The following is a 114,166-nucleotide window of genomic DNA, read 5'->3' as shown; positions in this document are numbered from 1 at the left end:
CGGCGGCGAGGTCCGGTCTCCGGCTGTCGTGGTCGTCGAGGGAAACCGCATCACCGCGGTGAATCCCGAAGGGCCATTACCGAATTCCGCGACCGTTATCGACCTCGGCGACGCCACCCTGCTGCCCGGGCTGATGGACATGGAGCTCAACCTGCTGATCGGCGGTCCGGGCAACCCCGGCGGCCTGCCGACCCCTATGCACGGCGTGCAGGACGACCCGGCGTACCGGACGCTGCGCGGCGCGGTCAACGCCCGCACCACGCTGGACGCCGGGTTCACCACTGTCCGCAACCTGGGCCTGATGGTCAAGACCGGTGGCTACCTGCTCGACGTCGCACTGCAGCGGGCCATCGACCAGGGCTGGCATCAAGGGCCGCGCATCTATCCGGCCGGCCACGCCGTCACCCCGTATGGCGGGCACCTCGATCCCACGGTGTTCCAGCGGCTCGCACCTGGCATCATGCCGCTGTCGGTGGCCGAGGGCATCGCCAATGGGGTGCCCGACGTCATCGCCTGCGTGCGCTACCAGATTCGCCACGGCGCCAAGCTGATCAAGGTGTCCGCGTCGGGCGGCGTGATGTCGCACAGCACCGCGCCAGGTGCCCAGCAGTACTCCGACGCCGAGTTCGCCGCCATCGCCGACGAGGCGCACCGCGCCGGGGTCAAGGTCGCCGCCCACGCCGTCGGGGACACCGCCATCCAGGCCTGCATCCGGGCCGGCATCGACTGCATCGAACACGGATTCCTGGCCAGCGACGAGACGATCCAGATGATGGTCGACCACGGCACGTTCCTGGTGTCCACCACCTACCTGACGGATGCGATGGCCGTCGACCGGATCGCACCGGAGCTGCGCAAGAAGGCGCTTGACGTGTTCCCACGAGCAAAATCGATGCTGCCCAAGGCGATTGCCGCCGGGGTCCGCATCGCGTGCGGCACCGACGCCCCGGCGATCCCGCACGGCGAGAACGCCAAGGAACTGTGCGCACTGGTCGAGCGCGGCATGACCCCGATGCAGGCGTTGCAGGCCGCGACCGTGGTGGCCGCGGAACTGGTCGATGCCGCCGACGAACTGGGGCAACTGACGCCGGGGTATCTGGCCGACGTCATCGCCGTCGCGGGAGACCCCAGCGTGGACGTCGCGGCGACGCTCGATGTGCGGTTCGTGATGAAAGATGGCGTGATCTACAAACACGAGGTGCGCTAGCGTCGAGGTGGTGGGCACGGCAGGAGACGAGAGCATGGACCTCACCGAGAACACCTTGTGGTGGCTCAAGCAGGCGTTCTACTTCTCGCTGACCGAGGTGAACGAGTCCGTCAAGGAGCACGGCGTCACCACCGCCCAGATCGGCGTCCTGCGCCAGCTGACCAATCAACCGGGCCTATCCGGGGCTGAGCTGGCCCGACGCCTGCTGATCACCCCTCAGGGTGTCCAACTCGCGCTGACCGCGCTGGAGAAGCGCGGCCTGGTCGAGCGCAAACAGGACCCGCAGCACGGGCGCATCCTGCAGGTTTTCCTGACCGATGAGGGCCGCGCCGTGGCCTCTGCGGTGGTGGCCGACGCGGTCGCGGCCCACGAGCGGGTGTTCGGCGTGCTCAGCGATGACGAGCAGGAGCAGCTGAAAGCGCTCCTGCGCCGGGTGATCGAGCAGGGAACGGGCCACACCCCGCACTCCGATCACATCGACCCGTGACGTCTCCCGATGGAGCGCTCTCCTATGTGCGGCGTCGCCGGCCGATGCTCAGCATCCAGTCGGGAAACGCCAATCCATGGATGATCCGTTGCGTCCGGAAGTACTGGCGCGGAAGCGATGCCGTGTTGTAGGGCAGGTCGTACTTCTCGCACAGTTCCCGTACGCGAACGCTGATCTCTGGCAGACGGTTGCTCGGCAGGTCGGGGAACAGGTGATGCTCGATCTGGTAGCACAGGTGACCGCCGGAGATCGCCAGCAGGGGGCTCGCGTTGAAGTTCGCAGTCCCGACCATTTGCCGGAGGTACCACTCGCCGTTGGTCTCGTCCTTGACCACCGCCGGGTCGAACGTCTCGGCGCCGTCGGGGATGTGCCCGCAGATGATGTTGACGTACACCCACAGGTTCCGCAGCACATTCGCGGTGATGTTGGCTGCCAGAGTCCGACGCCACCGGCGCAGGCTCAGTGCGGGTAGGAACACATAATCCTTGGCGAGCTGCCGAACGATCTTGTCGCGAAAGTTCCGCTTCTCCACGGCGAGGCCGTCTGGTGTCTCGTGCCGAAGGCGCTCGGAGTGCAGGCCATGCAGGGCGATCCCCCACTCGAACATCGCGGCGAGCACCAGGTTTCGGACCGGAGTCGCGAGGTGGACCCAGCGCCACGGCTGGTCGGTGGTGACCCGATGCAGGCGATAACCGATGTCCTCGTCCATGCCGAGCACATTGCTGTACACGTGGTGCCGGTAATTGTGCGAGTACCGCCACTGCGCAGAATGCCCGACCATGTCCCACTCCCAGGTGTTGGAGTGGATTTCGGGATCATTCATCCAATCCCACTGGCCATGGGAGATGTTGTGGCCGAGTTCCATGTTCTCGATGGACTTCGCATATGCCAGCGCGCACGTTCCCACGAGCCACCCGGTCTTCGACCGGCTCCCGGCGATCGTCAGTCGTGCCACGACCTCGAGCGCCCGCTGGAAATGGATCACCCGCCGGATGTAGGCCGCGTCCTTCGCTCCGAGCGAGTCCTCGATGTCTCGGCGGATCACGTCGAGTTCATAGGCGATCTTTTCGACATCCTCACTGCTGAGATGCAGGTAGGCGGGAACATCGGCGATCGCCATCAAAGGTGTCCTCGGGGTGTGTGCGGCAGGTAGAGCGGCACAATCACCGCGAGCGTCAGACCGCAGCGTAGAGCCTGAGGCTTACCGACGGGTAATCGAGGTGCGCCGAACAAGCGAAATGGTGGTGCTGACGTATCGTCTGCGCGCCTCAACCCCAGCTGGGTGCGCCCCTGCACCGCAACCCGTATCTACCACTTGAGATTAATAGCAAGTACTTGATAATGTCGAACGCGATGGAGACGTCGACGAAACCCCTGGATCGCCCTGCCCGCGTCACCGACGCGGACGGGTTCACCGCAGTGCGGGTCAAGCAGGTGATCAGGGAGACCGTCGACGCAGTGTCCCTGGTTCTCGACATCCCCGAGTCGGTCCGAGATCAGTTCCGTTATGCGGCAGGGCAATTCATCACCATTCGGGCGAGAATCGACGGGGCCGAACACCCCCGGTGCTATTCGATGTCCTCGTCCCCCGCCGTCGAACGCGATCTACGAATCACCGTCAAACGCGATCGCGACGGCCTGGTCTCCAACTGGGTCAACGACACCGTGAGCATCGGCGACGAGCTGCACATCGCACCGCCCGAGGGACGCTTCGTCCTCACCTCGACAGACCGGGACGTCGTCACCTTCGCCGGCGGCAGCGGCATCACCCCGGTGTTCTCCCTGGTGCACTCGGCGCTGGCTACCACCACCCGCAGGGCCCGGCTGTTCTACGCCAACCGCAATCGCGAGTCGGTCATCTTCCAGGACGCATTGTCGAGCCTCATCGATGTGCACGCCGGGCGACTCGAGGTGCACCACCACCTCGATGACCGCGATGGGATCGTCTCGCCACAACAGGTCGCCGACTTCATCGGCAGTGCTGAACCGAGAGGCGACCACGCACATACCGACTACTACATCTGTGGTCCCGCACCGTTCATGGACACCGTCGAGCGGGTGCTCCTCGACGCCGGAATTCCCAAGCGACAACTGCATCTGGAGCGCTTCACGGTCGCGGCGATCCCACCACCCGACCCAGCCGAACCCACCGTCACAGAAGAGGTGACCATCGAGCTCGACCGCCGGACCGTCACCGTGCCCTACCGGCCCGGCAATACGCTGCTGCAGACCGCGCGGTTGGCCGGCCTCAAGGCGCCGTCGTCGTGCGAAACCGGTTCGTGCGGAACGTGTATGGCGCAGGTGACCGAGGGCAGCGCACACATGCTCAACAACGACGCCCTCGACGACGACGAGATCGCAGAGGGTTGGGTGGTGACGTGTCAGGCGCTGCCCACCAGCCGCCGAGTGAGAGTGGTCTATGAGTAAAGCAAGTATGAGCAGGGTGGCTGTGGTGACCGGCGGGGCTTCGGGCATGGGCGAAGCGACGTGCCACGAGTTGGGGCGACGCGGCCACAAGGTCGCCGTACTCGACGTGAATGCCGATGCCGCGCAACGCGTCACCGATGATCTACGGTCGGCCGGCGTCACCGCTTTCGCGGTCGGCGCCGACATCACCGACCGCGCCGCGGTGGAAGAGGCCTTCGGCAAGGTCCGTAGTGAACTCGGGGCCGTCGGCATCCTGGTCACCAGTGCGGGCATGTTCGGGTATGCCTCCTTCGCCGACATCACCGAGCAGTCCTGGGCCCAGATGATCGACGTGAACCTGAGCGGCACCTTCCGGTGTTGTCAGGTGGCCCTGCCGGACATGGTCGACGCCGGATGGGGCCGCATCGTGATGATCTCCTCGTCGAGCGCCCAGCGCGGCACACCGTTCGCCGCGCACTACGCGGCCTCCAAAGGCGCACTGCTGACGTTGACGAAATCACTGGCCCGCGAATATGCCGCACACGGCATCACGGTCAACAACATTCCCCCGTCGGGCATCGAAACCCCTATGCAGCACCAGTCGCAAGCCGCGGGATATCTGCCGCCCAATGAGACGATCGCCGCCAACATTCCCCTCGGCCGCCTCGGCACCGGAGCGGATATCGCTGCCGCCGTGGGCTTCCTGTGCTCCGAGGAAGCGGGCTTCATCACCGGTCAGACTCTCGGGGTCAACGGCGGCGCGGTGATGTAGCGGCCGATATCCGTCCGAACAGTCCCCGAACGCACTAGTCACACGGAGGTTCACATGGCAACCAAGTGGCCCAAGCCGGCTGAGGGATCCTGGACCGAGCACTACCCGGATCTGGGCACCGGGCCGATCCCGTTCCGGGACTCCATCTCCGCCGAGTTCTACGCGCAGGAGCGGCAGGCGATCTTCAAGCGGGCCTGGCTCAACATCAGCCGTATCGAGGAGACCCCTGAGGTCGGCAGTTTCATCACCCGCCAGGTCGAGGCCGCCGACGCTTCGCTGCTGCTGGTGAAAGATCACAACGGCGTTATCCGCGCCTACCACAACCTGTGCCGGCGGCGCGGACACCCCGTGGTCGTGGCAGACTTCCGGGCCACCGAACTACGCAGTACCGGTGGCGAATTCGAATGCCGGCACTGTGGATGGCGGTACGGTCTCGATGGGCGGCTGCTGTCTCAACCCGACGTGGACGGCTACACCGGCCTGGATACCGACGACTACGGCCTGGTCCCCGTTCACTGTGATGTCTGGGCCGGTTTCGTGTTCGTCAACTTCGACCGCGAGCCACACCAGCCCCTGCGGGAGTTCCTCGGCCCCATGGTCACCGCCCTCGACGACTACCCGTTCGGGAAACTCACCGAGCGCTACGACTGGGTCGCGCACAACAACAGCAACTGGAAGATCTTCGCCGATGCCTTCCAGGAGTACTACCATGTGCCGTCGCTGCACACCCAGCAGGTGCCGCCCGAGGTTCGGGATCCCAACGCCGGCTTCACCTGTGGGCACTTTCAGCTCGACGGCCCACACCGGCTGGTCTCGACGGCCGGTACGCGGCGCTGGCTGCTGGCGCCGGAGTACATGTACCCGATCGAGCGGGCAACCCAGAGTGGACTGGTGGGTCCCTGGCGAACACCGGACATCGGCGAGCTCCCGTCAGGGCTCAACCCCGGCAACATCGAACCCTGGGGCATCAGCAACTTCCAGATCTTCCCCAACCTGGAGATCCTGATCTACGGCGGCTGGTACCTGCTGTATCGCTACTGGCCGACCTCGCACAACACCCACCGGTTCGAGGCGTTCACGTATTTCCATCCGGCCCGTACCGTGCGGGAGCGGATCGAGCACGAGGTGGCCGCGGTGGTGCTCAAAGAGTTCGCCCTGCAGGACGCCGGCATGCTGGGCGGCACGCAGGCCGCACTCGAGTACGACGTCATCGACGACTTCCCGCTCAACGACCAGGAGATCCTGGTGCGCCATCTGCACAAGATGGCGGTCGACTGGGTCGAGGACTACCAGCGAGGACGTACACCGGCAGGAGCGTCGCGATGACCTCGCCCCGACTGCCGAGTGCCTTCTCCGAACTGGAGCCCTACGCCGAGATCTGGTGTCTGCCAACGGAGACCGAACGCTGGGAGCGTCGCCTGGCCAGCACCATGCCCGAAATGCACGAGTTCCACGACGCCTTCTTCCCTCGCATAGAGGAGGCGATCGAGTATTGCGACAAATTCTCCCTCGACGACCTGCCCGACGATGCGCTGAACCTGCTGTACCTGATCTATTCGCTGATCATGGTCGCAATGTCAGTGGAGATCATGCACCAACCCGCCCCGACCGATTCCGCCGACGCTGTCATGATCCGCACCGGAGAGCCCCGGCCGTGACCGGCACCGAACACGAGAGGACGTACCCGTGAGTGTGTTGACCATCAACAAGCTGACCTCGTCGGTGGGCGCCGAGGTCGTCGGCGTCGACCCCGAGCGCCTGGGCACCGACGACAGCCTGGGCGCGGCCGTGCTGGACGCGCTCGAAGACAACGGTGTGCTGGTCTTCCACGGCCTGCACCTGAATCCCGAAGCCCAGGTGGCGTTCTCCCAGCGGCTCGGCGAGATCGATCGCTCCGCGGACGGCCACCATCCTGTCTCGGGCATCTACCCGATCACCCTGGACCGGACGAAGAACAAGGCCGCCGAATACCTCAAGGCCACATTCGACTGGCATATCGACGGCTGCACTCCCATGCACGACGAATGCCCCCAAAAGGCGACGATACTGTCAGCCGTCGAGGTCGCCGCCCGCGGAGGGGAAACCGAGTTCGCCAACGCCTACGCCGCCTACGAGTCCCTCACCGAAGCCGAGAAGGAGCTCTACGGCAGCCTGCGGGTGGTGCATTCGCTCGAGGCGTCGCAACGGCGCGTCTACCCCGACCCCACACCCGAGCAACGGCAGCGCTGGGCCGCCCGGCCGACGCACGAAAACCCGCTGGTGTGGACGCACCGAAGCGGACGAAAGTCCTTGGTGCTGGGTGCTTCAGCGGATCACATCGTCGGCATGGATCTCGATGAGGGCCGCGCACTGCTGGCCGAACTCCTCGCCCACGCCACCACACCCGACAAGGTGTACCGCCACAAATGGTCCGTCGGCGACACCGTCATCTGGGACAACCAGGGAGTCCTGCACCGCGCTGCGCCCTACGAACCCAACTCACCCCGCCACATGCTGCGCACCACCGTGCTCGGCGACGAACCGATCCGATAACCAGGAGCATCCTCGGGTACTCACCGGCTAGCTTGGCGTCATGATCCGCCTCGATGTCCGACACCTGTTTCCGGTGGAACGACAAGCACTGCTCGGCCTGCTGGAGACCCTGCAGCCGGCGGACTGGGCCAGGCCGACGGTGTGCCCGGGCTGGACCGTGCACGACATCGTCGCGCACATCCTCAACGACTACATGCGGCGCGTGTCGGGCAGCCGCGACCGGTATGCAGGCGCGTCCTTTGCCGATGACGAGACGCTGCCGACCTACCTGGCCCGCGTGAACGAGGAGTTCGTGCGGGCGATGCGGCAATGCAGCCCCACCATGATGATCGACTTACTGGCCCACCTGGGTCCGCAGCTGGACGCGGTATGGGCGGGCATGGATTTGGACAGCGCCGCGCATCTGAACGTTTCGTGGGCCGGCGACGGAACGAGCCCGGCCTGGCTCGACATCGCGCGGGACTACACAGAGTACTGGGTACATCAGCAGCAGATCCGCGACGCGGTGTCGCAGGAGGGCGCTGACGACGCCGCCCTGCTCAATCCCGTTCTGGCCACGTTCCTGCACGCCGCGCCCTTCGCGTTACGCGATCACCCGCGGCCGCCCGGTACCGCGGTCGGCTTCGAAGTCAGCGGAGCGGCCGGCGGACACTGGGCAGTGATTTCCGAAGGTGCGCAATGGAATCTGCGCGCCGGATCACTGTCAGATCCGGACGCCACGGTGCGCATGGACCAAGACACTCTGTGGCGTTTGGCCAGCCGCGGGATCACCGTGGAGCAAGGACGCGAGCGAATCGAATTGAGTGGCGACCGTCAACTGGCCGAAGTGGCGGCGTCACTACTGGCGGTCGTTCTCTGACCTGGGGTCCCGCGACAGTGATGAAATCGACCTCAGTGTGTGTCATGGCGGCCCGTCAGAGATTGCCGTTGCGTGGTTTCAGCAGAGATCCCAGCCAGCGCATCGGCGCCGACCGGCTCCGACTCTGCGACTGAACCACTCCAGATACGCGGGGTGGCAACGGCTTACGCCACTGGTTGATTGCCACTTCGATTCGTTCGTGGCGCGACCCCGACCAATAGGTGGTCAGACCGAAACTCTCGGCCACTGCGACGATTCGCTGACCGACCATCGTTTCGGTGCGCTCCTTGACCTCCTCGGCCGCCGCCGCATCGCCGTCGTAGGATGCCTGCACCAACGCCTCCGGTAGGTCCGGATGTGCACGAAAAGAGCTGTACCCCAGGAGGAGTTGCGGTGGGGATTCTCCCAGCCGCAGGGCATCCTGCTCGTGGAAGTAGGTGTAGGCCCACTCGCGGTAGCGGTACCAGTCCGGCGGATTCGGGTGGAGGGTGCGCTCGTCGTCGATCTCGCTGGTCGCGCAGGTCACGCAGCACGAGAAACACATCCGCGACAGGATGCCCTCGGACTGCAACTGTGTGAACGTGTCCTTCAACCGGCCGTAATCACCGGTGTCCGTCCACACTGCTTGCTCGGTTATCCGTTCGTCCCACATCGACCTCACCAGGGCCGCCGCGTCGTCAGGCGGCACGACGTCAGAATCCGAGGCCCACTCGAGCAGGTCGTCGTAGTCCCAGAACCCGGCGATCAGCCGAAGCCTTATCTCCTCTTTGAGCTCGGCGAGATCACCGGTCTCCGAGTCACGGATGTCCACGGGTCGAATCCTTCCGCTCGCCTGGTTCTGTGGCAATACCGATCCGTCCGCCCGCCCGCGAGACCGTGAGCGTGCAGAAACTGTCGCAGTTGCGCGGTGTGTCGGCGGGCAAACACGCATGCTCGCGGTGCAGGGGGAGTTACTGCGGCATCGCGGACTCAACCACGGTCAGCTTGTCCGAAAGCCCTGCAACCCTGCGGATCTCGCGGAATTCCTCGACCATGCCGTCGGTGACCTCGTGTGGGTCGTCGACCGTGGCGTCGTCGGAGAGCACCGAGATGTTGAGCTGGTCCACATAGCTCCACACCGTGATGTTCAGCCCACTGCCGGTGGTGATCGGCCCCACCGAGTAGATCTCCGTGACCGTGGCGCCGCCGACCTTGCCGCGTTCCCGCGGACCGGGCACGTTGGAGATGTTGAGGTTGAGCACCTTGTTCTGACCGTCCTGATGGGACAGCCATTTGAAGGCCGCCTCGACGGGTGCCGGCGGCATGTACGCGGCCCAGCGTGCGATCAGTTCCGGCCCGATCAGTTGATGGCTTTCTTTTGCCAGGGCGGCGGCGTCGTGCGCCTTGCGCACCCGCTCGGCGGTGTCTTCGACGTCCACCGGCAGTGCCACCAGCACACCACTGAACCGGTTGCCCGAGATGCGGTCCGGAGAGAAGTCGAAACTCATCGGCACCGAGGCCAGCAGCGGATGGTCGGCCTTGCCGTCGTACTTGAGCGACAAGGTACGCAGCGCTCCCGATGACATGGCCAGCACCAGGTCGTTGATCGTCACCCCGAGCTTCTTGCTGGTCTCCTTGACGTCCGCCAATGCCAGTGTGGCAGTGGCGAACAGGCGCTTCTCGTCGAGGATGTGGTTCATGAAGCTGGGCGGCGGGGTGAACGGCCGGGTCAGCTCGGGCGACAGCTTGCGGCTGCTGCGCCGGACCCGCCCGAATCCCTTGGCCGTGTACCGCACGGTCCCGGGCAACCGGCCGAGCTGGCGCATGTGGTCGGCGAACGCCGAGCGCACCAGTTCGGTCTTGGAGGGCGCCGGATCGGTGGCATACGAGTCGTCGTCGCGGTCCGGGCCGTCGCGGAGGTCCATCCCGCGGGCCAGGAGATTCGCCGAGGCGACTCCGTCGGCCAGCGCGTGGTGAATCTTGCCGACGACCGCGATACGCCCGTTGGCCAGGCCTTCGACGAAGTACATCTCCCACAGCGGTCGGCTGCGGTCCAGCGGGGTACTGCCGATCTCCCCGATGGCCTCGTCGAGTTCGCGGCGCCCGCCCGGGGCGCGGACCCGCCAGGGCCGGACGTGGTACTCCAAGTCGACGTCGCAGTTCTCCCGCCACATCGGGTGATGGAACTTGAACGGGATGTCGACGAGCTGATAGCGGAACGGGTCGAGCTTGTGCAGCCGTCCGCGGATCACCTCCCGGAACTCCTCGATCCCGAACGTCCGATCGCCCATGTCCTCGAGCGCGATGACCGCGATCTTCAAGGTGTGCATGTGCACGTTGGGTGTCTCTGTATAAAGCAGGAACGCGTCCCACCCACTCAACCGCTTCACGGTGTCCCTCCCCAGGTGTGGAAACGTCTAGATGACAGCTTTGGCCTCGTCCATCGCCCGGTTTCGGTGAATCTGGTTGAGGAACAAGCCGATTGCGGTTGTCATCGCCCCAGTTCTGGCGCCGTCGGTCATGTCGAAGGCGTGCCCTGCGCCGGGCAGCTCGATGTAGCTGACCACGGCCCGTGACACCGCTTTGAGCTTGTCGACGAAGCTGCGAGCCTGCGCCACCGGGATGACACTGTCACCGGTGCCGTGGATGACCAGGAACGGCGGCGCGTCGGGATGGATCTGGGCGATCGGGGAGGCCTGCCGAAAGATCTCCGGATGGCGATCGATCTTGCGTCCCACCACAATCCGTTCCAGGAAGTCGACGAATCGGACCCGCTCCTCAGTGGAGCGATCCTCCCAGTCGTAACGCCCGTAGATACCCACCACGGCATCGACCGAGGTGTCGGCCCCGTCGGGCAGATCCCCCTGCAAGTCCGGGTCGTTCGGGGTGAGACCGGCGAGTGCGGCGAGGTGCCCGCCGGCCGAGCAGCCCGCGATCGCGACGAAATTGCGGTCGCCGCCGAACTTGTCGACATTGGCTCGCGCCCAGGCGATCGCGGCCTTGACGTCGGTGAGGTGCCGGGGCCAACGGTGATGCGGGGCCACCCGGTAGTCGATGGACAGGCACACCCAGCCCTGCTGGGCCAGGTGCGACATCAGCGCATAGCCCTGCAGGATCCGGCCGCCGTGGACCCAGCCGCCGCCCGGCACGAACAGGAGCACCGGCGCGGGTTCGGTGGGCAGATGCTTGGGCCGCCACACGTCGAGCAGTTGGGCCGGGTCATCGCCGTAGCGCACCGACGTCCGGTAGACGTCGCGGCGGTACTCGCACGTGTGCCACAACGGCGCGAGGCTGTCCGGGGCCGGCCAGTCGATGGCCAGGTCAGCCGGTGACACCACGCCACGCAGAGCCTCCTGCGCGACCGCGGTGGTCTGTTCCCGCTCAGCCTTGCGTTGCTCGCTGTTGTCCGGCGCGAACCAGGACTTCGCCGAGGAGCTGACGAATTCGGGGAGGTGGCGGAACCCCCACACGCTCATGGCAGTCAGGGCGCCGAGCGGTTCCAGGTGCTTGCCCACGACCGGTAGCGAAGTCGATGCCACACTTAGTGCCAGCATATGGTCGGCCGGCTTGGCGTGTAGCAACCATCGAGCTCGATCAGCGAGCGTCGGTGCGGGGTACCGGTTATCCGGTCGTGCCGTCATTGCGCGAGCGTACCCCGCAGCGTATTCGCGCAGGCGACAACTTCGCCGACTTGTCCACCGGGCGTCAAATTGTGACGTGCATCACATCGACTTATCCGCGTAACCCCCTTAGCTTCGCTAAGCATGACAAAGTCTGCGCTGGCCATCACCGAAGAGCACCAGGACCTCGCCGACGCGGCACTCGGGCAGTTGACCCGGCTCGACAGCCGCGCGGCCGGCCGCGCGACGCTGGAGAACGCCGGCACCTACCCCGACGAAATCTGGTCTGCCGGTGCTGAACTCGGCTGGAACGGGCTGGCCATCGCTGAGCAGTACGGCGGTTCCGGATTCGGCCTGGCCGAACTCGCCGTCGTTGCCGAGGTGGCCGGCCGCGAACTGTCCCCGGGCCCGTTCCTGCCGACCGTGTCCGCTTCGGTGGTCATCGACCGCTACGCCCCGGACTCTGTCAGGGCCGAACTGCTCCCGGGCCTCGCCGACGGTACGACGGTGGCGGCACTCGGCCTGGCCGGTTCGGTGACCATCGGTGCCGACGGCGTTCTCGGCGGGCAGGCGCGCGCCGTGCTGGGTGCACCCGACGCCCAGGTACTCGTGCTGGCCGCCGGCGACGACATCGTCGTCCTGGACGCCACTGCCGACGGAATCACCGTCACCGCAGAGGATTCCCTGGACACCACGCGCAGCATCGGCACGGTCGACCTACGCGCCGTGGCCGTCGATGAGAGCCGGATCCTGCGCGGCGCAGCGCGGGCGGCGCGTACGGCGTTCCGCATCCTCGGCTCGGCCGAGGCGGTCGGGGTCGCCTGGGCCGCGCTCGACATGGCCGTCGAGTACGCAAAGGTGCGCGAGCAGTTCGGCCGCACCATCGGCACCTTTCAGGCCGTCAAGCACCATGCGGCCAACATGCTCGTCGACGCCGAACAGACCACCGCCGCGGTGTGGGATGCGGCCCGCGCCGACAGCCTCGATGGCGCCTGGTTCGCCGCCGCCGTGGCCGCTGCCCACGCAATCCGCGCCCAGATCTTCTGTGCGCAGACCAACGTTCAGTTGCACGGTGGCATCGCGTTCACCTGGGAACACGACGCACACCTGTACCTGCGCCGGGCCCGCACGCTGGCCGCGGTGCTCGGCGACGGTGCCGATCCCCTGATCGACGTCGTCGACGGGCAACGCGGCGGGCAGGCACACGGGGCGTCGTTCGCGCTGCCCGAGGAGGCCGAGCGGTACCGGAAGGACGCGCGCGACGCCGCGGACGCAGTCCGCGCCCTGCCCGAGGACAAGCGCCGCGACTACCTGGTGGACTCCGGCTACCTGGTGCCACATTGGCCCAAGCCATACGGCCGGGCCGCGGATGTGTTGGAGCAGTTGGTGATCGAGGAAGAGTTCACCGACATCGAGCGCGCGGATATGGGCATCACCGGCTGGGTGACCCTGACCATCGCCCAGGCCGGCACCGAGGATCAGCGCGAGCGCTGGGTGGAGCCCGTGCTCCGCGGCGAGGTGATGTGGTGCCAATTGTTCTCCGAGCCGGGCGCGGGGTCGGACGCTGCCGCGGTGCGCACCGCGGCCAAGAAAGTCGACGGCGGCTGGCTGGTCACCGGCCAGAAGGTGTGGACCAGCCTGGCCCAGCACTGCCAGTGGGGCCTGGCCACCGTACGCACCGATCCGGACGCCCCCAAGCACGCCGGCGTCACCATGATGGCGATCGACATGAAAGCCCCTGGGGTAAAAGTGAATCCGCTGCGCGGGCTGACCGGCGACGCACACTTCAACGAGGTGTTCTTCGACGACGTCTTCGTTCCTGACGCCGATGTCGTGGGCGATGTGAACAAGGGCTGGCTGGTCGCGCGCGCGACCCTGGGCAATGAGCGCATCTCGATCGGCGGCGGTTCCGCTGCGCCGACCGGATTCGATGCCGACGAGCTGGTGGCCCTGATCGACGCCGATCCGGACGGGGCCCGTTACGTGCGCCGAGCCGGTGAGGTGATCGCCGTGGGCCACACGCTGCGGCTGCTGAACCTCCGCCGGGTCAGCCGCGCGATCGCCGGCGCGGAACCCGGGCCCGAGGGCAACGTCACCAAGCTGCTCGTCGCCGAACATTCCCAGCATCTGACCGAACTGGGCATGGACCTGGTCGGCTCAGCCGGGGTGACCGGCCAGACCCCGAAGCTGACCCGTGCCTACCTCGGCAACCGGGCCATGACGATCGCCGGTGGCACGTCGGAGATCACCCGCAACACCATCGCCGAGCGCATCCTGGGCCTGCCCCGCGATCCGCTGCTGAAGTAGCTGACCTCGCGCCGGGGGCGCCGATTTCTACCTGCGGGTCGCGGTGCGACGCTTGAGTTCAAGGGGTCTACGCAACACACCTTCTGATTTGAGGAGTGTTGCATGGCTCGGGGTTCGTTCCAGTCGAGAAAGCGGTTGTTTTGGGAGCGGGTCCGCGAAGGCCTGTTGCCCGGGGATGCCGGTGTGGCCGTCGGCGTGTCAGCGACCTGTGGACGGCGGTGGTTTCGTCAAGCTGGCGGGGTGAAACCGCACGTGAGTAAGCCTTCGGGCACCGGTGCGCGTCGACGGTTGAGTTTGCAGGAGCGCATCGAGATCCAAGCCGGCGTCCACGCCGACGAATCGCTGCGTTCCATCGGTCGACGGCTGGGCCGACCGGCCTCGACGATCAAACGCGAGATCGACGAGAACACCGAACTGCGCACCCGCAAGAATCCACACAAATCGGGGTATCGACGCAAGCATGCCTTCGGGGCTCAACAGAGTGGAGCCTCGGCGAAAGTGGTCTACCGCGCGTTGTCTGCCCACGACCGATCCGCTGATCGGGCCAGGCGACAAACAACGCCGCCTGGCGCGCAATGACAGGTTGCGTCAGCAGGTGCAGAGTCGATTGGAGTTGCGGCACAGCCCGGCGCAGATCGCCCAGCGGCTGCGCATCGACTTTCCCGACGATCCGGAGATGTGGGTGTCACACGAAGCCATTTACCAGGCGATCTACGTGCAGGGACGGGGTTCGTTACGCCGAGAACTGCACCAGTGTCTGCGAACAAAACGGGCAATACGACGACCTCAACATCAGCCCGGAACTCGACGCAGCCGCATCCCGGACATGATCAACATCAGCCAACGCCCACCGGAGGTGGCCGACCGCGCAGTGCCCGGGCATTGGGAAGGCGATCTCATCATGGGCAGCACCGCCTCAGGCTCGGCGATCGGCACCCTGGTCGAACGCAGCACCCGGTTCGTGATGCTGCTGCACCTGCCCGACGACCACAGCGCCGAAAGTGTGCAAAACGCCATCGTCGCCAAGATCACCCAGCTGCCCGCGCACCTGCGCCGCTCGTTGACCTGGGATCAGGGCATTGAGATGTCCAACCACCGTGCCATCGCCAAAGCCACCGATCTCGACATCTACTTCTGCGATCCACATTCACCCTGGCAACGTGGCAGCAACGAGAACACCAACGGGCTACTGCGCCAATACTTCCCCAAAAGCACTGACCTGTCGGTCTACGGCGAGCACTACCTCGACTACGTCGCAGCCGAACTCAACGGCCGACCCCGCAAAACCCTTGAATGGAAAACCCCGGCCGAAGCACTCAACGAACTACTCTCAAAACCACCAGCTGTTGCGTAGACCGCTTGAAACCACCACGCGATGCACGGCCCACGCGTGGAAAACCGCGCGCACGGACGACGGAGGGCCTGCTTGACGTGGCGCCGAGATCACCGGGTAAAACGGTAATTGTGACCTCAAGCACAGACGTCCGGCCCGCGTTCCACCCCGACCTGGAACGCATCGCCCGCTTCATCCCGCGCAAGCTGGTGTCCAGGCGCACGCTGCCGCTGCTGCAGCGGCTGACGGTGCTGCAGAACCGCCAGACACCCAAGGACGTCGAGGTGCTCACCCTGAGCTCCGGCGCCGGGGTGCGGCTGTTCCGGCCCACCGGGGTCACCGAACCGACGCCGGCCCTGCTGTGGATCCACGGTGGCGGGTACGTGCTGGGCAGCCCGGCGCAGGACGACGCCCTGTGCCGACGCTTCGCCAAGGAACTCGGCGCCACGGTGGCCGCGGTCAAGTACCGGCTGGCGCCGCAGAATCCCTACCCGGCCGGCCTGGAGGATTGCTATGCCGCGCTGAAATGGCTCGCGGCGCTGCCCGCGGTCGATGCCACGCGCGTCGCGGTCGCCGGCGCCAGTGCGGGCGGCGGACTGGCCGCCGCCCTCGCGCTGCTGGCCCGTGATCGCGGCGAGGTGTCGCTTGCCGCGCAGATCCTGGTCTACCCGATGCTCGACGACCGGTCGGTGGGCCCGGAGCTGGAGAATCCCGGCCACCGGCTGTGGACCCAGGGCAGCAACAAGTTCGGCTGGTCGGCCTATCTGGGCGACGCCGATCCGGCCGTCGCCGTGCCGGGCCGTCGGGAGGACCTGGCCGGGCTGCCTCCCGCCTGGATCGGTGTCGGCACCCTGGACCTGTTCCACGACGAGGACATGGCCTACGCCGAACGCCTGCGGGCCGCGGGAGTGGACTGCCAGGTGGAACAGGTGTACGGGGCGTTCCACGGCTTCGACCAGATCGCCGCGAAAACCCCGGTGGCCCAGGCCTTCATGGCCAGCCAGTGCGCGCGGCTACGCGCGGCGTTCGCCTGACTCTCGCTGGTGTCGCAGGTACCGGCAGGCGCGTTCCAGCAGGCAGCGGTCGGCGGCCGACAAGGCCCTGACCCTGGGGATCTGACCCGACACGATCCGGGCGAACCGGACACACAGCTGCTCGGCGGTCATCCCGAACTCCAGCCAAACGTCGTCCTCGCGCGGACCCCCATAGGGAGCCCACGCGAGGACGAACTTCAGTAACACGCGGTCGAACGAGTCCATCTAGTCTCGAACAACGTTGTCCTCGAACACGATCCGGCCGATCAACTCGTAGCGGCGCGGGTCGCGCAGCTTGAAGTAGGTGGCCATGCTCGCGCCCAGGACGAAGATTCCCACCACGATCCACGGGGTCAGCTTGAACAGCAGGGTGCCCGAGGCCGTCCCCGCGGCCGCATCCTTGTGTTCCCACAGCAGGTACACGACGTAGAGCATGCCGATCCCGCCCAACCCGGGGGCGATCAGCGTCTTGAACCAGTGCTTGGACACCGGGTGGTTCTTGCGGATGTGGAAGTAGCTGATCACCGAGAAGGCGCACAGCGACTGCACGATCAGGATCGCCATGGTGCCCAGGATCGCCAGCAGCGTGTACATGTGCACGTAGGGATCCATCCCGGCGAACAGGAACGACAGGATGATCACGAGCGTGATCGCGCTCTGCACGAACGAAGCGATGTAGGGCGATCCGTGCGTGGGATGCGTTGAGCCGATGGTCTTCTGCAGCCCCTTGGACAGGCCTTCGCGACCGAGCGCGTACAGGTAACGCGAGGCACAGTTGTGGAACGCCATGCCGCAGGCGAATGACCCGGTGACCAGCAGGATGTTGAACATCGTGATCGCCCATTCGCCGTAGGTGGCACGCACCGGCCCGAAGAAGATCTCCGAGGACGTGGCCGAATCCTGCGCGAGTTCCACTGCACGCTGCGGGCCGGTACCGGCGATCGCCATCCAGGACACGAACACGTAGAACAGCCCGACTCCGACGACACTCAGCATCGTGGCCCGGGGGATGATCTTCTTCGGGTTACGCGACTCCTCGCCGTACATCGCGGTCGATTCGAAGCCGACCCACGACCAGAAGGCGAAGAACAGGCCCAATCCGGCACTGGCACCGGCGATTCCGGCTGCCGGCGAGAAGGCCCCGATGGGGTTGATCGTCTCGGCGACCGCGAAGCCCTGCGGGCCGCCGCCCCTGAACAGCACCGCCAGCGCGCCGAGGGCGAGCATGACGATCTCGGTCACCAGGAACACGCCGAGCACCTTGGCGGTCAGGTTGACGTCGAAGTAGGTGAGGATCGCGTTGGTGACCAGCATCAGCAGTGCCGGGATCACCCAGTGGATGTGGATGCCCAGTTGGGATTGCATGAAGTTCTGGAAGAAGAACGAGAAGATCCCGATCAAGGAGGCCTCGAACACCACGTAGGCCATGGTGATCAAACCGCCGCTGGCCATCCCGACGATGCGGCCCAGCCCGTGGGAGATGTAACCGTAGAAAGCGCCGGTGGTCGTGATGTGCTTGGCCATGGTCGCGTAGCCGACGGCGAAGAGGCCGAGGACAACGGTTGCGACGATGTAGCCGGCCGGCGCATGCGAACCATTTCCGAAGCCGACGGCAATCGGGACGTTGCCGACCATTGCCGTGATCGGGGCGGCGGTAGCCACCGCCATGAAGATGACGCCGACAGTGCCGACGGCGTTGCGTTTCAGTCTCTGGACGTCGTGAGCTGTGTCTTCACTCCCGGCGACAGCTTGATCGGTCATCTAGCGGGATACCTTCCAGGTAACAGTGGGATGCCCGATGTGGCCTGGGCCACAGACGGACCTACGTATATTGGCACTACCAAAACCGATTGGCAAGCACTTCCTGCAACCATTGACATAAATGGTTGCGACCGTTTACGGTGAGGCCCATCACAGCTACCGGATAGCTGGAGAGGGAGCCGCATGTACGACTACGGCACGTTCACGTTCGAGTCCAAAGCCGAAGTGCTGGACAAGGCGAAGACGTTCTGGAATCCAGACAAGACACAGTTCTGGACTGATACCGGTGTCGATCTGGTGATCGACCGCCGCGAGGGATATTTCCTGTGGGACATGGGCGGCCGCCGCCTGATCGATCTGCACCTCAACGGCGGTACCTACAACCTCGGGCACCGCAATCCCGAAGTGATGCAGGCGATTACCGACGGAATGGAGCATTTCGACGTCGGAAACCATCACTTCCCGTCGGTGGCCCGCACCGCACTGGCGCAGCGCCTGGTCGAGACCGCGCCGGCGTCGATCACCAAGGTGGCGTACGGGTCAGGAGGCGGTGAGGCGATAGACATCGCGCTCAAGAGCGCCCGGCACGCCACCAAACGCCGCAAGATCGTCTCGATCGTCAAGGCCTACCACGGCCACACCGGCCTGGCCGTGGCCACCGGCGACGACCGGTTCGCCAAGTTCTTCCTGGCCGACCAGCCCGACGAGTTCCTCCAGGTGCCGTTCAACGACATCGAGGCGATGGAACGGGTACTGGCACCTGGCGATGTCGCCGCGGTGATCATGGAGACCATCCCGGCCACCTACGGATTCCCGCTTCCCGCACCGGGTTACCTGGAAGCCGTCAAGGCCATCACCGAGAAGCACGGGACCCTGTACATCGCCGATGAGGTGCAGACCGGTCTGATGCGCACCGGTGAACTGTGGTGCATCACCAAACACGGCATCGAGCCCGACATCCTGGTGACGGGCAAGGGCCTGTCCGGCGGCATGTACCCGATCACCGCGGCGCTGCTCAGCGATCGCGCTGCGAAGTGGCTCGATGAGGACGGCTTCGGCCATATCTCCACGTTCGGCGGCGCCGAGCTGGGCTGCGTCGCCGCGCTGAAGACACTCGAAATCTCCACCCGGCCGGAAGTGCGCTCGATGGTGCACTACATCGCCGACATCTTCGACCACGGGCTGCAGCGCATCCAGGCCGACCATCCGGACTGGTTCGTCGGCATCCGGCAGAACGGCGTGGTGATCGGTCTGGAGTTCGATCACCCAGAAGGCGCCAAGTTCGTGATGCGGGAACTCTACGAGAACGGCGTGTGGGCGATCTTCTCGACACTGGATCCCCGTGTCCTGCAATTCAAACCGGGTCTGCTGCTCTCGCGCGAGCTCTGCGAGGACGTCCTGGACCGCCTCGCCGTCGCGGTGGCCAGGGCCGAGACCGTCGTGAGAGGACGTAAAGCATCATGACCAGTACCGCACAGGCCGGCCACATGCTGGAGCGGGCCGGGTGGGCCGCGGCGGCATACGCCGATTACGACGCGGCCGCGGTAACCGAGATCGTCAACGCGGTGGCCGACGCCGCCTACTCGGCAGCCGAGCGGTTCGCCGCAGAGGCGGTGGCCGAGACCGGGATGGGCGTGGTGGCCGACAAGGTCACCAAGAACCGGGCCTGCTCGCGCGGCATCGTCGACTACTACCGGGGCGAAGATTTTGTGTCGCCGCGCGTCGACGAAGCCAGCAAGATCGTCGAGCTGCCCCGGCCCGCGGGGGTGGTGCTGGCACTGACGCCGACCACCAATCCCGTTGCCACGGTGTACTTCAAGGTGATCCTGGCACTGATGACGCGCAACGCCGTCGTGGTCGCCCCGCACCCGCGCGCCAAGCAGTGCTCGGCCGATGCGGCCCGGCTGCTCGCCGAGGCGGCGGTGGCGGCCGGTGCGCCGGACGGCATCGTCCAGGTGGTCGAGGAACCGTCGATCCCGCTCGTACAGGCGCTCATGGCCGACGATCGCACCGACGTCATCGTGGCGACCGGGGGCACCGGGGTCGTGCGGGCCGCCTACTCGTCCGGCAACCCCGCACTCGGGGTCGGACCGGGCAATGTCCCGGTGTTCGTCGAGGCCAGTGCCGACATCAACGCCGCGGCCAAGCGCATCGTGGACAGCAAGGCCTTCGACAACTCGGTGCTGTGCACCAACGAATCGGTCCTGATCGCCGAGGACGCGATCGCCGGCAAGCTCAACGGTGCGCTGACCCGCGCCGGTGCGCACATCCTCGACGAGGACGGCGCACGACGGCTGCGGGCCTACATGTTCGCCGACGGCCACCTCAACACCGACGTGGTGGGCCGCGACGCCGCCTGGATCGCCGGGCAGGCCGGGCTGCGGGTCACGCCCAAGACCCGGGTGTTGATCGCGCCGTTCAACGACGTGATCGCCGAGGAGATGCTGGCGCACGAGAAGTTGTCCCCGGTACTCGGCATGACCACGGCCGCCGACGCGGCACGGGGCATCCGCGCTGCTCGGGCGGTGGTGCGGATCGGCGGGGCCGGTCACTCGGCGGCCATCCACAGCGAGAATCCTTCGGTGATCACCGATTTCGCCGCCCAGGTGCCGGTGCTGCGAGTGTCGGTCAACGTCGGCAACAGCACCGGAAGTTCCGGGCTGGACACCAACCTGGCGCCGTCGATGACGATCGGCACCGGGTTCGTCGGGCGCAGCTCGATCGGGGAGAACCTGCAACCACAGAACCTGATCAACTGGGCCCGCATCGCCTACAACAGCGATTCCGCCGTACCCATGGGCAACTTCGCGGGCATCAACCCGTGGCACTCACCGGCCGGACCGGTGCCGGAGTATCCGCGCGCCTCCAACGACCGCAACGGCACGCCTGCTCAGGCCAGGACAGCACCGCGCCGGTCCACCCCGGCCCGCTCGACCGACCTGGGCCTGGACGCACTGCGTGCCGAATTGCGCGCGCTGGTCGCCGAAGAACTCGCACAACTGATCAAGAGGTAGGGCTGTGGCTGAACTTCGTTCCTTCATCTTCATCGACCGGCTGCAACCGCAGACCATGTCGTATCTAGGCACCTGGATCAAGGGCGCGCTCCCCCGCGCCAACCAGGCCGCCCAGATCATCGAGGTGGCACCCGGTCTGGACATCGAGGGCGTCACCGACGTCGCCCTCAAGCATGCTGAGGTCAAGGCCGGAATCCTGGTGGTAGAGCGGCAGTTCGGCTACCTGGAGTTCCACGGCGAAACCGGCGCGGTCAAGGCGGCCGCCGACGCCGCACTGGACGAACTCGGTGGCAACACCGGAAGCGCGGTACAGCCGAACGTGCTGGCCTCGCGCATCATCTCCAGCGTCGACCACCAGCACGCGTTCCTGATCAACCGCAACAAGATCGGCTCGATGGTGCTGCCGGGTGAGTCACTGTTCGTGCTCGAGGTGGCCCCGGCGTCCTACGCCATCCTGGCCACCAACGAAGCCGAGAAGGCAGCGGACATCAAGGTTGTCGACTTCCGGATGATCGGCGCCACGGGCCGCGTCTACCTGTCCGGCACCGAAGCCGATGTCCGTACGGCGGCCGAGGCGGCCCAGGACGCGCTGGCGAGGGCCACTGCATGAGCATCAACAGGGACGAACTGCGCGTCCTGGTGCGTGAGGTGGTGCGGGAGGCGGTCAAGGATTTCGGAGCCGCCACCAGGACTCCGGGGCCGGTGGCTGTCCCCCCGCCGCCGGCCCCGGCCCCGCCGACGATCGCCGACCAGTTCGGCGTGGACCCCACCGGCCCCCGCGCTGTCGAGGGCAAGAACCGCACCGAGACCGTGCAGTTGGCCAATGACCGAGACCTCGACAACTTCGTCCGAAAGCTGTTGCGGCTCTTCGAAAGCCCGAAGACCCGTGCGGACCTGAAGGCCGGGCGGCTGAGCTTCCGGCTGGCCGGGGCCACCCGCGGAGCCGGCGGCGGTGCCAGCCGACGCATCGAATCCGGTGCCGTCACCGAGCGGCACATCGCCGACATGGCCGGAGGCACGCTCGTGCTCGGTCGCAAGGCGGTGCTGACCCCGCTGGCCCGCGAAAAGGCCCGCACTCTGGGCATCACGATTGAGAAGGAGCGCACATGATGGCCCGAGCGACGAAGGAGCGCACATGATGGCCCGAGCGACGAAGGAGCGCACATGATGGCCCGAGCGACGAAGGAGCGCAAATGATTTCAGCGGTTGTCACCGGCAACGTGTGGTCTACCCGTCGGATCGACGGCATCCCGGCCGGAGCGTTCCTCGAGGTCGAGATCGACGGCAGCGGATCGAAGCTCATCGCCTTCGACGTCCTCGGCAGTGGCGTGGGCGAGCACGTCCTCGTCGCCCAGGGCTCGGTGGCCTCGGGCTGGTTCACCGGCACCCCGCCTCCGGTCGACGCTCTCATCATCGGATCCATCGACGTCAAACCCGACACCAACCCCAACAAATAAGGAGAAACACCCATGTCCAGCAACGCAATCGGACTGATCGAGACCAAGGGCTTCGTCGCCGCACTGGCCGCCGCCGACGCCATGGTCAAGGCCGCCAACGTCACCATCACCGATCGCCAGCAGGTCGGCGACGGCCTGGTCGCCGTGATCGTCACCGGTGAGGTGGGTGCGGTCAAGGCCGCCACCGAGGCCGGCGCCGAGACCGCCTCGCAGGTGGGCGAACTGGTCAGCGTGCACGTCATCCCGCGTCCGCACAACGAGCTCGGCGCGCACTTCTCGGTCGCCAGCAAGTAGCCATGCCGACCAAAGCTGAGGAGAGCACGCGGATTCGCACCCAGATCCGCGTCTACCTGTTGGTGGAGGATCTGCAGCGCCAGTTCGCCGCCTACCTCGGAACACCGACCCGGGCCCGGGGTTACCCACCGTACGAGGGTGAACACGCGCTGATCGTCGAGGTGTCCCCCGCCTTGGCGATCGAGCGGGTGATCGACCTGGCCCTGCGTGAGGTCCCCGGTATCCAGCCCGGAATCCTCTACGTGGAACGCCAATTCGGGGTGCTCGAGATCCACTCGGCCAACCTCGAGGACGTGCAGCGGGCCGGCGAGGCGATCCTGGCGGGCACCGGCAACAAGGCCTCCGATCAGCTCCGGCCGCGGGTGCTCTACCACGACATCATCGAGAACATCACCGATCAGCACGCGGTGATCCTCAACCGCAACCGGCAGGCATCGATGATCCTGCCCGGACAGTCGCTGCTGGTCTACGAGATGACCCCGGCGCTGTTCGCAGCGGTGGCGGCCAATGAGGCCGAGCGGGCCGCACCTGGACTTACTGTGGTTGACGTGCAGATGATCGGCGCCGCTGGGAGGCTCTACATCGGTGGCAGCACCGCGGATGTCACTGTGGCCCGGGATCGGATCACGGCGGTGCTGGATGGGATTGAAGGACGGGATCACTAATGGTTATCACCGACGAGATCGATGTCGCCCAACTGGCGCTACGCCAGTACGACATCGGGACGGACGCGACGCTGCGGTTGCTGAACCTGTCCGAGAACGCCACCTATCTCGTCGAGGATGCCGGCACCCAGTCCATCCTGCGGGTGCACCGGCAGAACTATCACCAGCCCCACGAGATCGAGTCGGAGCTGGACTGGCTGGCGGCGCTACGCGCCGACAGTGATGTCACGGTTCCGAACGTCCTGCCCACCCGGGACGGACGTCGCCTCGTCACGGTCAACGCCGATGGAACCGACCGCTATGCCGTGCATTTCGGCATGGTCGCCGGGGCCGAGCCCGACGAGGGCACGTTGACCCTCGACGATTTCCACACGCTGGGCCGGATCACCGCTGCACTGCACGATCATTCGCAGCGGTGGGAACGCCCGGCCGGGTTCGGCCGGTTCTCGTGGGACTGGGAGCACAGCCTGGGCGCGGCCGGACGCTGGGGCCGTTGGCACGACGCCGAAGGCGTCGGCACCGCCGAGCAACAAGTGCTGGAGCGCGCCCAGGCGCTGCTGCACGATCGGCTACACGCCTACGGCACGGGCCCCGACGTCTACGGCCTGATCCACGCTGACCTGCGTCTGGCCAACCTGCTGGTGGACCCCGACCCGGCGGGGTCGGGCATCACCGTCATCGACTTCGATGACTGCGGATTCGGCTGGTACTTCTACGATTTCGGCACCGCAGTGTCGTTCATCGAAGATGACCCGGCACTTCCGGAGTGGCAAGACGCCTGGGTGCGCGGCTACCGCACCCGCCGCAACCTGCCCGCTTCCGACGAGGACATGCTGGCCTCGTTCGTGCTACTGCGCAGGCTGCTGCTGCTGGCCTGGATGGGCAGCCACAGCCACTCCCGCGAATCGGCCACCAAGGCCATCAGCTACGCCGCCGGCAGCTGTGAACTCGCCGAGCGCTATCTGCGCTCCAACGGCCTCACCTTGACCTGACACTCGAAGGATTCAATATGTTCGCATCGCTTCAGGGCCGCTCGGCCATCGTCACCGGCGGCAGCAAGGGCATCGGCCGCGGCATTGCCCAGACGTTCGCCAACGCCGGCGTGGACGTCCTCATCACCGGGCGCAACCAGTCTGACCTCGACGACGCGGTCACGGCGCTTGCCGACACCCCCGGCCGGGTCAGTGCCCTGCGCGCGGACGTGACCAGTCCCGACGACGCCCGCCAGGTCGTCGACGCCGCCGTCGAGCGGCACGGCGGGCTGGACATCGTCTGTGCCAACGCCGGCATCTTCCCCTCCGGCCGGCTGGAGGACCTCACCCCCGACGACATCGACCAGGTCCTGGCGGTGAACTTCAAGGGCACCGTCTACATCGTGCAGGCCGCCCTCGCCGCCCTGACCGCCAGCGGACGCGGACGCGTCGTCATCACCTCGTCGATCACCGGTCCGGTCACCGGCTACCCCGGCTGGTCGCACTACGGTGCGTCCAAGGCCGCCCAGCTCGGCTTCCTGCGCACCGCCGCGATGGAACTCGCCCCCAAGAAGATCACCGTCAACGCCGTGCTGCCGGGCAACATCGTCACCGAGGGCCTGGTGGAAATGGGCCAGGACTACATGGACCAAATGGCGTCGGCAGTTCCTGCCGGCCGGCTGGGATCGGTCGCCGACATCGGCAACGCCGCGCTGTTCTTCGCCACCGACGAAGCCGCCTACATCACCGGTCAGTCGCTGGTCGTGGACGGCGGACAGATTCTGCCCGAATCTCACATGGCGATCGCTGAACTCTAGTTCAACCTGGATAGAATTGGCTGTACCAATACACGGGCAGGGGGCCGGGGTGGCAGTTCACAGCGAGGAGTTGCGCAGGCGCATCGTCGCCGACATCAACGCGGGCACTCCCGGTGCCAAACTCGGCAGTGAGCGCGACCTGGCCGAACGCTACGGCACCAGCCGCTCCAGCCTGCGGCAGGTCCTGGCCGCATTGGAGGAAGCCGGCCTGGTGCACCGGGTGATCGGCCGGGCCGGTGGCATCTTCATCAGCCACGGGCAGGTGGAGCGCCACCTGTCCGACGTGGTCGGTGTGCCGGCCTTCCTGGCCAATCAGGGGTACGTCGCGGGGACGCGGGTGCTCTCGACGCGCATCACCACCCCCGACGACGCCACCAAGACCGCCCTGCGCCTGGGCCCGGGCGACTACGTCATCGAGATCCAACGCGTCCGGCTGGCCGACGGCTCCCCGATCTCGCTCGAACACGCACAGTTCCCCGCCGATGCGTTTCCCGGCCTGCTCGACCAGCAGCTGGGCGGCTCCCTCTACGAAATCCTGGAATCCCGATACGGTTTGGTCACCGGCCGGGCCGACGAGCGCATCGAGGCGGTCAGCGCGACCAGCAGCGAAGCCACGCTGCTTGGCATCAAGCCCAAAGCGGCACTGCTGTTGATCACTCGCGTCACCTACGACCAGAACGGCTCGCCGTGCGAGTTCTCCCGCGACCTGTTCCGCGGGGACCGCACGGCGCTGGCGGTCACGGCGAAGGGCAGCGGCATCGCCACCCACGCCGATGCCAATACCGCCTCGGTCACGCTGCAACGTCAGGCCGGCTGACTACAAATAGCCCCTGCGTGCGATTCTCAGCCGTCTTGAGACTCGTCGTCGGGGCTGACAATCTGAAAGCCCTCACGCTCGGCGATCGCCTCGTCGACGTCGCGCGCAGGTGCCTGCCCCGCCAGACGGTCGGGCCGTTCCGCATCGAGCTTGCTCTCGAGCGATTCCGGCTCATCCGCGCGATCCGCGCCGTGCCAATGCTCGGGCGGATCGACCACATCGTCGCCATCAGCATTGGCGACCTCGTCGGAATCGGTCGACTCACTCGGCGACAGCGTGTCATCCGGTCCGTTCTCGATATCGCTCATGAGGTGGGGATGCCCGCGGCGGCGCCACGGGAAACCCCTCGGGAAGGCGGGTCAGGCCGCGATCTGAGCAGGTGCGGTAGTCACGCCTTTGACGAAGTCGCCCAGGTAGCCGATGGCCCGCCGGCCTTCCGGCAGAATGTCGGCGGCGAGCGGGAAGTCGTGCACCTGGCCGCTCCAGACGTGCAGCTCGCAGGACGAATGCGCGTGGGCCAGCCGATCGGCCACCAATTCCGAGTCGGCCAACAGCAATTCGTCGGCGCCGACGTGAATCATCACCGGAGGCATGCCGGTCAGATCGGCCGTCGCCGGATCGATCAGCGGCTCGGCCTCGCACCGGCTCGACTGGCACTGGCTACGCCGCACGCATCGGGCAAAGGCCGACAGCGCCGGGCCGGTGAACATCGAACACCGAGAGATGTTGCGGTGAACCAATTTCCGCGCTGGGTCCAGGTCGATGAGCGGTGAGATGGCGGCCAGGCCCGCTGCCGGACGCAGACCGTGGGCCAACGACCTGAGCGCCGTCCCGAACGCAAGATATCCCCCCGCCGAGTCGCCTGCGATCACCGTCTGCTCCGCACCGAAGCCCCGCCGCCGCAGCCAGGACAATCCGGCCAGGGCATCCTCGACCGCGTCGGCAAGGCCGCACGCAGGCAACATCCGGTAGCCGACGTTGAGCACCAAAGCGTCTGCCGCAGCCGACAATCGAGCAGCTAGAGCACGGTGGGTGTTGAGCCCACAGGTAAGGAACGCCCCACCGTGCAAGTAAAGGATCGCGTTGCGCCCCGATGTCCCGGGTGCGTGGATCAGTTCCGCCGGGCAGTTCGGCAATGTCAGGGGCTCAACCGATGCTGCGGGGCGGCTCGGGAGCAGGCCGACGATTTGGTCGATCGACCGCAGCGGCCACGCCAGGTCCGGTTGCAATGCCCAGGCGCGGATCACGTTCTTCACGGCGACCCGGCAGCCGATTCCCAAGGCCGCGGCCTCCAGGCTCGTCCTTCGGTGCAGTACCCGTTTTGCCGCGTATGCCCCGGTCATGGCGATCATCTCCTGTTGTTGTCATAACGAATACCCGAACTCGGCATGGCGAAACGGTTGAAGCGGGTATCCCCCGGCCATGAGCAGCGCAGCGGAGTTCGTCCCCGAAACACGTGAGCTGACCGAACTGGCCAAGGCAGCGCGGGGATGCATGGGTTGTCCGCTGTACCGCGATGCCACCCAGACCGTGTTCGGGTCCGGGCCCGCATCCGCCCGGATGATGCTGGTCGGTGAGCAGCCGGGTGACCGGGAGGACCGTGCCGGAGCCCCCTTCGTCGGCCCCGCCGGCCGCATCCTGGACAAAGCCTTGGCCGCGGCCGAGATCGACCGCTCCGAGCTCTACCTGACCAACGCCGTCAAGCATTTCAAGTTCACCACCAACGAGCGGGGCAAGCGCCGGATCCACAAGACCCCCAGCCGCACCGAGGTCGAGGCGTGCCGGCCGTGGATGATCGCCGAATTGAACTCGATCGCGCCGGATGTCGTGGTCTTACTCGGAGCGACCGCCGCCAAGTCCCTGTTGGGCAACGACTTCCGAGTATCTCGACACCGAGGGGAGATCCTGTCCGTCACCGGGCTGGTTCCCGACGGGGACCCGGCGCTCGTCGCCACGATCCACCCGTCAGCGGTATTGCGAGGGCCATCTGAGACCCGTGACCAAGCCTTCGACGGACTGGTCGCGGACCTCCGCACCGCCTATGCGACGACGCGCACCGTCCGCAACGACGGATCGGCCGGGTCGGGCACGTTCATCCCTGCTGCGAGCCCGGTCCGCAGATAGTCCAGCACGGCCTGGTTGATGCGCTCTCCGGGAACCACCGCGGGAATTCCCGGCGGGTACGGGGTGATCTGCTCGGCGGAGACCCGGCCGGCCGCATTCTCGACCGGTACATCCTCGACGGGACCGAAGAACGCATCCCGTGGCGCCACCACGGTCTCCAACTCCAATTCGTCGGGTGAGGGCAGGTCGACACGCGGCGGCGGATCGAAATCGTGTGCGGCCTTGCGCCACAGCTTGAGTGCCTCGACCAGTCGGCCCGCGGTGTCCGGCCCGTCGGCCAGCGACATGGTGGCCAGCACCCGGCGGTGGTCGGTCATCCCCAGATCGAGCTGGCAGTACTCCCGCATCCAATCAGCGGCCTGGTATCCCGAGGTACCTGTCGCGAAGACGTCGATCAACACCTGAAGCCGATCCAAATCGTGCGAAGCCTGCTTGCCCAGCAGTTCCTCGTCGAGAACCTCGATGTCGTCGATCTCTTCGATCTCGCGGCGTGTTTCCCGCGCCAGATCCAGTGCGGCACCCATCAACTCGTGACCCCGTTCGACCATCTGCCGCCGCCATCCGTCGATCGCGCTGTACACCAGGACGTTTGGGCTCGTCGTCATCAGCAGATCCGCACAGGCCGACAGCCGGTTCTCGTCGACGAGATCGCCCTGCAGATGGAACACCGACCCCAGCGCTTATCAGGCGTTAAATTCTCAAAACACGCCTTAAAGGTGTGTTGAAGTGCAGTTTTATCCACGCATACATGTAACCTATTAGGTATGAGCAGCCAAAATTTTGCCGACCGGCAGCGGCGTGGCGCGAGGTTGAGTGTGGGATACCGGGGTAAATGTTTACCCCATGGAACTACACGACGATCCTCAGCAGTTGGTGGAGGAACTCGTCCGGCAGCATGCTCAGGTTTTGGGCGAGGCGCATGGGGATCTGGCTGCGCGGCATCCGGAAGTCCCAGATCGTTTTGTCGATCAGGGCAGCAATGTGCGACCGATCACGGTGTCGTGCTCGGTGTTGGAAACGTTTCTGCTATCGCGGTTACGGCGGGAGACTCCCGATTCGACTCTAAAAGTCAAGGCGGGCAACGGGATGGGAGTTCTTCTGCTCGACGGGAAGGGCTCGCGGATTTATGTGCGCAAGCATCCGCGCAATCGGCGGACTGGTCAGCTGATCGAGACTGTGCCGTTTGTGCCGGGTGGGGAGCAGTACAGCATCGAGGAGGTGCTGGGTCACCCGATCGGTGGCGAAGAGGGTATTCCCGAGCCGCAGAAGTATCGGGAATACCTGTTGTGGTGGCCGGACGGTCGCGGGTTTTTCGGCGGCGCGGTCCTCGCGGCGGGACTACTCCTCGACAATGTGGAGGTTCTTTACGGTCGGACACCGTTGCCGCCGCCGATCATGGAGGACCGCTCATTCAATGTTGGTCTCGGCGGGAGCCGTCGGGAGGGCGCGGGACCGGGGACTTTCGGGACACGGCGCCGCGACGACGACTTCGCCGAGGTCGACGAGGACGCTGCGAGCGATCAGGACGAGGAGGACGGTCCGCCGAAATCGTCGTAGCCATCGTGCACAGTGTTGGGTGCATGTGGGTTTCCCAACCCGGTGACGTTGAATTGAGCGCACGATGATTGAGGTTTTTGGTGCACGGGTCCGGCAGGCCCGGTTGTTGAGGCGGATGACGGCACGGTCGGTGGTGGAAGCCACAGGCTGGAGTACGTCACGGCAGTCCCAGATTGAGAAGTCGCTGACGGTGCGGCTCGACGACGGCGATGTTGCGTTGCTGGCGGGGTTGTTCCGGTTTCCTGCAGCGTTTTTCAGCTCGGAGCCGCGGACACGGATCACCGCGAACGAGTTGCTGTTTCGGGCGCCGAAGTCAATGACGTTGGGTGAGCAGGAGTTTCTGGCGACGTTCGCGTCGTTGGCAGGCGATTTTCTCGGTGAGCTCGATGGCCGGTCGAAGCTGCCTCCGGTGAAGGTTCCGACGGTCAGTCCCGATGAGCTGGCACACAGTTCGATCACGGTGGCCGCAGCACGTCTGCGTGAGGCGATGGGACTGGAACCCGATGAGCCGCTTGACGATTTGATGTATGAGGCCGAGCGGCTGGGTGCTCCGGTGATTGTCCGGCGCCGGGTCGCCGGTGAATGGGAAAGCGAATTCGCCGCTACCGGTGGGCGTTCTCGTGATGAGCGGCATTTGGGGTATTCGAGTTGGGTGGGCCGGTTACGGGACCGGCCGCTGCTGGTGTTGAGGGATAGCGACTCGTGGGAGCGGACCCGGTTCACGGTCGCCCATGAGCTCGGTCATTTGGTGTTGCACAGTCACGCCTATTGCTCGGTCAGTGCCGCCGACGAGTTGGAGGCAAACCGGTTCGCGACCGAGTTGTTGGCCCCGGCAGGGGTCATCGCCGGTGAGTTGCCGCGGGTGATGTCGCTGTTGAATCTGCGTCCGCTCAAAGCCAAGTGGGGTCTGTCGTTGGGGTCGTTGATCATGCATCTGCGGGATTCGGGGCTGATCGCGCCGGATCGGGCGAAAATGTTGACCACCCAGCTGCATTCACGGATCAACCCGGATACCGGGCACACGTGGGGTATGACGGAACCGGGGTGGGCTGACCGCGTCCCGGAGCGGCCCCGGCTGCTGCGTAAGTGGGTGGAGCGCTGCTACGGCGGCGCGTCGGTGCGGATGCTGAGCGCCCGGGATTCGATGATCTATCCCGCTGATGTGCTGGATTGGTTTTTGGCCACGCAGCGGCCGGCGCCGGCGGCCGAGCATAATCCGGTCGCGGCCAGTGTCGGCCATGGCCGCACCGCGGCCCCACCGGCCGATGGCGGCTCCCAGGTGATCCGGTTGGACGATTTCCGTAAGGGCAGGCCATCGTGAATGTGGTGGGGTGCGGCTGACGGTGGCACAGGTGCAGCGGGTGCGCTTTGAGGACCGGCCACCCACCTACACGGTGGTCGGCGTCGACAAGCTGCCCGTGGCCCCGGCGCGCGAGTACCTGACGTTTCTGCGCAACCAAGGGGGCTCACCGAACACGCTGCGCGCCTATGCCTATGGGCTGGCGGCGTGGTGGACGGTGCTGGAGGGTACCGGTACCGCGTGGGATGACTTCCCCACCAGTCTGTTTGGCCAGTTCCTGGCTTATCTGCGCACCGGGGATCTGCCTGGGGTGGCCCGTATCGGTGAACCGGAGCAGAGATTGGCCGAATCCTCGCTGCTGCCGCGCAGTGCGGCGGTGTTGTCGATGTACCGGTATTTCGCCAATGCCCATGACCTGGTGCGCCCCTACCGGCGGTTGTACGCCAGTCATGCTCGTACGTCCCGGCGGGGCCGCTATGCACCGTTTCTGGCCGGGGTCGGCCCGAAACGCGAGCAGGACGGGCCGATTCACCGGCTCCGCGGCCTGCAGCGCGCCGAAACACCGGTGCTGCTGCCGGTGCAGGTCAACGCCATCTTGGATGCGTGCAGTGTCCAGACGGTCTCGGGTGAATGGTCGGGCGGCGGGGCGGGGCTGCGTGACCGGTTGTTCTTCGCGGTGTTGGCCGAAACCGGGATGCGGCTCGGTGAGGCGTTGTCGTTGCGCCACAGTGATTTTGATATTGCCGGTGGCGGTACCCCATCGGTGATGGTGGCGGGCCGTGATGATCATCCGCACGGGGTGCGCGCGAAATCGGGCCCGCGCCGGATTTACATCGGCGACGATCTGGTCGCCCTCTACACCGAGTACGTGTGGCAGTTGGTGGCCGCCGGCGCGGATGTCACGGTCGGCGATCTGGCGTCGTGTTTCGTGTTTGTCAACCTGGTGCGAGGCGTGCGCTATGCCCCGCTGCGACCGGAAACCATCTACGACAAGGTGGATCTGATCACCGCGCGCCGAACCGGCGTGCTGCCTGAGCAGTGGACGCCGCACTGGCTGCGCCACACCCACGCCACCGCGTTGTTGCTGGCTGGGGTGGATGTGCATGTGGTGATGCGTCGTCTCGGTCACGCCGACGTGCAGACCACGTTGTCGACCTACGGGTGGGTGACCGCCGACGCCGAGATGCGCACGCTGGCCGAATGGAAGAACTATGTCGCTGGGTGGAAGGTGAACCGTGACGGGCAATGACAGTCCTGCACCAGCGCATACCCCACCGACGCGCGGTGCCGCCGGGGATCGGTGGACACAGCAGTGGCAACAAGTGCCGCCGCAGTGGCGCAGGCTGGTCTATCACCTGGATACCGGCCCGGCCAACACGGTCTTTCAGCGCAACCCGCGCTACCGGCCCACCCCGGACGGCCACGACTTCACCCCGCAGGGTGTGCCGCAACGGTTGTGCGAGGAGCTCGCGTGGTGGGTGTGGCTGTGTGGACACGAAGAACGTCGCAAGATCGAACCGTCGCTGCTGAAATGGACCAGCGGTGCACTGAGCATCGCCGCCGCCGACTACCACCAACGGCACCGGCGTTACCCGGTCAGTGTCGCTGATCTGAGCGCCGAGGCCATCGTGCGTCACGGGGTACGCGAGTTCGAGCGCCGCACCGGTCGGCTGCCCTCGGCCGGGTTTCGGCGCAACGTGGCCAGTTTCATCGAGCACCTGCACCTGTACGTGTCGGTCCGCTGCACCGACCGGCCATGGTGGGCTCATGACATCTGGGATCTGGACGCTGATCCCCGCATCCCGCAGCGTGAGCACGAACCCTGCCATGACCAGGTTGCCCGCCTCGGAGGGATCGAACCGGTCTGGCTGCGTGAAGGGGTGCGGTTCTGGCTGCGCACCTGTTTGACGGCTGAACTGCTGCGCTGGTCGTCGGTGATCGGCCGCACCCGCGGCATCACCCGCCATCTGGGTCCATTCTTGGTCGAACGCGGGATCGATGATCCGGTGATCAGCACCGACCGGGCGGCGCTGCGGCTGGTGTTCACCGAGTTCACCGAATACCTCAAATCACCTGCCGCGCGGGCCAAACCGGAGCGTCCGCTGTCGGCGGCGACGATCGCGGTCGTCCAGTCCAAGATTCAGATGTTCTACACGTTCATGGTGGACCATGCCGAGGAAGCCGCGGCAGCGACCGGAGATCCTCGCTGGAGCCGGTTGACCGACACCCATACCCGGTTGTGGGGTGCGGCGTTTCGCAGCCGACGCCCTACCGGCGGCCGGGAGCTGACCTGGTTTTCGACCGCCGAGCTGCAGCGGATGCTGTGCTATCTCGACGTGCTGGCCGCCGATGCGGGCAAACCGGTGGTCATCACCCATCCCGATTCCACCATCTCGGTCGTGGCTGGTCTCGGCGATCCGCAAGCGGCCCGGATCTGGCTGCTGCAAGCGTTGACCGGGCGCCGGGCCTCGGAGATTCTGATGCTCGATTTCGACCCGCTGCAGCCGATCCCGGGGCATGACCGCCCCGCGGGAGCCACCGACGTTCCCGATGGGTTCGTGGCCAAACTGCGTTACCAGCAGACCAAAGTCGACGGGGTGGTGCCCACCATTCTGGTCGAGCAGGCCGTGGTCAACGTGATCAGCGAACAGCAAGACTGGATCCGGCGGCGTTACCCGGATTTGGAGACGAAGTACCTGTTCCTCGGGGTGCGCTACCAGCACCAGGGCCAACGACCACGCAGCTATGACTCCTACAGCCGGATCCTCAATCGGCTCGACAACATCCACGGTCTCACCGACACCGCCGGCCACCCGCTGCGGTTCTCCCAGACCCACCGGCTGCGCCACACCCGGGCCACCGAGCTGCTCAACGACGGCGTCCCGATCCATGTGGTGCAGCGCTATCTCGGACACGCCTCCCCGGCGATGACCCTGCGCTATGCCGCCACCCTGCAAGCGACCGCCGAAGCGGAGTTCCTGCGGCACAAAAAGATCGGCGCCCATGGCACCGATATCACCATCAGCCCGTCCGACATCTACGACATGACCCAGCTCTCGGCCCGCACCGACCGGGTGCTGCCCAACGGGGTATGCCTGCTGCCACCGGTAGCCACCTGCGACAAAGGCAACGCCTGCTTGTCATGCGGGCATTTCGCCACCGACGCCACCCACCTCGACGAACTGGTCGACCAACGCGCCAGGACCCTGAAACTGATCGACGTCCGCCGCGAACAGTACCGTGCCCGCACCGGGCGCGAGCTCACCGACGACAACGTGTGGATCCATGAGCGTCGACGCGAAATCGCCTCCCTGGACGCCATCCTCGACCGGCTCCACCGCGACGACGTGACCGATGACGGCGCAAACAGCGTCGCCGGTGCGGGTACCGCCAACCGGGCACCCACGATGCAGACTGCTGCCCGCGGAAGCCACGAATCAGTGTTGCGCAAGGCTGACCCGGACACGCCGCGATGAGTCGCCCCAAGCCGCCGCCACCCACCCAGAAAGCACTGAATGCGCTGGCCGAATACCGCGACGGCCGCAGCGATGAGAAGCGGCGTGCCGTCGAAAAAGCGATCGCCTACCTGCGCAAGACCAACGCCGACATCAACTTCTCCACCGTGTCCCGCCGCGCCAAGGTGTCCCGCAAGACCATCTACAAACACGACGACCTGGTGGCCCTCATCAAGCAGTACCGCGACCGCCCCGCCGCCCGCCAGCCAGCACCGGCCGGCCGCGAAACCAGCATCGACGCTGCGCTGCGCCACCGGCTCGCCGCCAAAGACAAAGAGATCGCCGCACTCAAAGCCACCGTGGCAGAACAACAATCAACGATCGAGCTGCTCTACGGCCAACTCGACACCCTTCACGAACAGATCACCTGATCATCTCACCGTGGGGCGGTCATTCCGGAGCATCCCAGCTGACCCGCGCGCGCGGCGACGGTGTCCAGCTCACCTGTCGGCTAAGTGCAGCAGTCGGGGTCGAGCACCACGCAGAGTGCTTGGAGCGCTTCGGGTTTGACGCGGTGAAAGACGTTCATGCCGCGACGGTCGGAGATCACCAGCCCGGCTTTGCGGAGTTGGCCCAGGTGGTGGCTGACGGTGGATTCGCTCAAGTCGAGCGCCCCGGCCAGTTCCCCGCTGGTCTCCTCGCCGGGGCGCGAACTGAACAGTAGAGACATGATTTTGACCCGCATCGGGTCGGCGAGCGCCTTCAGGCGCATCGCCACCGCCAGGGCGTCGTCGTCGCTGATCGGGCCCGCGGCTACCGGGGCGCAGCATACCGGCGCGGACATGTCGATCACGGGCAGCGCTTTGGGCATGACCCCATCCTGCCACCAATCTTGACATATATCAAAAAGGTGGCATCCTGAGGTCGACGCGTCAATTCGATATATGTCTCAGCCCTAGAGGAGGCGGATTATGTCCCGTGTTCAACTCGCCCTCAATGTTGATGATCTCGATGAGGCGATCACGTTCTACTCCAAGCTGTTCAACACCACTCCGGCGAAGGTGAAGCCGGGCTATGCCAACTTCGCCGTCACCGAGCCGCCGCTGAAGCTGGTGCTGCTGGAAAACCCCGGTAAGGGCGGCACCATCAACCACCTCGGCGTCGAGGTGGAGTCCAGGGAAGCCGTCCATGCCGAGATCGCCCGGCTGACCGGCGAGGGGCTGTTCACCGACGAGGAGATCGGCACCACCTGTTGCTTCGCCACCCAGGACAAGGTCTGGGTGACCGGCCCGGCCGGGGAGAAATGGGAGGTCTACACCGTGCTGGCCGACTCCGACACATTCGGCGCCAGCCCACAGCACCTCGACGAATCCAGTGAGGGTGACGGTGATGTGTGCTGCGGCGGCGCATCCAAGGAGTCAGATCAAGCCGCAGCATCCTGCTGCTAGCCGACCGTTCGCGACCTGCCGCGGCCGTGGCCACACGGGCCGCGGTAGGCGCATGATCGGGGCATGGACCGCGACGCCATCGCTGCCGATCTGGAGCGCGCGCGTGTCACGTTTCACCAGCTACTGGCGGCCGCCGGTCCCGACGACTGGGGCGCCCCGACGCGCGGAACCCGTTGGACCAACGAGCAATTGCTGTTCCACATGGTGTTCGGCTACATGGTCGTGCAGCGACTGCTGCCCCTGGTGCGGGTGATGGGCCGACTGCCTGACCGCGTCAGCGTCACCTACGCCCGGGTGCTCAACGCCGCGACCACGCCGTTTCATCACGTCAACTACTACGGATCGTGTGCCGCCGCCCTGGTTTACAACCGGGTCAGGATGGGCGCCAAACTCGACCGGGTCATCGCCGCGCTGCAACAACGACTCGCCCGAGAAACCGACGACTCCCTGCGCCGCGGCATGCACTTCCCGCCGGGATGGGATCCGTTCTTCTCCGATTACATGACGCTCGAAGACGTCTACCGCTACCCAGGGCGCCATTTCGACTTCCACGCGGCCCAGCTCATCTTCACCTGACGTTCATTTGCCATCTGATTCGATAGCTGTCAATATCGATGTATGTCGAAGTCCCGGGAGATGTTGGCCGATCAAGTGTGTTGCCCTCCGGGCGCCCTGCTGCACGAACCCATATCGGCGGCGGTGGCGGCGGATATGGCGGTCAAGCTCAAGGCGCTGGCCGATCCGGTGCGGCTGCAGCTGTTCTCGGCGATCGCCAGCCACGCCGGCAGCGAGGCCTGCGTCTGTGACATCTCACCCGGGCTGGAAGTCTCCCAGCCGACCATCAGCCATCACCTCAAAGTGCTGCGGGACGCTGGATTGCTGACCTCGCAGCGCCGGGCGTCGTGGGTGTATTACGCCGTGGTGCCCGAAGCGCTGGCCAGCCTGGCCGTGCTCCTCGGCGCGACCACCGCCCACACCGTGGCGGGAGTATCGGCATGACCGACACCACCACATCCCCTCCAGCGGTCGTCGGCAAGCTCTCCACCCTCGACCGGTTCCTGCCCTTATGGATCGGCGCGGCCATGGTCGCAGGGCTGCTGCTGGGCCGCTGGATCCCCGGCCTGAACACCGCTCTGGAAAAGGTTCAGATCGACGGGATTTCGCTGCCGATCGCCCTGGGCCTGTTGATCATGATGTATCCGGTGCTGGCGAAAGTCCGCTACGACCGCCTCGACACCGTCACCGGCGACCGCAAACTCCTGCTCTCCTCACTGGTCCTGAACTGGGTGCTCGGACCCGCGCTGATGTTCGCACTCGCCTGGCTGCTACTGCCCGACCTGCCCGAATACCGCACCGGCCTGATCATCGTCGGACTGGCCCGCTGCATCGCCATGGTCATCATCTGGAACGACCTGGCCTGCGGAGACCGCGAAGCCGCCGCCGTCCTCGTCGCGCTCAACTCGATCTTCCAAGTCATCATGTTCGCCGTGCTGGGCTGGTTCTACTTGTCGGTGTTGCCCGGCTGGCTCGGCCTGGAACAAACCACCATCGACACCTCACCGTGGCAGATCGCCAAATCCGTACTCATCTTCCTCGGCATCCCGCTATTGGCCGGCTACCTGTCCCGCCGCATCGGCGAGAAAACCAAGGGCCGCGACTGGTATGAGGCCAAGTTCCTACCGACGATCGGCCCATGGGCCCTCTACGGTCTGCTGTTCACCATCGTGATTCTCTTTGCCCTGCAAGGCGATCAGATCACCCACCAACCCTGGGACGTCGCCCGCATCGCCCTACCTCTGTTGGCGTACTTCGCCGTCATGTGGGGCGGGGGCTACCTGCTCGGCACGCTGTTGGATCTGGGTTATGAGCGCACCACCACCCTGGCGTTCACCGCCGCCGGCAACAACTTCGAACTGGCCATCGCCGTGGCGATCGCCACCTACGGCGCCACCTCCGGCCAAGCGCTGGCCGGGGTCGTCGGCCCGCTCATCGAAGTCCCGGTCCTGGTCGGATTGGTCTACGTCTCGCTGGCGCTACGTAATCGGTTCAGCCACCACACCTCCCAACACCTGCCCACCGGCTCGACGACGAGAACGGAACCAGCCGATGACTGACAGCCCCGTCACCCACCAACTGCGCCACGACCTCTCCATCGACCAACAACTCGCCCTGAAAACCGCGGCGAGCCGTCTGCACGGCGAGTTCGACGGCACCTTCGGCACCGAAACCATCGAACGGTTCCTCTGCTCGTCCTACGACCAGTTCGCCGGCCGCGCCACCATTCCCAACTTCCTGCCGCTGCTGGCCGAACGGTTCGCCCGCCAGCGCCTCCACGCCCTGGCCCGGGTGGAAGGCAAGATCAGCGACGGCAAACCGACCGTCCTGTTCCTATGCACCCACAACGCCGGCCGCTCCCAGATGGCCCTCGGCTTCTTCACCCACCTGGCCGGCGACAACGCGATCGCCTGGTCCGGAGGGTCAGAACCCGGCAACGAGATCAACCCCGCCGCCATCGAGGCCATGCACGAAGTCGGGATCGACATCACCGGCGAATACCCCAAACCCTGGACCGACGAAATCGTGCAAGCCGCCGACGTCGTCATCACCATGGGCTGCGGCGACGCCTGCCCCATCTTCCCCGGAAAACGCTACGAAAACTGGGAACTCCCCGACCCCGCCGGCCAAGGCCTCGACGCGGTCCGCCCGATCCGCGACGACATCGAAGAACGCATCCACCGACTCCTGACCGATCTGAACGTGCCCATCACCCGCTAATCGCGAAAACCCAAGGAAAACACCGATATGGCCGACAGATCCGTGTTGTTCGTCTGCGTCAGTAACGCCGGCAAGTCGGTGATGGCCGCCGGGCTCATGCGGCAGATCGCCGGCCCGCACATCCGCGTGACCTCGGCGGGCACCCACGCCAAGGGTGCAGTCAACCAACAATCGGTGCAGGCATTGGCCGAAGTCGGCGTCGACATCAGCGACCATCAGCCCACCCAACTCACCGAGCAGATGCTCGACGAGGCCGATCTGGTCGTCATCGTCGGCACCCAAGCCCAACTCGAGGACCATCCCGGCACCACCATCCAACGGTGGGACACCGACGAACCCTCCCTGCGCGGCATCGACGGCATCGACCGCATGCGAATCATCCGCGACGACATCACCACGCGCGTCCAGGCCCTGGCCGCCAACTTGTCCACCGCGGCCGCACCACCCGCCGGCCAGTCAACACAATCCGACCGCCGAGACGGTTGAGGGCCACCCCGCTGCCGTTCGCCACCGATTGAGGGTTGCATTCCGTACCTAGGTACGGGTTTATCGTCGACGTATGGCCAGCGAGGAAACTACGGGTTGGGTGCCCGATTCGTGCTCGTTACCCACGGTTGATCGGCCGTTGCGGGTGGCCGAGTTCGACGGGCTATTCGGTCAATCGGTGCTGCGGTCGGTACGGGTGAGTGCCACACGGTTGGATCTTGTGCTGGCCGCCGACGCCGAGGCCGCTGCCCGCGACCTGGCGGCACGCGAAGTCGGCTGCTGCTCGTTTTTCCGCTTCGACTTCGACACGGCCGGTTCGGATGTGGTGATAAGCATCGGCGTTCCCCCGTCGCACACCGACGTGCTCGACGCCCTCGCACAGCGGATCGGTGACATGACGACGGGGCAGACGCGGTGAGCGACAGCGGATTGCGCAGCGGGCAGGTCGCGGCCGCAGCCGGGGTCAACACCGAGACGCTGCGCTACTACGAGCGACGCGGCCTGCTGCGCCAGCCGCAGCGATCACTGGGTGGACACCGCCTATACCCACCGGAAACCGTGACCATGATGCGGGTGATCAAGGCCGCGCAACGGTTGGGCTTCACCCTCGACGAAGTCGCCGACCTGTTGGCCGCCACCCGACTCGGTAGCCGCTCCGAGGCCGGACTACACACCCGGGCGGCCACCAAACTGGCCGAGGTCGACCAGAAGCTCGCCGAACTTACCGCCGTGCGCGACACGCTGCGTGCTGCGCTCGCCGCGGGCTGTGACGACCTCCTCGCCTGCGCCGAAAGCCCCTGCTGCCCACTACCATTCACCGCAGAACCCGACAACGAGACGAAAGGCGGCACCGGTGGCTGCTGCTGACGACCGCGCCCGCAAGGCGTGGTGGGCATCGATCGGCGTCGGGGCGCTGGCATGTGTGGGCTGCTGTGTGGTCGTGCCACTGCTGGCCGCGGCCGGCATCGCCGGCGGTGGCATGCTGCTCGTCGGTTCCCGGTGGCTAGAGCCACTCGGATTCGCGCTCATCGCCGTCGGAGTCGTCGGGGTGGTCGTGTCACAGATCCGCGCCTACCGCCGACGCGGAGCCGACACCTGCCAGTGCACTCGTCCGAACACGAACACCAGTTGCCGGTGCCGACGATCACAGCCGGCAGCGGCCCCAGTGCCCGGCCAGGTCTCCTAGGGTCATCACCATGGTGATCCGTTCAATCCTGTTGTTCGTGTTGGCCGCGGTCGCCGAAATCGGAGGCGCGTGGCTGATCTGGCAAGGTGTGCGCGAGCAACGCGGCTGGCTATGGGCCGGGCTCGGCGTCATCGCACTCGGAATCTACGGGTTTGTCGCCACCCTGCAGCCGGATGCGCATTTCGGCCGGATCCTGGCCGCCTACGGCGGCGTGTTCGTCGCCGGCTCACTGGCCTGGGGCATGGCGCTGGACGGGTTTCGACCCGACCGCTGGGACATCATCGGCGCCCTGGTCTGCCTGGCCGGCGTCGCCGTGATCATGTACGGCCCACGCGCGCACTGACACTTCCCCAGGAGGGGCATGCTGTGATCGAGTTCCTGTCCTGCAGCACCGGCAATGTCGTCGGAATCCGGTTCAGCGGCAAGCTGAACCGGCAAACCTACCGCGACGTGCTCGGCCCACGAATCGACTCCCTTCTGGAGCAGTACACCACGTTGCGGGTGCTGATCCTGATCGACGAATCCTTTGAAGGCTGGACCCTTCCCGCGGCCTGGGCCAACACGATCTTCGACCTCAAACATCGACGTCACTTCGACAAGATCGCCATGCTGGGCGCCCCGAAATGGGAAGAATGGTGCGTCAAAATACCCGCGGCACTGCTCATCCGCGGTCAACTGAAGACGTTTCCACGCGATCAACTCGAACCCGCATGGGACTGGCTTCGCGCATAGCGCCCGCTGAGCGGTCAGGCCAGCGTCAGCCAGCAGCGCCACCACTGGTGGTGGGCCTATGTGTGCGTTGCAGCCGCCGTCGGCGCTTCGGTCGTGGCACCAGCGGCCAGTGGTGTGGTGCGTCCGGCGCGCACACCGTTGGCGATGACGACGATTTCGTGCACCGTGCCTATGTCAACCTAAATTGGCTCCGCCTGGGCGGTGTCAGTTGGCCCCGCCTGGAGGCGTGCAGAACTCGCGCGGGTTGAGCGAAGCTGGATGTATGCGTGTGGAGCTTCTCACGAGCCCGGGGTGTCCGAATGCGGCGGCGGCTCGGCGCTTGCTCGCCGAGTGTCTGTCTGAGGTGGGTATCGCTGACGATGTGGTGGTGGAAAGGGTCGGTGCATATCCATCGCCGACGGTGCTCGTTGATGGTGTGGATATCATGAAGCCGGGCACTGAGTTGGCAGCTGATGCATGCCGATTGGACCTTCCGACCAGGGATCGCGTGCTGGCGGCGCTGCGGAGTGCGACACCGTTGACCTGATCGATCCGGGGTTTCACCCCGTTGCTCGGCCGACCCCTCTTGGCTGTGACGTGATCCTGTTGCGCCCCGAGTTCAACTGGCTGTCGTGGTTTCCTGGGTGCGGGTGTGTGCCAGCCGGTGGGAGTCGGTTCCGGTTTCGATGATGGCGCCCCGGAGGGGTTTGGTGCGTCCGGCGCGGACCCCGTTGGCGATGACGACGATTTCGGCGAGTTCGTGCACGGCGACGACCGCGGCCAACCCCAGCATCCCGGTGAGGGCGAGCGGAATGAGTACCGTGATCAGGCCCAGTGAGAGGCCGACGTTTTGCAGCATGATGCGCCGGGCACGGCGGGCGTGGGCGAAGGCTTGGGTGAGGTGGCGCAGGTCTTCACCCATGAGGGCGACGTCGGCGGTTTCGATCGCCACGTCGGTGCCCATTGCGCCCATGGCGATGCCGAGGTCTGCGGTGGCCAGGGCGGGGGCGTCGTTGACGCCGTCACCGACCATGGCCGTCGAGGAATGTTGGCGCAGTTGACTAATCAGCGCGGCCTTGTCTTCGGGCCGCAGATCAGCATGCACCGTATCGATCCCCACCTGCTTGGCCAGGGCGGTCGCGGTCGCTTGGTTGTCACCGGTCAGCATCGCCACCTGATAACCCCCACGGCGTAACGCCTCGACGACCCGGGCGGCTTCGGGCCGTAGTTCGTCACGCACCGCGACCGCCCCAATGACCTGACCGTTGTCTTCGACCAGCACCGCGGTCGCCCCGGCGGCCTGCATCTTGGCGACCTGTTCGGCCAGCGGGCCGGGATCGAGCCAGCCGGGCCGACCGAGCCGCAACCGGCGGCCGTCGCGATACCCGGTGAGGCCGGCGCCGGTGACCGCCTCCACCTCCTCGGCGGGTCGGACCGGGCCCTCGGCGGCGGCGAGGATCGCTGCAGCCAGGGGGTGTTCGCTGCGGGCCTCCAACGCCGCCGCGACCTCCAGCACATGCTCGCGGGTGGCGCCGTTGGTGGTGGCGACGTCGATGACGGTGGGCTTGTTGGCAGTCAATGTGCCGGTCTTATCCAGCGCCACGGTGCGGACCGCGCCCAGGGCTTCCAGCGCCGCGCCGCCCTTGACCAGGACGCCGAGCTTGCTGGCCGCGCCGATCGCGGCGACCACGGTGACCGGCACCGAGATCGCCAGCGCGCATGGGGAGGCCGCCACCAGCACCACCAGGGCGCGTTCGATCCACACCAGCGGATCACCCAACACGCTGCCGATGGCCGCGATGAGGACGCCGGCGATCATGATCGTCGGGACCAGGGGTTTGGCGATGCGGTCGGCCAGGCGCTGGGCTTCGCCCTTGCGGGACTGCTCGGCCTCCACGATGGCCACAATGCGGGCCAGCGAGTTGTCGGCGGCGCTGCTGGTGACCTCGACCTCGAGCACCCCGGTGCCGTTGATCGACCCGGCGAACACCTCATCACCGGGCCCGGCCTCCACCGGCACGGATTCGCCGGTGATCGCCGAAACATCCAGCGCGGTACGGCCTGAGACGATGACCCCGTCGGTGGCGACGCGTTCACCGGGTTTGACCAGCATCCGGTCACCCACCCGCAATTCGCTTGGCGGGATGATGGTTTCGGCGCCGTCGCGCAGGACGGTGGCCTCATCGGGCACCAGCGACAACAGGGCGCGCAGGCCGCGGCGGGTGCGGGCCAGCGAGTATTCTTCGAGACCTTCGCTGATGGAGAACAGGAACGCCAGCATGGCGGCCTCGCCGACCTCGCCGAGGATCACTGCGCCGACCGCGGCGATCGTCATCAGCGTGCCGACCCCGATCTTGCCTTGGGTCAGCCGGCGCAGCGTCGAGGGCACGAACGTGTAGGCCCCGATCGCCAACGCCAGCGCATACAACCCGATTTCGACCGGGCGGGGCCCGCCGGCCCCGCCGACCACATACCCGGCCAGCAGCACCACACCCGCCACCGCGGCGGCGCGCAGTTCGGTGATCTCCCAGAGCCGTTCGGGTTCGTGCTCGTCGTCGCTACGTTCGTCGCTGCCGCAGCCACACGCCTCACTCATCGAGCAACCTTCTTCCGCTGATCGGGGAGGCCGTAGTTGGGGCACAACGCCACCGCGTTGCCGGTGGCCTCCAGCACCGCCTCGGCCGCGCGCAACATCTCCAGCAGCTCCGGGCGGGCCAGCCGATACACCGAGGCGCGGCCCTGCGGCCGGAAATCCACCAACCCGCAGTCACGCAGGCAGGCCAGATGCGCCGACACCGTCGACTGCGCCAACCCCAACTCGCCCGTCAGATCCACCACCCGGGCCTCACCACCCGCCAGGCGGCGCAGGATCGCCAACCGGGTCGCATCCGAGAGGCTGTGAAACAACGCCGTCGCCGCATCCACATTCCCGCACACCGCGGGATCGACCGAACCACTTTTCATCGCCACATAACGATGATAGCGTCCAATGCTATTGATCGGTCAACCTCGCCAACATCGATGCCATGCGATATAGCCGCCGATCCCACGAAAGAGGTATCTGAATGGCGCGCGCCAGCCGCATGTTGCTCACCGCGTTCGTCATCGCCGCGATGGCGATCGGTGCGCTGGTCTACCTGTCGGTGCGCGACCGTGACTCGACCGCCCCAGCGCAGTCCGATACCAGCGAGATCGGGCAGGTGGTGCGGGAGAACAGTCACCGGCTCAACTCGGTGCCTGAGAGCAAGGTGACGTTCGTGGAGTTTCTCGACTTCGAATGTGAGGGTTGCCGCGCGGTTTACCCGGAGATCGAAAAGTTGCGGGCTGAATACGGGGACCGGGTGAATTTCGTGATCCGCCACTTCCCGCTGCCAGCGCACGTCAACGCCGAGCGGGCCGCCCGGGCCGTGGAAGCCGCCGCCCAGCAGGGCCAGCTGGAGGCGGTGTATCGCAAAATGTATGACACCCAGGCTCAGTGGGGTGAAAAGCAAACCCCGGCCGATGACGTATTCCGTGGATTCGCAGCAGAACTCGGCCTGGATATGGCCGCTTTCGACGCGGCCTACGCCGATCCCGCCACGCTGGAGCGCATCCGGCTCGACATGGCCGACGGCCGGGCCTTGGGGGTGCAGGGCACGCCGACGTTTTTCCTCAACGGCACCCGCATCCAACCGCACAGCTATGAAGACCTCGCCAAGGCCCTTGATCAAGCGCTCGCCGAGAACTAACCGCGCCGTCCCACGTCCATCGGCTTTAACGCCCATCTCCACATCGGCACCTATCCCAGTCCCGGCCAGGAGGTTTCACCCATGCCCGCCACCGCGCTCATCTTCTACGTGATCTTTGCCGTCTTAGGGTTCGGCTGGCGCAGTTGGACCCAATACCGCCACACCGGATCCACCGGATTCCGCGGCATCCACGGTCGGCCCGGGTCGCTGCAATGGTTGGCCGGTGTCGGATTCATCGCCGCCATCCTCGCCGGGGCGGCCGCGCCCCTGCTGCAACTGCTCGACATCCTCACCCCGATGGCCGTGCTTGATGCGCCGTGGATCCAGACCACCGGCATAGTGCTGGCCGTCGCCGGGATCGCCGCCACCGTCCACGCCCAACGCGACATGGGCCCATCGTGGCGCATCGGAGTGGACCCCAGCGAAACAACCACATTGGTGCGCCACGGCGTGTTCGCGCTGGTACGCAACCCCATCTTCACCGCCATGCTGATCTTCGCCGCCGGCATCACCCTGATCACCCCAAACCCGCTTGCCCTGGCCGCCTTCGCCGTCTTGTGGGCCACGATCGAACTGCAGGTACGAGTGGTCGAAGAGCCCTACCTCAACACCATCCACGGCCAGGCCTACCGGGACTACTGTGGGGCTGTCGGCCGGTTCGTTCCCTACATCGGACGCCGCCTGACCGTCTGACCGCCGACGCGAGGTGAACCATGCCCACCGATGATCGCACCGCCCGCTGGAACCGGTACTGGGACAAGAAATCTCGCACCTATGACCGTGAGATCGGGTTCTTCGACCGCCACCTGTTCGGCGACTCCCGCCAATGGGTCTGCAGCCAAGCCACCGGCGACGTCCTGGAGGTCGCGATCGGCACCGGACTCAACCTTGCCTTCTACCCCGAGAACGTCACCCTGACCGGGATCGACTGGAGCCAGCAGATGCTCGACATCGCCCGCCAACGCGCCGCCGACCTCGGTCACCCCGCCACCCTGCAACAAGCCGACGCGCATCACCTGCCGTTCGACGATGCCAGCTTCGACACCGTCGTCTGCACCTTCGGGCTCTGCGCCATCCCCGACCACACCCAAGCCCTCACCGAAATGACCCGAGTCCTGCGCCCCGGCGGAAAACTCATCCTCGTCGACCACATCCGCAGCAGCACCGCCCCAGTCCGAGCCGTGCAGCGGGGCCTCGAACTATTCACCATTCCCCTCGGCGGCGAACACTTCCTACGTCGCCCCCTAGAGCACCTGCGGGCCGCGACCGACCTCGCGATCGACCATCGTGAGCGGTTCACACTCGGCCTCGTCGAACGCGTCGTCGCCCACAAAACCCCTGCCACCTGACCTGCCCTGCAGCCAAGGGGTCCGAGCGGGACACCATCACGAAAGCAGCCGCACATGACCGAATTCACCAGACGCGCCGCACTTGCCCTACTCAGTGGGGCAGGGGCGATCGCCGCACTGGGATACCTGTTGCGCACCAACAGTATTCGCATGCCCACCGGGAACGCCAACGGTCCCGGCATGATGGGCGGAGTCTCCGGCACCGACATGGATCGCTACATGACCATGTTCGCCCGCCACACCGAACTGCGCCGCACCGTGGAAAACATCCCCGGAGGCATCCGTACCACCACCGAATCCGACGCCCCCGATCTCGTCGCGCAACTGCACGCCCACGTCTCCTCGATGTATCAGCATCTCGACCAAGGCGCCGAAGTGAGCTGCATGAGTCAAAGCCTGCCCACCCTGTTCCGCCATGCAACCGACTACCAGCGGCGAATCACACTGACACCTAACGGAGTTATCGCCACCGAGACCTCCTCCGACCCCGAGCTCACCAACACCATCCGCGCCCACGCACACGAAGTCACCGGCTTCGTCACCGACGGCATGCCCGCCATGATGGGCCCGATGATGGGCGGCCGCGGAATGATGGGCTCCTGAATCGTCGCGTCAACCAGAACGCACCAACCAACCCCTAACCGGAAACACCAACAGCCTAACCTGTTTCCGATCAGGCCCGACTAGATCAGATCGCCTCAGCGGGAACAACAGTAAACATCAGAATCTGACCCCAGATAACTGCTCGAAGCCGGCCCCCATCTTGTGCACGCTGACCACGCACACATCCGCGCCGGCGTTCATCGCCCAGGTCGGCAGGTCTTCATGGAAGGGCAAGTGGGCACCCCACGCCTCGTCGACGATCAGGGGCTTGCCCCGACTGTGGCAGATCTCGGCGATGCCCTTGATGTCGGCACAGGTGCCGTACGGGCTGGGGCTGACGATCAACGCCGCGGCGGCGTCCGGGTGCCGCTGCCAGGCCTGCTCGACCTGCTGCGGCGACGGCGGGTGCGACAGATGACGTTCGGCGTCCCATTGCGGCGTGATCCAGCGCGGTGTCAGACCCGAGAAGATCAGCCCGGCAACCACCGATTTGTGGCTGTCCCGGCTGAGCAGCAGGCTGCCGTCGCAGCCGGCGACGGCCATCATCGCGGCCTTCACCGACAACGAACTACCGCAGGTGGAGAACCATGCCGCGCGCGCCCCCACCGCCTCGGCCATCAATTCCTCGGCCCGCTTGAGATAACCGTTGCTCATGCGCCGGTCGTCGAGACCGCCGCTGGCCAGAACATCGCTCAAGAAGGGCTCCCGCCCCAGCACCTGCAGAACGCGCTCATCAGCACCGCGACCCTGCCGATGCCCGGGCGGCGAGAACCCGTACCGGTTGGAGTTGTGGTAGTCGTGCAGCGCGTCAAGCAGCGGTGCCGCGCCCTGATTGCCCGTCATGGCGCATGAGTACCCACATCAACCCGACCCCCACACACGCAGCCGTCATCACGGCGAACGCCGTCGGGAACGAGAACGAGGTGGCCAGCGCCCCGACAGCCAGCGACCCCAGCCCGGTGCCCGCATCGAAACCGACGTTCCACGCCACGCTGACCGCACCGCGGGCATGCTCCCCGGTGGCGGCGAAGGCCTGCACCAGGGTGAGATTCTGCAGCGCACCATAGGCAGTACCCAACAGAGCACAGCCGAAGATCACCAACCAACCGCCGGCGGCGATACCCACGGCGATCACCGCCAGCCCGGTCGCGCCGACTCCCAGCATGGGGGCGATGAACCGCGCGGCGCCGTGATGGTCGGCCGGCCCTCCGATCAGCCATCGGGCCAGCGCCGCGGTCCCGGTCATGGCCAACAACGCTCCGAGCGCGGTTGTCGCGCCGCTCAGTTGAGGAGCGAACGTGAGGATGCCACCGCCTGCCGCGGTGATCACCACGAGCGCGGCGATCGGGCCGACCAGCCCGGCGCCCACTCCGTCGAGCCGGTCCGGATGGGGCTGATGCACCAACGTGGGTGCCGGGCGGGCGAATGCCAGCGGTACCGCGAGCAGCGGTGCGGCGGCCAACCCGAATACCAGCTGATAGCCGACATTTTCGGCCAGCCACGGTGCCAGCGGGGTCAATACGAACTGCGGTGCCGCGATCGACAATCCGTACGCGCCGATGGCACGACCGCGACGCTCCTGCGGGATCAACGCCGCGATACCCCGGACACTGCACACCGTCAGAATGCCGAAACCCAGCCCGCGCAACGCCGCCAGAAGCAGCACCTGCCAAAGAGATCCGGTCAGCAGATGCGCAACTGCCGGTATTCCCAGCAGCACGAGCCCGAGCGCCTGCGTGACGGCCCAGCCCACCCGCCGCAACAGCCATCCGACCAACAGCTGCGCGATGACGGTGAACAACATGAGCACGCTGTTGACCGCACCCGCGCCGAGACTGTCGGCACCGATCCGCACCGCCCACATCGGGGCGGCCGGCAGCAGCAGGGAGAACCCAGCGAATCCCATGGCCGCGCACGCCAACAACGCCGGCATGCCCGGCACCCGCCACACATTCACCGCTCGAACACCACCACACCGCCCACGACGGTAGCGGCCACCAGATCGGCTTCCAGTGCGTCTACCACCCGTTGCGGGGACGCCGTCAGCAGGCACAGGTCACCGGGCTCCCCTGGAGCGATGCGCCGCGGCCGGGCCGGACCGTCGGCGCTGCCCAGGAACAGGGCCAGCGCCCGCCGACCGGATATCCGTTCGACCGGGTTGAGCACCACGCCGCGTGGGGTCCGGCGGTGCACGGCCGCGCGCATCGCGGCCCACGGGTCCGGTGCGCCGAACGGGGCATCGGTGGACAGTGCCACCGGCACGCCTGCGGCGAGCAGAGTGGCCAGGCGCCAGAGCTGATCCTGTTCGGCGGCAGGCACATCCGTGCGGTACTGGTCTCCCCGCTCGGCCACGAAGTTGGGCTGGGTCACCACCGTGATCCCGAGTGCGACGAGGTCGGCGATGCAGTCCTGCGGCACCATCGCGGCGTGTTCGATGCGGTCGGCGGGATGGCTGCCCGCGGCGTGCAGCGCGGCGATCGTGACGATCAGCTGGGCCGAGGTCACGCAATGCACGGCCACCGGGGCACCGGCCCGGTGCCGTTCGGTGATCCAGACCGTCAATTCGTCCAGGTCCAGACCGTCGTCGTGCAGGATGCGCTTGCCCGGTGCAAGGTAGTGCACGCGTTGCCGCAGGCCCGTGGGTCGATCATCCGGACGCAGGTCGGGCGTGGCATCGGTGACACCGGTGACGCCGTAACCGGCCAGGCGGGCGCTGAACTCCGCGACCACCGTCGGTCTGCGCTCAAGGCCCTCCGACCAGGTTCGATCCGCGCTGCGGAGCCGACCGTCGGGGTGATCGCCCAGACCCAGTGCCGCGAGGCCCGGCGAGTTCACCGTCCACAACACGCCACTGCGGTGCTGCACCCGCACCGGCACAGCGGGGGCCAACCGATCCAGCGCATGCCGGTCCAGCGGGCCTGCCACCGCCTCGTGATAACCCACAGCCCGAATCCAGCCGTCGGCACCGACCACCGCGGCCCTCAACACGCTGGACAGCGCGGCCTCATCGGTCACCTCGGCGGGGCCGACCCGGACCGAATCCCCCTCGGCCGCCGCTGAGTACACGTGCAGATGGTGATCGTGCAATCCCGGAATCACGGTGCCGAACGCGGCGTCGAGCACCTGTTCGCCCGGCTTCGGCGACAGCGCTTCCGCGACTTCGTCGATGATGTCGCCGACGCGGATGTCGGCCACCGTCCCGTCCAGCAGGGTCGCGCGACGAATCAGCATGGCGCATCGATCCGTTCCGCGACCAACCGGCGGACCGCGTCGTTGTCGGCCCCGAGCTCGCGGCCGTGCAGTCCCGCGGGTGGTCGCACGGGGACGACGTCCATACCGTCGTCGCCGCAGGAGCGGTAACCGGCGGCCACCGCCGCCATCGAGAACTCGATCAGCTCACCGCCGCCGCGGTGTCGCGAGTCCGCCACAGCGGCCGCGGCGTGCAACCCCGTGAGCGGGTCCGCGATGGCGTCGCCGCTGAATACCGGTGCGCCCTCGCGGTATCCGACCAGGCCGCCCGAGACCGCGGCATCGTCACCGAACGCCACCCAGTCGGCCTTTTCCCCCTCGGAGCCGTGCCCGGTGATACGCAGCCAGATCCGTCCCGGCCGGGCTGCGACGACGTCGGGTCCGAGGCCACGACGGGCGAGGGCAGCCGGCCGTGAGGCCTCGACCACCACATCGGCCACCTGAATCAGCGCGGCCAGGTCCCGGGGATCCTCGAAATCGACCGCGTACGAGAGTTTCCCGCCGTTCATCCAGTCGAAGAACTCCGGCGCCCCGGCCCGGGTGCCGTCCGGCCGGCTCGAGCTCTCCACCTTGACCACCGTGGCCCCGGCCCGGGCCAGCAGCTGTCCGCACAGGGGCCCGGCCCACATCGACGACAGGTCGGCCACCAGTGTTCCGGCCAACGACCCGGTCTGGGCAGGCCACAGTGGACTCACCGCCGGAGGCGCGGGCGCGGTTTCCCCGAGCACCGCGACCGGTAGCCCGAGCAGACGGGCCCGTGCGGCCAGTTCCGCAGCGGAGTTCACCGCGGCCCACTCCCGGACCGCCGGCCACGGATCAGCGTCGACCGAATCCACCTGCAGCAGTGCCGGAATCGCTTCAGTGTCGTCAGGACGTGACAAGGTCAGAGCACACCACCCGTCGCGGGGGGCCAGCAGTCGCGTCGCCCCGCCCGCCGACACCTGCCCGTGGGGTGCGATGTTCAACAAGGCGGCGCGACCGGTGAGCAGTTCGGTGGCGTCGACGGTCACACCGGTGTGCGCCGTGAAGTCGTCGGCGACCACCTGGGCCCGCCTCAGCAGGTCCCGCGGAATCGCCAACGATGCCATCAGAACTGCAGCGCGCTGAACCGCCAGTCCAGTACCTGACGATCGTCACCACCGTCGGGCTCAGCGGCCGCGTAGACCAGTGAGCGCAGTTTGAGCACGCCGGCTTCGGCCGACTCCACGTGCAGCTCGCTGAACAGGGTGTCGCCCTCGTGCACCGGGCCAGTGTGGTCACAGGACTCCCAGCCCAGCACGGTGGCCAGGTTCGGCAACAACCGACTGGCCTGAGCCAGGGCCAGTCCGATGGTGTGTCCGCCATACACCAGACGCTCGCCGCCTACGCGCCGATCATGATGGGTGGCAGCGATGTTCAGCGTCAGCCGGGCCAGTTCAGGGGCGCTGCTCACCACGTCGGCGGTGCTGTGCAGAACCGCCCCGGCCAGGCCGGGGTCGAAGTGCGGGCCGGGGATCCGGGTCCGGAACGCGTCCGCATCCCAGCCGGCGGTGGGGTTCGGCGCGGTGGCGTCGGCCCCGATCGCCGACAGGTCATCGGCGTGCCCGGTGTCGACTTCGTTTCCGGACAGCGGCAACATCGCGCAGCGGTAGAAGTCGAGCACCTTGCGGTCCAACTGGTCGACGGTGGTCATCCGCAGGGCCGCCAGGCCGGTGGCCTGCCTTCCGGGCTTGATCGAGTTCTGTTTGAGACCAACCACTTCGGTGCGGGTATAGAGAGTGTCACCGATCACCGGGCAGCGGTGGAATGCCAGCCCACGGTAGAACAGGTTGGCCTTCACCCGTTGCGTCACCAACGTGCTCTGGCCGATCGCCACATCGCAGACCAGCGCGGGGTGCGCGAGTGGACCCGGCTCCCCGGTCACCGCGGTGGCCAGGTCGGCATCGAGCGCCAACCGCAGCCGGTCACCGAGGATGGCCTGGTGCGCCGCAGCCGCGCCTGAGGTCAAGGTCATCGACGGCGCAGTGTCGAAAACCTGGCCGACCTGCAGATCGTCGAAGAACGGACCACCATGGTTCACATCTCGCACTATGCCATTCACCGACGGTGATCCTGCGGCTAGGGCGCGGAAGTGCGAGAAGGGACCGCCCTCACCGCAGAGTCACCGTTACGGACCGGACCTCATCGACCAACCCCCACGCGAGCGCCGTCGCGGCGTCGATGGTGTGCCCGGAGAGCACGAGATACGCGGTGCGCCACCGGCCGATGCGCCGCGTGATGCTCACCGTGCCGCCCGCCCCTGGAATCAACCCCAGGGCCAGTTCGGGCAGGCCGATCGTGGCATCCGGATGGCAACTGACCCACCCGCAATAGCAGGCCATCTCCAGGCCACTGCCCAGCACTTGACCGTGTACCTCGGCGCGGCAGCGTCGTCCCAGCTTCTCGGCGAGTTCATCGAGGACCAGGGCCGGGCTGTGTCTGGTACGCGCCAGATGAGCGCTCGCCGGGTCGGCGAACGAGCCGAACTCGGCCAGATCTCCGCCGCTGCAGAATGATCGGCCGTTACCGCCCAGGACCACCTCGTCGACCGATGGATCCAACCGGGCCACCTCGAGGGCCTCGAGCAGGGCGCCCCTGGCATCGGTGGAGAACGCGTTGTGCCGCTGCGGCCGGTTGAACCGGACGTGCAGCGTGTTTCCCTCACGGTGCGCCTGCACCGGTTCGGGCAGCTGCGGCACGGTCGCCGGCCCCCGTTCGGCCAGCCATCGCCGGAACTCCGATCCTGACTGCAGCGTCGAATACGCCAGCGATTCGGTGATGAGCCCGGCCCGGGTCGGCCCGGCCGGGTCGAGGGCACGCAACACGTCGTCACAGACCGCCGCGGCCTGCGGCCACGTCTGACACCGCTCGGTGAGTTCGCCCAGCGCCTGCTCGACCGAGTCCACCGTGACCATTCGCCGGTCCTCCGCGGGACGTTCGGTCAGCGTGAACGTCGCGTCGTCGGTCGGGGTGTCGACCCCGACGCGGATCCCCGCAGGCAGTTCCAGGACGGTCACGAGTACTTGTTTATCAGCCCCTGCTTGTAGAGCTTGCCGGTATCGGTGCGGGGCAGCTCGGCCTCGAACGAGATGGTCCGCGGGCACTTGTAGTGCGTCAGGCGCTCCCGCAGCCAGCCCAGCAGCTCCTCGGCGAATTCCGGGGTGGCATCGGCCGGGTCCACGGTCTGCACCACGCCCTTGACGCTCTGGCCCATCTCGTCGTCCGGGATGCCGAACACCGCGGCGTCCATCACCTTCGGGTGCACGACGAGCATGTTCTCGGCTTCCTGCGGGTAAATGTTCACCCCGCCCGAGATGATCATGTGGTGGCGCCGGTCAGTCAGGTACAGGTAGCCGTCCTCATCGACATACCCGATGTCCCCCACCGTCTTCCAACCGTGCGACTCACGCGAGGACGCGGTCTTCTCCGCGTCGTTGAGGTATTCGAAATCGGCGCCGCCCTCGAAGAAGATCTCACCGGCCTGGCCGGGCGGCAGTTCCTTGCCGTCCTCGTCGAGGATGTGCACGAGACCGTTCATCGGCTTGCCGACCGAACCCGGGTGCGTCAGCCAGTCCTCGGCGAAGATCACCGTCGCACCGATGGCCTCCGAAGAGGCGTAGTACTCGTCGACGATGGGCCCCCACCAGTCGATCATCTGCTTCTTGATCTCGACGGGACACGGGGCGGCGGCGTGCATGACGCGTCGCAGGCTGGACAGGTCGTACGAATTCCGCACGTTTTCAGGGAGTTTCAGCATCCTGGTGAACATCACCGGGACGAACTGTCCCTGGGTGACACCGTACTTCTGGATCGCGTCGAGGGTGCCCTCGGCGTCGAACTTCTCCAGCACCACCGTGGTGATGCCTGCGGCGTGGGTCTGCATGGACCACACCGAGGGCGCGGTGTGATAGAGCGGCGCGGGGCTGAGATACACCGAGTCCGGCTGCATCCAGAAACCCACCAACGCCGACATCATGCCGGGGGTCTCCGACGGCGGCACATGCGGCAGTTCCCGCTTGATGCCCTTGGGCCGACCCGTGGTGCCCGACGAGTACTGCAGCAGGTCCCCGTCCATCTCGTCGTCGATCGGGGTGGCAGGCAGGTCCGCGACGGCTTCGGGGTACCGCTGCCAGCCGTCGAGTTCACCGTCGGCGATCAGCAGGGTGTCCGGCAGGCCGTTGGGCAGTTCCTTGTCGAGGCCGCTCAGGATGTCCTTGAGCACCGCGGAGCCGACGATGGCCTTGGCGCCGCTGTTGTCGATGATGTAGGCCGCCTCGGCCGCGGTCAGATGCGTGTTGATCGGCACGTAGTACAGGCCGCTGCGCCGCGCCGCCCACATGACCGCGTGGATGTGCTCGTTGTTCTCCATGAGGATCGCGACCACGTCGCCCTCCTGCAGGCCCTGCCCGCGGAAGTAGTGGGCCAGGCGGTTCGCGCGAGCTTCGAGCTCACCGAACGTGACGACGGTGCCCGACGGATGGAGGATGATCGCCGGCTTCTCGGGGTTGGCCTCGGCATGCTCACGGATCTGCATGAGGGCACTGTAACCGGCGCCACTTGACAGGTGTCAAGTGGCGTGAGGTTACAGGGCGTTGACAGGCCGTGAGCAGGTACTTGACTGCAGAAGCACCAACGGCGTCCGCACCGCTAATCACGACCCCGGTCGCTTGCGTCGGACCTACGATGTCAGAACCCAGCGGATCGAGCGTGGGGAGCGCCGATGCGATTCACCGAACGGAGCTGAGGACGGCCCAGACATGGCGTCGCAAGTCCTCACATTCCTGTTCACCGACATCGAGGGATCCACTCGACGGTGGGAGGCCGACCCGGAGGCGATGCGGGCAGCCCTCGCCCTGCATGACACGGCGTTGCGCGAAGCCATCACAGCCCGCGGCGGGCAGGTCTTCAAACACACCGGCGACGGGGTGTGTGCGGTATTCACTTCGCCCCGAGCCGCCGTGGACGCAGCCGTAGCCGCGCAACGGCAGCTGCAGCTGCCGGTTCGGATGGGCATCGCCACCGGTGAAGCCGAGTTGCGTGACGACGACTACTTCGGCGTCGCGCTCAACCGCGCGTCCCGCATAATGGCCGCCGGCCACGGCGGGCAGATCCTGCTCGACGGGGCGACGGCGGGCCTGTTGATCGGTTCCGATCTGATCACGTTGGGCTCCAAACGCTTACGTGACATCGCCAAACCCGTCGACGTCTACCAGATCCGAGCTCCGGGCCTACAGACCGAGTTTCCGCCATTGACGACCACCGACCCGACGCCGGGCAACCTTCAGGTGCCGTCCACCAGCTTCATCGGGCGTCAGACCGAACTGACCGAACTGTGTACCGCGCTGCGATCCCATCGCCTGGTGACCCTGACCGGAGTCGGCGGTGTGGGCAAGACCCGACTGGCATTGGAAGTTGCGTCCCGCTGCACGGACGCCTATCCGGACGGCGTGTTCGTGATCGAGCTCGCCGCCGTCGGCGACCCGTCGGCGGTCCCCGAGGCCGCCGCGGCGGTACTCGGCATCACCCAGCAACCCGGTCTCAGTGTCGTCGACAGCATGGCCACGGCGTTGGCGGGCCGGGCCCGGCTGCTCGTACTCGACAACTGCGAACACGTGCTCGATGCGGCAGCCGACCTGATCGAGGCCATCTTCAGCCGCTCGTCCACCGTCGCCATCCTGGCCACAAGCCGAGAAGGCCTTCGACTGAACAACGAACAACTCTGGCCGGTTCCGTCGTTGGATGTCGGCACGGACCCGCATTCCGCGGCCATGGCATTGTTCGTCGACCGGGCACACGCCGTATCGCCGCATGCCTCGTTCACGACGTCCGCAGAGTCCGCCGCAGTTGTGGAGATATGTCGGCGCCTGGACGGGATTCCGCTGGCGATCGAACTCGCGGCATCGCGACTCGTGTCGATGACCACCACCGAGGTACGCAACCGGCTCGATGATCGCTTTCGGCTGCTCATCGGGTCTCGCCGAGGCCTGGAGCGCCATCAAACGCTGCGTCACGCAGTGCAGTGGTCGTATGACCTCCTCAGCGAGGATGAAAAATCCTTGTTGGCAAGGTGTTCGGTGTTCACCGGAGGATTCGACGTAGCGGCCGCAACTGCGGTGCGTGGCAGCGGCGACGAGTTGGACACCATCGAGCTGATCGATGCTCTGGTCCGCAAATCACTCTTGGTGGCCGATCGGACGGCTGCGCAGACCCGCTTCTCGATGCTGGAGACCATCCGCCAGTTCGCCGAGGAACAACTGGTCAGCACCGGCGACCCCGCAGCCGCACGTACGGCGCACGCACAATACTTCGCCGGGCTGGAACCCGAACTTCTTGCGCTGTGGGACAGTCCGCATCAACGCGAGGTCTACCACTGGTTCAATCGCGAACTGGCCAACCTCCGCACAGCATTTCGATGGGCGACCGACGAAGACGACCTCGACACCGCGGCCACGCTCGCGGTCACCGCCGCGTTCCTGGGCTATTTCCTGGAGCAGTGGGAACCGATCGCATGGATCGAGGAACTCATCCCGGCAGCAGCGGCGACGCAGCATCCGCGACTGGCACAGCTCTACGTCGGCGCAGCCAACTGCGCGGCCCTAGGACGGGTCCAGGACTTCGAACGGTATGCCGACGCTACGCGGGTGGCCATGGACAGCGGGCAATTCGCCGATGTCAGTGACGAATTCGCCTGCGTCGTTGCTGCCGGCTACACCACGATCGGACATCCGGAACGGGCCGTCGAGTGGTGCCGGACCATGATCGCCCGCAATCCGGGCCGCCACACGGCAAGCCAAGCTGTGCTGACGATCTCTCTGGCCGTCTCCGGGGCGGCAGAGGCGGCGATGGAAGCGTCCGAAAGCCTGGTAGGTGCTGCCGATTCCGACAACCCGTCAATGGCGGGTGCCGCATACCTCGCATACGGTTGGGCCCACCGGCAGTCCGATCCGGCTGCTGCGTACGGATCACTTCGCCGGGCCTGGACCATCGCTCAAGAAAGCGGTGACCAGCAGCAGGCCTCCATCATCGCCGGACTTCTGACCGGACTCGCCGCCGACCGTGGCGAACTCACCGAGGCCTTCGCCTACATCCACCAAACGACCCGGCACTACTACGACTCCGGCAGCATCGAGCTGATACGCAACGCGCTCGGACTGCTGTCCGTACTGCTCGACCGGGTTGAATTCCACACGGCGGCAGCAACCATCAGCGGGTTCGGCGCGAGTGCACTGTCGCGGGCCAGTTTCCCCGAGATCGACGAATCGATCGCACACCTACGCAATGTTCTCGGTGACGCCGGCTATGACGAACTCGCCCGGGTGGGTGCGAACATGACGACAACCGAGATCGCGAACTATGCCTTCGACCAGATCGACTGCGCGCGGGACGCTCTGGTGGCGGAATCCGGACACCGCGGTTAGCCGAGGAGATAGCGCCTCAGCGCCAGGGGTCCTAACCTGTCTGTTCGCGCTAGAGAACTCGGCTCAGCAGCAACGTGAGGCCGGCCCCGGCGTCATCGAGCGGTTGCAGCGACCGGGCGCTACGGCACTGAATGATGGCGCCCTCGAGGGAACTGACGATGAAGCTGCCGAGCGAGCCCGCGGTCGAGGCGTCAACGCCCTTGGATTCGATCGAAGCGGCGATCACCCTGGCCCAATCAGCAAACACCGCCGCCGAGGCTTCACGCACCGCGAGGGCGTCGGGACCAGCCTGGGCAGCGGCGACGATGGGACACCCACTACTGAAATCGCTGTCGATCAGGTTCTGTTTCCAGCCGTCGATGAAGGCGCGGATGACGTCCTCGGCGGGCAGCGCCTGCGTCAACTCTTCGATCCTGGCGGTGATGATCCGGCCGGCCTCCAGTGTGGCCTGTTCCATCAGTTCAATCTTTCCGGCAGGAAAGTGCTGGTAGATCGACCCGCGAGCGGTATTGCTGCGGTCCAGCAGATCGCTGAGCCCCGTCGCATGGACGCCGTATTCACGCATCAACTCGATGGCGCTCAGGATGAGACGCTCCCGCGGGCCCGCCACTGCCGTCCCTCTCTCCATCGTCCAAATAGACCGTTCGGTCCATCCTAGTGCACCACTCATAGACCGATTGGTCTACGATCCGGGAATGCATGATCTCGCGATCTTCGGCAAACTCACGCGGGCCTGCGCGAAGCACGCCTGGTGGGTGCTCGGCGCGTGGTTGGTTCTGGCCGGCACGCTCAACCTGGCGATTCCACAGCTGGAACACACGGTCGCCGAACACTCCGCGCCGTTCACCCCGGAAAGCCAGACCACAGAAACCCTGCGGCAGATGTCCCGCGACTTCGGGGTCCCCGACACGACGGCGGTCGGCAGCATTGTGGTGTCGAGCGACCGGGAACTCGGCGCCGCCGACGCCGCCTACTACCGCGACCTGGTATCGCGCCTGGTGGCCGACAAGGACGACGTCGCCTACGTGCTCGATACCTACGGCACGCCGGGACTGGAGAAACTCGGACTCAGCCCGGACGGGAAAGCCATCCACCTGATCGTCGCGACCACCGGTGACGTCGGCTCCACCCGCGCACACCGATCCACCGAAAACGTCCGCGCCGCAGTCGATGCGCTACCGCGCCCACCGGGCGTCGACGTGCATTTCACGGGCGCCGCCCCCACTCTGTCCGACCTGTTCTCGGCCATCGACACGTCCCTGGCCATCATCACCGTGGTCTCGGTCGTGCTGATCACACTGTTGCTGCTGGCGGTGTACCGCTCACTGCTGACGGCGCTGATCCCGCTACTCACCGTGGGCATTTCACTGGGTGTGGCCCGCCCGGTGATCTCGTGGCTCGGCGCCGGCGAGCTGCTGTCGGTATCCAACTTCACCATCGCGCTGGTCACGGCCATGGTGCTCGGCGCAGGCACCGACTACGGCATCTTCCTGCTGGCGAACTATCACGAGGGCAGACGGAAGGGGCTGTCCGTCGACGACTCGGTGGCCCGCTCGGGCGCGCACACCGCGGGCATCGTCATCGCGTCGGCGCTGACCATCGCCGGTGCCGGAATGGCCATGCTGTTCACCAAGATCGGAATGTTCCGCACCGCCGGGCCACCGATCGCACTGTCGATCGCCATCACCATGGCGGTCAGCCTGACCCTCACCCCGGCCATCATGGCGCTGTGGGGCCGGCGTGGGTACGCCGAGCCCAGGCCGCTCGACGAGCGGCGCTGGCGCAAGCGCGGAGCCTCGATCGTGCGCCGGGCACCTGCCCTGGTCGCCGCATCACTGGTGTTCCTGCTCGCCACCAGCGCAGTACTGTTCACGTTCCAGCCCAACATCGACGAGAACGCCATGCAGTTGCGCTCCACCGACAGCAAGCGCGGATACGAGGCGGTCTACCGGCACTGGGGGGTCAACGAGGCCGCACCTGAATTCATCACCATCCGGGCCGACCACGACATGCGCAACACCAACGACCTGGCCGCGCTGGACCTCATCGCGATGTCGATCGGCAACGTTCCCCAGGTGGCCTACGTCCGGTCGATCACCCGGCCCGACGGAAAGCCGTTGCCCGAGACGGCGATCGGATCCCAGACCGCACAGGTCGGCGATGGTCTGGCCGACGCGCACGACCGGGTCGAGCAGGCCATCCCGCAGCTCAAACAGCTCGCGGCGGGAGTGACACAACTGCACGACGGCTCCGCCGGTGCGGCAGACAGACTGCCCGAACTCACCAAGGGCGCACACGATCTCGTCGCCCTGACCCGAAACCTGCTCGGCACCCTCGAATCCGCGAACCGGGTCGTCAACACCGTCTCGGACGGTTCCCTGGATGTGGCTGCCGTGGTGCGCACCATGTCCGGCGCTACCGACGCTCTGGAGGGTGCGGTCAACGAAATCGACACCACCCGAGATAAATTGGCCGCCCCCACAGCGGCCGTGCATGCGGTGTTCGATCCACTCACCGCAGCCGACCCGGGCCCGAGCTGCACCGCGGACTGTATGCGGGCGCGTCAGGCCTTCGCCGACCTCAACGCCGCCACCGGCGGGCAGGCGCTGCTCGCGATCAACGGTCTGACGCTGGCCGCACCCCTGGTGCCCGAGCGTCCGGTGAGCACGGCGCTGGACACCCTGCCTGATCTCCGCGCAGCCATCAAAGGCCTTCGGACCATGCTCGACCAACTGGGCACTCGCACGCCCGAGCAGACCCGCGGAGACCTCAATCGGCTGATGTCCGGAATCAGCGAACTGTCAACGGGTCTGAGCCGGCTCACCACCGGGCTGGGCCAGGTCAAGTCCGGCACCGACACCATGCTGGCACTGACCACCGAACTCAGTGCCGGGCTCGATCGGGCATCCGGCTACCTGCACCGGTTGTCGGCCGATACCACCACCGGTGCGGGGCGCGGCTTCTACCTCCCCGAGGAGGGCCGTGGCGACCGCAGGTTCACCGCAGGTGAGCGCCTGCTCATCTCGCCCGACGGGCACAGCGCCCGGATGATGGTGGTGTGGGCGGTGAATCCCTACGGCGCCGAGGCGATGGGCGCGGTACCGGATGTGATCGCCGCGGCGAACAACGCCGCGACGGGAACCGTGCTGGAGCACGCTCAGATCGAATCGACCGGCCTGGCCTCACTCTCACAACGCCACATCGACCAGACCTGGCGGGACTTCGCGCTTTTCGGCGTGGTCGCGGTCGCTGCCGTGTTGCTGGTGCTGATCGTCATGCTGCGCAGCCTGGTGGCCCCGGTCCTGATGATCGCCGCGGTGGTGCTGTCCTTCGGCGCGGCGGCGGGGATGTCGACGCTGATCTGGCAGCACATCATCGGGATCAACCTGGACTGGTCGGTGTTCCCGGTCTCGTTCATGGCCCTGGTCGCCGTCGGTGCCGACTACAGCATGCTGTTCGCGGCCCGCATTCGCGAGGAATCCCACAGTGGCGTGATCAGCGGCATCATCCGCGGATTCGGTAGCACCGGAAGCGTGATCACCACGGCGGGAGTCGTTTTCGCGATCACGATGTTCGCACTCACCAGTGGGACGGTGCTCAACCTGGTGCAGATCGGATCCACGATCGGCATCGGCCTGCTGCTCGACATCACCGTGGTGCGGACGTACCTCGTTCCCGCCGCGATGAGCCTGCTGGGAGACCGCATGTGGTGGCCGGCGCGGGAGACGGCCCGCGGGTAGCGGGTCTAACCGCCATGGGCGGGCCGCAATGCGCGGAACGCCTCGAGCTGGCGAGCCTGGTACTCGATGTCCTCGGCATCGATCAGCCGAGTCGATGCGGTTGCCCTGTCGTAGGCGACCTCGGCGGACCACGGTGCGACCGTCCATCGTCGGGATCGGGCCGATCGCCTCCGGAACGGCGTTGGCCGCGGCTCGCGCGACGGCCCCGCACCAGGTCAGATCGTCATCGCGGCGCCACGTCGCGCCGATCCTGACCACGTTGCTGCCGACGCGGAACGCCGCGGCCTCCTGTCCGCCGGACAACCGCAGCGCGGCGTCGTCGGCGATGTTGATGTGCCACGCCTTGAGCACCGCCTCGGCTGTCGCCGCCGACAGTTCGGGCAGGAGCTGCATGAGGCGACTATATCCGCGCTCCGGGCCGGGTGACATATCCCAAAGATCTTGGCCCCCAACGCAAACGCGCACCCTCGTGAAGTCACGAGGGTGCGCGAAATGCTTACGTGCGGCGGCGTGTCCGGCAACAGACACGCACGCTCGCGGTGCTGGCTAGGCCTCCTCGGCCAGGCGGTGCTTCAGGGCGTCGAACTCGTCCTTGATGCCGGTGGGCAGCTTCTCGCCGACGAACTCGAACCACTCCTCGATCAACGGGAGCTCGGCCCGCCACTCCTCGGCGTTGACGGCCAGAGCCTCGTCGACGTCGGCGGGATCCACGTCGAGCCCGGACAGGTCCAGGTCGGCGGCGGTCGGCACGATGCCGATCGGGGTGCTCTTGCCGTCGGCCTTGTGCTCGATGCGCTCGATGGCCCACTTGAGGACGCGGCTGTTCTCACCGAAGCCCGGCCACAGGAAGCGGCCGTCGTCGCCGCGACGGAACCAGTTGACGAAGAACACCGCGGGCATCTTGGACTCGTCGGCGTTCTTGCCGATGTTGATCCAGTGCTGGAAGTAGTCGCCGACGTTGTAGCCGAGGAACGGCAGCATGGCCATCGGATCGCGGCGGACGGTGCCGACCTTGCCCTCTGCGGCGGCGGTCTGCTCGGAACCCAGGGTGGCGCCGATGAACACGCCGTGCTGCCAGTCGCGGGCCTGCGTCACCAGCGGGACCGTGGTCTTGCGGCGGCCGCCGAACAGGATCGCCGAGATCGGCACACCCTGCGGGTCGTCCCATTCCGGCGCCAGCGTCGGGCACTGCGAGATCGGGGTGCAGTAGCGCGAGTTCGGGTGTGCCGCCTTGGATTCCGTCTCCCGCAGGTACCAGTCCTGGCCCTTCCAGTCGATCAGGTGGTCGGGCTCGCCCTCCAGGCCTTCCCACCACACGTCGTTGTCGTCGGTCTTGGCGACGTTGGTGAAGACGGTGTTGCCCGCGGCGATGGTCTTCATCGCGTTCGGGTTGGAATCCCAGTTGGTGCCGGGCGCGACGCCGAAGAATCCGAACTCGGGGTTGACGGCATACAGGCGACCGTCCTTGCCGAACCGCATCCAGGCGATGTCGTCGCCGACGGTCTCGGCGCGCCACCCGGGGATGGTGGGCTGCAGCATCGCGAGGTTGGTCTTGCCACACGCCGACGGGAACGCCGCGGCGATGAAGTAGGCCTTGTTCTCCGGGGAGATCAGCTTGACGATCAGCATGTGCTCGGCGAGCCAGCCCTCGTCGTGAGCCATCGCCGAGGCGATGCGTAGCGAGTAGCACTTCTTGCCCAGCAGCGCGTTACCGCCGTAGCCCGAGCCGAAGCTCCAGATCTCGCGGGTCTCGGGGAAGTGGGTGATGTACTTGGTGTCGTTGCACGGCCACGGCACATCCTTCTGGCCGGGCTCCAGCGGCGCACCGATCGAGTGCAGCGCCTTCACGAAGAAGCCGTCGTCACCGATCTTGTCGAGCGCGGCCTGACCCATCCGGGTCATGGTGCGCATCGAGACCACGACGTACTCGGAGTCGGTGATCTCCACACCCAGCTTGGGATCCTCGGCGTCCAGCGGACCCATGCAGAACGGAACCACCCACATGGTGCGGCCGCGCATCGAGCCGCGGTAGAGGTCGGTCATGATCCCGCGCATCTTGGCGGGTTCCATCCAGTTGTTGGTGGGGCCGGCGTCGATCTCACGCTCGGAGCAGATGAAGGTGCGCGACTCGACGCGGGCGACGTCGGACGGATCGGAGAGCGCCAGGTAAGAGTTCGGCTGCTTCTCTTCGTTGAGCTTCTGGAAGGTGCCTGCCTCGACCAGGTGAGCGGCCAGGCGGTCGTACTCCTCGGCGGACCCGTCGGCGAAAACCACCCGATCGGGTTGAGTCAGCTCTGCGACCTCCTGGACCCAGGCCAGCAGACCCTGATGTTTCGTCGGTGCGGTGTCCAGACCCGGAATGGTCGCTGAGGTCATCAAATTCTCCTGCGTAGGTTTGTGGAACCCAAGCCACGTCACGACGCGGTCACGGCTACCCCTTGGGTAGAGGTTAACGCGGGTGACATACCCACGGTGAACCAGTGGTATGTCCGATCACTCACAGGAACGATTCAGATCAACGTTATCAGGTGGTTACTCATCAGTAGCATCGCTGTTGCCGTACAGATCGGCCCGCACGGCGTTCAGCGCCCGCTGTAACGGCGGGATCCGCCGGTCCCGCTGGGCGGCCGCCCGCGCAGTCGCGATGGCATGTTCGCGCAGCTCGGCATCCATCTCGGCGGTCTTCTCCGCTGCCACCGCCGCCTCGGCTTCCTCCCGTGCCGCCAGTTCGGTGGTGAGCGCGGTCTCGGCGGCCAGGACCCGTTTCGCGACGAGCTCTTCAACCGACGAACGCAACGTGGTGGTGATGTCACCGACCCAGCGATCCAGCACCGCCCGGTCGTGCAACAACCCTCGGGTGCCGACCACCCAGATCGCCAGCAGCAGGCCCACGACGGCGCCGACCACCAGGCCCGCCACTGCCAGCCGCGGGGCCGCACCCGCCAGCACCCTGCTGACCGCCACCGCCACGCCAAGGCCGAAGCCGGCACCCAGCACCAGCATCAGCCGGTTCTCCACGGTCCGGGATTTCAGCTGCGGTGACGGCAGGTCGGGCACGGCCGGCGGCTGAGCCGGCAATCCGGCCCTTGCCGGGGCGGGGGATTCGGGAGCGGTCAACTCGAGTTCGGCGGCCATGCCGCGCAGGTGCGCGGTGACGCCCTCGTCGACCTCGGCGACGACCTCGCCGGCGCGCTGCCGGGCGTAGTCCTCGAACGTCTCGATCCTGCGCCGGCCGATGCTCGCGACATCCTCCTGCAGTTCGGTGCGCACCGAGTTGCACCGGTTGCGGGCGAAATAGCCGAGTTGAACCCGGGCCTGCTGCAACTGACTGCGCAGCGCGATGCTGCGTTCGGTGCGGGTCAGCCGGCGCGCCCTGGCCACCTCGGCGCGACGCTCCCGCAACACCTCCACCCGGGCCTGCCGATCGGCCCCTGAGCCGTCGGCCTCATACCGGAAGATCACCGCCTCCAGCCGAGTTTCCCAGGCGCGCAACCTGTTCCGCCGTGCGACATCGGGGTCGGCCAGCTGACCGCTGAGCAGTTCGACGAGCTCGTCCAGCTGCGGCTCACCGAGATCGGGGGCAGCGGCCACACCCACCCAGTGCATACGTTCGTAGCGGGCGTCGCGCTCGCCCAGGATCTTCGCATCGGCGTCGCGCACATCGCGCCAGTCCCGGTGCGCATCGATCTTGGACACCACCCCGATCACCAGGTCGGTGTATCGTGTCGCCAAATCGACCAGGGCACAATCTGATTCAGTGATCGGCGCGGCGGCCGAGACCACGAACACCACAGCGGCCGGGGCCTCACCCGCCACCAGCTCGGTGGATTCCACGAAGGTGGTCTGCGGCATCCGCTCCCGCAACGCCGCCATCACACTGGTCGATCCGGCCAGCCACGGACCGGCCACCAGCACCACATCGCGCGTCTCGACCCCCGGCGAGTTCAGGCCCGGATCGATCGCGGCCACCACGGCGTCGGCTTCCGCTATTTTCTCTTCTCGCGTGGGCGCCGCGATCTTCGCTTCTCGCGCGCGCTCGGTATCCGAGTCCCGCGTCGTGTCCACGTCAGTCACCGCCGGCCACCCGTCGTGCCCAGCAGCCGCAGTGACCCACGCACGATGTCGTCACCGCACCGGCGGTGCAGCGCGTTCACCGGGCCGTCGCGGTAATGGCGCCAGTGGCGGGCGCGGCCGAGATGGGCGTTGCGATCGTCGCCGGGGTCTACCGTCAGCCCTTCGGCCTGCACGACGTCGACGGCAGCGGCCATCACCGCGATCACGGTGTCGTCGGCGGCCAGGAAGCGTCCCACCGCCGGGCCGCCCACGGCACGCAGCTCGGCCAGTGCCCACCGCACCCGCCGGTACCGGGCCGGTGCTGCCGCTGCATCGATGGCTGCCACCGCCCGGTCCACCTCACTGAGCCCTCGCCACAATCCCGGGAGGGTCTCGGCGTCGGTACCGCGGCTCAACGCCAGCGTGGTGTGGGCGATACCGAAGCGGTCGAGACGTTCCAGCAGCTCGGCACGCACCGTGGGAGGCACCCGGTGCACGCCGGCCACGAAGGCGTCGACCGAGGTCAGGTCCGCGGGCTCGTCGGCCAGCAGCCGCAGCGCATCCAGCAGGTGCGGCGGAAGCACCTGGACCACCGCAAGCAGGGCCACCATCGGCACGACCGCCACCCCGGCCCGTTTCCGCAGCAGCCGCGCCCTGCGGTTCGCGGTTGCGACCGCACCGCCCGGCCCGGACCCAGCCAGATCAGCCTTGTTGAGCACCACGACCGACGGCCGGCCCGCCCGGCGCAACTCTGCGAGCAGGGCCTCGTCCTCGGGTTTGAGCACCTCGGCGACGACCAGCACCGTGACGTCACCGGCTGTGCCGATCTCCAGCCCCGCACCGGCCAGAGCTGACGCCACCGTGCCCATGCCCACGCCGCGCCGCCCGCATACCTCTACACAGAGAGGAGCCGACACGCGCGCACTGATCTCCGCCAACCGCGCATCGCCATCACGGTCGGCAAAGCGTGTGAGCTCGTCTGCGAAAATCTGGCAGCCTTCCCTGCGTGGTGACGGGCGCACCCGAGGGTGCCCCACGAAAAATCGTGACATGGCCCCGGCGGACTCGCGAACAGAGGTTTAAGTCCTCACAGCTTGAGGCAACTGTTGGGTATCAATCTCTACCACGATGCGGGTACCACGCCGCAGATAAGAGACCATGGACGGATGCACCCGTCCAGGTCCGATGTCGGTGGGCCGGCGCCGGCAGATGAAGCGGCCGACGTGCCGCCCGCCCAGCCGCACCGTTTTCCCCGGGTGACCAGCTTCCGTACCCGGCGGTCGACGCTGTCGCCGGCCCAGCAACAGACCTGGGACCGGCTGTGGCCCGAGCTGGGTATTCAGGCCCGTGACGAGGATTCGACACCTGTCGTCGACCTCGACACCGCGGCGTGGTTCGGGCGCTCCGCGCCCCTGATCCTGGAGATCGGGTCGGGCACCGGCACCTCCACCCTGGCCATGGCCCAGGCCGAGCCCGATCTCGACGTGATCGCCGTCGAGGTCTACCGCAAAGGCCTCGCCCAACTGCTCAGCGCGATCGACCGGAGCGCACAGACCGAATCCCCCGTCACCAATATCCGCCTGGTGCGCGGGGACGGCGTGGACGTGCTGGAGCACATGTTCGGCCCCGGGACCCTGACCGGCGTGCGGGTGTTCTTCCCGGACCCCTGGCCCAAGGCCCGTCACCACAAACGTCGCCTGCTGCAGCCGGCCACGGTGGCGCTGATCGCCGATCGACTGCGGCCCGGCGGAATCCTGCATGCGGCCACCGACCACACCGGCTATGCCGAGCACATCGCCGAGGTCGGCGACGCCGAACCGCTGCTGCGCCGGGTCGAGCTGGGGGCAGATCTTCCGATATCGGTCGAGCGCCCGGTCACCAAGTACGAGCGCAAGGCCCTGGCCGGCCCCGACGTCACCGAGTTGGTCTGGGAGAAACGGCCATGAGTGTGACCGAAGACATGCGAGACGAGTCCGCGCAGGCAGAGGCCGGATCCGCAGAGTCCCCCGACTCGGCGGCGATCACCCCCGCGCGGCGGGTTCTCCTTGTCTGGGACGCCCCCAATCTGGACATGGGATTGGGCGCGATCCTGGGTGGCCGCCCCACCGCCGCGCACCGTCCCCGGTTCGACGCACTCGGTCGCTGGTTGCTGGGGTACACCTCTGATCTGGTTGCCGAATCCGGCGACAACGCCGACGTGTCGCTGGAACCCGAGGCCACTGTCTTCACCAACATCGCCCCAGGTAGCGCCGATGTCGTACGCCCCTGGGTGGAGGCGTTGCGTAACGTGGGCTTCGCCGTCTTCGCCAAACCGAAGATCGACGACGACAGCGATGTCGACAGCGACATGCTCGAGCACATCGCCCTGCGTCGCAGCGAGGGGCTGGCAGCGGTCCTGGTGGCTTCAGCGGACGGACAAGCGTTCCGGCTACCGCTGGAAGAAATAGCCCGTGAGGGCACTCCCGTGCAAGTGCTTGGATTTCGCGAACATGCGAGCTGGGCGCTAGCGTCGGATACCTTGGAGTTTGTCGATCTGGAGGACATTCCCGGTGTGTTCCGGGAACCGCTGCCACGGATCGGCCTGGACTCGCTACCCGAGCAGGGAGCATGGCTGCAGCCGTTCCGGCCGCTGTCATCCCTACTGACCGCGCGTGTGTAACAACTGAAGACCGCGAAGTTTGCAACAGCGGGTCACCATAAGTTTTTAGTTAGGAGCCTAAGTGTTCGCCTGGTGGGGTCGAACGGTGTACCAGTTCAGGTACATCGTCATCGGTGTCATGGTGGCGCTGTGCCTAGGTGGCGGCGTCTACGGAGCCAGTCTCGGCCAGCACGTCACGCAGAGTGGTTTCTACGACGAGGGCAGCCAGTCGGTGCAGGCGTCGCTGTTGGGCGACGAGGTCTACGGCCGCGACCGGACCAGCCACGTCGTCGCCATCCTGACGCCGCCGGATGACAAGAAGGTCACAGACAAGGCGTGGCAGAAGCAGGTCACCGGCGAGCTCGACCAGGTGGTCAAGGATCACCCGGACCAGGTCGTCGGATGGGTCGGCTGGCTCAAAGCCCCCGACACCACCGATCCAACCGTCAGCCAGATGAAGACGCAGGACCTGCGCCACACCTTCATCAGCGTGCCCCTCAAGGGCGACGACGACGACGCGATCCTCAAGAACTACCAGGCCGTCGAGGACTCCCTGCAACAGGTCAACGACGGCGACATCAAGCTCGCCGGCCTCAACCCGCTGGCCAGCGAACTCACCGGCACCATCGGCACCGACCAGAAGCGCGCTGAGCTCGCGATCGTGCCCCTGGTGGCCGTGGTGCTGTTCTTCGTCTTCGGCGGTGCCGTCGCCGCGGCCCTGCCCGCGATCATCGGTGGTCTGACCATCGCCGGCGCATTGGGCATCCTGCGGTTCACCGCCGAGTTCGGCCCGGTGCACTTCTTCGCCCAGCCGGTCGTGACGATGATGGGCTTCGGTATCGCCATCGACTACGGCCTGTTCATAGTGAGCCGGTTCCGAGAAGAGCTCGCCGAGGGTTATGACACCGAAGCCGCAGTACGAAGATCGGTGATGACCTCCGGCCGGACCGTGGCCTTCTCCGCCGTGATCATCGTGGCGTCCTCGTTGCCGCTGCTGCTGATCCCACTCGGATTCCTCAAGTCGATCACCTACGCCATCATCGCCTCGGTCATGCTGGCAGCGTTCCTGTCGATCACCGTGCTGCCCGCCGTCCTGGGCATCCTCGGCCCGCGGGTCGATGCCCTCGGCGTGACCACGCTGTTGAAGGTCCCCTTCCTGGCCAACTGGCCGTTCTCGCGCCGGATCATCGACTGGTTCGCCGAGAAGACCCAGAAGACCAAGACCCGCGAAGAGGTCGAGCAGGGTTTCTGGGGCCGACTGGTCAACGTCGTGATGAAGCGGCCCATCGCCTTCGCCACGCCGATCCTGATCGTCATGACGCTGCTGGTCCTCCCGATCGGCTCGCTCACGCTCGCAGGCATCAGCGAGAAGTACCTGCCCCCGGACAACTCCGTGCGTCAGTCCCAGGAGCAGTTCGACAAGCTCTTCCCCGGTTTCCGCACCGAACAGATCACGCTGGTGATGAAGCGGGAGGACGGTGAACCGATCACCGACGCCCAGATTGCCGACATGCGCGCCAAGGCGATGACGGTCAAGGGCTTCACCGATCCGGACAACGACCCAGAAGCCATGTGGAAGGAACGCCCGGCCACCGACAGCGGGTCGAAGGACAAATCCGTCCGGGTGATCCAGAACGGTCTGGTGAACCGCGGTGACGCCGCACAGAACATCTCCGACCTGCGGGCGCTACAGCCTCCACACGGTGTCGAGGTGTTCGTCGGCGGTACCCCAGCCCTTGAACAGGACTCGATCCACAGCCTGTTCTCCAGACTGCCGCTGATGGTGACGATCCTGGTCATCACCACCACGGTGCTGATGTTCCTGGCCTTCGGTTCGATCGTGCTGCCGGTCAAGGCGGCGTTGATGAGCGCCCTGACGCTGGGCTCGACGATGGGCATCCTGACCTGGATGTTCGTCGACGGACACGGCTCAGGACTGATGAACTACACGCCACAGCCACTGATGGCACCGATGATCGGTCTGATCATCGCGGTGATCTGGGGCCTGTCCACCGACTACGAGGTGTTCCTGGTCTCCCGCATGGTGGAGGCCCGGGAACGCGGCATGTCCACGGCCGAGGCCATCCGCATCGGTACCGCGACCACAGGTCGACTCATCACCGGTGCCGCCCTGGTCCTGGCGGTGGTGGCCGGCGCATTCGCCTTCTCCGACCTGGTGATGATGAAGTACCTGGCGTTCGGTCTGCTGATCGCCCTGCTGCTGGACGCGACGGTCATCCGTATGTTCCTGGTGCCGGCCATCATGAAGCTGCTCGGCGACGATTGCTGGTGGGCCCCGCACTGGATGAAGGTTATCCAGCAGAAGATGGGCCTCGGTGAGACCGAACTGCCCGACGAGCGCAAGCGCCCGATGGGTCAGGAGTCCAATGAGGACCCGCGCGCCCTCGCCGGCGTCGGCGCCCTGCCGGCACCGCGGCCGCACGATCCGACCCATCCCGCGCCGCCGGAGCCCATGCGCCCGCAGATGCCGCGGACCAACGCGCCGTCGGCCGCAGGCACGGCCCGGATCAACCCGCCCCAGGCACAGCCGCGCCAGCAGCCGAACCAGGAGCCGGCCACCACGCGGTTCGCTGCGGCCCGCAACGCCGTGCGCAACGCGGTGAACACGGCGGTCAACACCGTCAACACCGCGACGGGGAACACCAACGCCAACACCGAACGCGCGCCGCAGCCGACCGGCCGGCCTGCCGGCGGCCCGGCGGCTCCCCCGCAACGCGAAGACCGTGAGATCGAATCGTGGTTGGGCGCGCTGCGCGGCGGCCCGGCCACGGGCGGCCCGTCCAACGGCACTCCGCCCCCGCCTCCGCCTCCTCCCCCGGCACCGCGCCCATCAGCGGACGCCACCCGGGCGATGCCGCAGCAGCAGCGTCCGCCCGCCGGTGGTGGGAATGCGCCGACGACGGCGTTCAACGCACAGCGTCCAGGCCCGAACCCGGGTCCGAATCCACGCCAGCGGGAACAGGATCCGTCGACCCAGAAGCTCAACCCCCGCGACAACGAGCCTCCGCGGCGCGGCGGCGGGATGAGCGCGCAGGACCTGCTCCGTCGTGAGGGACGGCTCTAGTAACTCGCTGATCGAACGTCGGCTTGTGCTCCATGATTCGCTGAAATCCCGACCACAGGCCGACGTTCGGCGCTAATCCTCGGGCGGCAGATCGTCGGCAGTGGACTGGATGAGGACACTGTCCTCGTCCTCCTGCCGGGCCTCTTCGGCGTCCGGGTCCTCGGCCAACAGCACCCGGGTCGCGCTGTTGATGAACGCCACCGTGGGCACGGCCAGCAGGGCACCGACGATGCCTGCCAGCACGCCGCCGCCCGCGATGGCCAACACCACGGCCAACGGGTGGATCGACACCGCACGGCCCATCACCAGTGGCTGCAGCACGTGGCCTTCCAACTGCTGCACGGCGATGATCAGCCCGAGCGTGATCAGGGCGTAGACGAATCCCTTGGCCAGCAGCGCCACCACCACCGCCAGGAATCCGGCGACGACGGCACCGACGAGCGGGATGAACGCGCCCATGAACACCAGCGAGGCCAGCGGCAGCGCGAGTGGGATACCCATGATCGCCAGGCCCGTGCCGATGCCGACCGCGTCGACCAGGGCCACCAGGAACGTCGCCCGCATGTAGCCGCCCAGCGAGTGGAAACCGGCTCGACCGGCGTCGCGGACCCGCTCCCGCACATGGATCGGGAACGCCTTGGTGACGAACGCGAAGATGCTGCGCCCGCCCTGCAGCAGGAAGATCAGGGTGAACAGCACCAACAGCGCGCCGGTGAGCAGCTCGGTGAGGGTGCCCGCGGTGGACAACGCCCCGGTGGTGAGCTTCTCCTGGTTGCGCTGCAACGCCTCGATCGCGGTGTTGCCTGCCTGGTCGATCTGTTCCTTGCTCAGCTGCAGCGGTCCGTTGATCAGCCAGTTGCGCAGCCCGTCGATGCTTCGGGTCACCTGTTCGACGAGTTGCGGTGCACCCTCGATGAATTGGGAGATGACGAAGCTCAGGATGCCGCCCACCACCGCGAAACTGGCCAGCAGCACCAGAGCCACGGCAGCTCCGCGCGGCGCGCCCCGGCGGTCCATGAAGTCGACCGCGGGCAGCAGCAAAGCCGCCACCATGGTGGCCAGGGCCACCGGCACCACGATCACCTCGAGGCGTTTGACCAGCCATAGCAACGCCACGACGGCCGCCAAGATGACCAGCAGACGCCACGACCAGGCCGCGACCTTACGGACGAACGGCGTGACGGCCTCATCAGCAACAGGATCCGGTGACATGTCGGTAGCCTAATGCGGCGCGCCGCCACAACCGGCGATGTCGTTGCGACCTGCGCGGTTACCCTGTATTGCGTGTCACAGGACGCGCCGGCCGACACGGCCCGGGCCCGGGCCGGCTCCACGCGCGGTAGGTACTGGTGGGCGCGATGGGTGGTCATCGCACTCGCGGTCAGCGTGCTCGCCGTCGAGGTGACCCTGGTCTGGGATCAGCTGGCGAAAGCCTGGCGGAGCCTGCTGACCGCGAACGGCTGGTGGGTGCTGGCTGCCGTCGGCGCCGCGATGGCATCGATGCACAGCTTCGCCCAGATCCAGCGGACACTGCTGCGCTCGGCCGGCGTACCCGTCAAACAGTGGCGCTCGGAGGCCGCGTTCTACGCCGGCAACGCCCTGTCGACCACGATGCCCGGCGGGCCGGTGCTCTCCGCGACCTTCGTCTACCGCCAGCAACGCATCTGGGGTGCCTCACCGTTGGTGGCCTCGTGGCAGCTGGTGATGTCGGGGGTACTGCAGATCGTGGGCCTGGCACTGCTGGGCCTCGGCGGCGCCCTCATGCTCGGTGCCAGCAAGAACCCACTGTCGCTGATCTTTTCGCTCGGCGCGTTCCTGGCCATCATCCTGCTGGCCCAGGCCGTAGCCACCAGACCCGAGCTGATCGACGGCATCGGGGTCAAGGTGCTGGCGTGGGTGAACTCGTTGCGCGGCAAGCCCTCTGACGTCGGCCTGGCCAAGTGGCGCGAGATCCTGCAGCAGCTCGAATCGGTCAGCCTGGGCCGTCGAGATCTCGCGGTGGCGTTCAGCTGGTCGATGTTCAACTGGATCGCCGACGTGGCCTGTCTGGCCTTCGCCTGCTATGCCGCCGGAGGTCATCCGTCACTGGCCGGAGTCACCGTCGCCTATGCCGCGGCCCGCGCGGTGGGGTCGATCCCGTTGATGCCGGGCGGTCTCCTCGTGGTGGAGGCGGTGCTGGTGCCCGGGCTGGTCTCCTCCGGCCTCACGCTGGCCTCCGCCATCTCGGCGATGCTCATCTACCGGCTGGTCAGCTGGATCTTCATCTCGGCGATCGGCTGGGTGGTGTTCTTCTTCATGTTCCGCACCGAGAAGGACCTGGATCCCGACGCCGGCGGGCCGGCAATCCAGCAAGACGCCGGCGGGCCGGCAATCCAGCAAGACGCCGGCCCCGGCAAAAAATCCCACCCCGAACCCGAGCGCTAGGAGTCGTCCATGCGAATCCGGTACCCGATCGCTGTGCTCGCCCTGATCCTGGCCGGGTGCTCGTCGGCGCAGACTCCGCAGTCGGAGTCGCCCACCACCACGACTCCGCCGCCCGTGGTCACGCCGGTGGTGGGATCGGTTCTGGCAGAACCGGTTCCGGTGGCGGCGACCGACGGCCGCACCCACCTGGCCTATGAGCTGATGTTGACCAACACCTCACCGGGAGTTGTCACCCTCAACTCGCTGAGCGCCGCGACGGCCGACCGCAAGCTACTCACGTTGTCCGGAGACAGCCTCAAGTACTGGACCAGGGCGGTGGGCAACTCCGCGGCCGGAACCAATGTGCTCGGCCCGGGCCAGAGCGCCTATGTGTGGATGGACGTCGTCGCCGACGACCCCGCGCAGGTGCCCACCGCACTCACCCACGAACTCGGGATCACGGTGGCCAAACCGATGCCGCCGCTGGTCCCGCCGACCCTCACCGAGTCGGTGGCGCCGGTGGCGGTGCAGACTCGCAAACCGGTATCCATCACCCCGCCGCTGACCGGTGACAACTGGGTCGACGCGAACAGCTGCTGCGATATGACCCCGCACCGGATGGCGCTCAACCCGATCAACGGAAAAGTCTGGGCCGCTGAACGATTCGCGATCGATTATGTGCAGATCGGCGCCGATGGGCGGCTGTTCGCCGGGGACCGGGCCAAGGTCGTGAGCTACCCCTACTTCGGCGCGGAGATCCACGCAGTGGCCGACGGACCCGTGGTGGCCGTGCTCGACGGGCTCAACGAGCAGGTCCCCGGTGTCACGCCGAGCGGCCTCACCCTGCAGCAGTACGGCGGCAACCACATCGTGCAGGACATCGGCGACGGCAACTACGCCTTCTACGCCCACCTGCAGCCGAACAGCCTCAAGGTCAAGCCCGGTGACAAGCTCAGCGCCGGGCAGGCCATCGGGGCCCTCGGCAATTCTGGCAACTCCGACGCACCGCACCTGCACTTCCATGTGATGGACGGCCCGGATCCCTTGGCGTCCAATGGCTTACCATTTACCTTCAAATCGTTCCGGCTCGATTCGCGGCTCACCTCGCTGGCCGCCGCCGATGCGCTGTTCGACGGCAAGCCGGCCGCACGGCAACCGGGCTTCGCCGAGCGCGACCAATCCGACGTCAGCCCACTGGTACTGGATGTGATGACATATGCGACGAGCTAGCGGCACGGCTTTCCTGGCCGACCTGATCTGTGTGGTGGTGTTCTGCACGATCGGGCGGCGCAGCCACGCCGAGGGCATCACGTTGGCCGGGGTGGCCGAGACGACCTGGCCGTTTCTGACCGGCACCGTGGTGGGCTGGTTGCTCTCTCGCGGCTGGCAGCGCCCGACGTCGTTGGCGCCCACCGGGGTTGTGGTGTGGGTCAGCACCGTGGTGGTCGGCATGGTGCTCCGCAAGCTGACCTCCGCCGGGGTGGCGGTCAGCTTCATCGTCGTGGCCTCACTGGTGACGGCCGTGCTGCTGTTGGGCTGGCGCGCGGTGCTCGCCGTGCGCGGGCGTACGCAACAAGCCTGACGCGCGGGCGTACGCAACAAGCCTGAGCGGTGCGGCGTCGTCAGTCCGCCTGAGCCGCATCCCCGTTCGGCGACATCGCAATCGTCAACGTCGCCCGCAGGCCGCCGAGAGGTCCGTCGGACAACGTGATCTCACCGCCGTGCAGGTGGGCCTGCTGGGCCACCAGGGCCAGGCCGAGTCCGGATCCGCCCGCCATCGCGGTGCTGCCTCGACGGAACCGGCCCAGGACGGTCTCGTGCTCCTCGACCGGCAGTCCCCGGCCGTTGTCGTCGACGGTGATCACGAGGTGGTCGTCGCCGCGGTGGGCGGTCAGGGTGATCCGGGTGGCCTCGCCGTGGACGATGGCGTTGCGCACCAGGTTGTCCACCGCGATGCGCAGTCCACCGGGCCAGCCCATCACCAGGCCGATGTCGTCGGCCACCTGCACGTCGATCTGGACATGCTCGCTTCCCCGGGCGTTCTCCCTGACCACCCGGTCGAGCAGGTCGGCGATGTCGATCAGTTCGCGGTCTTCGGCCTGGGCCAGCTGTCCGGAGGCGAGTTGGCCCAGCGCGGTGATGATCGCCTCGACGCGGCGCTGCGCCCTGGACAGGTCGGCCACCACTTCGTCGCGTTCGGATTCCGGCAGGTTGTGGATGCGGAGCGTGTCCAAGTCGGCTCGCATCGCGGTGAGCGGCGTGCGCAACTCATGCGCGGCGTTGGCGGCGAAATCTTGAGCGGCCTGAAGAGAATTGGTGGTGGCGCGCTGCGCGGCGGCCAAGCGGGTGAGCATGCCCGCCATGGCTTCCGACAGGTCCTCGGCCTCCCGGACGCCGCGCACTTTCGGCATCGTCTCGGTGCCGCTGTCCAGTTTCGAAGTGTGCTCGGTGAGCTTGCGCAGCGGTCGGATGGCCGGGCCGGCCAGCAGCCAGCCCAGTCCCCCTGCCACCAGCACGGTGGCCACACCGAATCCGGTGTACAGCGGAATCCTGTTGGGGCTCAACAAGATACTGTCGGCGCGGATCCCGATGGACATCAGCACCCCGCCGTGCTGGTCCATGTGGACCGTCCGCACTCGGTAATCGACACCGTTGACCTGGACGGTCTCGGTGCCCGGCGGCAGCGCAGGCAGCTGGAAGCCCCGCTGGAACACCACCTGCCCCGACGAACGCGACCGGCCGGTGGTCAGCACGCCGCGGGTGGGATCCTGCAGATGCTCGGGGTTGATGCTGGCATCGACGATCGAATCGAGCCTGCGGTCCAATTGGGCGGAGTCGTTGTTGGCCAGCACCACCGAGGTCAGGATGGTGAACACCGCCACCACGGCCGCGGCCGCCAGCGCCGCAGCCACCGCGACCCTGGTGCGCAATGACGCCGAACGGATGAAGCCGAAGATCCGCACCTACCGCTGAGTCCTCATGGGGTTCTCACGCATCCTCCCGCAGCACGTACCCGATCCCGCGAACGGTATGGATGACCCGCGGCACGTCGGGCCCTTCGAGCTTGCGCCGCAGGTACGAGATGAACACATCGGCGACGTTGGTGTCCACGTCGAAGTCGTATCCCCAGACCAGCTCGAGCAGCCGCTGGCGCGACAGCACCACACCCGTGTTCTCGGCCAACACGGCCAGCAGATCGAATTCCCGCTTGGTCAGGTCGACGCGTTCCCCGCCGACGAACACCAGCCGGCGGGCGGTGTCGATGGTCAGCGCGCCGACGGTCATGGTGTCCGACTGACCCTCGGCATGGCTGGCCCGGCGCAGCAGTGCGTTGAGCCGGGCCACGAGCTCGCCGAGGTCGAACGGTTTGGTCAGGTAATCGTCCGCGCCGGCTTCCAGTCCCGCGATGCGGTCGTTGACCGTGTCGCGGGCCGACAGCACGCAGATCGGAATGTCGTTGCCCAGTGCCCGCAGGGCGGTGACCACAGCGACGCCGTCGAGTTCCGGCATTTGGACGTCGAGGACGAGCGCGTCGTGCGACTCGTTCGACAACAGGCGCAGTGCCTCCTTGCCGGACGCCGCGACCCGGACGTCGAACCCCGAATGCCTCAGTCCGCGGGCAACCGAAGTACGCACATCCGGGTCGTCGTCGACCATCAGCACCGTGCGGTTAACACTCTCGGGCGTCACGTGTCCTTCGCCGCTGGCGGGGGTTGCTTCCACCCGCACTCGGTTACGGGATGGAAGGAGCCGGAGCTTCGCCGCAGCGGTTCTTCAGGTCTACCAGGGGCTGGCGGATACCGGTCAGCTCGGCCTTCGTCTGCGGGTTGGCCTCAAGGTAGTCGTGCACCTTGGTCTTGACCTCTTCGCGCGGCAGGCCCTCGAGGCTGGTGAAGAAGTTGTTCACGTCGGGATGGGTGAACAGGTACGCCGAGGTTGATGCCGACACACCCGAAGCCACGCCGGCCAGATCGGCAGCGCTGCAGTTGGGGGGGTTGTTCGCCGGGTCGTCGGCAAGCGCCGACGGGATGGCGCCGAACAGCATCGCACCGGCTACAGCGCCGGCGCCGGCCACGCCAGCTACCACGCGCCGCGCATTTCGGGCCGAGAGCAACATGGTCAAGCTCCTTCATCGGATGGGGAGGCCGTAACCCCAAACGGTTAACGGCTGAAGGAAAGCTAAGCAGAATCCTTGACGACTTTCTTGCCTTGCGCGCAAACCGTCGTGCCGCCCGGTAAATCCGCAGCTCAGCGACGCCGTCTCAGGCGACGCGACGACAGCTGACCTAGCGGGTCGAGGCCGTGGCGGGACCCGGAAGCGGACCGGAGCCCGCCGTCGCGGCCGTGGCCGCCGGGCGTTGCGCCGGCACTGCGACGCCGGGCACCCCGACGTTCTGCGCCGAGGGCAGGCCGCCGGGCAAACCGCTGGTAGCTCCGCCGCCCTGCTGGGTGGCCTGCGCCAGCCCCATCAGCTGCGGCAGGGTCACCGGCAACTTGCACCGGGTGCCCAGGTTGGCCAGCGGCTGCTGCAACTGCTGCATGTCCTTGGCGGCCTGCGGGTTGGCGTCGAAGTAGGTCTTGAGGGCGGCGATCGACTGGGCGCCGCCCTGCTGCTGACTGATCGTGGTCAGGGCCTGGTTGGTCTGGGGATGCGTGTCCAGATAGTTGCCGATGTTGGTGGCCACACTGCCCGCGGTGCGGGCGACCTCACTGGCGGCACACGGATCGGTCGCAGCCGTAGCGGACGGGACCATGAGCGCGGCCACCATCGCACCGCCGGCCCCGGTCACCGCGAGGGCGGCGATCAGACCGCGGCGCAGTCCACCGTTGGTCGGTTGCATGGAGTACTCCTTCAGCGTGGGCCCCGGCGCACACGTCAGCCGGGGTCGTCCTTAGCTATTTCGCCGGGGTGGGCGATTCCGTTAGCGGCGGTCGCGCCAAACGCTACGGATCTCCGCTGTGAGATGTCTCAGCGTGATCTCAGAACCGGAAGAGAGCGAGCCACATTACACCGGTGGAGGTACGCTCTCGCTGGTACGAGCCAGGACACGCCCAGCCAGGTTGGGGGGAGAAAGCGGGGAAGTCGCATCCAGCAGTTCATGATGCGCTTGAGCAGCTATCTGCGCAGATTCCGCTGGGCGGTTTTCGCGACATGGTTGTTGCTTCTGGTGCCCTCGATCTACCTCGCGATCAACCAGTCGTCCAATCTGACGGGCGGCGGGTTCGACGTCGAGGGTTCCCAGTCGCTCCACGTCCAGCGGCAACTCGAGGAACATTTCCCGAACCAGGGCGCGTCCCCGCTTGCCCTGATCGCAGCGCCCCGCGCCGACGCCTCGTTCCAGGACATGAACGCCGCGGTGGTGTGGCTCGAGAAGATCGCGGGCGAGGTGCCCAGCGTCAAGATCGTGCCGAATCCGCAACAGCCGGCCCCGCAGCCCGACCGCCCCTACGTCATCACGCTGCAACTGGACTTCAACAACACCGGCGCGGTGGACGTGGCCAAGCAGCTGCGGCAGAAGGTCGGTGTGCACGGCGAGGAGCCGGGCGAGAGCGAGAACGGCAAGGTCAAGTTCTACGTCATCGGGCAGGGCGCGCTCGGGGCTGCCGCCACCCAGGCCACCAAGCACGACATCGCCGCGGCCGAGAAGTGGAACCTGCCGATCGTCCTGATCGTGCTGCTGGCGGTGTTCGGCTCGTTGGCCGCCGCGGCACTGCCGCTGGTCCTCGGCATCTGCACGGTCGTGGTGACCATGGGCCTGGTCTATCTGCTGTCGATGTACACGCAGATGAGCGTGTTCGTCACGTCGACGGTGTCGATGTTCGGCATCGCCCTGGCGATCGACTATTCGCTGTTCATCCTGATGCGCTATCGCGAGGAGTTGCGCGCCGGCCGTGACCCGGCCGATGCGGTGGACGCCGCGATGGCCACCTCCGGCCTGGCGGTGGCCCTGTCCGGCCTGACCGTCATCGCCTCGGTCACCGGCATCTACATCATCAACACGCCGGTGCTGGTGTCGATGGCGACGGGCGCGATCCTGGCCGTGGCGGTCGCGGTGCTGACCTCGACCACCCTGACCCCGGCCGTGCTGGCCACGTTCGGCAGCGCGGCGGCCAAGCGCTCGTCGTACCTGCACTGGTCCCGGCGCGCGGAGGCGACCCAGTCCCGGTTCTGGACCCGCTGGACAGGTGCGGTGATGCGCAGGCCGTGGGCCTCGGCGGTGGCCGCGACGATCCTGTTGTTGATCCTGGCCGCGCCGGCCTTCGGGATGGTGCTGGGCAACAGCATGCAGCGCCAATTCGAGCCCACCCACGAGATCCGCGGCGGGGTCAACGCCGCCGCCGACGCATTGGGTCCCGGGGCGCTGGGCCCGGTCCGGGTGCTGGTGACGTTCCCCGAGGGGAACGCCGACAGTCCCAAGAGCACTGCCGCGCTCGACGCCGTGCGCCAGGAGATGACCCGCGCACCCAATGTGCAGACCGTGCAGCCGCCGGCGTTCGCCGACAACAACACCAGCGCGCTGCTGTCGGCAGTGTTGTCGGTGGACCCCGAGGATCTGGCCGCCCGCGAGTCCATCGACTGGATGCGGGACAAACTGCCGCAGGCCGCGGGCTCGAACGCTCGCGTCGACGTGGGTGGACCGACCGCGCTGATCAAGGACTTCGACGATCGGGTTTCCAGTACCCAGCCGCTGGTGTTCCTGTTCGTCGCGCTGATCGCCTTCGTGATGCTGCTGGTGTCGATCCGGTCGGTGTTCCTGGCGCTCAAGGGTGTGCTGATGACCGTGCTGTCGGTGGCCGCGGCCTACGGCAGCCTGGTGGTGGTCTTCCAGTGGGGCTGGTTCGAGGGGCTGGGGTTCGAGAAGATCAGCTCACTCGACAGCACCGTCCCGCCGCTCGTCCTGGCGATGACGTTCGGTCTGTCGATGGACTACGAGATCTTTTTGCTCACCCGGATCCGGGAGCGGTTCCTACAGACCAACAGCACCCGTGACGCCGTTGCCTACGGCGTCAGCACGAGCGCGCGCACCATCACCAGCGCCGCCCTGATCATGATCGCGGTGTTCATCGGGTTCGCTTTTGCCGGTATGCCGCTGGTGGCGCAGCTGGGGGTGGCGTGCGCGGTGGCCATCGCGGTCGACGCGACCGTGGTCCGGCTGATCCTGGTGCCCGCGCTGATGGCCATGTTCGACGAGTGGAACTGGTGGCTGCCGCACTGGCTGGACCGGCTGCTGCCGGAGGTCGATTTCGAGAAGCCGTTGCCCAAGGTCGAGGTCACCGATCTGGTGATCATTCCCGACGACATCTCCGCCATGGGCCCGAGCGGATCTGACCTCCGCATGATGGTGCGGACCGCCGCACGGATGAAAACCCTTGCCCCGCAAACGATCATCGTCACCGACCCGCTGGCCTTCAGCGGTTGTAGCAAACAGTCCTCGCGACTGGCGGCCCGGCGACCCGGTGGCCCGAAGCGCTGCCCAGGGGTGCATCCGGTGACGATGTGGCGGGGCAGGCTCTCGGTGGCCGTGGACGCCCTTGAGACCGAGGCGGACGCGGACCGCGCCCCGATGGAGCGGCTCGGCCCGGTGGAGACCACCAATGTGCAGCTCCCGACCGGTGACCGATTGCAGATCCCGACCGGCGCAGAAACGCTGCGGCTCAAAAGTTATCTGATCATGTGCCGTAACAGCACGAAGGACTTTGAGGAGTTTGCTGATCTCGTCGAATCGGTGGAAACCGAGACGGCTGCTCTGGTGTTGTCGGGCATGGACCGGTATTACTGTGGGCAGAACCCGAAGAGCAGATGGGTGGCCACGCAGCTGGTGCGCCGGCTGGCCGACCCGCAACCGTCCGATGAACACGACTTCGTGATGTCGGACCCGGATGCAGCTGCCGAATGGGAGAAGGTCAGGCAGCGCTGCCTGTCAGTTGCGGTAGCGATGCTGGAGGAGGCGAAGTGACGTTGGCGCCCGACGTCCGGGAGTCCAGGGACGCGCGCACTGCGCGTCGCGACGAGATTCAGCCGGTTCAATCGTCTGCTCGCCGTCCCGCCGGACAACGTGTTCAAGCGGCCCCGGCGCAACGGACTTCGACCCAGCGGACCCCCGCCCAACGCTCCGCCCCGGCCCAACGGACACCGGCCACGCCGCGCGCGACGACGCCACGCACTTCCGCCCAAAGCAATTCGGCACAACGCAGTTCCGCACAACGCCCCCAGAAGGCGCCCGCCCAGGTACAACGGAAACAGGAGCAACGCGCTCCCGGGCAGGACACCAACGCACAGCGCACACAGGGGCAGGGCACGCAGACACCACGCACACCGGTACAGCGTTCGCAGCAGCCGGCACAGCCGCGACAATCACGTCAGGCCAAGGCCGCGCCGCCGCAGCGCCAACCCGCCTTCGACGATCGGCCGGTCGAGTACTGGCCGACCGCCGCGATCCGTGCGGCCCTGGAGACCGACGACATGGCGGTCTGGCAGCGGATCGTCGCCGCGATCAAGCGGGATCCGTACGGCCGCACCGCCCGCCAGGTCGAGGAAGTGCTGCAGACCGCCCGCCCCTATGGGGTGTCCAAGGCGCTGTCGGAGGTGTTGGTGCGCACCCGTGAGCACCTGGAGGCCACCGAGCGCGCCGAGGTCGCCCGCCAGATCCAGGCGATGCTGCGCCGTTCCGAACTGCAGGCACCCGAGTTCGCCTCGCGCGTCGGGGTGTCCAACGAGTCCTTCGCCGATTATCTGGAAGGCACCGTCAGCCCGCCGGCCTCGCTGCTGCTGCGCATGCAGCGCTTGTCGGACCGGTTCGCGAAACTGTCCGCGCAGCGCTCCGCGAAGTAGTCGCCGACGCAGATGACGTCCCAGTCAGCCGCGACGGTGCAACGCGTCCTGCGGGAAACCCGGTCGGTGGCCATCGTCGGCGCCTCGGCCAACCCGGCGCGGGCCAGCCACGAAGTCTGGACCTACCTGAAGGCGGCCACCGGCTACACGCTCTATCTGGTGAACCCGACCATCACCGAGGTGGACGGCACTCCCGTCTATCCCAGCCTGGCCGCGCTGCCCGAGGTCCCGGACCTGGTCGACGTGTTCCGTCGCCGCGAAGAACTGCCCAACGTGCTCACCGACGCCATCGCAGTCGGGGCCAAGACCCTGTGGCTGCAGTTGGGGCTGCGCGACGACAAGGTGGCCCGCGACGGCGCCGCGGCAGGCCTCACGGTCATCCAGGACCTCTGCCTGAAGGTCGAGTACGCCCGCTTCGCCTGAGCGCTCCGCCGCCTAGCGCGAGTGCAACGGGGTGACGTTGTCGACGAGCCAGCGACCGTCGGCCTTGCTCAGCGCCACCCGCAGTGCCATCACCGCGTTGTCGGTGGGTTTGCCCGGCGCACTCTGGGTTCCGCGCAGGACGACGGCGACACTGGCCACCTGCGGACCCAGCGCCTCCACGCCGGCCGAGATGGTGGCGGCGGTGGCCGATACGTTCTTACTGGCCAATTCCTTTGCCACGTTGGCGAATTCGTTCTTGAACTGCTCGGCCTGCTGCGGCGACATCATCGCCGTGGCGCGGTCGATCGAGGAGGTCGGGCTCTGCGGGCTGAAGGTGGCGGTCGCCTCCGAGACGCTGCTGGCGATGCGCACCACCTCGTCACGGTCGTTGTTGAAGGTGCGATCGGGCGCGGTCCAGCGCAGGTATCCCACCGTCACCGCGGCGACGAGGGCGGCGGCAGCCACACCGGCGACGGCCAGCCGCAGACCGGGAGCGTCGTCGTCGGTGCCCAGCGTCACGCCGTCCCGGCGAGCCAGCACGACGTTGACGATGACGCCCTGCACGATCAGCAGGCACAGCACCGAGCACAGCGAGACCCACCACAGCGGCCACGCCAACGCCAGGCCGATGTAGAGCAGTGCCACGATCGCAGCCAGCGGAGCCACGATGTCAAAAGCCAGAACCCGCAACCGGTTTCTCATCGGATCGGCTCCAATCGCGAAACCATCAGGGTGCCGTCGACGTCGGACACATCCAGCCGCAGGTTCCAGCGCACGGTCTGCGGCTTGTCGGTGCCTGCGTTCTCGCTGACGGAGGTGGCCACCACGAGCACGGTGTCGGTGCGCGAGACCATCCCGGCCAGATCGGCCTTGGGTGCGGGCACCGGGCGACCGTCCGGACCCGGCGGCGGGTGGTACAGCGATTCGATGGCCACCGAGTCGATCTGGCCGGTGGTGCGCGCCTGAAGCCGCTGCACGAGGTCGCGGTAGGGCTGCACGGCGGCGTCGAAGTCGGCGTTGAGCTGACCGACCGTGCCCTCGCGCAGCTTCTGCATGCCGGCCTCGACGGAGTCCTTGTTGATGTTGATCAGGACGTTGGCCCAGTCGGCGGCCGTCCGCAGCACCCGGCTCTGGTAGGCGCGCTCGTCGGCCTCGCTGCGGTGTCCGGACCACACCATGACACCCAGGACCACCGCGACAACCGCGATCAGGCCCGCGATCGCCGAGGCGAAACCGAAGCCGGTGATGACGCCATTGGGGTGATCGTCGGTGCTGTCGTTGCTGTCCTTGCTCGGCGCCTCGGGCATGGCCGTGAGGGTACCGGCAGCGAAACCAGCCGAGCGCACCCGCGGCCTTCTGGAAGAATGTCGGGGTGACGGTAGAAGCCATCAAGTCGGGTATCGACCTGAGCCATGTCGACCCGCAAGCCCGCCCGCAAGACGACCTGTTCGGCCACGTCAACGGCCGTTGGTTGACCGACTACGAGATTCCCGCCGACCGCGCCACCGACGGCGCCTTCCGGCTCCTGCACGACCGTGCCGAGGAGCAGATCCGCGATCTGATCACGCAGGCGGCCGCATCCGACGCCGCTGCGGGCACCGACGAGCAGCGCATCGGCGACCTGTACGCCAGCTTCATGGACGAGCAGACCATCGCCACGCGTGGCCTGGCGCCGCTGCTGGCCGAGCTGGCGCTGATCGACGGCGCTGCCGACAGCGATGCGCTGGCCGCCGTGCTGGGCGGGCTGGAGCGCACCGGGGTGTCCGGCGGGGCCGGGGTGTACGTGGACACCGACTCCAAGGATTCGACGCGGTACCTGCTGCACATGAGCCAGTCCGGGCTCGGGCTGCCCGACGAGTCCTATTACCGCGACGAGCAGCACGCCGAGATCCTGGCCGCCTACCCCGGCCATATCGCCCGGATGTTCGCCCTCGTGTACGGCGGCGATCAGAGCGAGACCGCGGCCCGGATCGTGGCGCTGGAGTCCAAGCTGGCCGCCGCGCACTGGGACGTGGTCAAGCGCCGCGACGCGGACCTGACCTACAACCTGCGCACCTTCGCCGACCTGTCCGGCGATGCTCCCGGCTTCGATTGGACCGGCTGGCTCGGCGCCCTCGGCACCACCCCCGAGAGGGTTTCCGAGCTGGTGCTGCGCCAACCCGACTATGTGACGGCGTTCGCCGCGCTGTGGGCGAGTGAGGACCTGGAGGACTGGAAGGCCTGGACTCGCTGGCGCCTCATCCACTCCCGCGCCGGGCTGCTGACCGACGAGCTGGTGGCCGAGAACTTCGATTTCTACGGCCGCACCCTGAGCGGCACCGAGCAGAACCGCGACCGGTGGAAGCGCGGGGTGTCCCTGGTGGAGGGCCTGATGGGCGACGCCCTGGGCAAGCTCTACGTCCAGCAGTACTTCCCGCCCGAGGCCAAGGCCCGGATGGACGAGTTGGTGGCCAACCTGCGCGAGGCCTACCGGGTCAGCATCAACGAGCTGGACTGGATGACGCCGGAGACGCGGGCCAAGGCACTGGTGAAGCTCGACAAGTTCACGCCCAAGATCGGTTATCCGGCCCGCTGGCGGGACTATTCGGCTCTGGTGGTCGAGCGCGATGATCTCTACGGCAACTACCGTCGCGGCCACGTGGTGAACTCCGACCGCGAGCTGGCCAAGCTGGGCGGGCCGGTGGACCGCGACGAGTGGTTCATGACGCCGCAGACGGTCAATGCCTACTACAACCCGGGAATGAACGAAATCGTCTTTCCCGCAGCCATTCTGCAGCCGCCGTTCTTCGACGCCCAAGCCGACGATGCGGCCAACTACGGCGGCATCGGCGCGGTGATCGGCCACGAGATCGGTCACGGTTTCGACGACCAGGGCGCCAAGTACGACGGCGACGGCAACCTGGTGGACTGGTGGACCGACGCGGACCGGGCTGAATTCGGGGTCCGCACAAAGGCTTTGATCGACCAGTACGAGGAGTTCAGCCCGCGCGGGCTGGATACCTCGCACCACGTGAACGGCGCGTTCACGGTCGGGGAGAACATCGGTGATCTCGGCGGGCTGTCCATCGCCCTGCTGGCCTATCAGCTGTCGCTGAAGGGCGAGGAGGCTCCGGTGATCGACGGGCTGACCGGCGTGCAGCGCGTCTACTTCGGCTGGGCACAGGTGTGGCGGACCAAATCCCGTGAGGCCGAGGCCATCCGCCGCCTGGCGGTGGACCCGCACTCACCGCCGGAATTCCGCTGCAACGGCGTCATCCGCAACATCGATTCGTTCTACGAGGCGTTCGAGGTGGCCGACACCGACGAGCTGTACCTGGAGCCGGCCAAGCGCGTGCGGATCTGGAACTAGCCCTGGATACAACAAAACCCCTGCCGACGGGCAGGGGTTTTGTTGTATCGGCGTTCTCCTAGAACATCTGCCAGTCGGAGGCACCGTCCGGCGTGTTGTACCAGCCGCCACCGGTGTTCTTGATGACCACCGGATCGCCGCTGCCGAAGTTGTCGTAGAACCACTTGGCGTTCTCAGGGCTGAGGTTGATGCAGCCGTGGCTGGTGTTGCTCTTGCCCTGCTGGGCGACGGACCACGGGGCGCTGTGCACGAACACGCCGCTGTTGTCGATGCGGACGGCGTCCTGCACCTTCAGCTTGTAGCCCTCCTTGGAGTCCACCGGCACACCGTAGGTGGAGGAATCCATGATGATGTCGGGGAACTTCTCCAGCACGTAGTAGGTGCCGTTCTTGGTCTCGTGCTTGCCGTCGGGCTTGCCCATCGACACTGGGAAGGTCTTCTCCAGCTTCCCGTTGCGCATGATCTCCATCTGGTGGGCCTTGTCATCGACCGTGGCCACCAGGTAGTCGCCGACGCGGAAGCTCGACTTCGTGCCCGCCGCGTCGATGTTCACCACCGTGTTGGACGGCCAGAAGTCCTGCGGGCGCCAGCGCAGCTGGGTGTCGGTGACCCAGTAGAAGCGCCCGGCCACCGGCGGGTTCGACGTGATCCGGATGGCGTCCTGGGCCATCTGCCGGTTGGCGATCGGCCGCTGGAAGTTGATGTAGATGGGCTTGGCGACGCCCACCATCGACCCGTTGACCGGGTTGAACGACGGCGGCAGGAACGGCGCCTCACCGGTGAACGGCTGAGAGCTCTGCCCGGGCGCGTCGCCCTCGGTGAACGGCACGGTCGGGGAGCCGTAGTTGACGATCGGTGCGGGTGTCGCCGGAGCGGCGGCGGCCGGAGCCGCCGGGTCGGCGGGCAGCGGGGGGATGTACGCGCCCGGCGGGGGGCCCGGAACTGCAGGGTCGACGGGTGCCGGCGGCACCTCGGGATCCGCATAGGCGGATGGGCTGAGCACCATTGCACCGACCACTCCCGCGGCCATGAACATGGTGATCAGTCGACGTTTTGCCGATTTCGGCATGAGTAACCTCCAGACAGCACAACTCGCTCCAGTGTCTCACAGCGCGGTGACCAGCTACTGCCGCGAGAAGCCGTCATCCCCCGACAACCACCGTTTCCACGGCGCTGAACTGCGATGTTTATCGACTGTGAGCGTGCTCGCGTTACTTCTCTGTGGTAGCGCAGGAAACTGTGAACACGCCACGAGTCAGCGCGACGCCGCTCAGCGCGACGATGATCAGCATCGCAGCGGCGCCGAGGGTCGGGGCAGCACCGCCGTGGTCGTAGATCGCGCCACCGATCAGCGCACCGCCCATGATGCCGACCTGGAAGGCCGCTACGTACCGGCCTGACGCGCCATCGGGGTCGTCCGGCGAGGTGCGCATCGCCGAGGCCTGCAGCATCGGTGGCAAAGCCGTCGACGCCGCACCCCAGACCACGACGGCCGCTGCCCCCAGCAGCACGACCGCCAGTCCGGACCACGATTCGACGGCCAGCACCGACAACGTGAGCAGCGCAGCGGCCAGTGCGCCCAGACAGCCCAGCACCGAGGCCTTGGGCCACAGGTCCAGGGGTCGGGCCATGGCGGCCATCCCGGCCAGACCGGCGATCCCGAACCCGGCCAGCAGCCACGCCAGGTGCGGCCCATGGATCCCGACCACGTCCCGGATGATCACCACGATGAAGGTGAAGGCGACGAAATGCCCGGTGACCCCGATCAGCGTCAGCACCGACAGGGTGAGCAGCCTGCGGTTACGCCGGTGGCCGTGCCTCGCCACCGCAGCCTGCGTCGCGCCGGAGACCGGCGCGAGCGCCGGCAGCAGGGTCCACGCGGCCAGGGCCACCACGGCTGCGGCCACGGCGATGACCGCCACGGCCTGGCGCCAGCCCCACATCGCGCTGAGCGCCGCGGCCAGCGGGTTACCCACGACCAGGGCCAGCCCGGTGCCCACATAGACCGCGGCGGTGGCCCGGCCGGCGTGGCTGGCCGGAACCAGCCGGGCTCCGATCGGTGCGATCACCGACCACATCAGCCCGTGCGCCAGCGCGCACAGCACCCGGCCGCCGGCCAGCACCGCGAAGTTCGGCGCGAGCGCGGAGATCACCTGGGAGACCGTCAGACACACCAGGGTGGCGACCAGCGTCCGGCGTCGCGGCCAGCGCGCCGTCAGCCGCACCAGCGCGACCGTGGTCAGCGCGGCAACCAGGGCATAGCTGGCCATCAACGTGGCGACCAGGCCCTCGCTGACCCGAAGGTCGGTGGCGATCGCCGGCAGCGCACCGACCGGGAGCATCTCGGCGGTGACGTAGACGAACGCCGCCGCCGCGAGGACGGCGAGTTGCGTGGCAACGCGTGGTGTCCACGGGCTGGTGTGGGCGGGGAGCGATTCGCCGGCGACGCTGAAGGTCATGCTGGGATGCCACGGTAGTGCCATAACGTTGCCGTGCGTGGTTGCCGAACCGAGAGGATGCGCAATGGTTGCAGTGCCTGATGGCTACGAGGATCTGTTGACGAGGCCGCTGTTCGGCCATCTGGCCACCACCAGGCCCGACGGGTCGGTGCAGGTGAATCCGATGTGGTTCGAATGGGATGGCACGCACCTGCGCTTCACCCACACCACCAAGCGCCAGAAGTACCGCAACATCACGGCGCATCCCGAGGTGGCGATGTCCATCCACGATCCGGACAACCCGTACCGCTACCTGGAGGTCCGCGGCGTGGTCGACGAGATCGTGCCGGACCCCACCGCGGCGTTCTTCCTGTCACTCAACGACCGCTACAGCGGGTCGCTCAACGAGGTGCCGGCGGACGCCCCCGACCGCGTGATCCTTCAGGTGCGCCCGACGGTGTTCAGCAAGCACTGACCGATCAGAGCGCACAATCGATTCCGTGATTGTCGCGTTCAGCATCAGCCCGACGGGCGGGGATGAAACCGGAAGTGTCAGCGCCGCGGTGGCCGAAGCGGTGCGGGTGGTGCGGGCCTCTGGCCTGCCCAACGAGACCAATGCCATGTTCACCAACATCGAGGGTGAATGGGATGAGGTCATGGCCGTGGTGAAGCAGGCCGTTGACGCGGTAGCCGCGGTTTCGCCGCGAGTCAGCCTGGTGTTGAAGGCCGACATTCGTCCCGGCTACACCGGGCAGCTCACCGCGAAGGTCGAGCGGATCGAGCAGGCCCTGGCCGACTAGGAGCGGACCAGGCGGGCGATGGCGGCCGACGCCTCGGCCAGCTTGGCCTCGGCCTGATCCCCGCCTTCGGAGACAGCCTGGGTCACGCAATGTCCGAGGTGCTCGTCGAGCAGACCGAGCGCCACCGACTGCAGCGCACTGTTGACGGCGCTGATCTGGGTGAGGACGTCGATGCAGTACTTGTCCTCTTCGATCATCTTGGCGATGCCCCGGACCTGGCCTTCGATCCGGCGCAGCCGTTTGGCGTAGTTGTCCTTCTGCGCCGAGTAGCCGTGTGCACCCGAGTTGTCAGCCGCGTCCATGACCCCAGTATACGGGTACCCCACCGGGGTATGCATGCCGATTTGGCCGGGCGAAATAGTGCCAACGGCCCACCCCGGCGGCCGATACGCTCGACGCGATGTCACAGCCTCCCTGGCCTGGCCCTTACGGCGAGTCGCCGGCCTATCCGCCACCCGCCTGGCCGGTTCCACCGCAGCCTCTGCCCGTGGAGCCGGGTGGCCGTTCCGGGCTCGGTACCGCCGTCACCGTCGTCAGCATCATCGTCACGATTGCGCTGTGGATCGTGGCCGTGCTCGGCGCCGCTGCTGCCGCGTGGTTGTCGCTGTTCTTCGCGATGTCCACCGACACCTGCCACGCGACCTGCGGCCCCACCCCGTATGACGATCAGGTCTATCCCACGATCTTCGGCTGGATCGGCGGCGGGCTGGCCGCCGGACTCGCGGGGAGCATCGTCATGGTGTTCTTCACGCGCCGCTGGCTGTGGGTCTGGCCTGCACTGTCGATCGTGTGCACCGTCGTGGGATTCCTGATGGGCTCGATCTCACCGTCAAGGCCACGGAGTGGACCGGCTGACCGATACCCCCTACAGGTATAGAAAGAATTTGGGCGGCTAACTAACCGGGAGGCATACTTACCTGCATGTCTTCCGAGACCCCTGACAATTCTCTTCGCGCAAGCGGCTCATCGCCCGATATCAAGCCCCGCAGCCGCGACGTCACCGACGGCCTGGAGAAGGCCGCTGCCCGCGGAATGCTCCGCGCGGTAGGCATGGGGGACGACGACTGGGTCAAGCCTCAGATCGGCGTCGGGTCTTCTTGGAACGAGATCACGCCGTGCAACATGTCGCTGCAGCGGCTCGCCCAGGACGTCAAGGACGGCGTGCACGAAGCCGGGGGCTACCCGTTGGAGTTCGGCACCATCTCGGTGTCCGACGGCATCTCGATGGGCCACGAGGGAATGCACTTCTCCCTGGTTTCCCGCGAGGTGATCGCCGACAGCGTCGAGACCGTGATGCAGGCCGAGCGCCTCGACGGCTCGGTGCTGCTGGCCGGCTGTGACAAGTCGATCCCCGGCATGCTCATGGCGGCAGCCCGCCTGGACCTGGCCTCGGTGTTCTTCTACAACGGCTCGATCATGCCCGGCGTCGCCAAGCTCACCGACGGCACCGAGAAGGAAGTCACGATCATCGACGCCTTCGAGGCCGTCGGCGCGTGCGTGCGCGGGTTGATGTCGCGCGAGGACGTCGACATCATCGAACGGGCGATCTGTCCGGGCGAGGGCGCGTGCGGCGGCATGTACACCGCCAACACCATGGCGTCGGCTGCCGAGGCACTCGGTATGTCGTTGCCGGGCAGCGCATCTCCGGTCGCCGTGGACAAGCGCCGCGGCGAGTTCGCCCGTCGCTCGGGCGAGGCGGTCGTCGAGATGCTGCGCCGCGGCATCACCGCGCGCGACATCCTCACCAAGAAGGCCTTCGAGAACGCCATCGCCGTGGTCATGGCGTTCGGCGGGTCCACCAACGCCGTGCTGCACCTGCTGGCCATCGCCAAGGAGGCCGAGGTCGAGCTGACGCTGGCCGACTTCACCCGCATCGGTAACAAGGTGCCCCACCTGGCCGACGTGAAACCGTTTGGCCGCCACGTGATGAAGGACGTCGACGAGATCGGCGGCGTGCCGGTCGTCATGCGCGCGCTGCTCGATGCCGGCCTGCTGCACGGCGACTGCCTGACGGTCACCGGCAAGACCATGGCCGAGAACCTCGCCCACATCGCTCCCCCGGACCCCGACGGCAAGGTGCTGCGGGCGATGAACAACCCGATCCACCCGACCGGCGGCATCACGATCCTGCACGGGTCACTGGCCCCCGAGGGCGCCGTGGTGAAGTCCGCGGGCTTCGAGTCCGACGTGTTCGAGGGCACCGCAAGGGTTTTCGAGCGCGAGCGGGCGGCTTTGGACGCGCTGGAGGACGGCACCATCACCCACGGCGACGTCGTGGTGATCCGCTACGAGGGCCCCAAGGGCGGCCCGGGCATGCGCGAGATGCTGGCCATCACCGGCGCCATCAAGGGCGCCGGGCTGGGCAAGGACGTGCTGCTGATGACGGACGGCCGGTTCTCCGGCGGTACGACGGGCCTGTGCGTCGGGCATATCGCTCCGGAGGCCGTTGACGGCGGGCCCATCGCCTTCGTCAAGGACGGTGACCGGATCCGCCTGGACGTGGCGAACGGGACGCTCGACGTGCTGGTCGACGAGGCCGAGTTCGAGGCCCGCAAGGTCGGGTTCGAGCCGCTGCCGCCGCGCTACAAGACCGGCGTGCTGGCCAAATACACCAAGCTGGTCCAGTCCGCCGCCGTCGGCGCTGTCTGCAACTAGCCGGGATTCGTGCACGACTTTCCGCGCCGACCGCGGAAAATCGTGCACATATCACCGAGTAAGCAAGGGTCATGGCCAGCCGTCTACCGAGCAACCCCTCGATCGACCACCTGCGGGTCGAAGTCGGCACGTGGCAGCGCGAGAAGCGTGTACCGCTGGACGAGGCCGAGTTCGCCGTTGCCCGCGACTACGGTTTCAGCAGCTGGTCCGGGCTGGTGCGCTACCTGCGGGACGCGGCCGAACTCAGCGTTGACCCCGGTGCGCTCGACGAGGAGGCCCTTCCCTCCGCGGACCGGTTCTGCTCGTGGGCTTCGTTGCGCTACAACGAAACCGATGCCCCACCCCGCTGGGGTGCCGCCGCGGAGCTGCTCGCCGCCGAACCCGATCTGGCCGACGAACACATCTGGGCCGCCGCATCGGCCGCAGACCCCGCAGCACTGGCCCGGCACCTGAGGCATCGGCCCGCGTTGGCCAACCAGGGCGGTGGCCCGTTCGGCTGGGTTCCGCTGATGTATCTGAGCTATTCGCGAGTTCCGTTGGACCACAACGGCGACGACGCGCTCGCGGCCGCCACGATCCTGCTCGATGCCGGCGCCGACCCGAACGCCGGGTATCTCTGGTGCGGGCTGTCCACCCCGTTCACGGTGCTGACCGGGGTGTTCGGCGAGGGTGAACAAGGGCCGCGGCGTCAGCCCCGCCATCCGCTCGCACCGGAACTGGCCACGTTGCTGTTGACCAGGGGTGCCCATCCGGTCGACCAGCAGACGCTGTACAACCGGATGTTCCGCGCCGACGACTCGCACCTGGAACTGCTGTTCGCGCACGGACTGACCAGTGCCGGCCCGAGCCCGTGGGAGCTGCGGCTCGGCGAGGCCATGGAATCCCGGGACGAAATGTGGCGCCGCCAGGTCGGCTGGGCGGCCGAGCATGGGTTCACCGACCGGCTCGATCTGCTCGCCCGGCACGGAATCGACGTCACCGGAGTAGAAGTGGCCGCTCCGGCATTCCCCGACGACCCCAATGCGCTCGACGACGAAGGTGCGACGGCGCTGCACCAGGCCGCCTGGGCCGGGGACCTCGAGCTGATCCGGCGCCTGCTCGACGCCGGGGCAGACGTGACCATCGCGGACCGCAGATTCGGCTCCACCCCGCTGGAGTGGGCCGAGCATGCCTACCAGACCGAGGCTGCCGACGTGCTCCGAGGCGCCGTCACTGCCCCTTCGGACCGCGACGGATGATGGCGGCGAGCTGCTCACGTGAGCTCGCGCCGACCCGCTGACAGGCCCGATAGAGGTGCCCTTCGACGCTGCGCACCGACATCACCAGCCGCTCGGCGATCTGTTTGTTGGACAGCCCCGCGACGACGAGTTCGACGATCTCACGCTGCCTTCCGGTCAGCGGCTGACCGGCCGGGTTGCGCAGCGCCGGGGTGCACAGCCCGCCGCATTCGTCGGCGCTCTCCTGCGCCAGCGCCGCCGCATACGCACTGCGCTTGCCCTGCCCGTGACGGCCGAACGCGACCGCGGCCTGCGCGGTGGCATCGGTGGCGGTGGCCCGGTCTCCGAGAGCTCGGTATTCCCCTGCTGCAGCGAGTAATTCCGCGCCGTCGTCGGCCGCCAAGGCCTCGATGTGGCGGGCCACCGTCTCGGCCACCGGCAGCTTCAAGGTGTCGGCAAGCTCCCGTGCCCGCGCGGCACCGGACGTGTCGCCCCACTGCGCGGCGGTCTGCAGACACAACAGTTCATGCGTCGGCTGTTCGTATCTCGCCGCGTCGCGGCCTGCTTCGCGTACCACGTCGACGGCGTCGGTCAGCGCGCCACCGGCGGCCAGCGTCCACGCGGTGGCCACCGACATCGCGGTGCGGGCGAACACGTAATCGTCGGGCATCATCTGGCCGACTCCGGCCAGAGCGTCGGTTGCCGCGGCGGCTTGGCCGAGTTTGGCATACGCCTCGGCCAGGGCGAAACAACTGGCGATACGCAAACCGGTTGTTATCTCATGCGTTTCGGCACCGGCGTACGCCTCATGCAGGTGTTTGACGGCGGCGGGCAGGTCGGCGCTTGCCAGTTCGGCATGGCCGAGCAGGTTGGCGAGATTGGCATAGACCAGGCCTGGGACGTCACGCGCCGACTCGTCGAGCCGGACGGCCATGGCCGTGATTTCGTCGATACGCCCGGTCAGGCGGCAGGCGCGGCCGTGGACCGCCCCGAACCAGAAACGCATCGGCGAGGATTCGAATGAGGTGTTGGCCCGTTCGATGGCCTGCTCGGCGACAGAGCCGATGTCGTCGACGTGCCCCAGCGCACCGAAGGCCATCATCAACGCGATCGAGGCCATCATGGCGTGAAAATCGGGCAGCCCGCCCGAATCCAGAGCGGTCCTGGCATTTTCCTCGGCACTCGCGCAGTGCCCGAGCACCGCATCGACACAGGCCTGAATGGCCAGTCGCTCCATCCGCTGCGCATCGGATTCTGCTGCCTCGGAGAGCTTTTCCAAGATCACGCGGGCGTCGCGCGGCCGGCTGAGCATCCAGGCCAGGTTGGCCGCCCGGATCGTCGCCCAATGGTGGCTGTCCGGCGCACCGTCGGCGCTGATGGCCCGCAGGACCGTCTCGGCTTCGTCACCCCGGCTCAACAGGACCAACGTCATGGCCCGCATCGGTGCCGCCTCGGGAGCGCCGCATTCACCTGCGGCAGCGGCGAATCGGTTCGCGGCATCGGGGTCGAGGAGGACGGCGGCGCACCGAGCCGCGGTCAGATACAGCTCCGGATCAGGTGGCAGGTCGGACTGCAGCGCCAGCAGTGCCCGGCGCACCGTCGCGCGCATGTCGCTGTCGGGCTCCGCCGCCAGTCGGCGCGCGAGCTTCCCGCGGATTTTCGACAGGTGCATCTCACCGGCTGTGGCCCTGCGTAATTCGCCGTACAGCGGATGCGCCAGGGTCGCCACGAGGCCACGCCCGGCACGTTCGACCCTGACCAGATGCATCTGCTCCGCGGCCTCCAGGTCAGCGGGGTCGACCAGGTCGACGAGGATGTCGACACTCAGCGGTTCGCACTGCGAAAGCGTGTCGAGTACCAGCGCCATACCGGGCTCGAGTTCGCCGAGGCGACGCCCCACCATGTCAGAGATGCTCTGGGACACGGCCACATCGCCGTCCCACATCCATACCCCCGCGGATTTGTGCATCCGCCCGGCGGCGACCTGGTCCTTCACCAGCTGCAGCAGGTACAGCGCGTTGCCTCCGGTGAGTTTCCAGAAGCGGCGCGTGCTGCGGCTGTCGACCGGTCCGCCGACCGCGGATTCGATCAGCGTCGCGGCCGCTGTGGCGGACAGCGGTTCGAGGTCGATCCGGTCGAGCAGGCTGTCCTTCCACAGGGCGGTCACCGCGTCGGGTTCCGGGCCGCCGGACCGCGCGGTGACGACGAGGCGCACCCCCTGCGTCTGTGCCAGTTGGTGGACGACGTGCGCGGACAGTGGATCGAGTAGGTGGGCGTCGTCGACGCCGATGACGACCTTGCCCATGCGCTGCTGGGCCACGAAGGAATCGATCACGCGCCGCACGTCCGGCAACGGATCGCACATGCTCTGACTGATCGATCCGGTGAACGCCCCCAGCGGGATGGCGCGAGCGGATTCGGTGCCGACGAACCAATTGGTCCGATGTCCGGACGCCGCGGCGTGGCTGAGGGCCTCCCGCGCCAACCGGGTCTTGCCGACGCCGGCACTGCCGACGATCACCACACCGTGATGGGTTCCCGGCCCACCAAGGGAGCGACGGATCGCCGCCAGTTCTTCTTCCCGCCCCGCCAGCTTCATCTCAGCAGTTCGTACCCGCCATCGCCGTCATCGAAGTCCTGCGATTGCCCAGAATATGGCGCAAAACCCGACCCGGGGAGCAAATTGACGCATCATCCGATTCGCGGGCCGGTCCCGGCACGCAGATTTCCCCTCCAGCCGGAGTCCGGCTGGTCCGTCGGCTTCGCCTACTGCCGGTTAGGCGTGCCGCGCTTCAGAATTGCGCACCCGCATTCCGAAGTACATCGCGTTGAAGCCCAGCACCATCACGAGCGCACCGCTGATCACGTGCGACCAGATCATGCCTGCGGTCGGTCCACTGACAAACACCCACGGCGAGATGATCAGCCACACACCGAAGATCGGCAGTGTCCAGGTCATGCCGTGCGCACGGTCCAGCGCGAAGCTGAAACACATTGACAGGAACGCGATCGCCCCTCCGACGATCAGATCGTTGACCGTGAGCCTGCTGAAGGCGTCGAAGCCGACGATCCATGGTGACAGCGCGACGTACATCGCTGTCAGCAACGTCAGGCCGAAGGTGACCTGCGCGGCCATCGACTCTGCGACCCGGTCATAGCCCGCCCGAAGGGCCATGATGTCGGGATGTAGGTCGATTGATGAATGGACCGTACTCATTTCTTTTCCTTTCCGTTACACGGCAAGGTGTTTGAGCCCTACCGCACCCATCCATCACTTCCCAGATTACGCCGCAAACGCGGTGCCGGCGCCGGCCGTCGACGCCCCTCGGCAGCCGGCAAGTACAGTCATCTCAATGCGGTGGCGCAGCAACGCCCGAACGGATGACCCCACCGGCGCACGTCGGCAACTCGGCTGGTTCGCAACGCTGTTCGCGATGGCGCTGGTTTTCCATTACTCCGACAGCCAGCCCCTCGCGGTGGCGCCGGCGCTGCTGGCGGGCCTGCCCGCGCTGATCTTTCCCGGCTCGGTGGCCGCGGCCGGCCTGGCTGTGGCCGCCGGGGCCACCGTGGCCGTGCTGAGCCTGCCTGCCGCGTCGAACCATCTCATGCTCAGCCTGCTGGTCGCCGTCGCGCTCGGTACCGCCGCACTGTGGGCGTTGGTCGCACGCGACCGGCCCGACGTCCCGGACAGCTTCGTCGAACGCTGGCTGGCAGCCGCGCGCACTCCGGTCGGCCTGGTGTTGCTCGTGGTCTATCTGTTCACAGTTTTCGACAAGCTGAACACCGCGTACTTCACCCCGGAAACTTCGTGTGGCGGCGAGTTGTTCGGCCAGCTCATCTGGCTCAACGGCTTCGACGATGCGGTGCCGGGGCCGGTGGTCGGGCAGTTCGTCGCCATCGTCGCGGTCGTGATCGAGGCCGCCATTTTCGTGTTGCTGGCGGTGCCGCGCCTGCGGTTCTGGGGCGTGCTGCTCGGTGTCGGCTTCCACTCGATCTTGGCGTTGGCCTCGTTCTATGACTTCGCCACGGTCGTCTTCGCGGTGTACGTGCTGCTGGTCCCGACCGAGGTGTTCGCCACCCTGTCGCCCCGGCACCGCGAGCGTGCGTGTCTGCCGCCCGACACACCGCGAAACGTCGGCATTTTGGGCACGCTCGCAATGATCGGGCGACCGCGGGGCCTGGCGCTCACCGGTCTCGCGGCCCACGTGCTGGTGAGTCTGGTATCGAGCTCGGCCGAGTCGCCGGACAGCCCGATCGGCCTGCCGTGGCACACCCTGCTCGTCCTCACGTGGGCCGTCGCGGTGATCCCGTTCATGGTCGCGCTGCTGCGGGCTTACCGCGCTGCCGAGTTGGCCGGCGTCCGCGCCCCGAACTGGCAGCTACGCCCCCTGGTGCTGCTCCTCGCGCCATTGCTGGCCGTCGCCAACGGGGTCACACCATACGTGGGGCTCAAGACCGTCGCGAACTACTCGATGTTCAGCAATCTGCACACCGAGGAAGGCACCACCAACCACCTGCTGCCGGGCATCACCGCCCTCCAACTGGCGGATTACCAGCGGGACACCGTGACCCTGGTCGGGCTGGAGTTGCCCGAGCATGCGGGCGATACGACATACCTTCGCCGGCAGACCCGCTGGCTGTCCGAAGACCCTCCGATCCGCATCCCCTGGCTGGAGCTGCGCCGCACCGTGCTGCTGTGGCGGGATGCGGGACTAACCGGCGTCCGCGTCGCCTACCTGCACGACGGACCCCCGCGGGTGGTGGACGACGCGACGCACGACCCGGTCCTGTCAGCGCCGCTGCCGTGGTGGCAGCGCCACCTGCTCGCCTTCCGCGCCGTCGACTCCGGTTCCGGCCCCGACATCTGCCGCTGGTAGCCCAGGCACCGCGACCGTGCGCGTCTGTCGGCCGCCACGCCGTAGAACGTCGGCAGTTTGCGCCCGCTCGGGCCGACCCAGATGGCGCAGAATCGCGGAATGGACATCGCAGATCGGCTGAAACTCGATGTGCCCGTGGTCCAGGCGGGCATGGCCGGCGGTATCGCGGGTGCGCCACTGGCCGCCGCGGTGGCAGCGGCCGGCGGGCTGGGCACATTGGGACTCCTACCGCCCAGGCAGCTGAAGGCGGCAATCGCGACGGTCCGCGACCAGGTGCCCGGCCGCGCCGTTGCGGTCAATCTGTTGATGCCGTTCCTCCGCCGCTCGCATATCGAGGTCTGCCTCGAAGCGAGGATCGACATTGCGGTGATGGCGTTCGCGATCGATCGAAATCTGATCCGACGACTGTCAGACGGCGGCGTTTTCGTCTTGGTGATGGTCGGCACCCAAGCGCAGGCCGCCGAGGCACTGGCCTACGGAGCCGACGGATTGATCGCACAGGGCCGGGAGGCAGGCGGACATCTGGTCGGCACCCAGGCGCAGGCGGATTTCTTGCCAAAAGCCTTGACCCTGGCCGGTTCTCGCCCCATCTTCGCCGCGGGTGGCATCGCGACGGCCGCCGACACCCGTGCGGCGCTCGCCGCCGGAGCCTCGGGTGTGGTGGCGGGCACGCGGTTCCTGCTCACCCACGAGTCCGGCGCCCACCCGGTTTACCGGCAGCGGATCATCGAGGCGGACAGCACGATCGAGACGACGGCGTTCGGCCTGGCCTGGCCGGAACGACATCGGGTTCTCCCGAACGCCATGACAATGCGCTGGTGCCACCCGGACGGGCGCACCCGCCGACTGCCCGCGGCGATCAACAAGTACAGCGGGCCGTTGTCCCGGATCCCCGACCGTGGCGACGGCGCGCTCCTGCGCCTTCAGCACCCCGCGCTGCCGCTCCTCACCCCGATCACGCTCACCGCAGACATGCCCGCGAAATGGGTGGACCGCGCTGCGCTCTATGCCGGTGAGACCGCGCTGCGGCTGGACCGGGTCACGTCGGCCGCACAGGCTGTGGCCGATCTCGCGCCGTAGTGCTTGCCCTCTCGTACGTCGCGGAGCGTGCACAAAATGCCGACGCTTTGCGGCGTGGCGGCCAGCAGACGCGCACGCTCGCGGTGCAAAAGAAGCCTCAGACGTCGGCGCCGACGCGGGCCGGGTCGCGGTACGTCTCGGCCTGCGCGGCGATCACATCGGGTGTCGGTAGCGGCTCGGCACGGTCCACGTACACACCGCCGGCCCGCAGGGTGTCGTCGACCAGCAGCCAGATCCACCGCACCAGATCGGCCACCAGCCGGTCCTGCTCGGTGGAACCGGGTTGATCGAGCCACCGGCCGGTCGTCGATTCGACCAGCCCGACGATCGCGAAGGCCAACGGCTCTGGATCCGTGGGGACACCAAAAGCGTTGAGGTACACCGTGAACAGCACGCCGAGCTGGGTCCCGATGGTCAGCCTGATGTCGGCGATGGCGTCAGGCGTCGCGGCGTCCTCGCCGAGTGAGCACCGCGCCAGGTAGCGGTACAGGTTGCGGTGCTCGACTAGGAATCGCACGTGGGCGCCGACGCTGGCCTCGATGATCTGGGACATCGAACCGTGTGGGGTCCACAGCGGCGCGAGTTCGGCCTGGAGCATCTCGGCGGCGCGCTGCGCGATCGCGCGCTGCAGGTCGGCGGCGCCGGCGAAGTGCCGGTAGAGCTTGGTGCGGGTGACCCCGACGTACGCGGCGATCTGCTCGGTCGAGGTCTGCGGACCGTGTTCGGCGATCGCGGACAGCGCGGCGTCGACGAACTCTGCCCGTCGGCGTTCCCGCTGGCCTGCCCATCGGCCGCCCCTCACGCCTGGTTCCACAGATACACCCTAGCCAATCAAGTGGTACATGTCGTACCATTCACTCAACTGGTACGTGATGTACCACTTGATTCTGAAGGGAACGACGCAGATGAACGCGTTGATCGCAGTTCGCAAAGCAGCAGGCCTACCGGCAGTCGCCGAACCCTTGGCACCCGCAGAGGACTACGGCTTCTTCGGCCCGGATTCGGTCACCTGGAAGGTGTGGAGCTACCCCACCTCGCTGCTGATCGGCTTCTCCCGGGCGGTGACCATCGAGCACCTCGACCCGTTCCTGGCCGCCGCGGTCGACGCCACCGGGCAGGTCTACGCCCGCACCCGACTGCGCTACGACCGGACCATGCAGTACTTCGCCCTGGTCGCCTTCGGCGATGCCAAGTCCGTCCTCGACGCGTCCGAGATCCTGGTCAAGATCCACTCCAAGGCCATCGGCACCGAACCGATCACCAAGCGCCCGTTCGACGCCAACGATCCGCACTCGCAGCTGTGGATCCACCTGACCGCGTGGCACTCGATCCTCTACAGCTACGAGATGTTCGGCCCCGGCAAGCTCACCGCGGCCGAGGAGAGCCAGTACTGGGAGGAATGCGCGCGGGCCGCGGAGTTCCAGACCATCAATCCCGACGACGTACCGCGCACCCGCGAGGGCATCCGCGAGTACTTCGAGAGCTTCCGGCCCGATCTCGTCGGCTCCGAGGTGGCCCAGCGGATGATGGACTACCTGGTCGACCTGGGCTACCACATCCTGCCCGAGCGGATGCCGCGCTGGATGCGCACGGCGTTCAACATTCCGATGCGGGCCGCCATCATCGCCACCATGCCGCAGTGGATGCGGCTGCTGGGCGGCATCCCCCAGCGCCGGATCGCCGACATCGCAGCACGGGCCGTGGTGCGCCCCTTCCTGAAGGTCATCGCCGCCAATCCGCGCCTCGAGCTGGCTGTCCTGGACCTCACCACGCCGCACACCACACCCATCGTCGGCCCAACCTTGATGGACATCCCGGCCAAGAACACCGTGACCTACACCCCGGCCGAGGCCAGGGCCAAATGGGACCGGACCACTCCGTTCGAGCAGTACGCTGCGATCGTGGCCAAGCGGGAAGCGGGTGAAGGCCCGACCCCGTACGTCCACAACCATCACGACGCACTGGTGCAATTCGACAAGAGCGCGAGCTGACATGACCGAAACGCAGATCGACGAGGCCCTCGAGGAACTCGTCGAGGGCGAAAAGACCTGGGCCTCCCTGTCATTGGCGGCCCGCCGCGGATTGCTCGACGAGGTGCGCGCCCTGACCGTGCGCCACGCCGCCGAGTGGGTCGACGCTGCCGTCGGCATCAAACAACTGGACCCGTCCTCACCGCTGGTCGGCGAGGAATGGATTTCCGGTCCGTACTCACTGGCAGCCGGCCTGGGCGCCCTCTCGGAGAGCCTGGCCAAACTCGAGGCCGGCCGCAGCCCGCTCGACGGCGCCGAGTTCGGTTACGCCCCGGGCGGCCGGACCACGGTAAAGGCCTTACCGCTCAACACCTTCGACCAGCTACTGATGTCCGGGTTCAGCGCCGAGGTGTGGCTGCAGCCCGGTATCGAGAAGGCCGAGGCGATTCGGGCGGCCGGCCTGGCTCAACGCGACCCGTCCCGCACCAACGGCGTCGGCGCGGTTCTGGGCGCGGGCAACATCTTCTCGATCGCCCCGCTCGACACCATCTACGAGCTGTACGCCAACAACCGGGTGGTGGCCCTCAAGCTCAACCCGATCACCGATCCGCTGCTGCCCGTGCTCACCACGGTGCTCGCCCCGTTCATCGCGATCGGCGCGGTGCGGATCCTGACCGGCGGAGCCGAGGCGGGGACATACCTGGTGCGGCACAAGCTCGTCGACCATGTGCACATGACCGGCAGCGCGCTGACGTATGACGCCATCGTGTTCGGCACCGGGGAAGAGGGCGCCCGGCGCAAGGCCGCGGACGAGCCGGTGCTCGACAAGGAGATGACCGCCGAGCTCGGCGGGGTGTCCCCGACCATTGTGCTGCCCGGCACGTGGAGCAATTCCGACATCGAGTTCCAGGCCAATCACGTTGCCACGCAACGTCTGCACAACAACGGCTACAACTGCGTGGCCGCACAGGTGGTGGTGCTGCCCAAGCGTTGGGCGCAGCGCGAGGAGTTCATCGCCGCGATCCGCAAGGCTGTCAACGACGCACCGGCACGGCCCGCCTACTACCCCGGCTCCGACGTCCGGGTGGCCAGCGCGGACGCGTCGTATCCGGACGCACAGCATCTGGGCTCGAGGGGTGCCCGGGTGCTGGTGGTCGATCCGGCCGACCGGGATGCGTTGTTGCGCACCGAGTACTTCGGTCCGGTGCTCGGGGTGATCGAACTCGACGTCCCTGACGACCAATTCGCCGAAGAGGCCGTGCGAGTCGCCAACGACGAGTTCGTCGGCACCCTCGGGGTGAACATCATCGCCCACCCGGACACCCTCGCCGGCCTCGGCGAGAAGTTCGACCACCTTGTCGAGCAGCTGCGCTACGGCACCATCGCGATCAACGCCTGGACCGGCGTCGGCTACCTGACCCCGACGGCGACCTGGGGTGCGTTCCCCGGACACAAGCGCAACGACATCCAGAGCGGAACCGGCGTGGTGCACAACGCTTTTCTGCTCGACCGCCCGGAGCGCACCGTGGTCCATGGCCCGTTCCGGCCCGCACCACGCTCGGTGGTTCACGGGGAGTGGTCGTTGTCGCCCAAGCCGCCGTGGTTCGTCAACAACCGCACCGCCGCGACGACGGGCCGGCTGCTGGTCGACTTCGCCGGGGCACCCGGATGGGGCAAGTTGCCTGCGATCTTCGCGTCGGCGCTGCGGGGTTAGTCAGGCGGAGGCGACGGGTGTGGACTGCGCGCAGAGCAACCGCTGCGCGCACTCCAGCAGCACCCGGTGCAGCTCCTCGTCGGTGACGTCGTTGAGTGCCGGGTCGGTCGCGCTGCCATAGATGCCTGCGGCGAGCACCGACATGCAGATCCGGCTGGCCGCGTCGGGGTCGGGACCGAGCAGGATCCCGGTCAGCCGTTCGATCGTGTCCTGAAGTTCGGCCCGGCTCTGCACCAGGCCGTCGATGACGGGGTCGCCGTGGAACACGGCGGTCACCCGCCGGTGCCGCACCGCCATCTCCACCATGCCGCTGACGGCGGCCTCCCGGCGGGCCTCGGGTGTGGACATGGCCTCGGCGATCCGGACCAGCCGCATCATGTCGTCGAAGACGGGCTGGATGACCGCCAGCGCGATCTCGTCCTTGGAGTGGAACTGGTAGTAGACGGCTGCCTTGCTGACGCCGAGACGGTCGGCGATCATCTGCAGCGACGTGCCGTTCACACCGTGCTCCGCGAACAGGCTCAACGCCGCTTCCAGCACTCGCTCGCGGGCAAAGCCACGCGGCGCAACAGCCTTCGCCACACCTGTCCCTTCGTCGCGCTGAGCGTACCCAAGGGTGCTAGATCACACCGTAAATTAAACGGACTAACTTGATTGAAGTTAGCCGACTGTATAGGTTTCACTTTACATCCGGCAAGGAAATCCGCGGGGAGGTGTACTGATGCCGAGTTCATGCCTGGCACCCTTGGCAGACCACCTCGACACCTACCTCATGGCAGCCGTCGAAACCGGCGTCGAGCAGGTGGTTTTCCTCGCTTCCGATCTGGACCCGCGTCCTTATCAACTGCCATGGCCCGTCGGCACCACCGTGTACGTCGTCGACAACCCCGCGATCCTCGAGGTCAAGACCGACGCACTGGCCGGCACCACACCGACGGCTGATGTCCGCGGCGTTCCCGCCGACATCAGCGCGAACTGGCCCGCCGCACTCACTCAAGCCGGATTCCACGCCGAACGGCCGACCCTGTGGAGTGTGGAAGGCGTACTACCCTTCATCCCATTGGATGAGCAGCGTCGGCTCGTCGTCGACATCACCGCCATGAGCGCGCCGGGCAGCCGGCTGATCTCGGAGATGTCGGTCAGTCCCTTCGGGGACGATTCCGGCGGGGAACTCGCCGCGGATGTCGACGTAGAAAGATGTTGGCGGGAATCCGCCGACGCCGACATGATCACGAAGTGGCAATGGAGCTGCGCAGCTAGCCGGTACGTCACCGCGTACCTGACCTCCGAAAGGCCGACCAGCGAATATGAAGCTGTTGAGACGGTTCTGGATTCCGTTGATCATCATCGTGGTGGTGGTGGTCGGCGGATTCACGGTGATGCGGGTACGGACCTTCTTCGGCGCAGGCGACGGCACCGGTATCGCCAGCGCCAAGGTCGATGACACCAAGCCGTTCGATCCCAAGGTCGTGGTCTACGAGATCTACGGCGTGCCCGGAGCGACCGCGGACGTGAACTACCTCGATCTCGACGCCCAGCCCCAGCGCATCGACGGGGTGACCCTGCCCTGGACGCTGCGGCTGGAGTCCACCGCCCCCTCGGTGTTCCCCAACATCGTTGCGCAGGGCAACGGCGACACGATCAGCTGCCGCATCACCGTCGATGACGAACTCAAGGACGAGAGAACCTCCAACGGCGTGAACGCCCAGACCTTCTGCTTGGTGAAATCTGCATGAGCAATTACGACACCCCGACCGACTCGATCCCGGTCGCCTCCGCACCGCAGCCCAGCAACCACGGCGGCATCGCCAAGTGGATCCGGCGCCTGGCCGTGCCGATCATCATCGGCTGGATCGCCGTCATCGGCGTTCTCAATGTGATCGTCCCCCAGCTCGAAGAGGTGGGGAAGATGCGCTCGGTGTCCATGACGCCGGACGACGCGCCGTCGATGATCGCGATGAAGCGCGTCGGCGAGGTGTTCCAGGAGTTCAAGTCCAACAGCTCGGTCATGGTCGTCATCGAGGGCGACAAGCCGCTGGGCGATGACGCCCACAAGTACTACGACCAGATCGTCGAAAAGCTCGAGGCCGACAAGAAGCACATCGAGCACGTCCAGGATTTCTGGGGCGATCCGCTGACCGCGTCCGGTGCCCAGAGCTCCGACGGCCTGTCGGCCTATGTGCAGGTCTACACCGCCGGTAACCAGGGTGAGGCGCTGGCCAACGAATCGGTCGAGGCCACCGAGCACATCGTCCAGAGCGTCCAGGCGCCGGATGGCGTCAAGGCCTACGTCACCGGACCGGCCGCCATGGCCGCCGATCAGGAGATCGCCGGTAACCGCAGCCTCGAGATGATCACCGCGCTGACGTTCGTGGTCATCATCGTCATGCTGCTGACGGTCTACCGCTCCATCGTGACGGTGATCCTCACGCTGTTCATGGTGGTGCTGTCACTGTCGGCCGCCCGCGGCCTGGTGGCGTTCCTGGGCTACTACAACATCATCGGGCTCTCCACGTTCGCCACCAACCTGTTGGTGATGCTGGCCATCGCCGCCTCCACCGACTACGCGATCTTCCTGATAGGCCGATATCAAGAGGCCAGAAGTGTCGGTGAAGACCGAGAGTCGGCCTACTACACGATGTTCCACGGCACGGCGCATGTGATCCTGGGCTCGGGCCTGACCATCGCCGGTGCCACGTTCTGTCTGCACTTCACGCGCCTGCCCTACTTCCAGTCGCTGGGTATCCCGCTGGCCATCGGCATGGTCATGGTGGTGCTGGTCGCCCTGACCCTCGGCTCGGCGATCATCACGGTGGCCACCAAGTTCGGCAAGACGCTGGAACCCAAGCGGGCCATGCGGACTCGCGGGTGGCGCAAGATCGGTGCCGCCGTGGTGCGTTGGCCCGGACCGATCCTGATCGCCACCATCGCCATCTCGCTGGTCGGCCTGTTGACCCTGCCCGGGTACAAGACCAACTACAACGACCGCAAGTACCTGCCCGCCGACCTGCCGGCCAACACCGGGTACGCCGCCGCGGACCGGCACTTCTCCCCGGCCCGGATGAATCCCGAATTGCTGTTGATCGAAAGCGATCACGATCTGCGCAACTCGGCGGACTTCCTGGTGATCGAGCGGATCGCCAAGCGCATCGTCGGGGTGCCGGGTGTCTCCAGGGTCCAGGCCATCACGCGCCCGCAGGGAACGCCGATCGAGCACACCTCGATCCCGTTCAACATCAGCATGCAGGGCACGACCCAGACCATGAATCAGAAGTACATGCAGGACCGCATGGCCGACATGCTCAAGCAGGCCGACGAAATGCAGGTCACCATCGACACGATGGACAAGATGATCGCGCTGATGGAGCAGATGCGCGACGTCATGAACAGCATGGTCGGCAAGATGCACGGCATGGTCGACGACATCAAGGAACTCCGCGACCACATCTCGGATTTCGACGATTTCTTCCGGCCGATCCGTAACTACCTGTACTGGGAACCGCACTGCTACAACATCCCGATGTGCTGGTCGATCCGGTCGGTGTTCGACACCCTTGACGGAATCGACACCATGACAGCCGATTTCGAGCAGATCGTGCCGGACATGGACAAGATGAACGCTCTGATCCCGGTGATGATCGCGAACATGCAGCCGATGATCGCGACCATGAAGACGATGAAGACCATGATGCTGACCATGCAGGCCACCCAGGGCGGCATGCAGGATCAGATGGCGGCGATGCAGGACAACTCCACCGCCATGGGTCAGGCCTTCGACGCGGCCAAGAACGACGACTCGTTCTATCTGCCACCGGAAACCTTCGACAACCCGGACTTCAAGCGCGGCATGAAGATGTTCCTGTCCCCCGACGGGCACGCCGTGCGGTTCATCATCAGCCACGAGGGCGACCCGATGAGCCCCGAAGGGGTCGCTCACGTCGAACCCATCAAGCTGGCGGCCAAGGAGGCGATCAAGGGCACCCCGCTGGAGGGTTCCAAGATCTACCTCGGCGGCACCGCGGCCATGTTCAAGGACATGCAGGAAGGCGCCAACTACGACCTGTTGATCGCCGGAATCGCCTCGCTGTGCCTGATCTTCATCATCATGTTGATCCTGACGCGCAGCGTGGTGGCGGCCGCGGTCATCGTCGGCACAGTGGTGCTGTCCCTGGGCGCCTCCTTCGGTCTGTCGGTGCTCATCTGGCAGCACCTGATCGGCCTGGAACTGCACTGGATGGTGCTGGCCATGTCGGTGATCATCCTGTTGGCGGTCGGCGCGGACTACAACCTGCTACTGGTCTCCCGATTCAAAGAGGAGATACACGCAGGCTTGAACACCGGCATCATCCGCGCCATGGGCGGCACCGGATCGGTGGTCACCTCCGCGGGCCTGGTCTTCGCCTTCACCATGATGTCGATGGCGGTCAGCGAGCTGGCGGTGATCGGCCAGGTAGGAACCACGATCGGCCTGGGCCTGCTGTTCGACACCCTGGTCATCCGGTCCTTCATGACCCCGTCCATCGCGGCACTGATGGGCAAGTGGTTCTGGTGGCCGCAGATGGTTCGGCAGCGGCCGAAGCCCGAGCCGTGGCCCAAGCCGATCCAGCGCGAGCCGCAGGACGCTCTCTCCTAATCTCCGCGAGCGTGCGCGTCTGCTGGTCGACACACCGACAACCACCAGCAGATTGCGCACGCTCGTGGCGTTCGAGGAGGCGGTCAGAGCGGGTTACTTGAGGAGCGCGACAGCGAAGCCGTCCCAGCCCTTGGTGCCCACCGTCTGAATGGCGGCCGTATCCAGCCGCGGATGGCTGCCCATCATCTCCAGCATGTCGCGGACACCCTGCGCCTGCGCGTCGTCGGCCGCCGGTGCCAGCACCCGCCCGAACCGGGTGACGTTGTCCACCACGATGATTGAGCCTGGACGGCCCAGCTTGATCGCCCACTCCACGTAGCGCACGTTGTTCTCTTTGTCGGCGTCGATGAAGACCAGGTCGAAGACGTCACCGCGCTCGGCCAGCCGCGGCAACGTGTCGAGTGCGGCACCGACGATCACCTCGACCCGGTCGGCGACACCGGCCCGTGCCAGATTGGCCTGTGCCACCTCGGCATGGCGCGGCTCGTACTCGAGCGTGACGACGCTGCCATCCTCGCCCACGCCGCGGGCCAGGTTGATGGTGCTGTAGCCGGCGAGAGTGCCGATCTCGAGCGCCCGGCGCGCCCCGGAGATCGTGGCGAGCAGCGACAACAGCTTGCCGTGTTGGGCCGACACCTCGATGGCCGGCATATCGGCGTCGTGCGCGGATTGACGCGCCGCGGCCAGCGCGTCGTCCTCGGTGCGCAACACCTCGTTGAACATGGCATCGACTTCAGCGGGCTCGGTCACCTTCGCCAGGCTAGCCGCAGAGTCAGGCCACGCCCTCTTTCCCGTAGACCATCCGCAGCACCAGCCCGACCTCCGGGCCCATGATCGCCGTGCACAGCTCGATGTGGGTGGCGACGAAGTCCGGTCCGTGCGGCGGGTCCGCTTGGCTCAGGTGGTGGGCAAGTTCGTGCAGTACCACCAACTCTCGCAGCGCCCAGGTGTCGCGCTCGGGTACCGCGATGACGGCCTTGCCGTCGCTCAGCTCGTAGTGCGCCGCGGTGGCGCCCCGGCGGGGACGCACCGCCACCGGACCGGCACCAACCCGGGCGACGACGTCGTCGACGTAGCGCTGCACCGAGTCCACCGACCCGAATTTCGCCTCCGGCGGCAAGGTGAGCGAGGTGCCGAAGAAGTCGATGGCCCGCGAACTGTGTTGCGCCGCACGGTCGAACATGGTCCGCACGAACTGCTCCGCGGCGTAGACGCGGGCCCGCTGGCTGTCGCGGGCGCTCACTTCTCCAGGACGCCGCGCGCGCCGGAGATCTCCTGCTGCGGCCCGAGCCGGGCACGCCTGCCGGCTCGGTCCCCGGCGCGGCGGGCGGCCGACGAGTATCCGGCCGATGCACTGCTGGCCCGCCACGTGCCCCTGGCCTGCGACGCTGATCGATAGAAGCTCTTCAGCTCGACGTCCTTGTTCCGCAACGCGATTGCCGTTCCCGGGCGATCATCGCGGTCGGCCTCCTGCTGGGCCTCTTCTTTGGCCTCCGACAGCCGCTGCCCGATGCGGGCTCCGAACGCCAACTGGAAGTTGAGCCGGGCGGTGATGGTCGGTGTCGGGCGGTGCGCACCCGAGGCGATGTAGCTCTCGGACGCTTTGACCATCTGGAGCACCAGGCTGGTGTAGAGCGCGTGGGTGGCGTCGATGTCCTCGGCGAACCCGTAGGCGTAGACGAACGTCGAGTTGGACGCGACGTCGCACTTCACGTCGTTGGCCATGCCGATCACCACGAACAGCTGCACATAGGTGCGCAGCCCCTTGGTGCCGGCCTCCCCGATGGTGATGGTGCGCTGCACGGGCATCTGCGCCTTGGTGCGTTCGGCCGAGTGGGACCGGGCCAGTGCCAGGTCGATGGAGGTCGCCGTGGCCAGCCGTTGGGCCGCCGCCATGAATGCTTCGGCCTCGTGGGTGTTGTCGGTGCCTTCTGCCTGCCGCAACAGTGCGGCGATCCGCGCCAACATCTTGTCGTCGCTCACGCGACCAACCTAGCCATCGGCACCGACAAACTTGCCGACCGCGTCCACCACCTGCGGCGACAACGATCCGGGCTTGCCGTAGTTGGCGATGCTGTCGGTGGGATCGTCGCGCAGCACATGGTTGACGCCCTTGAGCTCGACGAGCGTCAGCGCGGTGTGCTTGAGCGCGTCGATCAGCGGACGCTCGATCGCGCAGCTGGCCTGGGAATCGGAATCCGAGCAGGTGAGCAGCACCGGCATGCCGTCGGGCAGCGCGGCGGCCAACTGAACGGGGTCGATCTTGTCGGCCTCGATGATGGCGTTGAGGTTGTCCTTGTTGACGATCGCGCTCAAGCCCTCGGGGAGGTTGGCGGGCACGGTGCCTTTCGTGCGGATCTCGTCGACGGCACCCAGCCAGGCCGTCAGCACCTCGGGGGTGGCGCCGGACCGCACCCGGTTGGTGATGATGTCCAGGTAGCGGCCGGACAGCGGCTGGAACAGCGCCAGCGAGTGGACCTTCGGATCACCTGCACCGGCCAGGGTCATCGCGTGGACGGCGCCTTCGCCCACCGCGTAGATCGACAGCTTGGCCGCGTCGGTGTCGGGTCGGCCGGCCAGGAACCGCAGTGCGGCGCGCGCCCCGCTGGTGTAGACGCCGCTGACCACGTCGGCGGGCTTCTTCTCGTACGGGCCGAGTTTGGTGGCGCCGGTGCCGATCTTGTCGTAACGCAGGCTGGCAACGCCCTTGTCCGACAACGTTTCCGCGAGCTGACGCATGTTGCCGACGGGTCCGACGACCTTGTTGTCGCCGTTGCGATCGGTGGGACCGCTCTCGGAGATGAGCAGCGCGGCCGGGCCCCTCGCCTCCTGGTGCCGGTAGGTCCCGTGGATGGTGAGGCCGTCGGCGTCGAACGTGACGTCGGTGTCGGTCCAGGACGGCTGCTGGGACTCCTTGGCGGACTCCGTCCCGCAGCCGGCCACCAGCAGCACTGAAAGTGCCACCGCTACAAGCTTTCTCACAGATGCGTCTCGATCCAGGTCGTCACGTCGTCGAGGACAAGCTCCTTCTCCGGCTCGTTGAACACCTCGTGGAACAGGCCCGGGTACACCTTGAGGTGCACGTCCGACGACCCCACGCACTCCACGAGGTGGCGGCTGCCCTCGGCGGCCACCAGGCGGTCCTTCTCGCCGTGCACCACCAGCAGCGGCGCGGTCAGCGCCGAGGCGCGCTGCGGCATGGTCTCGCCCACGATGATCAGCGCCCGGGCGATACCGGCGGGCACCTTGCCGTGCCACACCAGCGGATCGGCGTTGTAGGCGGCCACCACCGCGGGGTCCCGGGACACCGCGTTGGCGTCGAGGTTCTCCACCGGCAGCCCGGGAGCGATCTTGCCCAGCACCTTGGCCACGACCGCCAGCACCGGGGACACCGCGGCCTGCGCGGCGACCGCGGGCCCGGACAGCACCATCGCGGTGTATTCGTCGGGGTATTCGACGCCGTAGGTGAATACGATGCCGCCGCCCATGCTGTGCCCCAGCACGAGGAGCGGCAGGGCCGGGTACTGGGCGGCGGCGATACCGACCAGCGTGCGGAAGTCCCCGACATACTCCGACATGTCACGCAGGTACACCCGCTTGCCACCGGAGCGGCCGTGACCGCGGTGGTCGAGGGCGTAGACCACCAGCCCCGACTCTCCGAACCGCCGCGCGACGTGGTGGTAGCGCCCGGCGTGCTCACCGAGGCCGTGCGAGAGGACGACGACGCCTCTCGGCGCGACATCGGGAGTCCACACGTCGTAGACGATGCGGACCCCGCCGACGCCGTCGAAGGTCTGTTCACTGCGCGTGCTGGTCACCTTGGCGAGCGTATTCGATCGAAGTTGTCGGGGGTGCTGCGTAAGCTCGCGAATGTGACGGTCCTCGCTCACCGCCTCGATGACGACAGTCCGGCCGATGCGTTCCTGGCCGATGCCCAGCGCTACCGGCGTGAGCTGCTGGCGCACTGCTACCGGATGACCGGCTCACTGCACGATGCCGAGGACCTGGTGCAGGAGACCTACCTGCGCGCCTGGAAGTCCTACGAGGGCTTTCAGGGCAAATCCTCGGTGCGTACCTGGCTGTACCGCATCGCCACCAATACCTGCCTGACGGCGTTGGACGGCCGGCAACGCCGCCCGCTGCCGTCGGGCCTGGGCAACCCGAGCTCTTCGCCCACCGACGAGATCTCCGAGCACCACGAGATCCCCTGGCTGCAGCCGCTGCCGGATTCCACCGACGACCCGGCGGATCCCGGCACGATCGTCGGGACCCGCGATTCGGTCCGGCTCGCGTTCGTCGCCGCCCTGCAGCATCTGTCGGCACGCCAACGCGCGGTGCTGGTGATGCGTGAGGTGCTGCAGTGGAAAGCTGCCGAGGTGGGTGAGGCCATCGGGGCCTCCACTGCCGCGGTCAACAGCCTGCTCCAGCGGGCCCGGGCCCAGCTCGACGCGGTGGGACCGAGCCAAGACGACGAGATCGCCCCGCCGGACTCCCCGCACGCCCAGAACCTGCTGCGCAACTACATGGCCGCGTTCGAGGCCTACGACATCGACAAGCTGGTCGAGCTCTTCACGGCCGAGGCGATCTGGGAAATGCCGCCGTTCGACAGCTGGTACCAGGGGCCGGAGGCCATCGGCGACCTGTCCCGGTACAAGTGCCCGGCAGAGGAGCCCGGGGACATGCGGTTCATCGCGACGAGCGCCAACGGCCAGCCCGCCGCGGCGATGTACATGCTCAACCGAGAGACGGGCCGGCACGAGGCGTTCCAGCTGCATGTCCTGGAGGTGCAGCCCGAAGGCATCTCGCACGTGGTGGCGTTCATGGAGCTGTCGCTCTTCGAGAAGTTCGGGCTGCCTGCCGTCCTGCCCTAGCGCCGGCTATGAACCGTCGTAGGCCGCCTGCAACTCGGCGATGTTGAACTTCCCGTGGGTGCTCAGCACTGCCGACATCAGCCGAGCGTCGCCCGCGGGATCACCCTTGGCCAACAGCTCGTAGTACTCGGTCGGGGTGATCTGCCACGCCAGTCCGTACTTGTCCTTGAGCCAGCCGCACGGCAATTCCTCGCCACCTTCCACCAGTGCGGCCCAGAGCCGGTCGAGTTCCTCCTGGCCGGTGACGCGCACTTCCAGGGAGACGGCCTCGTTGAAGGTGAACTGCGGACCGCCGTTGATGCCGACGAAGCGCTGCCCGGACAGCTCGAATTCGACGACCACCGGCACATCCTGCGGAGAGGGTGAATCGGGATGGGAGGCGATGGTGGTGACGACGCGGCCGTTGCCACCGAATGCGGCGATGTAGTGCTGCGCGGCCTGCTCGGCCTCCCGGTCGAACCACAGGTTCGGGACGATGCTTGCTTTGATCTCGGTCATGTGGGGGTAGACCGGCTGCGGGCGCAGTTCTCATCGCGGGCCCGGGCCCGCAGCCGCGCAACCGTCAGTCAACGACGAAATCAAGCTTGAATCAGCGCAGGTCAAAGGCCAGTTACTCGACGGTACTGCAACCTGTTCTATTATCGCCTCCCATGAAGACCAAAGGCGCCCTGCTGTGGGAACTCAACTCGCCATTCAAGGTCGACGAGATCGACCTCGGCGACCCCGTCGCCGACGAAGTGCAGATCCGGATGCATGCCGCGGGCATGTGCCACTCCGACTACCACCTGACCACCGGTGCCACCCCGATGGCGCTGCCGGCACTCGGCGGGCATGAGGGCGCCGGCGTCGTCACGAAGGTCGGCAAGAACGTCACCGGCATCGAAGAGGGCGACCACGTCATCCTCGCGTTCATCCCGGCCTGTGGTGAATGTCCGCCGTGTCTGAAGGGCTTCCGTTCGCTGTGTGACCGCGGCGCGGTGCTGCTCGGCGGCAAGGCCATCGCCGACGGCCGGAGCTGGATCCACGCCGGCGGCCGCGAGGTGTCGCCGATGAACCTGCTCGGCACCTTCGCCCCCTACATGACGGTGCACAAGGATTCGGTCGTCAAGATCGACAAGGACATCCCGTTCGAGACCGCGGCCATCATGGGCTGCGCGGTGCCCACCGGCTTCGGTTCGGCCACCAACGTCGCCGACGTCAAGCCCGGCGAGACGGTGGTCATCGTCGGCGTCGGCGGCATCGGGATGAGCGCGCTGCAGGGTGCGGTGATCTCGGGCGCCAAGCACGTCATCGCCATCGACCCGAACGAGTGGAAGCGTGAGCAGGCCATCAAGTTCGGCGCCACGCACGTCTACGCGTCGATGGCCGAGGCCATCGCGCCGGTCATCGACGTCACCCACGGCCTGATGGGTGACAAGGTCATCATCGCCGTGGGCGAGATGAAGGGCGAGTACATCGAAGAGGCGATGATCCTCACCGCCAAGACCGGCACCTGCGTGGTGACTGGCATGGGCTCGATGATGGACGCCGACGTCAAGCTCAACCTGTTCCTGTTCACCATGTTGCAGAAGACGTTGAAGGGCAACATCTTCGGTGGCGGCAACTCGCACGTGGAGACGCCGCGGCTGACGGCGCTGTACAAGTCGG

The 114,166-nt window shown here is 66.9% G+C and carries 107 protein-coding genes and 4 pseudogenes (2 of these 111 only partly in view); 68 read left to right on the top strand and 43 right to left on the bottom strand.

Going from position 1 to position 114,166, the window contains the following annotated elements:
* Positions 1-1,207, top strand: the 3' portion of a protein-coding gene (locus tag G6N57_RS07415; protein WP_077739894.1) for a metal-dependent hydrolase family protein. 59 nt of this gene lie to the left of the window's left edge; only the last 1,207 of its 1,266 coding nucleotides appear in the window; its start codon lies beyond the left edge, outside the window; its stop codon occupies positions 1,205-1,207.
* 34 nt (positions 1,208-1,241) lie between these two features.
* On the top strand, positions 1,242-1,694 hold the full coding sequence (locus tag G6N57_RS07410) for a MarR family winged helix-turn-helix transcriptional regulator (RefSeq protein WP_077739893.1): 453 nt from the start codon (positions 1,242-1,244) through the stop codon (positions 1,692-1,694).
* A gap of 22 nt (positions 1,695-1,716) precedes the next feature.
* Here the strand turns inward: G6N57_RS07410 and G6N57_RS07405 are convergent, their stop codons facing one another.
* Entirely contained in the window at positions 1,717-2,814 is a 1,098-nt protein-coding gene (locus G6N57_RS07405) for a fatty acid desaturase family protein (RefSeq protein WP_077739892.1), read from the bottom strand.
* 233 nt (positions 2,815-3,047) lie between these two features.
* Between G6N57_RS07405 and G6N57_RS07400 the strand changes: the two genes are divergently transcribed.
* From G6N57_RS07400 to G6N57_RS07375, 6 genes are read left to right on the top strand one after another with little or no spacing between them, the layout of a single operon-like run.
* Complete coding sequence (locus G6N57_RS07400; protein ID WP_077741817.1) at positions 3,048-4,121, top strand: ferredoxin--NADP reductase; 1,074 nt, start codon at positions 3,048-3,050, stop codon at positions 4,119-4,121.
* Positions 4,122-4,128: 7 nt separating this feature from the next.
* A complete protein-coding gene (locus tag G6N57_RS07395) occupies positions 4,129-4,872 on the top strand; it encodes an SDR family NAD(P)-dependent oxidoreductase (RefSeq protein ID WP_077739891.1) in 744 nt (247 codons plus the stop codon).
* 54 nt (positions 4,873-4,926) lie between these two features.
* On the top strand, positions 4,927-6,198 hold the full coding sequence (locus G6N57_RS07390) for an aromatic ring-hydroxylating oxygenase subunit alpha (RefSeq protein ID WP_077739890.1): 1,272 nt from the start codon (positions 4,927-4,929) through the stop codon (positions 6,196-6,198).
* A complete protein-coding gene (locus G6N57_RS07385) occupies positions 6,195-6,530 on the top strand; it encodes a hypothetical protein (protein WP_077739889.1) in 336 nt (111 codons plus the stop codon). Before G6N57_RS07390 ends, G6N57_RS07385 begins: the two co-directional genes overlap by 4 nt.
* A gap of 28 nt (positions 6,531-6,558) precedes the next feature.
* Positions 6,559-7,404, top strand: coding sequence for a TauD/TfdA dioxygenase family protein (locus tag G6N57_RS07380; RefSeq protein WP_077739888.1), 846 nt, complete (start codon positions 6,559-6,561; stop codon positions 7,402-7,404).
* Between the two features lie 40 nt (positions 7,405-7,444).
* The gene (locus G6N57_RS07375; RefSeq protein ID WP_077739887.1) at positions 7,445-8,263 is read left to right on the top strand and encodes a maleylpyruvate isomerase family mycothiol-dependent enzyme; all 819 of its coding nucleotides are present in this window, start codon (positions 7,445-7,447) and stop codon (positions 8,261-8,263) included.
* 55 nt (positions 8,264-8,318) lie between these two features.
* Here the strand turns inward: G6N57_RS07375 and G6N57_RS07370 are convergent, their stop codons facing one another.
* The 3 genes from G6N57_RS07370 to G6N57_RS07360 all read right to left on the bottom strand — a co-directional run bounded on the left by G6N57_RS07370 (position 8,319) and on the right by G6N57_RS07360 (position 11,883).
* Positions 8,319-9,074 carry a DUF6891 domain-containing protein gene (locus G6N57_RS07370; protein ID WP_077739886.1) on the bottom strand — a complete coding sequence of 252 codons (756 nt, stop codon included), beginning with the start codon at positions 9,072-9,074 and terminating at the stop codon, positions 8,319-8,321.
* A 139-nt stretch (positions 9,075-9,213) separates the two neighbouring features.
* Positions 9,214-10,632, bottom strand: coding sequence for a WS/DGAT/MGAT family O-acyltransferase (locus tag G6N57_RS07365; RefSeq protein WP_077739885.1), 1,419 nt, complete (start codon positions 10,630-10,632; stop codon positions 9,214-9,216).
* Positions 10,633-10,659: 27 nt separating this feature from the next.
* Positions 10,660-11,883: an alpha/beta hydrolase gene (locus G6N57_RS07360; RefSeq protein WP_077739884.1), complete on the bottom strand. Its 1,224-nt coding sequence runs from the start codon at positions 11,881-11,883 to the stop codon at positions 10,660-10,662.
* 123 nt (positions 11,884-12,006) lie between these two features.
* Between G6N57_RS07360 and G6N57_RS07355 the strand changes: the two genes are divergently transcribed.
* From G6N57_RS07355 to G6N57_RS07345, 3 genes and pseudogenes are all read left to right on the top strand, one after another.
* Complete coding sequence (locus G6N57_RS07355) at positions 12,007-14,169, top strand: acyl-CoA dehydrogenase family protein (RefSeq protein ID WP_077739883.1); 2,163 nt, start codon at positions 12,007-12,009, stop codon at positions 14,167-14,169.
* Between the two features lie 102 nt (positions 14,170-14,271).
* Positions 14,272-15,523: pseudogene (locus G6N57_RS07350) on the top strand (IS30 family transposase).
* 110 nt (positions 15,524-15,633) lie between these two features.
* Entirely contained in the window at positions 15,634-16,536 is a 903-nt protein-coding gene (locus G6N57_RS07345; RefSeq protein WP_097926268.1) for an alpha/beta hydrolase, read from the top strand.
* On the opposite strand, the gene G6N57_RS07340 is transcribed toward G6N57_RS07345, so the two are convergent.
* Together G6N57_RS07340 and G6N57_RS07335 are read right to left on the bottom strand one after the other, a co-directional pair.
* Entirely contained in the window at positions 16,516-16,761 is a 246-nt protein-coding gene (locus G6N57_RS07340) for a hypothetical protein (protein WP_077739881.1), read from the bottom strand. The two genes, G6N57_RS07345 and G6N57_RS07340, sit on opposite strands and share 21 nt — an antisense overlap.
* Complete coding sequence (locus G6N57_RS07335) at positions 16,762-18,297, bottom strand: APC family permease (protein WP_077739880.1); 1,536 nt, start codon at positions 18,295-18,297, stop codon at positions 16,762-16,764. It lies immediately after the preceding gene.
* A gap of 183 nt (positions 18,298-18,480) precedes the next feature.
* Between G6N57_RS07335 and G6N57_RS07330 the strand changes: the two genes are divergently transcribed.
* From G6N57_RS07330 to G6N57_RS07285, 10 genes are all read left to right on the top strand, one after another.
* Positions 18,481-19,761, top strand: a complete 1,281-nt coding sequence (locus tag G6N57_RS07330) for a class-III pyridoxal-phosphate-dependent aminotransferase (protein ID WP_077739879.1) — start codon at positions 18,481-18,483, stop codon at positions 19,759-19,761.
* The gene (locus G6N57_RS07325) at positions 19,758-21,311 is read left to right on the top strand and encodes an aldehyde dehydrogenase family protein (RefSeq protein ID WP_077739878.1); all 1,554 of its coding nucleotides are present in this window, start codon (positions 19,758-19,760) and stop codon (positions 21,309-21,311) included. The genes G6N57_RS07330 and G6N57_RS07325 overlap by 4 nt, the downstream gene beginning before the upstream one ends.
* 4 nt (positions 21,312-21,315) lie before the next feature.
* A complete protein-coding gene (locus tag G6N57_RS07320) occupies positions 21,316-21,921 on the top strand; it encodes a BMC domain-containing protein (RefSeq protein WP_036446433.1) in 606 nt (201 codons plus the stop codon).
* Positions 21,918-22,421 (top strand): hypothetical protein, encoded by a 504-nt coding sequence (locus G6N57_RS07315; RefSeq protein WP_077739877.1) that lies wholly within the window; start codon positions 21,918-21,920, stop codon positions 22,419-22,421. The genes G6N57_RS07320 and G6N57_RS07315 overlap by 4 nt, the downstream gene beginning before the upstream one ends.
* Positions 22,422-22,504: 83 nt before the next feature.
* On the top strand, positions 22,505-22,768 hold the full coding sequence (locus tag G6N57_RS07310; protein WP_077739876.1) for a EutN/CcmL family microcompartment protein: 264 nt from the start codon (positions 22,505-22,507) through the stop codon (positions 22,766-22,768).
* Positions 22,769-22,780: 12 nt separating this feature from the next.
* A complete protein-coding gene (locus G6N57_RS07305; RefSeq protein WP_019347921.1) occupies positions 22,781-23,062 on the top strand; it encodes a BMC domain-containing protein in 282 nt (93 codons plus the stop codon).
* Positions 23,063-23,064: 2 nt separating this feature from the next.
* Complete coding sequence (locus G6N57_RS07300; RefSeq protein ID WP_036446431.1) at positions 23,065-23,727, top strand: microcompartment protein; 663 nt, start codon at positions 23,065-23,067, stop codon at positions 23,725-23,727.
* Entirely contained in the window at positions 23,727-24,719 is a 993-nt protein-coding gene (locus G6N57_RS07295; protein ID WP_077739875.1) for a phosphotransferase enzyme family protein, read from the top strand. The genes G6N57_RS07300 and G6N57_RS07295 overlap by 1 nt, the downstream gene beginning before the upstream one ends.
* A gap of 17 nt (positions 24,720-24,736) precedes the next feature.
* Complete coding sequence (fabG, locus tag G6N57_RS07290; protein ID WP_077739874.1) at positions 24,737-25,516, top strand: 3-oxoacyl-ACP reductase FabG; 780 nt, start codon at positions 24,737-24,739, stop codon at positions 25,514-25,516.
* Positions 25,517-25,565: 49 nt separating this feature from the next.
* Positions 25,566-26,333: a GntR family transcriptional regulator gene (locus G6N57_RS07285; RefSeq protein WP_077739873.1), complete on the top strand. Its 768-nt coding sequence runs from the start codon at positions 25,566-25,568 to the stop codon at positions 26,331-26,333.
* Positions 26,334-26,359: 26 nt separating this feature from the next.
* Here the strand turns inward: G6N57_RS07285 and G6N57_RS32290 are convergent, their stop codons facing one another.
* Positions 26,360-26,641, bottom strand: coding sequence for a hypothetical protein (locus G6N57_RS32290; RefSeq protein ID WP_077739872.1), 282 nt, complete (start codon positions 26,639-26,641; stop codon positions 26,360-26,362).
* 51 nt (positions 26,642-26,692) lie between these two features.
* On the bottom strand, positions 26,693-27,685 hold the full coding sequence (locus G6N57_RS07275) for an alpha/beta hydrolase (RefSeq protein ID WP_077739871.1): 993 nt from the start codon (positions 27,683-27,685) through the stop codon (positions 26,693-26,695).
* A 70-nt stretch (positions 27,686-27,755) separates the two neighbouring features.
* On the opposite strand from G6N57_RS07275, the gene G6N57_RS07270 reads away from it, so the two are divergent.
* On the top strand, positions 27,756-28,457 hold the full coding sequence (locus G6N57_RS07270) for a UdgX family uracil-DNA binding protein (protein WP_077739870.1): 702 nt from the start codon (positions 27,756-27,758) through the stop codon (positions 28,455-28,457).
* On the opposite strand, the pseudogene G6N57_RS07265 reads toward G6N57_RS07270, so the two are convergent.
* Positions 28,373-29,131: pseudogene (locus tag G6N57_RS07265) on the bottom strand (Orn/Lys/Arg family decarboxylase); the annotation flags it as partial. The gene G6N57_RS07270 and the pseudogene G6N57_RS07265 overlap by 85 nt on opposite strands.
* A 169-nt stretch (positions 29,132-29,300) precedes the next feature.
* On the opposite strand from G6N57_RS07265, the gene G6N57_RS07260 reads away from it, so the two are divergent.
* From G6N57_RS07260 to G6N57_RS07240, 5 genes are all read left to right on the top strand, one after another.
* Positions 29,301-30,014: a hypothetical protein gene (locus G6N57_RS07260; protein ID WP_049234150.1), complete on the top strand. Its 714-nt coding sequence runs from the start codon at positions 29,301-29,303 to the stop codon at positions 30,012-30,014.
* Positions 30,015-30,078: 64 nt separating this feature from the next.
* Positions 30,079-31,335 carry a helix-turn-helix domain-containing protein gene (locus G6N57_RS07255; protein WP_070930154.1) on the top strand — a complete coding sequence of 419 codons (1,257 nt, stop codon included), beginning with the start codon at positions 30,079-30,081 and terminating at the stop codon, positions 31,333-31,335.
* A gap of 22 nt (positions 31,336-31,357) precedes the next feature.
* Positions 31,358-32,563 carry a tyrosine-type recombinase/integrase gene (locus G6N57_RS07250; RefSeq protein ID WP_036435507.1) on the top strand — a complete coding sequence of 402 codons (1,206 nt, stop codon included), beginning with the start codon at positions 31,358-31,360 and terminating at the stop codon, positions 32,561-32,563.
* Complete coding sequence (locus tag G6N57_RS07245) at positions 32,550-34,790, top strand: tyrosine-type recombinase/integrase (RefSeq protein WP_072279042.1); 2,241 nt, start codon at positions 32,550-32,552, stop codon at positions 34,788-34,790. The genes G6N57_RS07250 and G6N57_RS07245 overlap by 14 nt, the downstream gene beginning before the upstream one ends.
* The gene (locus tag G6N57_RS07240; protein ID WP_036432609.1) at positions 34,787-35,200 is read left to right on the top strand and encodes a DUF6262 family protein; all 414 of its coding nucleotides are present in this window, start codon (positions 34,787-34,789) and stop codon (positions 35,198-35,200) included. Before G6N57_RS07245 ends, G6N57_RS07240 begins: the two co-directional genes overlap by 4 nt.
* A gap of 80 nt (positions 35,201-35,280) precedes the next feature.
* Here the strand turns inward: G6N57_RS07240 and G6N57_RS07235 are convergent, their stop codons facing one another.
* The gene (locus G6N57_RS07235; protein WP_036432606.1) at positions 35,281-35,640 is read right to left on the bottom strand and encodes an Rv2640c family ArsR-like transcriptional regulator; all 360 of its coding nucleotides are present in this window, start codon (positions 35,638-35,640) and stop codon (positions 35,281-35,283) included.
* Positions 35,641-35,740: 100 nt separating this feature from the next.
* On the opposite strand from G6N57_RS07235, the gene G6N57_RS07230 reads away from it, so the two are divergent.
* The 11 genes from G6N57_RS07230 (at position 35,741) to G6N57_RS07180 (ending at position 41,396) form a co-directional block, all read left to right on the top strand.
* Positions 35,741-36,217: an ArsI/CadI family heavy metal resistance metalloenzyme gene (locus G6N57_RS07230; protein ID WP_036432603.1), complete on the top strand. Its 477-nt coding sequence runs from the start codon at positions 35,741-35,743 to the stop codon at positions 36,215-36,217.
* 63 nt (positions 36,218-36,280) lie between these two features.
* Entirely contained in the window at positions 36,281-36,793 is a 513-nt protein-coding gene (locus G6N57_RS07225; RefSeq protein WP_036432600.1) for a DinB family protein, read from the top strand.
* Between the two features lie 42 nt (positions 36,794-36,835).
* Complete coding sequence (locus G6N57_RS07220; RefSeq protein ID WP_036432596.1) at positions 36,836-37,216, top strand: ArsR/SmtB family transcription factor; 381 nt, start codon at positions 36,836-36,838, stop codon at positions 37,214-37,216.
* Positions 37,213-38,331: an ACR3 family arsenite efflux transporter gene (gene arsB / locus G6N57_RS07215; RefSeq protein WP_036432593.1), complete on the top strand. Its 1,119-nt coding sequence runs from the start codon at positions 37,213-37,215 to the stop codon at positions 38,329-38,331. The genes G6N57_RS07220 and arsB overlap by 4 nt, the downstream gene beginning before the upstream one ends.
* Positions 38,324-38,992, top strand: a complete 669-nt coding sequence (locus G6N57_RS07210; RefSeq protein WP_036432590.1) for an arsenate reductase ArsC — start codon at positions 38,324-38,326, stop codon at positions 38,990-38,992. Before arsB ends, G6N57_RS07210 begins: the two co-directional genes overlap by 8 nt.
* A 27-nt stretch (positions 38,993-39,019) precedes the next feature.
* A complete protein-coding gene (locus G6N57_RS07205) occupies positions 39,020-39,478 on the top strand; it encodes an arsenate-mycothiol transferase ArsC (RefSeq protein WP_036432587.1) in 459 nt (152 codons plus the stop codon).
* A 73-nt stretch (positions 39,479-39,551) separates the two neighbouring features.
* Positions 39,552-39,896: a hypothetical protein gene (locus G6N57_RS07200; RefSeq protein WP_036432584.1), complete on the top strand. Its 345-nt coding sequence runs from the start codon at positions 39,552-39,554 to the stop codon at positions 39,894-39,896.
* Positions 39,893-40,345, top strand: a complete 453-nt coding sequence (locus G6N57_RS07195) for a MerR family transcriptional regulator (protein ID WP_036432581.1) — start codon at positions 39,893-39,895, stop codon at positions 40,343-40,345. The genes G6N57_RS07200 and G6N57_RS07195 overlap by 4 nt, the downstream gene beginning before the upstream one ends.
* A complete protein-coding gene (locus G6N57_RS07190; protein ID WP_036432580.1) occupies positions 40,332-40,664 on the top strand; it encodes a hypothetical protein in 333 nt (110 codons plus the stop codon). Before G6N57_RS07195 ends, G6N57_RS07190 begins: the two co-directional genes overlap by 14 nt.
* Positions 40,665-40,674: 10 nt before the next feature.
* Positions 40,675-41,007, top strand: coding sequence for a YnfA family protein (locus G6N57_RS07185; protein ID WP_036432578.1), 333 nt, complete (start codon positions 40,675-40,677; stop codon positions 41,005-41,007).
* A 23-nt stretch (positions 41,008-41,030) separates the two neighbouring features.
* Positions 41,031-41,396 (top strand): SpoIIAA family protein, encoded by a 366-nt coding sequence (locus tag G6N57_RS07180; protein WP_036432576.1) that lies wholly within the window; start codon positions 41,031-41,033, stop codon positions 41,394-41,396.
* Positions 41,397-41,994: 598 nt separating this feature from the next.
* Here the strand turns inward: G6N57_RS07180 and G6N57_RS07175 are convergent.
* Both G6N57_RS07175 and G6N57_RS07170 read right to left on the bottom strand, forming a co-directional pair.
* Positions 41,995-43,971, bottom strand: coding sequence for a heavy metal translocating P-type ATPase (locus G6N57_RS07175; RefSeq protein WP_036432573.1), 1,977 nt, complete (start codon positions 43,969-43,971; stop codon positions 41,995-41,997).
* A complete protein-coding gene (locus G6N57_RS07170; protein WP_047036712.1) occupies positions 43,968-44,339 on the bottom strand; it encodes an ArsR/SmtB family transcription factor in 372 nt (123 codons plus the stop codon). Before G6N57_RS07170 ends, G6N57_RS07175 begins: the two co-directional genes overlap by 4 nt.
* A 101-nt stretch (positions 44,340-44,440) precedes the next feature.
* Here G6N57_RS07170 and G6N57_RS07165 point away from each other — a divergent pair, with 101 nt between their 5' ends.
* From G6N57_RS07165 to G6N57_RS07150, 4 genes are all read left to right on the top strand, one after another.
* The gene (locus tag G6N57_RS07165; RefSeq protein ID WP_036432571.1) at positions 44,441-45,103 is read left to right on the top strand and encodes a DsbA family protein; all 663 of its coding nucleotides are present in this window, start codon (positions 44,441-44,443) and stop codon (positions 45,101-45,103) included.
* 81 nt (positions 45,104-45,184) lie between these two features.
* A complete protein-coding gene (locus tag G6N57_RS07160) occupies positions 45,185-45,796 on the top strand; it encodes a methyltransferase family protein (RefSeq protein ID WP_036432568.1) in 612 nt (203 codons plus the stop codon).
* A gap of 20 nt (positions 45,797-45,816) precedes the next feature.
* Entirely contained in the window at positions 45,817-46,452 is a 636-nt protein-coding gene (locus G6N57_RS07155) for a class I SAM-dependent methyltransferase (RefSeq protein ID WP_036432566.1), read from the top strand.
* A 54-nt stretch (positions 46,453-46,506) separates the two neighbouring features.
* On the top strand, positions 46,507-47,055 hold the full coding sequence (locus G6N57_RS07150; protein ID WP_036432564.1) for a hypothetical protein: 549 nt from the start codon (positions 46,507-46,509) through the stop codon (positions 47,053-47,055).
* Between the two features lie 138 nt (positions 47,056-47,193).
* On the opposite strand, the pseudogene G6N57_RS07145 reads toward G6N57_RS07150, so the two are convergent.
* The 7 genes and pseudogenes from G6N57_RS07145 to fadD4 form a co-directional block, all read right to left on the bottom strand.
* Positions 47,194-47,898 (bottom strand): annotated as a pseudogene (locus G6N57_RS07145) (aminotransferase class I/II-fold pyridoxal phosphate-dependent enzyme); the annotation flags it as partial.
* Positions 47,864-48,988, bottom strand: coding sequence for an MFS transporter (locus G6N57_RS07140; protein WP_077741815.1), 1,125 nt, complete (start codon positions 48,986-48,988; stop codon positions 47,864-47,866). The gene G6N57_RS07140 and the pseudogene G6N57_RS07145, both read right to left, overlap by 35 nt.
* A 20-nt stretch (positions 48,989-49,008) precedes the next feature.
* Complete coding sequence (locus G6N57_RS07135; RefSeq protein ID WP_077739867.1) at positions 49,009-50,286, bottom strand: amidohydrolase family protein; 1,278 nt, start codon at positions 50,284-50,286, stop codon at positions 49,009-49,011.
* Positions 50,280-51,392 (bottom strand): CoA transferase, encoded by a 1,113-nt coding sequence (locus G6N57_RS07130; RefSeq protein WP_077739866.1) that lies wholly within the window; start codon positions 51,390-51,392, stop codon positions 50,280-50,282. The genes G6N57_RS07135 and G6N57_RS07130 overlap by 7 nt, the downstream gene beginning before the upstream one ends.
* Positions 51,392-52,297 carry a hotdog family protein gene (locus G6N57_RS07125; protein WP_234815785.1) on the bottom strand — a complete coding sequence of 302 codons (906 nt, stop codon included), beginning with the start codon at positions 52,295-52,297 and terminating at the stop codon, positions 51,392-51,394. The genes G6N57_RS07130 and G6N57_RS07125 overlap by 1 nt, the downstream gene beginning before the upstream one ends.
* Positions 52,298-52,433: 136 nt before the next feature.
* Positions 52,434-53,330, bottom strand: a complete 897-nt coding sequence (locus G6N57_RS07120) for an enoyl-CoA hydratase/isomerase family protein (RefSeq protein WP_077741814.1) — start codon at positions 53,328-53,330, stop codon at positions 52,434-52,436.
* Positions 53,331-53,335: 5 nt separating this feature from the next.
* Positions 53,336-54,856, bottom strand: coding sequence for a fatty-acid--CoA ligase FadD4 (gene fadD4, locus G6N57_RS07115; protein ID WP_077739865.1), 1,521 nt, complete (start codon positions 54,854-54,856; stop codon positions 53,336-53,338).
* A gap of 223 nt (positions 54,857-55,079) precedes the next feature.
* On the opposite strand from fadD4, the gene G6N57_RS07110 reads away from it, so the two are divergent.
* Positions 55,080-57,740, top strand: a complete 2,661-nt coding sequence (locus tag G6N57_RS07110) for an ATP-binding protein (protein ID WP_077739864.1) — start codon at positions 55,080-55,082, stop codon at positions 57,738-57,740.
* A gap of 49 nt (positions 57,741-57,789) precedes the next feature.
* On the opposite strand, the gene G6N57_RS07105 is transcribed toward G6N57_RS07110, so the two are convergent.
* Positions 57,790-58,350, bottom strand: coding sequence for a TetR/AcrR family transcriptional regulator (locus G6N57_RS07105; protein ID WP_234815782.1), 561 nt, complete (start codon positions 58,348-58,350; stop codon positions 57,790-57,792).
* A gap of 85 nt (positions 58,351-58,435) precedes the next feature.
* On the opposite strand from G6N57_RS07105, the gene G6N57_RS07100 reads away from it, so the two are divergent.
* Positions 58,436-61,480: an MMPL family transporter gene (locus tag G6N57_RS07100; protein WP_077739862.1), complete on the top strand. Its 3,045-nt coding sequence runs from the start codon at positions 58,436-58,438 to the stop codon at positions 61,478-61,480.
* A 546-nt stretch (positions 61,481-62,026) separates the two neighbouring features.
* Here the strand turns inward: G6N57_RS07100 and G6N57_RS07095 are convergent.
* From G6N57_RS07095 to G6N57_RS07085, 3 genes are all read right to left on the bottom strand, one after another.
* The gene (locus G6N57_RS07095) at positions 62,027-63,856 is read right to left on the bottom strand and encodes a phosphoenolpyruvate carboxykinase (GTP) (RefSeq protein WP_077739861.1); all 1,830 of its coding nucleotides are present in this window, start codon (positions 63,854-63,856) and stop codon (positions 62,027-62,029) included.
* A gap of 156 nt (positions 63,857-64,012) precedes the next feature.
* Entirely contained in the window at positions 64,013-65,497 is a 1,485-nt protein-coding gene (locus G6N57_RS07090; RefSeq protein WP_077741813.1) for a hypothetical protein, read from the bottom strand.
* Between the two features lie 53 nt (positions 65,498-65,550).
* Complete coding sequence (locus tag G6N57_RS07085; protein ID WP_234815781.1) at positions 65,551-66,450, bottom strand: hypothetical protein; 900 nt, start codon at positions 66,448-66,450, stop codon at positions 65,551-65,553.
* Between the two features lie 231 nt (positions 66,451-66,681).
* On the opposite strand from G6N57_RS07085, the gene trmB reads away from it, so the two are divergent.
* From trmB to G6N57_RS07070, 3 genes are all read left to right on the top strand, one after another.
* Positions 66,682-67,479, top strand: coding sequence for a tRNA (guanosine(46)-N7)-methyltransferase TrmB (trmB, locus tag G6N57_RS07080; protein ID WP_077741812.1), 798 nt, complete (start codon positions 66,682-66,684; stop codon positions 67,477-67,479).
* On the top strand, positions 67,476-68,192 hold the full coding sequence (locus G6N57_RS07075) for an NYN domain-containing protein (RefSeq protein WP_077739859.1): 717 nt from the start codon (positions 67,476-67,478) through the stop codon (positions 68,190-68,192). Before trmB ends, G6N57_RS07075 begins: the two co-directional genes overlap by 4 nt.
* Before the next feature lie 61 nt (positions 68,193-68,253).
* Positions 68,254-71,256, top strand: a complete 3,003-nt coding sequence (locus G6N57_RS07070; protein WP_097926263.1) for a trehalose monomycolate exporter MmpL3 — start codon at positions 68,254-68,256, stop codon at positions 71,254-71,256.
* A gap of 72 nt (positions 71,257-71,328) precedes the next feature.
* Here G6N57_RS07070 and G6N57_RS07065 read toward each other — a convergent pair whose 3' ends face one another.
* Positions 71,329-72,468 carry an AI-2E family transporter gene (locus G6N57_RS07065; RefSeq protein WP_077739857.1) on the bottom strand — a complete coding sequence of 380 codons (1,140 nt, stop codon included), beginning with the start codon at positions 72,466-72,468 and terminating at the stop codon, positions 71,329-71,331.
* Positions 72,469-72,540: 72 nt separating this feature from the next.
* Here G6N57_RS07065 and G6N57_RS07060 point away from each other — a divergent pair, with 72 nt between their 5' ends.
* Genes G6N57_RS07060 through G6N57_RS07050 form a run of 3 tightly spaced genes read left to right on the top strand, consistent with a single transcriptional unit; the run spans position 72,541 to position 75,241 of the window.
* Positions 72,541-73,680 carry a lysylphosphatidylglycerol synthase transmembrane domain-containing protein gene (locus G6N57_RS07060; protein ID WP_077739856.1) on the top strand — a complete coding sequence of 380 codons (1,140 nt, stop codon included), beginning with the start codon at positions 72,541-72,543 and terminating at the stop codon, positions 73,678-73,680.
* Positions 73,681-73,689: 9 nt separating this feature from the next.
* Entirely contained in the window at positions 73,690-74,889 is a 1,200-nt protein-coding gene (locus G6N57_RS07055) for a M23 family metallopeptidase (protein ID WP_097926262.1), read from the top strand.
* On the top strand, positions 74,876-75,241 hold the full coding sequence (locus G6N57_RS07050) for a DUF3054 domain-containing protein (protein ID WP_077739855.1): 366 nt from the start codon (positions 74,876-74,878) through the stop codon (positions 75,239-75,241). The genes G6N57_RS07055 and G6N57_RS07050 overlap by 14 nt, the downstream gene beginning before the upstream one ends.
* Positions 75,242-75,281: 40 nt before the next feature.
* Here the strand turns inward: G6N57_RS07050 and G6N57_RS07045 are convergent, their stop codons facing one another.
* From G6N57_RS07045 to G6N57_RS07030, 4 genes are all read right to left on the bottom strand, one after another.
* Complete coding sequence (locus tag G6N57_RS07045; RefSeq protein WP_077739854.1) at positions 75,282-76,622, bottom strand: HAMP domain-containing sensor histidine kinase; 1,341 nt, start codon at positions 76,620-76,622, stop codon at positions 75,282-75,284.
* A gap of 25 nt (positions 76,623-76,647) precedes the next feature.
* The gene (locus G6N57_RS07040) at positions 76,648-77,316 is read right to left on the bottom strand and encodes a response regulator transcription factor (RefSeq protein WP_162563976.1); all 669 of its coding nucleotides are present in this window, start codon (positions 77,314-77,316) and stop codon (positions 76,648-76,650) included.
* Between the two features lie 76 nt (positions 77,317-77,392).
* Positions 77,393-77,776: a heme-binding protein gene (locus G6N57_RS07035; protein WP_019346133.1), complete on the bottom strand. Its 384-nt coding sequence runs from the start codon at positions 77,774-77,776 to the stop codon at positions 77,393-77,395.
* A gap of 169 nt (positions 77,777-77,945) precedes the next feature.
* Complete coding sequence (locus G6N57_RS07030; RefSeq protein WP_097926261.1) at positions 77,946-78,500, bottom strand: hemophore; 555 nt, start codon at positions 78,498-78,500, stop codon at positions 77,946-77,948.
* A 258-nt stretch (positions 78,501-78,758) separates the two neighbouring features.
* Between G6N57_RS07030 and G6N57_RS07025 the strand changes: the two genes are divergently transcribed.
* From G6N57_RS07025 to G6N57_RS07015, 3 genes and pseudogenes are all read left to right on the top strand, one after another.
* Complete coding sequence (locus G6N57_RS07025; protein ID WP_077739852.1) at positions 78,759-81,617, top strand: MMPL family transporter; 2,859 nt, start codon at positions 78,759-78,761, stop codon at positions 81,615-81,617.
* Positions 81,618-82,039: 422 nt separating this feature from the next.
* Positions 82,040-82,492 (top strand): annotated as a pseudogene (locus G6N57_RS07020) (hypothetical protein); the annotation flags it as partial.
* Between the two features lie 12 nt (positions 82,493-82,504).
* On the top strand, positions 82,505-82,915 hold the full coding sequence (locus G6N57_RS07015; RefSeq protein ID WP_077739851.1) for a CoA-binding protein: 411 nt from the start codon (positions 82,505-82,507) through the stop codon (positions 82,913-82,915).
* 12 nt (positions 82,916-82,927) lie between these two features.
* On the opposite strand, the gene G6N57_RS07010 is transcribed toward G6N57_RS07015, so the two are convergent.
* Positions 82,928-83,617 carry a hypothetical protein gene (locus G6N57_RS07010; protein ID WP_077739850.1) on the bottom strand — a complete coding sequence of 230 codons (690 nt, stop codon included), beginning with the start codon at positions 83,615-83,617 and terminating at the stop codon, positions 82,928-82,930.
* Entirely contained in the window at positions 83,614-84,222 is a 609-nt protein-coding gene (locus G6N57_RS07005; RefSeq protein ID WP_077739849.1) for a hypothetical protein, read from the bottom strand. Before G6N57_RS07005 ends, G6N57_RS07010 begins: the two co-directional genes overlap by 4 nt.
* A 65-nt stretch (positions 84,223-84,287) precedes the next feature.
* Here G6N57_RS07005 and G6N57_RS07000 point away from each other — a divergent pair, with 65 nt between their 5' ends.
* The gene (locus G6N57_RS07000; RefSeq protein WP_077739848.1) at positions 84,288-86,264 is read left to right on the top strand and encodes a M13 family metallopeptidase; all 1,977 of its coding nucleotides are present in this window, start codon (positions 84,288-84,290) and stop codon (positions 86,262-86,264) included.
* 58 nt (positions 86,265-86,322) lie between these two features.
* On the opposite strand, the gene G6N57_RS06995 is transcribed toward G6N57_RS07000, so the two are convergent.
* Together G6N57_RS06995 and G6N57_RS06990 are read right to left on the bottom strand one after the other, a co-directional pair.
* Positions 86,323-87,333 carry a L,D-transpeptidase gene (locus G6N57_RS06995; RefSeq protein ID WP_097926260.1) on the bottom strand — a complete coding sequence of 337 codons (1,011 nt, stop codon included), beginning with the start codon at positions 87,331-87,333 and terminating at the stop codon, positions 86,323-86,325.
* 142 nt (positions 87,334-87,475) lie between these two features.
* Positions 87,476-88,723 (bottom strand): MFS transporter, encoded by a 1,248-nt coding sequence (locus G6N57_RS06990; protein WP_077741809.1) that lies wholly within the window; start codon positions 88,721-88,723, stop codon positions 87,476-87,478.
* 64 nt (positions 88,724-88,787) lie between these two features.
* On the opposite strand from G6N57_RS06990, the gene G6N57_RS06985 reads away from it, so the two are divergent.
* Positions 88,788-89,177: a PPOX class F420-dependent oxidoreductase gene (locus G6N57_RS06985; RefSeq protein ID WP_077739847.1), complete on the top strand. Its 390-nt coding sequence runs from the start codon at positions 88,788-88,790 to the stop codon at positions 89,175-89,177.
* A 25-nt stretch (positions 89,178-89,202) separates the two neighbouring features.
* Complete coding sequence (locus G6N57_RS06980) at positions 89,203-89,502, top strand: MTH1187 family thiamine-binding protein (RefSeq protein ID WP_077739846.1); 300 nt, start codon at positions 89,203-89,205, stop codon at positions 89,500-89,502.
* Here G6N57_RS06980 and ricR read toward each other — a convergent pair.
* Positions 89,499-89,804, bottom strand: a complete 306-nt coding sequence (ricR, locus tag G6N57_RS06975) for a copper-sensing transcriptional repressor RicR (RefSeq protein WP_070945471.1) — start codon at positions 89,802-89,804, stop codon at positions 89,499-89,501. The two genes, G6N57_RS06980 and ricR, sit on opposite strands and share 4 nt — an antisense overlap.
* 98 nt (positions 89,805-89,902) lie before the next feature.
* Here ricR and G6N57_RS06970 point away from each other — a divergent pair, with 98 nt between their 5' ends.
* From G6N57_RS06970 to G6N57_RS06960, 3 genes are all read left to right on the top strand, one after another.
* Positions 89,903-90,379 (top strand): hypothetical protein, encoded by a 477-nt coding sequence (locus G6N57_RS06970; RefSeq protein WP_133118363.1) that lies wholly within the window; start codon positions 89,903-89,905, stop codon positions 90,377-90,379.
* A gap of 44 nt (positions 90,380-90,423) precedes the next feature.
* Complete coding sequence (gene ilvD, locus G6N57_RS06965; RefSeq protein ID WP_077739844.1) at positions 90,424-92,157, top strand: dihydroxy-acid dehydratase; 1,734 nt, start codon at positions 90,424-90,426, stop codon at positions 92,155-92,157.
* Positions 92,158-92,228: 71 nt separating this feature from the next.
* Complete coding sequence (locus G6N57_RS06960; protein WP_077739843.1) at positions 92,229-93,395, top strand: ankyrin repeat domain-containing protein; 1,167 nt, start codon at positions 92,229-92,231, stop codon at positions 93,393-93,395.
* Here the strand turns inward: G6N57_RS06960 and G6N57_RS06955 are convergent.
* Positions 93,367-95,973 (bottom strand): LuxR C-terminal-related transcriptional regulator, encoded by a 2,607-nt coding sequence (locus G6N57_RS06955; RefSeq protein WP_077739842.1) that lies wholly within the window; start codon positions 95,971-95,973, stop codon positions 93,367-93,369. The genes G6N57_RS06960 and G6N57_RS06955 overlap by 29 nt on opposite strands.
* A 177-nt stretch (positions 95,974-96,150) precedes the next feature.
* Positions 96,151-96,591 (bottom strand): SPW repeat protein, encoded by a 441-nt coding sequence (locus tag G6N57_RS06950; RefSeq protein ID WP_077739841.1) that lies wholly within the window; start codon positions 96,589-96,591, stop codon positions 96,151-96,153.
* Between the two features lie 136 nt (positions 96,592-96,727).
* On the opposite strand from G6N57_RS06950, the gene G6N57_RS06945 reads away from it, so the two are divergent.
* Together G6N57_RS06945 and G6N57_RS06940 are read left to right on the top strand one after the other, a co-directional pair.
* Positions 96,728-98,251, top strand: a complete 1,524-nt coding sequence (locus G6N57_RS06945) for a hypothetical protein (RefSeq protein WP_097926259.1) — start codon at positions 96,728-96,730, stop codon at positions 98,249-98,251.
* Positions 98,252-98,350: 99 nt separating this feature from the next.
* Positions 98,351-99,331, top strand: coding sequence for a nitronate monooxygenase (locus G6N57_RS06940; RefSeq protein WP_077739838.1), 981 nt, complete (start codon positions 98,351-98,353; stop codon positions 99,329-99,331).
* 97 nt (positions 99,332-99,428) lie between these two features.
* On the opposite strand, the gene G6N57_RS06935 is transcribed toward G6N57_RS06940, so the two are convergent.
* Positions 99,429-100,145 carry a TetR/AcrR family transcriptional regulator gene (locus tag G6N57_RS06935; protein WP_097926258.1) on the bottom strand — a complete coding sequence of 239 codons (717 nt, stop codon included), beginning with the start codon at positions 100,143-100,145 and terminating at the stop codon, positions 99,429-99,431.
* A gap of 28 nt (positions 100,146-100,173) precedes the next feature.
* Here G6N57_RS06935 and G6N57_RS06930 point away from each other — a divergent pair, with 28 nt between their 5' ends.
* Together G6N57_RS06930 and G6N57_RS06925 are read left to right on the top strand one after the other, a co-directional pair.
* The gene (locus G6N57_RS06930) at positions 100,174-101,322 is read left to right on the top strand and encodes an oxygenase MpaB family protein (protein ID WP_234815780.1); all 1,149 of its coding nucleotides are present in this window, start codon (positions 100,174-100,176) and stop codon (positions 101,320-101,322) included.
* Position 101,323: 1 nt separating this feature from the next.
* Positions 101,324-103,015 carry an aldehyde dehydrogenase family protein gene (locus tag G6N57_RS06925; RefSeq protein ID WP_077739836.1) on the top strand — a complete coding sequence of 564 codons (1,692 nt, stop codon included), beginning with the start codon at positions 101,324-101,326 and terminating at the stop codon, positions 103,013-103,015.
* On the opposite strand, the gene G6N57_RS06920 is transcribed toward G6N57_RS06925, so the two are convergent.
* Positions 103,016-103,597, bottom strand: coding sequence for a TetR/AcrR family transcriptional regulator (locus tag G6N57_RS06920; RefSeq protein WP_077739835.1), 582 nt, complete (start codon positions 103,595-103,597; stop codon positions 103,016-103,018). It lies immediately after the preceding gene.
* Positions 103,598-103,736: 139 nt separating this feature from the next.
* Here G6N57_RS06920 and G6N57_RS31975 point away from each other — a divergent pair, with 139 nt between their 5' ends.
* Genes G6N57_RS31975 through G6N57_RS06905 form a run of 3 tightly spaced genes read left to right on the top strand, consistent with a single transcriptional unit; the run spans position 103,737 to position 107,648 of the window.
* Entirely contained in the window at positions 103,737-104,459 is a 723-nt protein-coding gene (locus tag G6N57_RS31975; protein ID WP_077739834.1) for an SAM-dependent methyltransferase, read from the top strand.
* Positions 104,365-104,751, top strand: a complete 387-nt coding sequence (locus G6N57_RS06910; protein WP_234815784.1) for an MmpS family transport accessory protein — start codon at positions 104,365-104,367, stop codon at positions 104,749-104,751. The genes G6N57_RS31975 and G6N57_RS06910 overlap by 95 nt, the downstream gene beginning before the upstream one ends.
* Positions 104,748-107,648: an MMPL/RND family transporter gene (locus G6N57_RS06905; protein ID WP_077739832.1), complete on the top strand. Its 2,901-nt coding sequence runs from the start codon at positions 104,748-104,750 to the stop codon at positions 107,646-107,648. Before G6N57_RS06910 ends, G6N57_RS06905 begins: the two co-directional genes overlap by 4 nt.
* Before the next feature lie 93 nt (positions 107,649-107,741).
* On the opposite strand, the gene G6N57_RS06900 is transcribed toward G6N57_RS06905, so the two are convergent.
* The 5 genes from G6N57_RS06900 to G6N57_RS06880 are packed head-to-tail and all read right to left on the bottom strand — an operon-like array spanning position 107,742 to position 111,466.
* Positions 107,742-108,371: an O-methyltransferase gene (locus G6N57_RS06900; protein WP_165777790.1), complete on the bottom strand. Its 630-nt coding sequence runs from the start codon at positions 108,369-108,371 to the stop codon at positions 107,742-107,744.
* A 49-nt stretch (positions 108,372-108,420) separates the two neighbouring features.
* Entirely contained in the window at positions 108,421-108,891 is a 471-nt protein-coding gene (locus tag G6N57_RS06895; protein WP_077739830.1) for a TIGR04338 family metallohydrolase, read from the bottom strand.
* A complete protein-coding gene (locus G6N57_RS06890; protein ID WP_097926257.1) occupies positions 108,888-109,631 on the bottom strand; it encodes a DUF2786 domain-containing protein in 744 nt (247 codons plus the stop codon). The genes G6N57_RS06895 and G6N57_RS06890 overlap by 4 nt, the downstream gene beginning before the upstream one ends.
* A 9-nt stretch (positions 109,632-109,640) precedes the next feature.
* The gene (locus tag G6N57_RS06885; protein WP_077739828.1) at positions 109,641-110,630 is read right to left on the bottom strand and encodes an alpha/beta fold hydrolase; all 990 of its coding nucleotides are present in this window, start codon (positions 110,628-110,630) and stop codon (positions 109,641-109,643) included.
* A complete protein-coding gene (locus G6N57_RS06880) occupies positions 110,627-111,466 on the bottom strand; it encodes an alpha/beta hydrolase (protein ID WP_077739827.1) in 840 nt (279 codons plus the stop codon). The genes G6N57_RS06885 and G6N57_RS06880 overlap by 4 nt, the downstream gene beginning before the upstream one ends.
* Before the next feature lie 24 nt (positions 111,467-111,490).
* Here G6N57_RS06880 and G6N57_RS06875 point away from each other — a divergent pair, with 24 nt between their 5' ends.
* Positions 111,491-112,519 (top strand): sigma-70 family RNA polymerase sigma factor, encoded by a 1,029-nt coding sequence (locus tag G6N57_RS06875; RefSeq protein WP_077739826.1) that lies wholly within the window; start codon positions 111,491-111,493, stop codon positions 112,517-112,519.
* A gap of 6 nt (positions 112,520-112,525) precedes the next feature.
* Here the strand turns inward: G6N57_RS06875 and G6N57_RS06870 are convergent, their stop codons facing one another.
* Positions 112,526-113,017 (bottom strand): VOC family protein, encoded by a 492-nt coding sequence (locus tag G6N57_RS06870; protein ID WP_077739825.1) that lies wholly within the window; start codon positions 113,015-113,017, stop codon positions 112,526-112,528.
* A gap of 152 nt (positions 113,018-113,169) precedes the next feature.
* Here G6N57_RS06870 and G6N57_RS06865 point away from each other — a divergent pair, with 152 nt between their 5' ends.
* On the top strand, positions 113,170-114,166 hold the 5' portion of the coding sequence (locus G6N57_RS06865) for an NDMA-dependent alcohol dehydrogenase (RefSeq protein ID WP_077739824.1). The gene runs 128 nt beyond the window's last position; the window shows 997 of its 1,125 coding nt (coding positions 1-997); its start codon is at positions 113,170-113,172; its stop codon lies beyond the right edge, outside the window.

Origin of the sequence: Mycolicibacterium boenickei, from assembly GCF_010731295.1 — a bacterium.
GTDB lineage: Bacteria > Actinomycetota > Actinomycetes > Mycobacteriales > Mycobacteriaceae > Mycobacterium > Mycobacterium boenickei.
The sequence above is the reverse complement of the archived record's forward strand: the minus strand, read 5'-3'. Positions and strand labels throughout refer to the sequence as shown.

Bases quoted from the DNA above. Each gene is read 5' to 3' on its own strand.
- G6N57_RS07275 (WP_077739871.1), bottom strand. From the start codon at position 27,685: ATGATCGCCATGACCGGGGCATACGCGGCAAAACGGGTACTGCACCGA.
- G6N57_RS07125 (WP_234815785.1), bottom strand. From the start codon at position 52,297: ATGACCTTGACCTCAGGCGCGGCTGCGGCGCACCAGGCCATCCTCGGT.
- G6N57_RS07175 (WP_036432573.1), bottom strand. From the start codon at position 43,971: ATGAGTGAGGCGTGTGGCTGCGGCAGCGACGAACGTAGCGACGACGAG.
- G6N57_RS07325 (WP_077739878.1), top strand. From the start codon at position 19,758: ATGACCAGTACCGCACAGGCCGGCCACATGCTGGAGCGGGCCGGGTGG.
- G6N57_RS07255 (WP_070930154.1), top strand. From the start codon at position 30,079: ATGATTGAGGTTTTTGGTGCACGGGTCCGGCAGGCCCGGTTGTTGAGG.
- G6N57_RS06930 (WP_234815780.1), top strand. From the start codon at position 100,174: ATGTCGTACCATTCACTCAACTGGTACGTGATGTACCACTTGATTCTG.
- G6N57_RS07210 (WP_036432590.1), top strand. From the start codon at position 38,324: ATGACTGACAGCCCCGTCACCCACCAACTGCGCCACGACCTCTCCATC.
- G6N57_RS07040 (WP_162563976.1), bottom strand. From the start codon at position 77,316: ATGGTCGACGACGACCCGGATGTGCGTACTTCGGTTGCCCGCGGACTG.
- G6N57_RS06955 (WP_077739842.1), bottom strand. From the start codon at position 95,973: ATGAAGCTGGCGGGGCGGGAAGAAGAACTGGCGGCGATCCGTCGCTCC.
- G6N57_RS07200 (WP_036432584.1), top strand. From the start codon at position 39,552: ATGGCCAGCGAGGAAACTACGGGTTGGGTGCCCGATTCGTGCTCGTTA.
- G6N57_RS07385 (WP_077739889.1), top strand. From the start codon at position 6,195: ATGACCTCGCCCCGACTGCCGAGTGCCTTCTCCGAACTGGAGCCCTAC.
- G6N57_RS07100 (WP_077739862.1), top strand. From the start codon at position 58,436: ATGCATGATCTCGCGATCTTCGGCAAACTCACGCGGGCCTGCGCGAAG.
- G6N57_RS07055 (WP_097926262.1), top strand. From the start codon at position 73,690: ATGCGAATCCGGTACCCGATCGCTGTGCTCGCCCTGATCCTGGCCGGG.
- G6N57_RS06945 (WP_097926259.1), top strand. From the start codon at position 96,728: ATGCGGTGGCGCAGCAACGCCCGAACGGATGACCCCACCGGCGCACGT.
- ricR (WP_070945471.1), bottom strand. From the start codon at position 89,804: ATGGACGCGGCTGACAACTCGGGTGCACACGGCTACTCGGCGCAGAAG.
- G6N57_RS07405 (WP_077739892.1), bottom strand. From the start codon at position 2,814: ATGGCGATCGCCGATGTTCCCGCCTACCTGCATCTCAGCAGTGAGGAT.
- G6N57_RS07220 (WP_036432596.1), top strand. From the start codon at position 36,836: ATGTCGAAGTCCCGGGAGATGTTGGCCGATCAAGTGTGTTGCCCTCCG.
- G6N57_RS32290 (WP_077739872.1), bottom strand. From the start codon at position 26,641: ATGAGCGATATCGAGAACGGACCGGATGACACGCTGTCGCCGAGTGAG.
- G6N57_RS07005 (WP_077739849.1), bottom strand. From the start codon at position 84,222: ATGCCCGAGGCGCCGAGCAAGGACAGCAACGACAGCACCGACGATCAC.
- G6N57_RS07260 (WP_049234150.1), top strand. From the start codon at position 29,301: ATGGAACTACACGACGATCCTCAGCAGTTGGTGGAGGAACTCGTCCGG.
- G6N57_RS07310 (WP_077739876.1), top strand. From the start codon at position 22,505: ATGATTTCAGCGGTTGTCACCGGCAACGTGTGGTCTACCCGTCGGATC.
- G6N57_RS07330 (WP_077739879.1), top strand. From the start codon at position 18,481: ATGTACGACTACGGCACGTTCACGTTCGAGTCCAAAGCCGAAGTGCTG.
- G6N57_RS07240 (WP_036432609.1), top strand. From the start codon at position 34,787: ATGAGTCGCCCCAAGCCGCCGCCACCCACCCAGAAAGCACTGAATGCG.
- G6N57_RS07140 (WP_077741815.1), bottom strand. From the start codon at position 48,988: ATGCCGGCGTTGTTGGCGTGCGCGGCCATGGGATTCGCTGGGTTCTCC.
- G6N57_RS07065 (WP_077739857.1), bottom strand. From the start codon at position 72,468: ATGTCACCGGATCCTGTTGCTGATGAGGCCGTCACGCCGTTCGTCCGT.
- G6N57_RS07410 (WP_077739893.1), top strand. From the start codon at position 1,242: ATGGACCTCACCGAGAACACCTTGTGGTGGCTCAAGCAGGCGTTCTAC.
- G6N57_RS07015 (WP_077739851.1), top strand. From the start codon at position 82,505: ATGACGTCCCAGTCAGCCGCGACGGTGCAACGCGTCCTGCGGGAAACC.
- G6N57_RS07170 (WP_047036712.1), bottom strand. From the start codon at position 44,339: ATGAAAAGTGGTTCGGTCGATCCCGCGGTGTGCGGGAATGTGGATGCG.
- G6N57_RS07035 (WP_019346133.1), bottom strand. From the start codon at position 77,776: ATGTTGCTCTCGGCCCGAAATGCGCGGCGCGTGGTAGCTGGCGTGGCC.
- G6N57_RS06960 (WP_077739843.1), top strand. From the start codon at position 92,229: ATGGCCAGCCGTCTACCGAGCAACCCCTCGATCGACCACCTGCGGGTC.
- G6N57_RS07160 (WP_036432568.1), top strand. From the start codon at position 45,185: ATGCCCGCCACCGCGCTCATCTTCTACGTGATCTTTGCCGTCTTAGGG.
- G6N57_RS06970 (WP_133118363.1), top strand. From the start codon at position 89,903: ATGTCACAGCCTCCCTGGCCTGGCCCTTACGGCGAGTCGCCGGCCTAT.
- G6N57_RS07390 (WP_077739890.1), top strand. From the start codon at position 4,927: ATGGCAACCAAGTGGCCCAAGCCGGCTGAGGGATCCTGGACCGAGCAC.
- G6N57_RS07305 (WP_019347921.1), top strand. From the start codon at position 22,781: ATGTCCAGCAACGCAATCGGACTGATCGAGACCAAGGGCTTCGTCGCC.
- arsB (WP_036432593.1), top strand. From the start codon at position 37,213: ATGACCGACACCACCACATCCCCTCCAGCGGTCGTCGGCAAGCTCTCC.
- G6N57_RS07095 (WP_077739861.1), bottom strand. From the start codon at position 63,856: ATGACCTCAGCGACCATTCCGGGTCTGGACACCGCACCGACGAAACAT.
- G6N57_RS31975 (WP_077739834.1), top strand. From the start codon at position 103,737: ATGCCGAGTTCATGCCTGGCACCCTTGGCAGACCACCTCGACACCTAC.
- G6N57_RS07395 (WP_077739891.1), top strand. From the start codon at position 4,129: ATGAGCAGGGTGGCTGTGGTGACCGGCGGGGCTTCGGGCATGGGCGAA.
- G6N57_RS07335 (WP_077739880.1), bottom strand. From the start codon at position 18,297: ATGACCGATCAAGCTGTCGCCGGGAGTGAAGACACAGCTCACGACGTC.
- G6N57_RS07130 (WP_077739866.1), bottom strand. From the start codon at position 51,392: ATGGCATCGTTGGCGATTCCGCGGGACCTGCTGAGGCGGGCCCAGGTG.
- G6N57_RS07355 (WP_077739883.1), top strand. From the start codon at position 12,007: ATGACAAAGTCTGCGCTGGCCATCACCGAAGAGCACCAGGACCTCGCC.
- G6N57_RS07155 (WP_036432566.1), top strand. From the start codon at position 45,817: ATGCCCACCGATGATCGCACCGCCCGCTGGAACCGGTACTGGGACAAG.
- G6N57_RS07025 (WP_077739852.1), top strand. From the start codon at position 78,759: ATGATGCGCTTGAGCAGCTATCTGCGCAGATTCCGCTGGGCGGTTTTC.
- G6N57_RS06995 (WP_097926260.1), bottom strand. From the start codon at position 87,333: ATGCCGAAATCGGCAAAACGTCGACTGATCACCATGTTCATGGCCGCG.
- G6N57_RS07315 (WP_077739877.1), top strand. From the start codon at position 21,918: ATGAGCATCAACAGGGACGAACTGCGCGTCCTGGTGCGTGAGGTGGTG.
- G6N57_RS07270 (WP_077739870.1), top strand. From the start codon at position 27,756: ATGAGCAGCGCAGCGGAGTTCGTCCCCGAAACACGTGAGCTGACCGAA.
- G6N57_RS07375 (WP_077739887.1), top strand. From the start codon at position 7,445: ATGATCCGCCTCGATGTCCGACACCTGTTTCCGGTGGAACGACAAGCA.
- G6N57_RS07360 (WP_077739884.1), bottom strand. From the start codon at position 11,883: ATGACGGCACGACCGGATAACCGGTACCCCGCACCGACGCTCGCTGAT.
- G6N57_RS07230 (WP_036432603.1), top strand. From the start codon at position 35,741: ATGTCCCGTGTTCAACTCGCCCTCAATGTTGATGATCTCGATGAGGCG.
- G6N57_RS06870 (WP_077739825.1), bottom strand. From the start codon at position 113,017: ATGACCGAGATCAAAGCAAGCATCGTCCCGAACCTGTGGTTCGACCGG.
- fadD4 (WP_077739865.1), bottom strand. From the start codon at position 54,856: ATGCAGATCCGTGAGCATGCCGAGGCCAACCCCGAGAAGCCGGCGATC.
- G6N57_RS07300 (WP_036446431.1), top strand. From the start codon at position 23,065: ATGCCGACCAAAGCTGAGGAGAGCACGCGGATTCGCACCCAGATCCGC.
- G6N57_RS06925 (WP_077739836.1), top strand. From the start codon at position 101,324: ATGACCGAAACGCAGATCGACGAGGCCCTCGAGGAACTCGTCGAGGGC.
- G6N57_RS07135 (WP_077739867.1), bottom strand. From the start codon at position 50,286: ATGCTGATTCGTCGCGCGACCCTGCTGGACGGGACGGTGGCCGACATC.
- G6N57_RS07010 (WP_077739850.1), bottom strand. From the start codon at position 83,617: ATGAGAAACCGGTTGCGGGTTCTGGCTTTTGACATCGTGGCTCCGCTG.
- G6N57_RS06900 (WP_165777790.1), bottom strand. From the start codon at position 108,371: ATGTTCAACGAGGTGTTGCGCACCGAGGACGACGCGCTGGCCGCGGCG.
- fabG (WP_077739874.1), top strand. From the start codon at position 24,737: ATGTTCGCATCGCTTCAGGGCCGCTCGGCCATCGTCACCGGCGGCAGC.
- G6N57_RS06990 (WP_077741809.1), bottom strand. From the start codon at position 88,723: ATGACCTTCAGCGTCGCCGGCGAATCGCTCCCCGCCCACACCAGCCCG.
- G6N57_RS07295 (WP_077739875.1), top strand. From the start codon at position 23,727: ATGGTTATCACCGACGAGATCGATGTCGCCCAACTGGCGCTACGCCAG.
- G6N57_RS07340 (WP_077739881.1), bottom strand. From the start codon at position 16,761: ATGGACTCGTTCGACCGCGTGTTACTGAAGTTCGTCCTCGCGTGGGCT.
- G6N57_RS07075 (WP_077739859.1), top strand. From the start codon at position 67,476: ATGAGTGTGACCGAAGACATGCGAGACGAGTCCGCGCAGGCAGAGGCC.
- G6N57_RS07205 (WP_036432587.1), top strand. From the start codon at position 39,020: ATGGCCGACAGATCCGTGTTGTTCGTCTGCGTCAGTAACGCCGGCAAG.
- G6N57_RS07150 (WP_036432564.1), top strand. From the start codon at position 46,507: ATGACCGAATTCACCAGACGCGCCGCACTTGCCCTACTCAGTGGGGCA.
- G6N57_RS07050 (WP_077739855.1), top strand. From the start codon at position 74,876: ATGCGACGAGCTAGCGGCACGGCTTTCCTGGCCGACCTGATCTGTGTG.
- G6N57_RS07235 (WP_036432606.1), bottom strand. From the start codon at position 35,640: ATGCCCAAAGCGCTGCCCGTGATCGACATGTCCGCGCCGGTATGCTGC.
- G6N57_RS07185 (WP_036432578.1), top strand. From the start codon at position 40,675: ATGGTGATCCGTTCAATCCTGTTGTTCGTGTTGGCCGCGGTCGCCGAA.
- G6N57_RS07225 (WP_036432600.1), top strand. From the start codon at position 36,281: ATGGACCGCGACGCCATCGCTGCCGATCTGGAGCGCGCGCGTGTCACG.
- G6N57_RS07165 (WP_036432571.1), top strand. From the start codon at position 44,441: ATGGCGCGCGCCAGCCGCATGTTGCTCACCGCGTTCGTCATCGCCGCG.
- G6N57_RS07030 (WP_097926261.1), bottom strand. From the start codon at position 78,500: ATGCAACCGACCAACGGTGGACTGCGCCGCGGTCTGATCGCCGCCCTC.
- G6N57_RS06950 (WP_077739841.1), bottom strand. From the start codon at position 96,591: ATGAGTACGGTCCATTCATCAATCGACCTACATCCCGACATCATGGCC.
- G6N57_RS06940 (WP_077739838.1), top strand. From the start codon at position 98,351: ATGGACATCGCAGATCGGCTGAAACTCGATGTGCCCGTGGTCCAGGCG.
- G6N57_RS06905 (WP_077739832.1), top strand. From the start codon at position 104,748: ATGAGCAATTACGACACCCCGACCGACTCGATCCCGGTCGCCTCCGCA.
- G6N57_RS07110 (WP_077739864.1), top strand. From the start codon at position 55,080: ATGGCGTCGCAAGTCCTCACATTCCTGTTCACCGACATCGAGGGATCC.
- G6N57_RS06985 (WP_077739847.1), top strand. From the start codon at position 88,788: ATGGTTGCAGTGCCTGATGGCTACGAGGATCTGTTGACGAGGCCGCTG.
- ilvD (WP_077739844.1), top strand. From the start codon at position 90,424: ATGTCTTCCGAGACCCCTGACAATTCTCTTCGCGCAAGCGGCTCATCG.
- G6N57_RS07400 (WP_077741817.1), top strand. From the start codon at position 3,048: ATGGAGACGTCGACGAAACCCCTGGATCGCCCTGCCCGCGTCACCGAC.